The organism is Natrinema gelatinilyticum (assembly GCF_024266705.1).
In the GTDB taxonomy this organism is placed as follows: Archaea; Halobacteriota; Halobacteria; order Halobacteriales; family Natrialbaceae; genus Natrinema; species Natrinema gelatinilyticum.
In genome coordinates, this window is the sequence record NZ_CP100756.1 from 2,607,573 (window position 1) to 2,717,370 (window position 109,798).

The following is a 109,798-nucleotide window of genomic DNA, read 5'->3' on the forward strand; positions in this document are numbered from 1 at the left end:
TGAGGACCCAGTCGTTGCCGTAGTACGCTTCGGGATCACGGCGATCGTCAAGTTCGTCCGCCAGTCGCGGCCGGAAGACTACGTCGCGATAGTGTGCGAGAAATCGTGCGAAGACGAGGGCGGCCCGCGAGTTTCGGCTCATTCGGTACTCCCAGCCCTCGAGTTCCGCGAGCAGGTCTTCGGCCGCCCCGTCGACGGCATCGCGGCCGTCGTCTATCATCGTCGGGACGAACATCGCCGCCCGCTCGTCGTGGGTGTCACGCTGGAGGTCGCGCATGAACTCTGACGTAACGGGTCGATCGCTCTCGACGCGAGTATCCAGCCGATTCCAGAGCCGAATTCCCCGGAAGGGTGCGGAATAGGCCTCGGCGAAGTAGTGCGGGTAGTCGGCGTCGTCGACGATTCGTTGATTCGCCGTCCCGATATAGTCGGGATCGACTGCGTGGGGCATCTCTTCGTATGGAATGAACTCGTCCCAGTCGGATTCACCGTACGGAACGAACCCTGGCCACTCCCCCTCTCGACTGGAGCCATCGAACACACGGGTTCCGGAGACGGGCTCGTCGTCCGTGTACCGGATCGGGACCTTCCCGGTGACGCGATAGAGTGTGTTGCCGTCGCGGTCGGCGTACACGAAATTCTGGGTGGGCAGATCGAACCGTCGAAGCGCGTCCTGCACGTCGTCGATTCCGTCGCTTCGCGCCAGCTCGAGGATCGCTTCGCTCGTCCTAGTGGCCGTCAACCCGACCCAGGAGACCGCGACCTGCGTCCGGAGTTCATCCCCATCGCTCTCGGTTTCAAGAATGGGGCCGTGGATGGTCTTTCTGACGGTGACCTCGCGGTCGCGTCCGTCCGCGACTTCGATGATCCGCCGTTCGTCGTCGAACTCTCGGTACTCCTCGCCGTACCGGTATCGGCCGTCACGCGTCTCGTACTCGTAAAAGTCGATCGTATCGGCGCCGGCGTTCGTGAGCCCCCACGCGCCGGACTCGTTTTCGCCGATGACGACGAAGGGGATTCCGGGAAACGTGACTCCCCTGGTGTGGGTTTCGGGGCCATCGAGGTGCATCTCGTACCAGACCGGCGGGGCCATCAACGGCAGGTGCGGGTCGTTCGCCAGAATCGGTGACCCCGAGCGCGTGTACTCGCCCGAGACGACCCACGAGTTCGATCCGACGCCAGGCGGGGATTCGAACGCCGATACCCACGCCGTCAGCTCGGGGTCGATCCGATGCCGACCGATGGATGCGTTTATCCGTTCGTTCTCGGCTGCGCCGTCGCCGTGGCCGAGAATAGTCGCATCGTGGCCGAGCCGGTCGGGAAACAGCGTTTCGGCGGTGTCCGCTCCCATCTCGGCCGCGACCGTCTCCTTGCGTAGCGTTCGGAAGCTCCCCGTCAGTCCCCAAGAAATCTGTATCGAGGCGAGAAGTATGTCCATGGGCCGCCAGGGTTCGGGCTCGTATTCCAGGAGGTCGAATTCCTGTGGAAGGGTCCGGTCAAGGTGTCGGTTGACGCCCGCGGCGAACGCCTCCGCGAGTCGGCCGGATTCGCTCTCCCGGAGACGGTCCCAGCTGGCAGCCGCCGCGCCGGCGAAATCCATCTTCACGTGGAATCGATCGGAGGGGAGCGCTCGATCGCCGACGATGGCCGAGAGCTGGCCGCGCATTTGCCGGCGCTGGAGGTCCATCTGGAACAGGCGGTCGGCACCCTGGGCGTAGCCGGCAGCGAAGTAGAGCGCCGCCTCGGAGTCGGCACTGACGTGCGGGACGCCGTCGTCGTCGTAGCCGAGCGTCGCCGACCCGTAGGGGGCGGTCACCTGCGATGGAAGGTCGTCGGTGGCCGTATCCCACACAGAGCCGCTAAACGGCGCGAACCGATCGAGATAGCTCCGTATGGGTGTGGTGGCCGCGCCTACCATGCCGCCACCGAGAACGGCCGCGAGAACGCCCCGTCGTGTCCGTTCTCGAGGGCTAAACTGTTCCCTGATTGTTTGTTTAGTATCCCGATCCATGACACGTGGTTACGTCGGTCGGTCAAAACAGTTGTGGTCAGTCAACAGTACACACGGTCGCTGACGATCGAGACGACGGTGGCACTCCCCGAGTCCTCGCTCCGCCGCTCCCTTCCGACGGCTCGCATCGACCGGCAACTGACGAATCACGGCCCGAAACAGGCTGTCTCCGCCCTCGAGGGCGACGGACGACGGGCTGGAACCGACTGCTACCCACACCTCAGATGTCAGTCCCGTGACTAAAACTATCCGCAACTAACTTCCGTTAAAGTCAAACAGTCGGCTCGGGAAGAGGAGCGTATGAGCAGCGAACAGGAAGCGGAGTCGATTCGATGTCTCGTCGCCAAAGTCGGTCTCGACGGCCACGACCGCGGTGCCCACGTCATCGCACGCGCGTTTCGTGACGCCGGCTTCGAGGTCATCTACTCCGGATTGCACAAGTCCCCTGACGAAATCGTCCAGGCAGCGGTGCAAGAAGACGTCGACGTCCTCGGCATCTCTATTCTCTCTGGGGCCCACGACACGCTGGTCCCGAAGATCATGGACGGACTGGAAGAGTACGGCGCCAAAGACGACACGCTCGTTCTCGCGGGCGGGGTCATTCCCGACGAGGACCGCGAAGGACTCATCGAAGAGGGCGTCGCGGCCATTTTCGGCCCCGGGACCTCGGTCGAAGAAACCATCGAATTCGTCCGTGAGAACGCCCCGCAGCGATGAGCATGGACTCGGACGACGAATCGCTGCTCGAGGCGCTGTTAGCGGGGGAACATCGGGCGCTCGCCCGAGTAATCTCGAAGATCGAGAACCGCTCGCCGGGCTACCGGAATCTCGTCTCGGAACTCTACGCGCACACGGGTGACGCAGATGTCATTGGAATTACGGGAAGCCCTGGTGCGGGCAAGTCGACGCTGGTCGATAAACTCGCCGAGGCCTACCGCAACCGCGGCGAGACGGTCGGGATCATCGCGATCGATCCCTCGTCGCCGTTCACGGGCGGGGCCGTTCTCGGCGATCGGATTCGGATGGCGTCCACCGTCGGCGACATGGACGTCTTCGTCCGGTCGATGAGCGCCCGTGGCACCCTCGGGGGGCTCTCGACGGCGACCGCGGACGCCGTCAAGGCGATGGACGCCTTCGGTAAGGACAAGATCATCATCGAAACCGTCGGCGCCGGCCAGAACGAGATCGACATCGTCCGGACCGCCGACAGCGTCGCCGTCCTCGTCCCACCCGGGTCGGGCGACGACATTCAGACGCTGAAAGCGGGCATTCTCGAGATTGCCGATATCTTCGTCGTCAACAAAGCCGACCGAGATGGCGCAGACCGGACCGTCCAGGAACTGCGGGAGATGGTCCACCTCGGCGAGGAAAGCGGGATCACCGGCGGTGGCCATCACGGTGTCGACGCGACGAGCGGCGGTGACGACTGGGGCGAGGCCGACGGGGGGGACGGCTCGGGCGACGGCTGGACCCCACCCATCGTCGAAACGATCGCGACGTCGGGGACCGGCGTCGACGAGTTCATCGATCAACTCGCGACCCACCGTGCGCACCTCGTCGACTCCGGCGCCCTCGCCGAAAAGGTACGCACGCGCTACGCCGAAGAGATCCGAACGCTGCTTCGCGAAGACGTCCACGCGATGCTCGAGGCCGAACTCGCCGAACGCGGCGGGATCGACGACCTCGCCGAAGCCGTCCGCCAGGGCGAGACCGATCCCTATTCCCTCGCGACTGACGTTCTCGAACCCGTCGAGGACTGTCTCGAGGACATAGAAACCGAGACCGGCGCAGTCTCGAAAACCGAGTAGCGTCAGTCCGCCACCGGTCGCGCTGGACCATCGCGTGTGCCCCAGCACATCGATCGTTCGTCGATACGTACGTTGCCCCTCTCTCGTCGGGCGATCGACGCCCCGTTTGTCGCAGGTTCTGACCCTAATCCCGAGGTCTAAGGACGTTGCGGTCCTATACTCACATATGAAAGCCCGAACCGTCCTCGGTGCAGCGCTCGGAACGGTCGGCGGCGCGATCGTCGGCAACCGCCTCCTGAAACGGCGTGCGGGTCAGCTCGAGAATCCGTTACCCGGCATCGAGCGAACGTATCGTTGGCGCGGCATCGAGTCCACGTACACCGTCGCCGGCGATCCGAACGATCCGGAGATGCTCCTGCTGCACGGGATCTACGCCGGTGCGAGCAGCAACGAGTTTGCGCCGCTGTTCGAACAACTGTCCGAGAAGTACCGCGTCTACGCGGTCGATCTCCCCGGGTTCGGCCGCTCCGAACGGCCGCCGCTCGTCTATTCCGCATCTCTCTACGCCGAATTCGTTCGGGACTTCGCAGATCAAATCACGTCGGAGCCGATCGTCGTCGCCAGTTCGTTGACGGGTGCGTTCGCTGCCGAAGCTGCCGACGACATCGACGGACGCCGACTGGTGTTGATCTGTCCGACCGACGAGACGGGCGACGAGCGACCGTGGGTCCGCACCCTCCTGCGAACGCCGATCGTCGGGACGACGCTGTACAACGCGCTCGCGAGCAAACCGGCGATCCGGTACTTCTACGACCGCGACGGCTACTACGACTCGGATCGGATCGATTCGGACGAGGTCCAGTACGCCTGGAACAGCGCCCACCAGCCCGGCGCGCGCTACGCTACCGCCTCGTTCGCCGCCGGCACCCTCGATCCCGACTTCGACCTGGCGACGGAACTGGCCGCCCTCGAGACGCCGACCACCCTGGTCTGGGGTCGGGACGCCGAGCTCGTCCCGCTCCAGGAGGGTCGGGACCTCGCCGAAGCGGCCGATCTCGACCTCGTCGTCATCGACTACGCCACGCAGCTTCCGCACGCTGAACATCCGGACCGGTTCGTCGAGTACCTGAGCGCAGAGTTACCGCGAGTGGATGTCGACGAGTAGCCTGCCGTCCGCCCGACGCATTCGATCGCGCTCACTTCTGAACGGTCTCGAGTACCTTCGGTGAGGCGGTCGCCGATTCCGGCTCGTCGCCCATTCCAGTCGTCACTACGAGGCGCATTCCGCGTCGGACGCTCATGTCGACCTCGTGGACCTGGTCTTCCGGAAGCAACACCAGCCGGCCGGCGGTCGGGTTCGGACTGTTCGGAAGGAATACGTTGTATACATCCTGTCCGGCCACGTTCTCGACCGGTGCCGGGCTCTCGCCCGTGACGAGGCCGATCATGTAGACGCCTTCACGTGGGTACTCGACCAAAACGACGCTCTCGTACCCGGTCTTTCGCTCGACGAGCGAATCCGCGACCTGGCGCACGCTCGAGTAGATCGTGCTCACGAGCGGCACGACGTTGATCAGCCGGCCGATGTTGCCGAACAGTTGCCGGCCGACGCTCAGGCGGGTGAAAAAGCCGAGTATCACGATCGCCGTGAGGATCAGGACGACGGCGAGAAACTCGGCGACGATCTCCACGTTCCCCGTGTACTGTGCGAGTCTCGCGGTGCGGACGACCGGTGTGACGAATTGCAACAACCAGTTGACGAGGAATCGGAGAACGTACAGCGTGACGGCGAGCGGGGCGACCAGTATCAGTCCCGCGACAAAACTTTTCTTGATAGCTGCCGTGAGTTTCATAGCGACTTTGAAATCGCCCGGGTGAAATACCCATCGCCGATGCGACCCGTGATCGTAACCGAATACCTGAGAAAGAAACCGTGAGTGCGAGAGCGTTATGCCGGCCGGAGTCCGAGGACGCGCTCGCCGGTCGTTTCGGAGACCGTGACCTGAATTTCGACGTCGAGGCCCGTTTCGACGGCCGAGAGATCGACGCCCACGACCTGTCCGGTGACGCGAACTGGCCCGAAGTTCGCGATGGCCGTCGCGTACGGCGCGTCTTCCTCGAACGCCGGCGTTGGGACGTGCGTGACGTTGAACGTTTCGATCTCGCCGGTCTCGGGCATCTCGACCTTCGAGAGGTCGAGTGAGCCACAGTCCGGGCAGACCCGACGGGGCGGCAGGGAGCCGTGGCCGTTTTCGCACTCGAGATAGTACGCCCCGTCTTCTTCGGCGGCTTCGAGCCACTCGTCGAAGCCAGCGTCTTCGACGCCGTTAGAGTCGCTCATTAGTCCATCACCTCCAGTACGTGAACCGTCGCACTCGCGACCGTGCCACCCGCGTTGTGGGCGAGGCCGGTCGTCGCGTCGGGGATGTGATCGCTGTTGGGGTGGGTGCCGGCCAGAAGCTTCGTGACTTCGGCGATCTGGGACGCTCCTGTCGCGCCGACGGGGTGTCCCTTCGCTTTCAGCCCGCCCGAGAGATTGATCGGCGTGTCGCCGTCGGCGGTCGTCCGTCCGTCGCGGGCCGCGGAGATACCCTCACCGATCGACTCTATGTCCAGCGCCTCGAGTGCGAGCACTTCGGCGATCGTAAAGCAGTCGTGAACCTCCGCGAGGTCGACGTCGCTCGCGTCGATACCTGCATCAGCGTAAGCTTCCACGCCGGCACGGCGTGCGGCGGGCGAGCGTGCCAGATGCTCGCGGTCGTGCAGCGCCATCCGATCGCCGCCCTGCCCGGTGCCGGTGATCGCGACCGGTGCATCGAGGTCGTGGTCCGCCGCGTACTCCTCGCTGGTGAGGACGAGCGCCGCGGCGCCGTCGGAGATCGGACAGGCGTCGTAGAGACCGAGTGGTTCCGAAACCGGTGGCGCCTCGAGAACGTCCGACACTTCAATCGCGCGCTGATACTGGGCCTTGTCGTTGGTGAGCGCGTTCGCGTGGTTCTTGACGGCCACGTGGGCGAGGTCTTCGTGCTCGCCGCCGAACTCGTCGAAGTAGGCCTGTGCCATCAGCGCGTACGCGCCGGGGAACGTCATCCCGGCCCGCACCTCCCAGAGGTCGTCCGCGGCGATTGCGAGCGCCTCGGTCGCGCCCGCGGTGCCGAGGTTGTTCATCCGCTCTGCACCACCGACGAGGAGAACGTCGTTCTCGCCAGTACGGATCCGTTTGACGGCCTCTCGAACCGCGGTGCCAGCCGAGGCACACGCGGATTCGTAACGCGTCGCGGGAGCTCGGACGCCCGCCGCTTCGGCCATCAGCGGCCCCTGATGTCCCTGGTGCTCGGAGAGTTCACCCATGAAGTTCCCGTAGAGGACGGCCTCGACGTCGTCGCGTGGAACGGCACTGTCCTCGAAGGCAACGACACTGGCTTCGGCGAAGAGGTCCCGACTGGTCCGTTCGGGCTTGTTCCCGAACGGCGTGAGCCCTGTGCCTGCGACTCGTACGTTACTCATGTACATTCGCCTAGTAGACGAGACCGTTAATACTCCGCGGTTACGAACTCCATTCTACACTAATTTATACTCCTTGTTTCGCGGCACGTATCGGTTTCCGTGACGACCGAGCGGGAGCGTCCGCGAGTCGACGTCCGCGGGAAGACGGCCGTTTGTAACCGGGATCATATATACTTCCGCGCCCCACACGAGGATATGACAGCCGTTCCGTTCGATCTGGATCTGTTGACGGAACTGACAGAGGTGGGCGGGGTCCCCGGATACGAGGATCGCGTTCGCGATATCGTCGTCAGGGAACTCGAGGAGACCGTCGACCGCGTTCGGACGGATGAGATGGGTAACGTCGTCGGAACGATCGAGGGAGAAAGCGACTATTCGGTCGCCGTTGCCGCCCACATGGACGAAATCGGGTTCATGGTCAAACACGTTCGCGGCGACGAGGGTGGCTTCGGGTTCGTCGAACTCGACGCCCTCGGCAGTTGGGATGCACGGGTCCTCAAGGCCCAGCGAGTAACGATACACGCGACCGACGAAGATATCCCGGCCATCATCGGCTCACCACCGCCACACACGCTGGACGAGGACGACCGCGACGAGACGCCGGAAGTCGAAGACGTCGTCGTCGACCCAGGCCTCCCCTTCGACGCACTCGAGGAGCGCGTCTCCCTCGGTGACATGGTCACGATGGCCCAGACCACCGAACGCGTCGGTGAGACGATAACCGGGAAAGCCCTGGACGATCGCGTCTGCCTGTTCGCGATGCTCGAGGCCGCCCGCCGCGTGACCGATCCCGCAGCGACGATTCACTTTTGTGCCACCGTCCAGGAGGAAGTCGGGCTTCGCGGGGCGCACGCCCTCGGCGTCGACATCGACCCCGACCTCGCACTCGCAGTGGACGTCACCGTCGCGAACGACATTCCCGGGTTCGAGGACGGCGAATACGTCACCGAACTCGGCGACGGCACGGCGATCAAGCTCAAGGACTCGAGCGTCATCACGAACCCGAAGCTCCACGGTCGCCTTCGGTCGATCGCCGAGGACGAGGAAATCGACTACCAGCTCGAGATCCTCCCGTCGGGCGGCACCGACACCGCGGGCTTCCAGAAAGCCGCCGGCGCGAAACCCGTCGGTGCAATATCCATTCCAACGCGGTATCTCCACACCGTCACGGAGACCGCACACGTCGACGATATCGGGGCGACGATCGACCTGCTCGAGGCCTATCTCGCGGCCGAGGACGGGACTGAAGACTATTCCTTGTAAACTATCGTTCGGTCGCAGATCGAACGCCGAACGGCCACAGCCGCTCAGAATGCTAGCGCGTCGACGAGGATCGCGACCAGTACTGCACCGAGGAAGGCATTCGAGGCGTGGAACGACCGGAACGCGGCCATTTCGGTCTGTTCGAAGTGGAGTCGAACGGCGGTCCAGAGAAAGATTCCCCCGAAGAGAACGACCGTTCCGGCGTACAGGATGCCGAGTTCGGTGATCCACGCCAGTGCAATCGTGCTCACGAGCGTCGCGGCGATGTAGTAGAGGATGTGTTTCCGGGTGACTGTCTCGCCGCGGACGACCGGCATCATGGGGAAGCCGCCGCGGGCGTAATCCTCGCCGTAAGCCAGCGCAAGATTGTAGAAGTGCGCTGGTGTCCACAGGAAGATGACTCCCGCGAGCGCGAGTCCCGGCCACCCAATCTCGTTCGTGACCGCAGCCCAGCCGATGAGCGCCGGGAGCGCGCCCGCCGCCCCGCCGATGACCGTGTTCTGGACGGTGTTCGGCTTGAGGAGGAGCGTGTAAACGACGCTATAGAACAGGATCGCCGCCAGTCCCAGCGCCGCGGCCAGGCGGTTGATCGTCAGGAACGCGGTCAGCGACGCCGCGGTCAGCGCGACTCCGAACGCAAGCGCGTTCCGGACCGGAATCAGGTCCACCGCTAGCGGTCGATCGGCGGTGCGGGACATCTTCTGGTCGACGTCGCGCTCGAGGACGTGGTTGAACGTTCCGCTCGCGCCGATCGCGAGGACGCCGCCACCGAGCGTCGCGACGATGGTGGAAATCTCGAGACTGGGTCCGGCGGCAAGTGCCATTCCCGCGGCGGCGACGAGACAGAGCAGCCACATCAGCCGCGGTTTCATCATCTGGAAGTATGCGAAAACGGTCAGCCTGGCCCGGCGCAGTCGGCTCGACGGGAGCGTCCGTTCGGTCGCGGTCGGGACGTCGGTTTCGAGCGGTTCCGGCGAGTCGATGGCGTCGTCCTCGTTGCCGGTCGCGAGTTCGAGGTCCCAGGCGAGTGCGAGTACGATCGCCGTGAAGATGACGAGTCCAAGCGCGAGGTGCAATCCGGGGAGAATCGCAGCGGAGCCGATCGTGGCAGTGACGGCCCCGACACCGATCTGGACCACGTAGAGAACGGCTGCGATGGCGAGGACCGTCCGAACGCGACTCGACGCGTCACCGAGAATTCCGGCAATTGCCGACCCAGCGACGAGCAGGCCGACCACGACAGCCGTGAGCCGGTGGGCCCACGCAATCGCGAGTTCGGTCTGGTTCAACGGGTCCACGGGTGTGTGACAGGTGGGCCACGTCGAACACGACGCGGCCGCGTTCGTCAGCGAGGTCGTCGCGCCGACGATCAATAGTAGATAGACGCCCAACGCGGTCGCTGCGAGCAGTGCGGAGAACTGTCGGCGCGTGCCGATCGGGCGGGGAAAGGATTCGGTTGCCACGGCTAGTCTCGTCTACACCCTTCGACTCCGCGTATTTATGATTCCCGCTTCTTCCCGCTTTCTCGGACTTTTAGCTGTAATTGAGGACGCTAACCCCCCTTCTGCTCACGGCGACGCCGTTCGCATGGTCAGCGGGACCGACGGTCCCGCGCTATCCTCAGCGAGCGAAGCGAGCAGAGAGGGGAGACAGCGCCTGCACGTCTTGGTTTCGTGTGAATCGGCACCCTTATTATCTCTTCGGTCGAAGGTGAGAATAAGATGCTCACCACGTTTCCGGCGGTGTTCAAACGTGACAACAAGCATGCATCGTCGGTTGTGGCCGAGTGTCGATTCGGGAGGAGCGGGACACTCCGAACCGCCCGTAACGGGAAGCCGCCTGCGGAGTCTGGAACCGTCCGCAGAACGCCGTTGGCGTTCTGCCGGGCCGCACGAGACGCTCCGCGTCTTGTGGACGCTGTGGGATCTGTTCCTGCACGTTCCGACACAGAAACAGGACGCTCCGTCCGCAACAAGCAAGGGCCGGGGAGGCCCGAGCGCGGGAGGGCGGAGTAGTTCACTCGGAAGAAAACGCTACTCGAGGGGCAACAATACCCCCGGCAGTGGTCTCGAATTTCGGCTTCCATCCTCGCCGCTGAATAACCGATCGCGCACGCACGAGGGTGACAGGATGAATGCCGTAGCGAATCGAAACACGACTCGAGAGACACGATCAGGATGCTCCTCGAGTGCACGGCGAACAACCACACGGTGTCTGGCGGTCACTACTCATGTTACTGGGTTTCTTCCACCACCTCTCACATTTTTGCCGATCGGATTCACAGGTACCGCCATCACGATACCCTCGTCTTCGTCGTTGGTGCCGATAATCTGGTGCGCTCCGCCCATAATAAACGCAGCAAACCGAAGAGCAATTGTCCTAGTCCGCGTACCCGTTCACGTGCCCGACGAGACGCATGGCCCAGCGTCTGCAGTCGACGACCCTGCTCCAGCGGCCGCAGTTGCGAACCCCGCGTTCGACGTACACGGCGACGAACCGCCCGCTCGCTGTCCGTACTGCGACCGACCGTTTCGGCGGGACCGATACGAATCGCTCCACCGCGGCCTCGCACACCCCGAGCGACTCTCCGTTCGGGAGCGCGCCGCGTTCGATCGCGCTCGCGACGAGGAAAATCCGGCGGTTCGCCGCGTCCGACTCCACGCGATCGGCGTCCTCGTTCTCCTGTACTTCGGGCTGTTGATCCTCGCAGCGTTCGTCGTCTGAGACGGAGCACTGTCGAGAAACCCTCCGGCAGATAGACGGCCTGGCTTCCCACCACCGGACGGTTCCGCGTCGGCGACGAACCCGAATCGCTCACCGACTCCCGATCCCGATTCGAGATTGGACGTGTGCTCGAAAACGGAAGCGACGGTCCGATCCAGGTGAACGCGGCTTCGACCGCGTCCGCCTCATCTGTCTCTCGAACTCGTATTTAAGTTACTCAATATGAATTGCACCCTGAACACCGTCGGTGAATCTGTCGGAGAGGCCTACCGTATCGACGGTTCAGGCCGCCAGCGCGTGCAGTTCGAGTTCCCGGCCTTCCAGCGGTTCGTCTCGGCCGGCGATACCCTCTCGTTACGACTCAGCCTCGAGAGTCCCCTCTTCAAGGAATCGAATCGATCCGACAGTGTGACGGTCGTGCCATCCAGGTCCGAAATCCGTCTGCCTCAACGCCCACAGTAACCGACCCTCGTTCACTACGGTGACAGAAGACGACCGATAATTTTCAGCCCGCATCGGGAATCTCGCCAGCAGCCTCCGGGCGACCAATCGCCGGCTCCCGGGTCGTGGTACGTGTCACAGTCACATCCCCATGTCCTCGGCCGCGTCCGGGACCGGCAACTCGTGGGGTGAAACGCCGAGCAGTTCCCCCGCGTGATCGAGTGCCATATCGAACCCGTAATAGCGCTCGAGTTCGTCACCTGCGGTCGTTCGTCGAACTTTCAACATCGCGTAGCCCTCGATGTTCTGGGCGATCGCTGCAGTCCCGCCTGGTCCACGCTCGTCTCCGCCGTCGCGTTCGAACGCGAGGATTCGCTCCGTTTCGGTTTCGGTGTAGGTAGCCGTGACGCCGTTGGCTTCGGCCGCCCGCTCGTCTGTCATGGTCGGTACTCGTGGGTCAATCACCGGGAACCTGTCGGTTCCGATCGAATCGGCCGCCGGACGGCGAACATCGACACCGATTTTTTGGTCGCCTTCGAGGTGCACCCGTGAGCCGTTCGGACCTCGCTCCGTCTCGTCCGCCGCTCGCGACGTTTCATCTCACGCGCGCGGTCGCTGCCCAGTGGCTCGTCGTTTCCGCCGTGGGGTTTTTCGGCTTCGCGTACTGTTTCGGGCACGTCCTCGCCGTAGTTCGCGGTGTCGCTCTCGAGCCGATCGTGATCGAAGCGACCCTTCGGCCCACGATCCCCGGGTGGTTGGCCGTATCACTGGGATTGCTCGTCTGCGTCGTCGTTCCACACGAACTGCTCCACGGCGGCGTCCTGGCATATTACGGCGGTTCGGCGGGGTACGGCATCGGCGTCTCGCACTTCCTGTTACCTTACGCCTACGCCGAAACCGACGGCACGAAATATACTCGGAATCAACTCCTCGTGGCGCTGTTGGCGCCCTTCGTCGGACTGACGGCGTTCGGACTCGCCGTAATGGTCGTCATCCCGTCTCCGCTGCTCGTCGTTCCGCTGGCGGCGAACGCGGCCGGTTCGATCGGCGACCTCTGGATGGCCGCCGTCCTCTGTCAGTACCCCGCCGACGTTCGCGTGGGCGGACTCCCCGACGCCGACGGCCGCGGATTCGGTATTTACGGTTCGAGGCGCCGCACGACCGCCCGAATTCCGGGCACGTCACTCCTGTCACGATTCGTCACCGGCAGCGTTGGGACGCTCGCTGCGGTCGCGACGTACGCGCTCATCGCCGTATTACTTTCGCTCGCGTTCGGCACTGGCGATGTCGTCCTCGGCGACCCGGATGCAGGGTGGCTTCTCTTCCGCCACGTCCGGCGGGCAGACGGTAGTGCGATCCTCGAGGTCGGCGACGGCCCGCTGCTCGGCGTGGCCGCCGTCGGCGGGGTGGCGTGGGCGCTGATCGCGTCCGTCCGCAGGCGCTTCGTGCGTGGATAGGGGAGCCTCCGAATACCGCGAGACACGACCGGCGGATTCGCAAACCGTAACGTTCGAGCGTGCGCCCCACCGAGGCCGTGGTATGGCCAAGTGGCTCCAGAGCGGTCGCCGCCGAGACGTCTGTTTTCTGCTCGCAGCCGCTGCGGACGGTGAACTGCGCGGCCAGCAACTGAAATCCCGTCTCGAGTCCCACTACGACGACCGAATCGAACCGAAGGCGTTCTACGGCTCGCTCTCCGCGCTGGTCGACGCCGGTTTCGTCGAGAAACGGACGGCGGGTCTTCACGACGTGTACGCGCTGACTGAATCCGGCGAACGGCGAGTGCGAGACCACTACGCGTGGGTTCGGAACTGCGTGGAAGACTAGCCCACTTCGAAAGCGGTCGATCGTGGCTCGAGTAACCGGTCGAGATTCGGGTCAACGATCGTGGCTCGAGCGATTACTCGAGCAACTGATCACCGATCGTATTCCGTAGCACTTCGCTGGTCCCTTCGTAGATCTCGTTGAGCTTGGCGTCGCGGTAGAATCGTTGTGCGGCGAAATCCTTGGTATAGCCGTAGCCGCCGTGGATCTGGATTCCTTCGTTCGCGACCTCGCGGCTCACTTCCGACGCGTAAAGCTTCGCCTGGGATGCGTCCTTGATGTAGTTCTCGCCGCGGATTTTTTTGTCGGCGGCTTTGTGCATGAGCATCCGAGCGGCCTGAATCTTGGTGTCCATGTCCGCCAGTTTGTGCTTGATCGACTGAAATTCGCCGATCGGCTGGCCGAACTGCTCGCGCTCGGTTGCGTAGTCACGCGCCTCGTCGAAGGCCGCGCGAGCGATTCCGACGCCTCGTGCGGCGATAGTGATCCGGCCGCCGTTTAACGTCTTCAGCGCGTGGACGAACCCCTCGCCCTCGTCGCCGAGCCGGCGGCTCTCGGGAATGCGGAGGTCGTCGAAGCGAAGCTCGGCAGTCGGACAGCCCTTGTCGCCGAGTTTCTCTTCCGTGCCCTCGACGATGAAGCCGTCGTCCTCCTCGGGTCTGACGACGAACGACGAGATGCCCGTATTGCCCGCATCGGGATCGGTCTTCGCGAAGACCGTAACCGTGTCGGCGACCGAGCCGTTCGAAATCCAGAGTTTACCGCCGTTGATGACGTACTCGTCGCCCGCTTTTTCCGCAGTGGTTTCCATCGCGGGTACGTCGCTTCCCGCTCCCGCCTCTGAGAGCGCGAACGCCCCGACGTCCTCACCCGCCGCCAGCGGCGTCAGGTATTCCTCTCTCTGAGAGTCGTCGCCGAACTCGTAGAGCATGTTCCCGGCCAGCGAGGTATGGGCGGCCACGATCGTCCCCAGTCCGCCGGACCCGCGGGAGATTTCCTCGAGTCCGATCGCATACGAGTGGTAATCCAGCCCGGCACCGCCGTATTCCTCGGGGAACGGCATTCCCATCAGTCCGAGCTCGGCCATTTCGTCGACGAGATCCCGGGGAAACTCGTCGTCGTGGTCGATCACGTCGGCGACGGGGACGACCTCCTCGTCGACGAATTCCGACACCATGTCCCGAATCTGTTGCTGCTCGGCCGAGAGTGCAAAGTCCATGGTCGATGATTTGGGACCTCGCTTCTTTATTGTTCTTCTTTCGCTGATCCAGTTCGAAAACCACTCGAGAAAACGATGTGAGACCCGTGAGAGGAACTCGTACGATGCTCGATCGAACGGACGGCGAATCGGGGAGACGCCTCAGGCAGCTACGACTCGTCGACGAGCTGAAACGCACGGACGACGAGGTACAGCAGGACGATTCCGGTGCCGACCGCGAGGACGAACTGAGCGGCGATCGAGAGCATCGCTCCGAATATGGGGACGAACCCGAGGAGCTGACCCAGGAGGAATTGCAAGAGGAGCGGGACGAGCGCGAGCGCGCCGACGACTGCGACGAGTTTCGCGAGTGGAATCGACTCTTCGAGCAGTTGGTCGGTATCGAGTTCTCCGGACTGCGGATCGAAGAACGGTCTCGAAGGCGGCATTTCCTACGTGTCACTCTGCCATAATAATAGGTCTTCGGGATGTACGGCGAACTGCCGGTGAAATAGCTATCTGACGATCGCTCGTCTTCGTCCGATGAGCAGACCGCCGGTGAATCAGTGGGAACGCGAACGAACTGGCCTCGATGTTGGCCCGCCGATACTGGTCGGTGCGCCGATACTAGGCGGTATCCGTACTCCATTCGCCCGGGGTCAAAACGGAGCCCTCAAACCGCTCGTTTTCGAAGGGAGACACAGTGGTTGTCGCTCTCATCGAACCGTTGCCCGCTGACCCATTCGCCGTGATGAACACGGTCGGACTGGTCGCATTCGCCCTGGTCGGTTCGACCAAGGCGATCCGCGAGGAGTTTGACGTCTTCGGAATCGCGGTCGTCGGACTCGTCACGGCGTTCGCAGGTGGGGTGACACGAGACCTTCTCGTCGACCGCGTCCCGCTGGCGCTCACCTCGTTCGGCGAGATCGGTCTCGGGATACTCGGCGTCGCCCTCGCGATCGGCCTGCATAGCGCACTCGAGTCACCGGATGGCCATCCGATCACGCTCCTCTCAGATGCCGTCGGACTCGCCGCGTTCGCGACGGCCGGAGCCATCGTCGCGACGGAGGCCGGCGTCTCCAGTTTCGGCGTCGTCGCGATCGCGACGATCAACGCGGTCGGCGGTGGTGCGGTCGCGGATATCCTTCTGGACCGAGCGCCGTTCATCCTGTTCGACGACTTCTACGCGAGTTGTGCGGTCGCCGGCGGGAGCGTCTACGTGATCGTGGGAGGTATTGGTGGGATGGAAAGCACCGCCGCGGCGGTGTGCGCCGCGGTGACGGTGGGAACGCGACTGACGGCGGTCACCTACGGCTGGAGCCTCCCGGCGGCACAGATGCTCGGATTCGTTCGGGACGAGCCCCGCGATAGCCAGTAGCGCGTCAAATCGGGGCCAGCCGCTAGTTCGTCACACCAACGGCCAAATGGGCGTTCGTTCCCGAGATCACGCGCGGGTCCGTCTGATCGAGATTCTCGAGCAGGTCCGGACGGCCGACCGAGCGTTGCCCGACCCGGTGACGCTCGAACCGTCGATCAGCACCGTCAGCGAGGCGATCGAGGCGTACGACCGAATCGATGGTGGCGGCGCTCCGACCGCCACTGTCGATCGGTAACGGAAACCGGGTCAGCGCCGAGGCGGCCGATGTATCGGCGATATGGGGATCGTCTTCTTCGGTTCGATCCGGTTCCCGTCCGAACAGGTCGTTCCGACAGTTCCCGTGGTGGCACGATTCCCGCCCGGTTCCACTGCTGGGCAAAATCGACGGTTCTCCCGTCACCGCCGCGAGTCGTCACCGCGTCGACGTCTTACTAGTATCGTTACTGTAGGCGGTAGAATTAACTCGAAGAGGCTGTAACGGGCGGTCTGCGCCCACGACCGAGCGGAAGATCACGCCGAGACCGCGGCGTTTTTCCCGGATGGTAACCAAACTAACTCGAGTAGATGACCACGGGCCAGCCCGAACCCTCCACCGACGCCGACCTCGAGTGGTGTTACAACGCGGTTCACGGCGTTTCGCGGACTTTTTCGATCACGATCGATCGGCTCGAAGAGCCGATGGCGAGACACATCTGTCTCGGCTACCTACTTTGTAGAATAGCTGATACGATAGAGGACGCGGGACACATCCCACCGGAAACGCAGACCGAACTGCTCGCGGAATACGATCGATTGCTCGATCCGAACGCGGACGGCTCCGTCTCGGCGTTCATGGACGACGTTGAGCCGTGGATTCCGGACGACTGCACCGATGACTGGGAGGTCGTCGCCGAGACACCGCGCGTGCTCCAGACGTTCGAATCACTCGACGAAGAACCTCGCGAGATAATGCGCGATCCAATCCGCGAACTCGTCGATGGGATGGCGATGTTCACCGATCGGTACGCCACCGAAGGCGGACTGCGCCTCCAGACCGTCGAGGAACTCGAGGAGTACTGCTGGTACGCAGCAGGCACGGTCGGCACCCTGATAACCGGGCTGGTCGCCCGCGGGACCTCCCGCGAGCGAGCCGAGGAGATGCGCCAGAACGCGCGCTCGTTCGCGCTCTTGCTCCAGTTGGTCAACATCGCGAAGGACGTCGAATCCGACTACCACGACGAGAACAACGTTTATCTGCCCGCCGAGTGGCTCGCCGCGGAGGACGTTGATATCGAGTCCGTCACCGACGAGGCCCATCATGGTGGCGTCACCAACGTCGTCAAGCGCGTCACCGGCCGCGCAGAACGCTACCTCGACGATGCCCAGCGCTACCTCGAAGTCGTCCCGGAACACCACGGCAATCGACTGTCGGCGTGGGCAATCCCCTATCTACTCGCGGTTGGCACCCTCCGAGAACTTCGTGAACGACCCGAAGACGTCGTTCGCGAGGGAGACGTCAAGGTGTCCCGGGCGGAAGTGTACGCCCTCCTTCAGCAGTTCGAGGAGGGCGTCCCCCGCTCGCGCCTGGACGAACTCCGCAACAAGATGTCGAAGCAGCCACTTCATCAGTGAGCGGCCGCCGCTGAAACGGCGAGATACTGTCTCGTCGTGTACTGTATCGAAAGTCGAGCGACCGAACGACGCTCCTCAATCGCCGGACCGGGCTGGTTCCAGTTCGATCGCATCCCCATATGAACAAATTTCTACCATCTTCGCGGTCCGTCGGTCGATGTCTCGGAGAATCGCTGTCGTCGTCTCGAAGATTCGCAGTTGCAGTCGCAGTTTCGAAGGACTTCCAGCCCTCATCACGAGAACCCGCAATTACTGTCTCGAGGGCCCGGTCGAACGGCGGACGGCACAACACAGATACGAGAGACCTGATACGGTGTGAGAAATCGCCACTGGTCTCGGACGTCCTCGAACGTACCGCTGGCCCGTCAGTCGTGAACGTACCCGATTCCACGTCCACGAGCATCGATGGCGTTCGCGAGCGCGCTCGAGTCGCACTCGAACGACAATTCGGTATCGACCGGCGCGCTAGCGGCTTTTCGAATCGCACTCGGGGATATCGAACGGTCGTGTTTGAACGACCAGAACGTTGAATTACAGCCGGTTCCAACTATCGGCTAACCGATGAGCGATGCCACCGTGGACGACAATCCGGTCATCCTCTTCGACGGCGTTTGCAACCTCTGTAACGGGTTCGTCCAGTTCATCCTCCCGCGTGATACGGATGGGATCTTTCGCTTCGCGTCACTCCAGTCTGACGTCGGGAGGGAACTACTGGCCGAACACGGATTGCCGACCGACGAACTCGAGTCGCTCGTCCTGATCGAGGGCGACGATAGCTACGTCAAGTCCGATGCGGTCATCAGAATCGCCCGACTCCTCGGCGGGATGTATTCGTTGCTCGGCCCGTTCAGGCTCGTCCCGAAAGCGATCAGGGACAGGGCGTACGATTTCGTCGCCGCCCGCCGCTACCGCTGGTTCGGAAAGAACGACCAGTGTGCGATGCCGCCGCGGGATGTCGACGCCGGCGCCCGCTTCCTCGAGTAAGCGTCGGGGGTCGGTCTCGCACGAGTCGTCGCGATCAGGAGAGCGATAGCCCGCGAATCTCGACCGAGTCCCCGTCGGCGACGTGACCGATAACCCGTCCGTCGGTGGCGGCGACGAGGTCCGCGGCCTGATCCTCGGAGAGCGAGACGACGAACCCGGTCCCCATATTGAACGTTCGGTGCATCTCTTCGTCCGTCACGTTCCCTTCCTCCTGTACGAACTCGAAGATCGGCTGTACCGGCAGCGGATCGTCGATCACGTACTCGCACTCGCCCATCCGCAGCAGGTTCGTCCAGCCGCCACCCGTCACGTGCGCCGCCGCGCGGACGCCGTGATCGTGCATCGGCTCGAGCAGGTCCGTATAGATCCGGGTCGGTCGAAGCAGTTCCTCGGCAATCGTCACCTCCGGGTCGAGCGGGAACGCGTCGGTGTAGTCGTGGGTGCGCGTCACCGCCTCGCGGGCGAGGGTCAATCCGTTCGAGTGGATCCCGTTCGACGGGAATCCCACGAGCACGTCACCGACTCGTGCGTCACCATCGAAGACGTCATCCGGTTCGGCGAGACCAGCGCAGGTGCCCGCGAGGTCGAATCCGGTTACCACCTCGGGCATCACCGCGGTCTCGCCGCCGAGCATCGTGAGATCGGCCTGCTCTAAGCCGACCGCGAGGCCTTCCCCGATCTGGTTCGTCAGTTCCTCGTCGGGTTCGTCGATCGCGAGATAGTCGACGAACGCGACCGGTTCGACGCCCGCAGCGACGAGGTCGTTAACGTTCATCGCGATGCAGTCGATGCCGATCGTCGAGAAATCGGCGATTGCCTCCGCGATGAGGAGTTTCGTCCCGACGCCGTCGGTCGCCAGCGCGAGATACCGGTCGCCGATGTCGATCAGTCCGGCGTACTCGGTCCGCAGACCGCTTCCGAAGGCCTCGAGCAGGGCCGCGGTCGCGTCCTCGCTGGCCTCGATGTCGACGCCGGTTTCGGCGTAGGTGAGCCGTTCCTCGTCTGCGTCGTCCGTCTCGGTCATACTCGAACCACCTCCCGGGCCGAGCAAAAGACCACCGGTCCGGCGGACGTCGACGTCGCAGTGACGGTCCCTGAAACAGATCGTCAGAACGGCGTGACGCGGACGAACGCGGCGTCGGATTCCGAATCGGGACGAAGGTGGTATTAGAATAATCCGACGCGGAAGATCACGAATCCGGCGAGCACCACGCTCGGGGTGAACACCAAGACGAAGACCCCTTTGTGCCACTGGAGGACGGATTTCCCGTCGAGCGGGCCGAACGGAATCATGTTGAACGCGGCGAGAAAGAGGTTGATCCAGATTCCCATCTGACCGACGATTCCGAGAATACCAGGAAATATCATCAGCGGGAGGAAGAGAAGCGCGAGGAGGAGGTTCGTGACTGGCCCCGCGAGGGCGATCAACCCGTTTTCGCGTTGCGTGATCTGGCCGCGGTGGTAGACGGCACCCGGTGCGGCGAAGAGGAAGCCGACGAGAGCGCCCATCACCGCCAGAAAGAGCATTTGATAGTCCGCGCGAAACTCCGCGAGCTGGCCGTGTTCGATCGCGACGACCTTGTGCGCGAGTTCGTGCAGGAGGAATCCCACCCCCACGGTCACGAAACTCAGACCGACCATGATCGCGAACGATCCGAGACTGGCCCTCCCCGTGTGGACCGGGGCCAGTATCAGCGCGAATGCGACGCTGAGTGTGACCCATGCGACCGCGAGGTCGCGCAGTTCCCTGTCGCTGAACGTCAGTTCGGGACTGGTGTTCCGCTCGGTGCGATGGCTCATCAGAGAAGCCCCCGAATCAGCTCGAGGCTGTTTTGTGCCCCCTGCAGGAGCTGCCCCATCAGGGCGTCGACACCACCGATTTCGGGAGCAAGCCACGGAAGGACCACGAACGGAAACAGTGCCGTCGCGATCATGCTTCCGATATTCGTGAGCGCGACGATCATGATGAGCCGGAACAGCGGGACGGCGAACATCGCCTGGATCGCCTCGCCGATCGGCCGTTCGGTGTCGTCGACGATTTCGTTCAACGTCTGGATGTCGCGGACGTTGACCGGCCGGTATTTGAGTTCGATGTAGCCGGCGAACCAGCCGGGTGCGAGCAGCGGGTTGATGCTCGTCAACCAGGCCACTGCCCCACCGATGCCTGCGCTGGCCCAACGTGCGCCGGCCAGCCGCGCCAGCGTGAACGCGAAAATGCCGTTGAACAGGAACCAGGCGACGAACAGCTTCAGCAGAAACGCGTTCCTGACTCCCGCCATGATCAACAGGAAGAAAAAGCCGAGGAAACCGACCATAATCAGGTAGCCGACGATTTTCACCGGCGAGAAGCGACTGCTCGAGGCGGTGCCGGACAGTGACTCGATCGATGGAATGTCTCCTGGGTTCCCCAGGTGGCGTTCGATGCCGGCTCTGTGTCCGGCACCGACGACGGCGAGGACGTCGTAGCCCTGTTCGCGGAGTTCGTTGAGGTTGTGCGCGATGTAGGCGTCGCGCTCGTCGATCAGTGCGTTCGCACCGCGGGGGCTGAACTGGCGAAATTCCTCCATCATGGCGCTGACGACGTCGCCGTCCGTGAGTTCCTCGATATCGATCTCGTCGATCTCCTCGACGTCGCCGCCGAGCGCGTCGAGAACTACCCCGAGGGCAGCGCCGACGCTGACCCCGACGCCGAGCCCGGCGAGTATCCCGGCGGTTCCGCGAATCGCGTGGATGCCCACGTTCTCGACGGTCGCCGCCGAGAACGGCCCCACGAACGTCCCGGTCGCGACCAGTGTGAGGCTGCCGAGGCTGCCGAGGAGGACGCCTGCGAGGATGCGCATCGAGAACCCAGAGAGGTAGCCGTCGGCGTACTGTCTGGTCGACTCGAGAGACGGGAGGAAAATGAGCCCGGCGACTGCGCCGAGGAGGGCACCGATCGCACCGCCTCCGACGTATCGTAACGTCGGGGGGGTGACGGTGCCGACTAACAGGAGATCACCGAATCCGAACAGCGGAGCGAGAAACACGGCCACGAGGAGGCCGAGGACTATCCCACCGATCGCGCCGAAGGTGAGCCCGATCGTCCGGGGATCAGTGATACCGAGTGCCAGCCCCCCGATCATTTTTAGTTTCTCGGTGAACGACAGCCGACTCCAGAACCGCTGGATCGTTACCTGAATGTCTCGGTCGACCAGGGCGACGCCGCATCCCGTTTCTTCGGCGGCCTCGATGCCGGCGCGCATGTCCGCACCAGGCTCGATATCAAACTGCTCGCCCAGTCGCGACTGTACGTACGACAGCATCCAGTAGGCGAGAAACTGAAAGACGGTGTTGCCCGAGAGGAGATCCTCTGCTTCGATGTCGTCTGGTGTGCCGCCTTGCATCTGGCGGTAGCGTCCCTCGTCGAGTTCGACGGCGACGATATCCGGTTCCTCGCGCTCGATCGTGTCCCGAACTTCGTTCACGCTCGCTTGCGAGACGTGTGCCGTCCCCAGCACCTCGACAGAGCCGCGGTCACGGTCGGGCGGCGCTGGCGGCTCCGGCACGTCGGCCTCGCCTGCATCGCTCATTACTGTCCTGAACTCGGTGGCGACTTTTACCAGTGTCGGACCGCGAGTAGTAGGGACTCGTCTGGGGGTCGGCGCGATGGCAATCGAACTCGCCGATCCCCTTTCTGCGGGGACGAGGGCGGGGGGATGTCTGCCATGCGGTTTGCAGGGGAGACCTGCGTCACCGCTCGAGTCGCCGGAAGCAATAATACGAAAACGCGACGGCGGTTGCGGTAGTGACCAGGGCCGGCACGACGAGAACGTATACGGCGTACTCGTCGAACAGGAGTCCGACCACTGCGACGACCGCGGTGAGCTTGAACAGGCGACCCGTGAGGTCGTGCGTCCGGTCCCATACCGTGTCGCTGCTGAGCGTCCACGGCGTCCGGATTCCGACGAACCAGTTTGACTTGGCGCGGGGGAGGAGGGTACCGACGGCGTAGAACAGGCCGGCGACCGCCCCAAGGATGAGACGCACCACGTCGAACTCGTAGCCCAGGTTGAACGCGATGATGCCGGCGTGGACGATGGCCATGAATCCGGCGAAGACGACTACGAACCAGTCGTAGGCCGGCCGAAACGCCGCGACGTTCTCCGAACGAGGATGGATTCGCGGGATCAGGGCAAAGACGGTCATCACGACGGCCGAGAGTGCGGAAACGAGCGTGAGCGCCAGCGACTTCGACATGGTGTCCCGTCCGGGTCGCCGACCGCGTTCCAGTGGGTGACCAGCCGGTCCGGGAGCGCCGGCGCCGCCACGAGGCTCGTCGCACCCGTGTGGACGACGAGCCCGGCCGCTACCGCGAATCGGTGACTAACGCTCATATAGAATGTGATGAGTGCGGCACGGATCAAATCGGTGGTTCGGGGATCGACGGAACCTGAGGGTTCAGAGACCGATGGAATTTGGGGGGTCGAGGACCGATGGACGCGAAAAGTCCGGGAAAGCACGTGATTCGCTTGCAGCACCGATTGCGGGCCCGAGGTGGTGCTTACTCTCTGTCGATATCTGACGATCCGGGGGTGCGGCCTCTGACGTCTTCGATGGCACCTTCGACCGTTCCGCGCGTTTCGGCGACCGTCGCGCCGACCAGTCCGCCGATCGCTCCCCCTGTACTCGCAGCGTTTCGGCTGAACAGTCCACCGATCGCCGCGCCGATTGCTGCGCCTATCGCAGCGTACCGTGCACGGAGCAATATCTGTTTGATTCGTTCTTTCATGTGTTGTTACTCGTGACAGTGACGGATAAATATGACTCTCGGGTACAGACGCTGAGAGACGAATCGAACGGAGGACCGCCGCTCGCTGGACGAACGGTCGCCGAACGTTCAAAGAAGCGTGTCGACCGCCGCCAGGGATTCGAGAACGTGATCGGGCTCGACGTCGCTCGATGCGAGGGCCGTACGATCGGTGACGCCGGTGAGGACGAGGGCCGTTTCCATACCGGCCCGGTTTCCGAGCACGATATCGGTGTCGAGGCGGTCGCCGACGACGAGGGTTTTCCCGGGATCGGTTTCCAGCCTGTCCATCGCTGCCGCCGCCGCGGCTGCGGACGGTTTGCCGAGGATTGCGTCCGGTTCCCGGCCAGCAACGGCCTCCATCGCGGCGAGGATTGCACCGGAGCCCGGAATCTCTCCCTCGTCGATTGGAATCGTCGCGTCGGGATCGGTGCCGTAGAAGGGGACGTCTTCCTCGAGCGCCCGCAAGGCCTCCCAGAGCGTTCCAAACGAGAAGTGTTTGTCGAACGACCCGAGAACGACCTCGGCCGCGTCCGGGTCGGTCGTCAATTCGACGGCAGCGTCCTCGAGAATTGCCTCGAGGCGGTCCCCGCCGACCAGAAAGACCCGCTCTCCGTCGTGGGTCGCTGCGAGATAGTCGGCGGAAACGGTCGCGGATGTGAGGACGGTGGTCGGATCGACGTCGATCCCGTAGGGCGCGAATTTCTCGCGGTAGTGGTTGCTCCCGCGCGTCGGATTGTTCGAGAAGAGCAAGCGGGAACAACCCGCCGCCTCGAGCGTCTGCAGAGCGTCGGTCGCGCCCGGGAGCAACGATTCGCCTCGGACGATCGTTCCGTCGACGTCGAGGATCACCGCCTCGTAGTCAGTCATTGGAAGACCGTACGGTCGGCCGGCGATTGAGTGTTGGGATCGGCGTCGGATCCGCCGGGAAAACTCCATACGGCTGTCAACCGTAGGGTGTGATATGACGCTCGACGTCGAGATTCCCGAACCGCCGACGCTCCGCGGGCCGCAGGACCCCGGCGACTACGATGCCGTCTCAGAACCCGATGCGCGGACAGGTGACGACGCTCGACGGCAAGAGCTGGCGGGCTTTCTGGACAGCGGCGCCTGGGAGGACGCCTTCGACGATTGGGCCGCAGAGACGTACATGACTGAAGCGGAGTTTCGAATCGTCCGCGAGCTTGGCCTGCTGGACGAACTCGATTTTTACTGGAACCCGTCGGCGGACGACGTCGGCTACCTCGTCCCGGCGATTCCGGACGACCGGCTGGAAGGTCGCGACGATATCGACGCTGACGATCTCGAAGAGGAATTGGACGCCCTCGCCAGGACGGTCAGCGAAGTGCTGGAAACCGACTACATCCACCGAGACGGCGAGGAGTTCGGCTATACCTGGGAATAGCGGCCGGGGAACAGTGGCAGAGCGGATGCGGACGCGACGTCTCGCCGGTCGTTAGTGGCTCGCCGAGACCGCGCTACGGACGGCCGGCGCTTGCCGTCGGTGGCCCGCTGCGAGGTGGGAATTCTTATCCGCCGACCCGACTTACGACCTCCCATGACACTCGAGGTCGAGCCGCCCGAACCGCCGGAACTGGAGTTCGTCGATCCGAACGAATACGAGGACGCGACCATCAGCGCAGACGGAGCCGAGGAGATCGACTACCGCCGCGAGGAACTGCAGGCGTTTCTCGAGGAGGGTGCCTGGACGGAAGCGTTCGACGAGTGGCGCAGCGACACCGATCTCGGGAAACGTGAGTACGAGATCACCCATGATCTGGATCTCTTCGCTGGATTCGATTTCTTCTGGGACGATTTCGCCGACCGCGTCGGCTACCATGCGCCGGGTATCCCGGAGGACTGGCAAGCCCGGGAGTATCACCCCGAACTCGACACCTGGGGGACGGTCTCCTCGATCAACGCCGAACTGACCGAGTTCGGCCAGATCGTCTCGGTCACGCTCAAGGAAGAATACGTCGACTGGGAGGCCGAGTACGAACCGCCGGAAGACCTGCCCGATTTCGACTGATCGGCCTGTGGGCGGGTAGGCGCGTCGGTTCGTGTCTCGCGTCGGTGTCAGTTGTCTTTATCCGGTCCACTCGCCCGCGAGATCTCCGGCGACGTTCTCCCGCCAGTGATCGAATCCGTCCTTGCAGTCGGTATTGTCGTTGATGTGATCGATGAACCCGGCGCCCGGCGACGCCAGTTCGTCACCGCAGAACGGACAGGTAATTGGGTCGATCCAGTCTGTCGTCGTGTTCGCAGCCATCGGTGGCCGAGTCTATCAGGATCTATCATATAAGTCTCGCCCGTTAGGATTTATTACAATTGGTATGGCATATTATGTCAACAAAGGTGGTTTCAGAGGGCCGATGGAGTACACCCTGCTCTACGGTGACGGATCAGACCAGCCCGAGGGAGTGGCCTGATCGGCGATACGTGCCAGGGTCGAACGCCCGTCGCGTGGCGAGCGAAACCCCAGATCGGTAGATACTCGGGGTTCCGGTTTCGACTCTGGACGAGAACGCATGTCGGTTCGACGATCGGCTGGACGATTCGCCGAGTACGATGTACTCGTCTTGACGGCTGCGATCTGGTTTCTCGCGAAGTTTCTCCGGTACGTCTTTCCGCCGTTGTTCGATTCGTTTCAGGCGAGCTACGGCGTTTCGGATGCCGTCCTCGGAACCGCCTTCTCGGGACTCATGCTCTGTTATGCGGTCATGCAATTTCCATCGGGCGTCCTCGCGGACCGGCTCGGGACGGTGACGGTCATCGCGGCTGGTGCGGTGGTCGGGGCCGCGGCGGCGGTCGCGCTTTCAATCGACTCACCGTTCATCATCCTCGTCGGCGCGATGCTCGTTATCGGAGCCGGGACCGGCGTGCACAAGACGGTCGCTGTTCGGCTCCTCGCTCGAGCCTATCCCAAGCGGACGGGGCGGGCTCTCGGATTTCTGGACACGTTCGGGGCCTTTAGCGGCGTCGTCGCCCCTGCAGCCGTCGTCGGGGTCGCGTCGCTGGCCGTCGGCCCGGTCGCGAGTTGGCGGTTGCTTTTTCTGGTCTCGGGCCTCGTCGGGCTGGTTCTCGCGGTGACGTTCGTAGTTCGGGTGCCCCGGCGGCTTCCGGACGATTCCGCTGGACCGGAATCGAACTCGAACGATCGTGGGTTCGGGATCGCACAGTACGTCTCGCTCTTTCGTGACTTGCGGTTCTCGGTGTTCGCCCTGTTGACGGTCCTCTTTTCGTTCATGTACAACGGGCTGGTCGCGTTCGCACCGCGGTATCTCACGGTCGAGGCGGGTCTCACCCCGGCGACCGCGAGCGTGCTCTATAGCGGCCTCTTCCTCGCGAGTCTGGTCCAGTTGGTGACCGGCAATTTGAGCGACCGGGCAGGACGACTTCCGATCATCGTCACGATGCTCGGACTCGCTTCGGTCGCACTGGTCGCGTTCGTGTCGGTCACCGAGACGGGGAACCCGATCCTGCTCGGCGGGTTGTTCGTCGCCGTCGGTATCGGCTCGCACGGCTTTCGGCCCGTCAGGAGTGCCTATCTGATGTCCGTCATTCCGGACGATGTGGCCGCCGGCGGGCTCGGCGTCGTCCGAACGCTGTTGATGGGCGCCGGCGCGATTGCACCCGCAATCGTCGGAACTCTCTCCGAAACCGCTGGCTTTAGGGTCGCGTTCTGGCTCCTTGCGTCGACTGTCGTCCGTGCTACGGGGCTCGGTTGCCTGCTTCTGGTTTTCGGGCACCGGTCGTGACTGTTTCATCTGTCGAGATCCATCTTGAGTCTCGGCCAACCGAAACCCCACGCTGATTACCTCTTGTTTCACAAAAGAATCAACGCGGATGCCACGGGGCTTGACCCCGAGGCGGTTGACACGACCCCAGTCCACTACACAGGGCCCGACTGGTCAGGACTCGAAATGCAATCCCGCAAGCGCGTCGACGAGTGCCAGCTACACCACCGTCACGAGTGGTAGCAGCACCGCCAGTCGCCCTCCTCGCCGGTCGGTGAACTCCACCACGAAAAGAGTTAATGCAGATTATGTGTGATGATAACATATGACTATCGAGGCGCGACGTGAGTACGAGTGCGTACAGTGTGGCCGGCGGGAGACGGTCGTAGACGCACTCGTAGGCACCTGCGAACAGTGCGGGGGTGAGATGCGGAACGTCGAGTTGGTTCGCGACTGACCGATTCGGACGGGCGTCCCGACAGCTCTCCGGTCCGTTGTCTCACGGACTGCCGAGTAAATTCGTCGGCTGCGGGACCTGAGCCGAACCAGAAATCGAATCAGCGAGCGAGGAGAACTGAGACGTCGATCGAAACGAGGCCGACGGGTCGGTGAACTCGAATTCGGTTCCTGCTGCTTTATTGAAAACGACAGACGGCGTCGGGACTGTTCCGTAATAATTTGAGAGAACGAGGTCGAGAAGCCGATTATGGCAGTCGCACTCCTCGACCTCGTTGAGAAGGCACTACGTGTAGCAAAACAAGCTTTGGGAAATCACGCGGGGAAGCCCGAGTCAGGCGGGCTTCCCCGCGAAGCACACATCGTTGCTCATTGTATTCGGAAGGCTGTGTTGAATCACTAGACGGCGGCGGAACAAGTCAGTAAATCAAAGGAGTTGAAGCGGGAGGCTGCGAGTGTTCATGACGCAAATCTCCCGCTTCATTGGGGAAGTTGTGCCGATTGCTCAAAACGTTACTGGCGATGGAGACGAATCTGCCGCCCCGGAAGGAGGCGGCGGATTCGCCGACTATGCCCTCGTTTCACTCCACTGTCTGCGGATTTACCTCGATACGTCCTACCGGATGACGATTGACCTGCTCAAGGAGATGCCACAAATAACCGGGGAGATCGGCCTCAGCGCGGCCGATCTCCCCTGTCCATCCACGTTGTGTAAAGCGTTCGATCGGATCAGTATGAGCGTCTGTCGAGTGCTACTGCGCCAGTCGGCGCAGCTGCACGATCCCTCGAAACACGGCGCTATTGACGCCACATTCTACGAGCAATCAGCCGCGAGCCGTCATTACTGTCAGCGAATAGCTACCGCGTCCAGAAGCTCAAAGTGACGAAACTCGTCGATACGGAGTCTCAAGCCGTCCTCGACGTACACTGCTCGACAAACCGGGAAGGAAGTGACGCAGACCTCGCCGAGCAGATCGCCCGCCGAAACGCGGGCGATCTGCGGTCTCTGGCCGCCGATAAGGGCTACGACAAGCAATCGCTCCGCGAAGCACTCCGTGAACTCGGCATCAGACCGCTGATCAAGCATCGTATCTTCGCTCCGCATCGTATCTTCGCTCCGTACGACCACGCGCACAACGCCAGAATCGACGAACAACGCTACAATCAGCGCTCTATGACGGAAACCGTGAACTCGGCTGTCAAGCGCTCGCTCGGCTTCGCCGTGCGAGCGCGTTCTTGGTTCCGTGAGTTCCGCGAAATCGCCCTGATGTGTGTCGTCTACAACATCAAGCGTGCCGTGAAACAGTGAATTCCGATTCCGTATGGCGATTCAACACGGCCATTCGGAAGGAAGAAGGCCACACGTTCACCGAACTCGTCGATCGGCTCGGGCTTATGCCAGATATCTGTGAGCGTCTTGGCATTCACCCAGATGCATTGCCTGACCCAACGACGTTCTACCACTCGCTTGACCGATACGCGATGTACGTCTGGCGGGCGTTGCTGCGCGCTTCCGCGCAGCAACTCCGCCACTCCGGCCACGTCGCTCTCGACAGTACGTTCTTCGAACGGAAGCAAGCCTCACAGTACTACCTACAGCGACAGGATCGAGCGGTGAAGACGATCAAAGCGACGACACTCACCGATACAGAGTCGCTGGCGGTGCTGGACGTGCATTGTTGTATCGAGCGTGAACATGACACGAAGGCTGGCCCGCGGGTCGTCCGCCGAAATGCGGACGACCTGCGGGCCGTCGTCGCCGATAACGGATTTCAGGACTGGCACACCGAATACGAGTTGTCTGGGTACGATCTCGAATACCTCGTTCATCACCGTGGATCGACGCCGATGGCTGCTGCGCATAACGCACTCAATCAGGAGAACGGGTACACGCAACGCTGGATGGCAGAAACGTCTTACTCGACCACGAAGCGAACGCAAGACTCCGCCTTGCGTTCGCGGTTCTGGTACCGACAGGTCCGTGAAATTGTCCTCATGTTCGCTCTTCACAACATCAAGAAGGTGGCTGAGAAGCTATGATCGTGCTGCCGTACCGCATTTTCAATAGAGCAGTTCCTGCGCCTCTGATACCATCTTCTGTCGCGCTCGAGTCCATCCCCGCTGTCTCGGTTTCGCCGACATCGTCCCTGGCAGCCGCGAGCGTGCCTCTTGCGATGCTTTCAGCGGGGTCCCTCCGCGAGTCGGGTGTCTCGAACCGAAAACGGGATATTGACCGCTTCAACGACCACTCGAGCGACCGTCCCCCCACCGCGTACGTCGTTCCGTTCGCCGAACGATGGCGCCATCTTCGGAGATCCCTTCCACCTCTAGAGCATCGTCGTCAGCCGTGTGATCGATCGGGAAGGCCGACTCGATCGCGCCGACCGTCGGCCGTTTCGGTGGCAGCCCAGACCAATCCCGGTTCGATGTCGAGATCGTCGTTCATGATCACCGCAAGTCGAACCACCCTATTGGAAGTTCCTCCGACGTACCAGCTATGAAAATTAGCTGAAAGAGAGGGTGCTAAGCCCCCGTCCTCAAAGCGTCGCCGAAGGCGACGAGTAGGGTGGGGTAGTTCACTTCCGTTCTCTCAGGCCCGATCGACACCGTGGATTAGAATTATCTCATATCTGAATACTTATTATGGTGAACCACACGAGCTATTCGACGAAAAACGAAATCCGACTCTAGTCGTTCATTGGCCGTCATGACCGCCATATGATGGCGAGCAACTGGGTAGACTCTGGCACACGCAGAGAGGAATCCTCACGTTTATTTATCAGGATGATGGTGGATTAGGTGTATGTCTGAAACCGGGACGGAGACCCGTCCGCTGGTCCGACAGCTTCCCGATCCATCGACAGCGCCGAACATCCGCTACAATCCGTCGCTCGAGGAACTTCGCGAACTCGCCGCTCCCGACGAGACGACGACCGAGTTCGGGTCGGCGTCGTACGTCAGCGAGTTCCGCTCTCGGAGCGCAGATCGGACGAAAAACGCAGTCGGCGACGAGTTCACCGGTCGCGATCACGCCCTGGTCGAGGAGGCGGTCGATCGAACTGCCAGCACCGAATTGCTTTGCATCGACCGACTCATGGGCCGACACCCGGATGCAACGTTCTGTTGCCGGCTGTTCGTCCCGGTAGCATACGCACGAATTGCGTACGCGTGGGCAGGCCTTTTCGAGCCGGCTGACGGGCAGGACCCGGATCTCTACACCGTCCAGTTGCCCGACTTCGACGAGACCGCGATTCGCGTTCTCCCCGACGCCGGCTTCACCGCCGTGTTGGGCAGCGACTACACCGGCGAGGCCAAGAAGTCGTTCCTCCGACTGTTCATGTATCGAGTCAAACAACAGGGCGGCCTCGGCCTCCACGCCGGAAGCAAACGCGTCCGCGTCCGAACCGACGAGGGTGACGTCCGGACCGTTGGCCAAGTGTTCATGGGCCTCTCCGCGACCGGTAAATCGACCCTGACCTCCCACGGGTGCTGGCTCGAGGACTCGGAAGACGCCGCCATGCTCCAGGACGACGTCTGTGGGCTCCTTCCGGACGGCTCCGTCGCCGGTAGCGAGGGTGAGGGACTGTACATCAAGACGATCGGCCTCGACGAGGACGAGCAGCCGGAACTCTACGAGGCTGCGACCGACGAGTCCGCGATCCTCGAGAACGTCGCCGTCGACGACGACGGGACCGTCCACTTCGACGAGGACCGGTACACCGCGAACTCCCGGGCGATTGTCCGGCGTGACGAACTCGAGAGCGCGGACGAGGAGATTGACCTCGGCCGAATGGATCAGGTCTTTTTCATCACTCGCAATCCGCTGATGCCGCCCGTCGCCAGACTCGACGAGGAGCAGGCCGCCGCCGCTTTCATGCTCGGCGAGTCAATCGAGACCAGCGCGGGCGATCCGGCGAGAGCCGGCGAGTCGATCCGCGTCGTCGGCACGAACCCATTCATCGTGGGTCCAGAAGGCGAGGAAGGAAACATCTTTCACGAGCTCGTCGACATCCTCGACGTCGACTGTTACGTCATCAATACGGGCTATCTCGGCGAGAAAGCCGTCGACATCGGCGTGACCGAGTCAGTCACAATCCTCACTGAGGCGGCCCGCGGGACTATCGAGTGGAGCCGCGACGACCGGATGGGTCTGACGGTCCCCGAGACCGTCCCTGGAATCGATATCGAGGACTACTACGTTCCAGATCACGTCGACGATTACGACGAGGCGCTCGCGGAGCTACGGGCCGAACGCCGCGAGTATCTAGCCCAGTTTGACGATCTCCGCGAGGAGATCAAAGCTGCCGTCTACTGATCGGACGCTGAACCATCGGCTCGACTCGCGACGTTGCCTTTGCATTCATAGCGGTACATCGTCGCCGGGGGGTCAACGCGGAACGTCGTCACCGCATTTTCCGATCGGTCGCCGACTCGTCAGCGGCAGATCGCCGATCGCTTCACACGAATACCGTTATATGCGTCGAGTTCCCACGATTGGGTAATGAGCGCACAGGTACGAAAACCGACTGCCCGGCAGTGCGAGCAGTGCGGTCGATCCGAAGTCTGGGACGACGACCTCGAAGCGTGGCAACTCGCCCGCGAAGGCGGCGTCAAACAGGTAGGCAATCCACATTGCATCCACGAATGGGACATCAACGGCACGTTCAATCCGGTCGATACCGCCGACAGCTGACACCGTCCTCGCCGGCCCGCCTTCGGTCGACGGGGCTGAAACAGTCGGTCGTTCTCTCCCGGCTGCTCCGCTGGCAGATCTGCGACGGTCGCGTGGGCCGGACGGTGTCCTTTTTTCTCCCTCGAGCATAGCCGTCCCTATGCCGACCGTTTACATCACCGCACCGCCCGACGCCGCCGACGAAATCGCCGACACGTTGGTCGCTGAGCGACTCGCCGCGTGTGTCAACCGCCTCTCGGCGAATTCGACCTACTGCTGGGATGGTGACGTTCACCGCGAGCAGGAAGCGCTGTTGCTCGCCAAAACGACGGACGACGCGTACGATGATCTGGTCGCGCGCGTCACGGAGGTTCATCCACACGAGGTACCGTGCATCGAGCGATTCGACGAGAGTGACGTCCTCGAGTCGTTCGCGGAGTGGCGCACAGAGTGCGTCGAATAGACGAGCGGATGACCGGAGTGCACTACGTCAGACGGTCACAGACGGGGACTGCCCGAAAAAGCAACCCTTAAAACTCGCGCACGGGTTGTGATGGATATGGCTGGAACCATCGAAGTGCTCGTTCCGGGTGGCCAGGCCAATCCTGGCCCACCGCTCGGTCCCGAGCTCGGACCGACGCCCGTCGACGTGCAGGCTGTCGTACAAGAGATCAACGATCAGACCGCGGCATTCGACGGAACGGAAGTCCCCGTCACCGTCGATTACGAGGACGACGGGTCCTTCGAGATCGACGTCGGTGTTCCGCCGACGGCTGCACTCGTCAAGGACGAAGCCGGTTTCGAAACCGGCAGCGGCGAACCACAGAAGGACTTCGTCGCGGACCTCTCGGTCGAACAGGTGAAGAAAATCGCCGAGCAAAAACACCCCGACCTGCTCGCGTACGATACGATAAACGCCGCGAAGGAGGTCGTCGGCACCTGCGCATCGATGGGCGTCACCATCGAGGGCAACGACGCCCGAGAGTTCAAAGAACTGGTCGACAGCGGCGAGTACGACGACGTGCTCGCGGCCGAAGCGGAAGCATAGTCGTCGTCCGCGACCGTTCGATACGCGATTGGTACGGCATTTATGATTTGCTGGCCACGAACTAAGCGGCCAGCTCACACCGTCTGATACGATCAGTGCGTGACCGTTCTCGCGTGAGTTAGTAGGGAACCGAGGTGAGGCTCGAGTGCCTGTATCATCGCTTTAACAGGCCAACGTGGAGAAATATCAGTTGAATTGGAACGGTCATATTTTATTCGTGGACAGAATGGTTCTGTCCCCCGGTCGCGGTGCACCTCCTCGAGGGGAAGTCTCTCGACCGCGGCGCATCGATCGGTGTCACGAGACGGATCTGTGGCGGTTCGACGGGTTTAAGTTCGGCATAGCACTTGGTTCAAGGGAGACAGGCATCGCCTGTTTCACTGACCCGTAGGAGCAAACCTGCGTACTACGGAGGTGAACGATGGCAGATTCGGAAATCGAAACAGCAGTAGCCCGCGCACTCGAGGATGCGCCCGATCGGAACTTCACCGAGACGGTCGACCTCGCGATTAATCTGCGCGACTTAGACCTGAACGAACCGTCGAACCGCGTCGACGAGTCGATCGTCCTGCCGTCCGGAACCGGCCAGGAGACGCGTATCGTCGTCATCGCCGAGGGAGAGACAGCTGTCCGCGCCGAAGAGGTCGCGGACGACGTGCTCTCGGAGGACGACGTGGCCGATCTGGACGACGACGAGGCCAAAGACATGGCCGACGAGACGGACTTCTTCATCGCCGAGGAGGCGATGATGCAAGATATCGCCCGGCACCTGGGTACCATTCTCGGTCCCCGGGGGAAGATGCCGGACCCGCTCTCGCCCGACGACGACGTCGTCGAAACCGTCAACCGACTCAAGAACACCGTGCAGCTTCGCTCCGGCGACCGACGAACTTTCCACACGCTCGTCGGTGCCGAAGATATGGATGCAGAACAGATCGCCGACAACATCGACGTCATCCTGCGTCGTCTGCACGCTGACCTCGAGAAGGGGCCACAGAACATCGACGCCGTCTACGTTAAGACGACGATGGGCCCGTCCGTGGAGGTAGCCTAACATGAGCGCACAGGCTGAACGCAAAACCGAGAACCTTCCCGAGTGGAAGCGAGAGGAAGTCGACGAACTCGAGTCCCTCATCGCGGACTACGAGAGCGTCGGCGTCGTCGGCATCGCCGGCATTCCATCGAAGCAGCTTCAGGACATGCGCCGGGGGCTGCACGGCACCGCCGTGTTGCGCGTAAGCCGAAACACACTACAGACGCGCGCGCTAGAGGCTGCTGGACTCGACGACCTCGTCGAGCACGTCGACGGGCAGGTGGGTCTCGTCGCGACCAACGAGAACCCCTTCTCGCTCTACAAGGAACTCGAGGCCTCGAAAACGCCCGCCCCGATCAACGAAGGCGAAGTAGCGCCCAACGACATCGTCATCCCCGAAGGGGACACCGGCGTCGATCCGGGGCCGTTCGTCGGCGAACTCCAGCAGATCGGTGCAAACGCGCGGATCGAAGGAGGTTCGATCCAGGTCATGGAGGACTCGACGGTCCTTAAGGCCGGCGAGGAAGTCTCGGCTGATCTGTCGAACGTCCTCAGCGAACTGGGCATCGAGCCGAAAGAGGTCGGTCTCGACCTGCGCGCCGTCATCGCAGACGGCGTCCAGTTCGATCCCGAGGACCTCGACATCGACGTCGACGCCTACCGGAGCGACGTTTCGTCGGCTGCTGCTGGCGCACGGAATCTCTCGCTCAACGCGAGTTTCCCAACCGCAGCAACGGCCTCGACGCTCATCGCCAAAGCCACAGGCGAGGCGAAGAGCCTCGGTCTGCAGGCCGCGATCGAGGACGAAGCACTCATGCCCGACCTCGTCGGCAAGGCCGACGCGCAACTCCGCGCGCTCGCGGCCCAGATCGACGACGAGGAGGCGCTGCCTGACGAACTGCAGGACCTCGAAGTACCCGCCGAACCGGCAGGGGCCGAGGAAGAAGAATCGACAGACGAGCAAGAAGAACCCGAGGCTGCGGCCGACGATGACGATGACGAAGACGACGACGGCGGCGATGGCGCGGCCGGTCTCGGTGAGATGTTCGGCTAACACCTACCGGAGGAAATTACAATGGAATACGTATACGCTGCACTCATCCTGAACGAATCGGACGAAGAGATCAACGAAGAAAACCTGACGAACGTGCTCGACGCCGCCGGCGTCGACGTCGAAGAGTCCCGCGTGAAGGCGCTCGTCGCCGCACTCGAGGACGTCGACATCGACGAGGCCGTCTCCGAGGCCGCTGCGGTTCCCGCTGGCGGGGCCGCCGCAGGCGCTGCCGCGGGCGGCGAGGCCGAAGGCGAAGAGGAAGAAGAGGTCGAAGAGACCAGTGACGTGTCGGACACGACGGACGAGGACGAAGACGAAGACGAAGAGGCCAGCGGCGAGGGCCTCGGCGAACTCTTCGGATAACGCCGTTCCGTCGAACCGGTTACGACGAGTATCTGACACCGATTTTTACTGCGCCGTACGACCAGTGTCGACTGCCCGGGCCAGCACCTCAGCTGAAGGAGTTGATCGCTGCGCGACGTGAGTCGTCTCGAGTCGAACCAATCGGTCGTCTCGAACCGAGACACTATAACCCAGTACGCGGCCAGCACGGCCAATGGTCGCTTCAGTCGAGTTCGTCTTTCAGCCGTCGCTGGCGCTGCAGTTGCTAGCCTGGGTCCTCGCCGGTTCGCTGCTTGGGTGTTGTAGCGGCCTGGTGCCGGGGCTCCACGCCAACAACTTCGCACTCCTGCTCGCGGGAGTCGCAGCGTCGATTCCGGGGCCACCGCTATACGTCGGCGGTGCGATGCTCGCCGCCGGCGTCGTCCACACGTTCCTCAACGCCGTTCCGGCGATGGCACTCGGTGTTCCCGATGCGGAGATGGCCGTCACCGCGCTACCGGGCCATCGACTGGTCCTCGCGGGACGTGGATACGAGGCGATTCGACTCTCCGCACTCGGCAGCCTCCTGGCCGTTCTGGCAGCGGTGCCACTCGCCGTTCCGGTGACCTGGGCGGTGACGGCCGTGTATCCGACGGTTCGGACCCATCTTCAAATCGTCCTCGCGATGGTCGCTGTCGCGTTGGTCACGTCGGAGCGGACGCCCCGAGGTCGATTTGGTGGCCTCCTCTCGTTTGTGCTCGCGGCTGGACTCGGTGCGTTCACGCTCGATCTCACGACGGACGCACCACTCGAGGCGGGTGGCGTGCTCGCGCCGCTGTTCGCCGGTCTGTTCGGTGCGCCGGTGCTGATCGATGCGATTCGGGGAAACGGCATCCCCCGTCAAGACAGTGACGAGCTAACGATGTCACGCGGCCTCGTCGGAATCACGGCGATAGCTGGCGCACTCGCGGGTGCCATGGTCGGGTACCTGCCCGGTATTACGGCTGCGATCGCCGCCGTCGCGGTCCTCGCCGTCCTTCCGAGCGAGGCCAGCGATCGCGGCTACATCGTCGCGACTAGCGGTGTCGATACGGCCAATACGATTTTCGCTCTCTTCGCGCTCGTTGCCATCGGCCAGCCCCGGACCGGGGTCATGATCGCCTTCAACAGCCTGAACGCGCCGCTCGAGCTACCGATGCTGCTCGCCGTCGTCGTTCTCTCCGGACTACTCGGCTTCGCTCTCGTGATCTGTCTTGGGGACGCCTATCTCGATCTGGTCGGTCGGGTGGCGTACTGGAAACTCTCAGCTGCGGTTCTCGCGCTGTTACTCGTCCTCTCGGTCCTCCTTTCCGGCCCGATCGGCATCGCGATCTTCGTCGCGGCGACCGCCGTCGGACTCGTGCCCGCTCGCCTGCACGCCCGTCGTGTGCACCTGATGGGCGTTCTCATCGGACCGTTGATCGTCGGCCTCTGACCTGCGATCTGGTTCGGCCGTGTCACTCGCATCCGTCCCCTTGCACCGATGGCTGCCGTCGAGGCGCTACTGCCCTCGAGCCGCTGCAACGAAGTGGGTGACCCGTTCGCTGGAAACGGGATTCGCCGTCTCGTCATCCGACTTGAGCGCGGTCCCGACGATGACGCCGTCCGCACCCGCCTCGAGACAGTCACGGACCGTCTCGCTCGTCACGCCGCTGCCGACGAACACCGGGGCGCGATCATGTCCTCGCGCAGCGAGCGTTTCCGTGACGCGTTCGACGTCAGCGAGCTGGGTCTCGACGCTCGTCCCGGATCCCGAGACGACGACGCCGTCCGCGCGGCCGCGGTCGATCGTTTCGACCGCTGCCCGGCCGATGTCCTCGTAACCGACCGGAGTTGCGTGTTTGACGTGGACGTCCGCGAGGATCCTGACGTCGGTCCCGATCCGGTCGCGAAGGCGGAGCGTCTCGTGAGCTCGCCCCTCGAGGAGGCCCTGATCGGTCGCGGCCGTGCCGACGTGGACGTTGATCCGGACGAACGAGGCATCGACTGCCGCAGCGATCGAAAGCGCCGCCGCAGCGTCGTTGCGCAACACGTTGATCCCGACCGGAACCTCGACGGCGTCGGTCACTGCGGTTGTGATGGCGGTCAGCTCCGCGACGACGTGTTTCGGCACGTTGTCCGGATAGAACGGCGCGTCGCCGAAGTTCTCGAGGATTACCCCGTCTATCCCGCCGGACTCGAGCCGACGTGCATCCTCTAGCGCACGCGTTCGGACGGCTTCGCGATCACCGTCGAACGCCGGTGCGCCGGGCAGCGCCGGGAGGTGAATCATGCCGACGACGGGACTGTCGACGTCGAACCGCTCGAGAAAGGGTGTACCCGTGGCCATACCGGACTTGCGTTCCCGATCAGAATAAGTTGGCGTGGCTCTCCGGAGGCGAAAATTATGTCAGCGGCGAACCCGAGTCGGCAATCGCCGCTCCCTTCAGAGTCGTTTTCTTCCCCCCATCGGTACGTCCGATCGATGGCTGACCTGCTTGCTCCGTTGTCGCTGCGGGACGTGACGTGTCCGAATCGAATCGCTGTGTCGCCGATGTGTCAGTACTCGTGTGCGCCGGACGGTCTCCCGACCGAGTGGCATCGCGTCCACCTCGGCAGCAGGGCCGTCGGCGGTGCCGGCATCGTCATGACCGAGGCCACCGCAGTCGACCCGGTCGGTCGAATCACGCCGCACGATCTGGGGATCTGGAGCGACGACCACGCGGCCGCGCTCGAGCCGATTACCGACTTCGTTCGCGATCAGGGCGCGGTTCCGGCCATCCAGCTGGCCCACGCCGGTCACAAGGCCAGCAAGAAGCGGCCGTGGGAGGGGAACGTTCCGATTCGACCCGACGATGGCGGCTGGGAGGTAATTTCGCCGTCGTCCGAGGCCTACCCTCCGTTCGACGGTGACCGCCCGGCGATGCGGACGGCCAACGGGGACGATATTCAGGACGTGATCGACGCCTATAGCGATGCGGCCGAGCGCTCGCTCGCCGCCGGGTTCGAAATTGCGGAGGTTCACGCGGCCCACGGCTACCTGCTTCACGAGTTCCTCTCGCCGGTCACGAACCGCCGGACGGACGACTACGGCGGCTGCTTCGAGAACCGAACGCGGTTGCTCCGGGACGTCGTCGCGGCGGTCCGTGACGTCTGGCCCGACGAAAAACCGATCTTCGTCCGCATTTCGGGGACCGACTGGCTCGACGACCGCGAATCGTGGGACGTCGACCAGTCGGTGCGCCTCGCCGCCGTCCTCGCCGATCTGGGCGTCGATCTGATCGACGTTAGTTCGGGCGGAATCCACCCTGATCAGACGGTCTCCGGCGGTCCGAACTTTCAGGTGCCGCTAGCCGAACGGGTTCGCGAGGGTGCCGACGTCGCGGTCGGTGCGGTCGGCGGCGTCACAGAGCCCGAACAGGCGGACGCACTGGTTCGCAACGGACGGACCGACCTGGTCCTCGTCGGCCGGGAGTTCCTCCGGGATCCGTACTTTGGCCTCCACGCCAGTGTCGAGTGCGATCCGGAAGCGGCCGTCGAACGGTGGCCGGTTCAGTATCGACGGGCCGTCCGCCGGTGATCCGTCGATTTCAACGACGCAGCTAACCGTGGTCGTAGTCGTCCAGCCAGCCCGTCACTGACGATTGCAAGGCGCCGGTCGTCGTCCCGATATTCAGGAGCTGATACCCGTTTCCGGCCTTCCGATTGACGTCGTTCATACCGAATCCGAGCCCGCCGACGGGGACGTCCGCCTCGACGGCCGCCGATCGAATCGTTTCGACGGCTTCCTCGACCTCTTCGTGGTCGAACTCGCCCGGATGACCGAGCGAGACGGAGAGGTCCAGCGGGCCGATAAAGACGAAACCGAGTTCGGGAACCTCGAGAATTGCCTCGAGGTCGTCGAGTGCGTCTTCGGTCTCGACGGTGACGCCGACGACGACAGATTCGTCCTCGCTCGGCACGTAGTCGTCGGTCAGTCCCCAGCGACCCGCACGAGGTGAAGCCATGCCGCGCCGGCCAGGTTCGCCGTCGTACTCGAACCGACCGGCCCGAACTGCTGCTCTGAGTTCCGCCGCGCTGCCGACCCGCGGGAGGAACACGTTCCGGACGCCGGCGTCGAGCGCCTTCCGAACGAGCGTGGGATCACTATCGGGAACGCGGACCAGCAACTCGGCGTCGGTCCCTTCCACCGCCCGGAGGAGTCCCTCCAGTTGGCCCGCATCCCACGGACTCGGCCCGCCGTGTTCGAGGTCGATCCAGACGAAGTCGAGGCCCATCGTGGCGTAGAGTTCGACAACGGTCGGATTGTACGTGTTATCCAGGACGCCGAGCGACACTTCGCCGGCCTCGAGCGACTCTCGGAGCGCGTTTCCTCGGGGGCTGTGACTCATGCCCTCGTCTACTACGGCTACTACTAAAACGAGGCGTTCACCGATCGACAGCGGAGACAGTCACCGACCGATGAATCCTCATTCGTCAGACCACTTTATCGAGCACCCGCGAGACGGCTGCCACTCGAGGTCGACGGTTTCGTCCGCGAGCACGGATTCGATCGCTTCGCGGATGTGAAACTGAGTCGGCTCGTCGTCGGGATTGAGCGCGTCGTCGAGGCGGCCGTGATAGACCAGTTGGAACTCCGCGTCCTCGCCTCCCGACGCCGTCGCTCGGCCATCTGCGTCGTATTGTGACCCCCGTCGTTCGAAGAGGAACGGATCCGGCGTACAGACCGCACCGTACTCGCGAGCGACGTCTTGGCGTTCGTCGCGCAGGTAGGCGTCGTAGTCTATGTTCCCATCCGCGACGTACTCCCGCATCGTTTCGAACGAGTCCTCGGGATACTCCTCGGCGTCGTTGGGGTTGATCCCGACGACCGCGACGTCGTCGTATTCCACAGCTAATCCGTTTAGCAAGTCGAACTTCGCTTTCGCGTATGGGCAGTGGTTGCACGTGAAGACGAGCAAGAGCGCTTCGGCGTCGGCGAACGACTCGAGCGAATACGTCTCTCCGTCGGTGCCCTCGAGGTCGAAGTCCGGTGCGATATCGCCGGCCGCGAGTTTGGATTCCGATTCAGTCGGGACCATACCGACAATTCGGCTCGTTCGTCCTTAATCATCACGTTCGTCTCTCGTCATCACCTCCGTCTCGTGTCGTCACGTCCGTCGCGACCGGCGAGTTCGAGTCGGGGGCGTGGAGCCGCCGGCACGGTCGGATTCCGACGCGGATATCCTGGGAGCGTACAGTCCGTACTGACTGTTCAGATAGTTGTGACAACGTATTATCTGATTGCGCGTCGTCCGCTAGACCATGCAAGGATTACGCTGGCTCCAGATGACTGAAGAGGAGATTGGTGAGTTCCTCGGACGAGGTGGAACGGGAGTCATTTCGTTCACACCGGAGCCTGGCGATCCGCCGGTCTCGATACCGGTATCGTACGGGTTCAACGAGGAGGAACAACTGTTCTACTATCAGCTGTCATTTCCACGAGGCAGCGGGAAAGGCGAACTGATCGACAAGCCCGTCTCTTTCGTCGTGTTCGACCAAATCGACGGCATGTGGCAAAGCGTCATCGCAACCGGCACGCTGGACGATCTCGAGGACATGCCGTACGAATCCGCGACGATACAGGGAATGTGGGCGATTCAGATCCCGAGAGTCGACATCTTCGAGCGCCCTCGAGAAGAGGTCACGTTCCGGTTCTACTCTCTCGATCCCGACAAGTTGACGGGTCGAAAGGAAGTCCCGTCCCGGCCCTGACCGCAATTCGGAGGTGCGTCCATCGCGTTCTCGAGTCGGTCCTACCCGAAGAGTTCCGCGACCGAAAGGAGGAGACCGGGAACGATCAGCAAGGCAAGCCCGCCGACTATCAACAGCAGCGGGAGGACGAGCAGTCCCATGTCCGTCAGTAGCCAGAGGCCGAGACCAGCAGCGACGGCGAGCAGGCCGACGAGTCGGAGGAGCCACACGAACGCTCCCTCGAGTTCCGAGTCGGCGATCCCGTCCACGAGTTCGAGTGCGTCGTCCATAGCCGGCTGGATTTGGCAGCCGAAGCTCCTTAGTCTCACTGCTGCTCGGCCGACAAAGGTTCACCTGGGTTCACCCGTCTTCAGACAGCGCACGCGCTCACTCGGTTAGCTCGCATACTCCGCCGCCCGGTTCGCACACCCACGAGAACGGGGCGATTCGTTTCTCGTCCGCCAAGTGTGCACATATGACCGAACCGCTATTTCAGGCGGGATTCGATGACGGAATCGACAGTATTCGTCGTTCTATATGTGGCAGGATACCGACAACTCACATATTTGTACCCTCGCCATAATCGACGGGATATGCAAACGCTCGAGGTCACCGACGAACAGTACACGTTCATCCAATACCTTCGGAAGGAGATATCCGAATCGGTCGTCGGCAAGTACGGGTTCGTTCGCGAACGGGACGCCATCCAGTTTCTGATAGACCATCTCGACGAGGACATCGAAATCGACGTCGACGGTGCGTTCGACTTCTCGGCGACGGACGACGTATCCGCGTCCGTCGTGGCCGCTATCGACGGCGAGGTCGATCCGACCGAACCCGAGGAAGTGTCGTACATCGAAAACGAATCTATCGACGCCAACGTGGCATCGGACGACGAATCCGACGACACGGCGTCCGAGTCGGCCGACACCGGTGATTCGGAGTCGTCGGAAACGGACGTAGTGGACGGCGAGGCGACGAACGACGGCGACGACGCGAACGATACCGCCGTTGGCGACGGGTCGGCCGACGACGACGAACTGCTAGACGAGATGATGAGCCTGCTCGAAACCTACGACGACAAGTGGGAGAAGTCGGACTCGCCGGACTACCGATACACCGTCGAACTCCCCGACGGATCGACCGATCGGGTCCAGACGAAAGACGACGTCCGGGCGTTGCTGTTCAAGAACTATCGGTGAACCGCCACAGCACGAGCGCGTCTCGTCGTCGTGGCCGACGATGTGAGAACGGTAGAACTTTACTCGCGCTCGCGCTTCCAAGCGGTATGAGCGAACGCGAGGTGCTCGAGTTGCTTCGTGAGAACGCGCGGTACTCCGCGGCGGACATCGCGCGAATGACCGACTTCGACGAGCGAGAGGTCGAGGCAGCAATCGAGGAACTCGAGGCAGCAGGCCTCGTCCGCGGCTATCAGGCGGTCGTCGACTGGGATCGGCTCGAAGACGAACGCGTCCGCGCCGAGGTCGAACTGAACGTCCGTCTCGACCGCGAGACGGGCTACGACGACATCGCCGAGCGACTCGCCCGATTCCCACAGGTGAAGGCCCTGCGGCTGGTCAGCGGTGACTACGACTTCGATATGGAAATCGAGGGCGACTCGATCCGCGAGGTGTCCCAGTTCGTCAGCGAAAAAGTCGCGCCCGTTCCCGAGATCACCCAGACGGTCACCCACTACGTCATGACCTCCTACAAGGAAAACGGGATCGAACTCGGCGACGGCGAAGACGACGACCGCCTCTCGTTCTCACCCTGACTATGACGTTCGAACTGTCAGAACGCGTGCAGGCGGTCCCGCCGTCGGGGATCCGGCGCTTCTTCGAAATCGCCGAGGAACGCGACGAGGTCATCTCGCTCGGTGTCGGCGAACCGGACTTCGCGGCCCCGTGGGCGGCCCGTGACGCCGCGATAACGTCGCTCGAGCAAGGCAAGACCTCGTACACGGCGAATCGGGGCAAGCGCGAACTCCGGGAATCGATCGCCGGCTACGTCGCCGACCGGTTCGACCTGGGCTACGATCCAGACGAAGAGATCCTGGTCACCGCGGGCGCGAGCGAGGCAGTCGATCTGGCCTTCCGGGCATTCGTCGATCCCGGCGACACGGTCGCGATCGCCCAGCCGTCGTACATCTCCTACGAGCCGGGCGTGATCTTCGCCGGGGGCGAGGTACTGCCGGTCCCGACGAGGGAGGAAGACGAGTTCCGACTCACCGTCGAGGGCTTAGAGCGGGCCGGTGCGGCCGACGCGGACGTGCTGGTGCTTTGCTACCCGAACAACCCGACCGGGGCGATCATGCCCGCCGACGACCTCGAGCCGATCGCCGAGTACGCCTGCGAACACGATCTGATCGTCCTCTCGGACGAGATATACGCCGAGTTGACGTACGACGGCGACCACACTTCGATCGCGAGTTTCGAGGGGATGCGCGAGCGTACCATCGTCTTCAATGGCTTTTCGAAAGCCCACGCGATGACCGGCCTTCGACTCGGATACGCACTTGGACCCGCCGACGCGATCGGTGCGATGAACAAGATCCACCAGTACACGATGCTCTCGGCTCCGACGACGGCCCAGTACGCCGCGATCGAAGCCCTCGACTCCTGTGCGAACGACGTGCAGGAGATGGTCGATCAGTACGACCGCCGGCGGCGGTTCGTTCTCTCACGGTTCCGCGAAATCGGGATGGATGTCTTCGAGGCAAAGGGCGCGTTCTACTGCTTCCCCGAGGTTCCCGAGGGCTTCACCGCGGCGGAATTCGCCGAGGAAGTCCTCCGGGAACAGGGCGTCGCCGTCGTGCCAGGCGACGTCTTCGGCGACGGCGGCGCTGGCCACCTCCGGATCTCGTATGCGACTGGCCTGGAGGAACTGCGTAACGCGCTCAACCGGATCGAGGCGTTCGTCGCGAACCACACCTGATTCCCGCTCGATCCCGTTTCGGAGTCGGGCATCGGCATCAAAACCGTCTCCGGTGATGGAAACGTGAATCGTCCCGATGCGGGACACCAGAACCGTCCCGACCGTGGCGATCTGGCCGTTTTCGAATCGGTAGGATCAGGGCTGGAGTGCACTTTCTTCGAGCCAGGAACCGGCCCAGCATTCGATTTCGTCGAAGACCGGCTCGAGCGATTCGCCCTTGCCGGTGAGGCTGTAGAAGGTGGCGACGGGGGCGTCCTCTTCGATACGTCGCTCGACGAATCCCATCTCGCCGAGATCGTCGAGTACGCGCGAGAGGGTGCGCGCGTTCGCGCCGGTCGAGCGCTTGAGTTCGTTGAAGCGCTGCTCGCCGTCCAGCAACTCGTGCAAGACTGCGAGGCGCCACTGGGATCCGATCTGCTCGAGGGAGGCGATGACGGGACAGGCGTCCGCGTTTCGCTCGCGGGAGCTAGTCTGTGGGGATGACATCGATGGTCTCTGCGTTCACGTACGTTACGAACAGCTTTAGTAGTTCGCTTTCGAACCGGATAACATAATGTTAGTAGACAGTGGGATGCTAGCCGCGACACCGATGACCCCGAAGCGACGTTTCGAGGGGGCAAAATGACCGAGAATGGATCGGTCGGCGGTGAGGCGGCTACCGTACTCGAAATTGACGCGAACGAGCACGATCGAACGCTCTATCGGATCCTCTCGAGCGCAGTCGTCCCACGACCGATCGCGTGGGTGAGTACGCGAAGCGAAGACGGCGTCGACAACCTCGCGCCATACAGCTTCTTTACCGTCGCGTCCGTGGAGCCGCCGGTCCTGTTATTCGCGCCCGTCGACGGAGCGGACGGGCTCAAAGACACGCCGCGCAACGCCCGCGACACCGGCGAGTTCGTCGTTAATCTCGTCACTGAGGAACTGGCGGCGGCGATGAACGACACCAGCGCGACGCTGGCGGCTGGCGACAGCGAATTCGACTACGCGGGCATCGAACGCGCCGACTCGAGCGCGGTCGCGCCGCCGCGCGTCGCGGACGCGAAGGTGGCCTTCGAGTGTACCCTGCACGATCTCATCGACGTCGGCGGTTCGACGCTCGTCCTCGGGGAGGTTCGCCGCGTCCACCTCGAGGAATCCGTGATGACCGACGGAAAAATCGACGTCGACGAAATCGACGCCGTCGGTCGGCTCGCGGGGAGTCGATACGCCCGAACCGCAGACCGGTTCTCACTCGAGCGACCGCCGTAGGACGAGTTCCGAGAGACGAAAGCAGCGACTGCTCCCGTGCTGCGAAATCCGATAAGCTCACAGCCCGCTCTGTGAACTCGTTTTCAGCCGATTTCGAGGGATCTCTTATGCAAACAGTGACGTTGCAGGTGTCGTCTTTAGCGAACGGCCGGTTTCGCGTCTTCGAGTATCGCCTCGAGATTCTCGAGCGATCGCAGACTGATCGGCGCGTACCCCACCTGGTGGAGCGGAAGTTCGAACGCGATCCGACAACGGTCGTCGCCGAGGTCGTCGACGCGATGGCCGGCGGCTGGAATTTCGGTCACTCGCCAGGTCCACCGGCGGTCCGCACACGAGGTGATCCGAAACGGGACCCAGACGCCGGGAAGTCGCACCCGACCGGTCGTCCCATTTCGAATTCGACGGTCCGTCGACTCGACGCCGAAGATGACTGGCGACCACTCGGGCCACAGCGTCGTGTCGACGATGGCGTCCCAGGCGTCGGCCGCGGGGACCGACAGGACGTTCGAAATCTCGAGTCGGCTCCCCTCCGGCGTTCGCGCGGTTCGGATTCGAGTCATCGGGTGGTCCTACGCGGTCCGTGACTATGGTGATTTGGCCGGACGCTCTTATGTAGAGCTGGGGAATGCCCCCATAGCAAGGCAGTCGATGACGCTTACGAGGGATGCGCCAGCGAGATTCAATGAACGGATGATTCCAAATGTGTGAGCGGCCTGCTCCAAGCCGTGCTTGGACAGGCCGCGGAACTTCCGTAGCCACGGTTTGATGAGTGAAAAGAGGCACTCAACCTGGTTAATATGGACACCGTCAGGCGAGACGTACGTCTCGTCGTGCACAACGATCTGGTGAGTGTACTCCATCTGCCGATACGCTTGGAGACCATCAGTCCAGACCTCTCCCAGCGGCTGGGAGAGGTCTTCAGCCTCCTGTATTACTGGATCAAGGTCTGTTTCGTAACTGATGCCAAGCTGGCCGTGAACAACCCGTAGCACGTCGCGGCACGCCGCGACGAGCGTTATCTGGTCGCCGTGTCGTCCACGCCAGCGCGAGCGTCCTGATCGAGACGACCCGCCGCGGTGACGGCTGTCCCGCGGCGGGTCTTGGCCTTTGTATCCTGAACAGACGCTGCTGGATTCATCGATTTGTACCGGACCGTCGATTTCCTGCTGGAACTGGTTCCAGACGACCGGGAAGCCTCGCTGAACCGCGGCTTCGACCTCTCGAATGGCGTAGTAGACGGTCTTGTACGCTCGATCGAGCAGTGTCGCAATTTTCGAGATACTCAACAGCGTGTCGGCATAGAGGATGAATGCGAGAAGCACCTCTCCAGTGGTGAGGTGCTTCTCGTGAAACGGTGTTCCGTAGGTGCAAACCGGCTTGAACCCGCAGCTTCGGCAGATAACACGATTCGATGACGGCCACGTTTGGATGCTTGGATCACCGCATTCTGGACACGGAGCCTGCTCCCAGAATTTCTTGAGTCGCCGCTCGATTTGATCATCGAGCGGCTTCGTCTGCAGTTCAATCACTCCAAGATCAACGAGCTGTTGCAGCATCTTCCCGAATGCTGGCTGAGACATATTCTCTTGAGATCAGCCATCACAGTGTAACCGTGGGGCATTCCCCAGCTCTACATAAGAGCGTGGCCGGAAGGCTACCGGATTGTCTGCCGGTTGTTGTCGTTAGCGTGACTCTCAATGGCCGCTAAATTTCACTGGAGGCTTCTCGTCGTCAGATGGGGCGTCGGCCGGCTCGGCGGCGACTCGCTCCGAGTCTGATTCGAGGGTGAGTACCACCTCGATTCGGGCCGAGGGCTCGAGGATGGGTTTGCTCGGGGTCGAGTCGGTCACCCAGCACGAGCCGACGCGGACGACTCGACAAGCCGGATCGTCAGATTACCGTTGCAGCGACTGTAACAGGTTCTTATCGCAGCTACTTAACGCGTGGGGACGATACGATCCGTATCTGAGGATGAGTAATCGCGACCCACCCGATCAGCGTCGAGCGAATTACGATTCGCCCGACCAGCAGGACGCGGATGGTACGCCACCCCAACGGGAACCGGTTCGAGAGGCGGTCGAACGGTCCAGAAGCGGTGCACCGGCGGCCGGCGCGGTCGTTCGCGATCGGTTCTCGTCCGACGAAATCTTCCAGCGGATCGTCGCCGCGGCCGACGAGGAGATTACCTCGGGGAACCGCGAACTCTTCTTCAGCGGCCTCGCCGGCGGCTTTGCGATCACAATCACGTTTCTCCTGTACGCGTCGCTTACGGCGTCGACGGACGGCGATCCGATCCTGAGTACGCTCCTGTACCCTCTGGGATTCATCTACATCATTATCGGCGGCTACCAGCTCTATACTGAGAACACGCTGCCGCCAGTTGCTCTGACACTCGAGCGACTCGCGAGCGTCCCTGCGCTGTTGCGCCACTGGACGATCGTGCTGGCGGGTAATTTCACGGGCGGTGGACTCGGCGCGATGGCCCTCTCGTGGGGCGACGTCTTCGACGATGACGCGGCGGCTGCCGCGACGGAACTGGCAGAACACGGCCTCGAGACGCCGTGGTGGTCGCTGTTCTCGAAAGCCGCATTCGCGGGGTTGATCGTCGCCGGGGTTGTCTGGATCGTCTACGCCTCCCGCGATACGATCTCCCGTCTCGTCGTCGTCTATCTGGCCTTCCTCGCGATTCCCCTCGGGAACCTGTTCCACGTCGTCGTCTCGTTTACCGAGATGGTCTACATGGTTCTCGGTGGCGAAGTCGCCGTTTTCGTCGGCGTGACCGAATTCGTCCTGCCGGTCCTGCTCGGGAACACCATCGGCGGCATCGTCCTCGTCACCGTGGTCAACTACTTCCAGACGAGTGAGCGCCGCCTCGAGTCGGCGCGCTTCGAGGGTGCCGACCGACAGCTATCGATTCGAGAGTGGGTGCTGGGAAGTTACGGCGGACGGTCGTACGTCCCGTTGATAAACACCACCGAGACACACGCAGCCAGGGACGGTGCCTATCATATTCTCGTCCCGATCGCGAACCCGCGGACCGACACTGGGATCGTCGATTTCGCCTGCACGCTGGCGAGCGGTCACGACAACGCGGTCGTGCATGCCGTTCACATCGTTCAGCTGCCGGATCGGTCATCCATGCGATACGGCGCCGGACAGACCGAGCGGATCATCGCCGAGTCGGACGACCTGATGGAACGGGTCCGGGAACGGGCCGCTGCGTTCGACGTCGACTGCGAAACGTCAACGGTCGTCTCCCATCGCGCGTTCGAGGGCGTTTTCGACATCGCGGTGCGCGAACAGCCCGATCTCGTTCTGCTAGGCTGGGGAACCAATCGTCCGTGGGGTGCGGGTCGCGTCGAACCCCGAATCGACGAGTTGACCAGGAACCTCCCCTGTGACTTCCTGATCCTCAAAGATCGGGATCTAGACACGTCGCGGGTCCTCCTCCCGACCGCCGGCGGCCCTGACGCAGACCTGAGCGCGGAAATCGCGCGGACACTCCTGGCGGAAGCCAACGCCGAAATCACCCTTCTGCACGTCGTCGCCGGTCGGGACGACCGCGCGGCCGGAGAACAGTTCCTCACCGAGTGGGCCGCCGACCGCGGCCTCGAGGACGCGACTCTGCTCGTCGACGATTCGGGTGACGTGGAGGGTGCCATTTGTCGCGAGGCGGCGGATCACCCGCTCGTCCTCATCGGTGCGACCGAGGAAGGGGTGATCTCCCGGCTCATGCGAGATTCGCTACACATGGACGTCGTCAACGAGGTCGAGAGTTCGGTCCTGATCGCGGAGCGACCGACCGAACGCACCGTGCTTCAGCGGCTATTCGGGCACTGGTAGGTCGTCGCCTCGACCCGCGTCGAGTGTGGGACGTCCAACTCGTCCACCCTCGGGCTCGAAAAACCGACGCGGAAACGGCCGATTTCGGCGCGGTCAGTTGCGACGGAACACGCTCTTCGGTCGTGAGACGATGCCGCTATCGTCGTATCCGTTCGCGTTTCGGTCGTCACGTTCGCCTGCCATCTCCAGCCGGTTCGTGATCGTTCCGATCACTAAAAATAACGTCAGTGGCCGTCGCAGTATCGATTGCCGCACTACATACAATTTTCCCGGTCGTTTGCGTGTGGCCCGTATGGAGTACACGACGCTCGGTTCGACCGGGATGAACGTCAGTCGCATCTGCCTGGGGTGTATGAGCTTCGGCTCGAGCGACTGGCGCGAGTGGGTGTTAGACGACGAGGAAAGCAAGGAGATCATCGACCGCGCAATCGACCTCGGGATCAACTTCTTTGACACTGCGAACATGTACTCGAGGGGCGAGTCGGAGCGCGTACTCGGGGAGGCACTCGAGGGCTACGAGGAGGAGTCGGTCGTCGCGACGAAGGGGTTCTTCAGGATGTGCGAGGACGACCCCAACTCCGGTGGGCTCTCGCGGAAGGCGATCGAACAGGAACTGGCGGCGAGTCGCGACCGACTCGGGATAGACACGATCGATCTCTACCAGATCCATCGGCTGGATCACAAGACGCCGATCGAGACGACGCTTCGGGCGCTCGACGACGTGGTCCGCCGAGGTCACGTTCGATACGTCGGCGCATCCTCGATGTGGGCTTACCAGTTCGCAGATGCGTTGCACACGAGTGACTTGCTCGGCCTCGAGCGCTTCGCCACGATGCAGAACCACTACAACCTCGTCTATCGGGAGGAGGAACGCGAGATGCTCCCCCTCTGTCAGAACGAGTCCGTCGGCGTCCTCCCGTGGTCGCCGCTGGCTCGCGGGTACCTGACGCGACCGCACGAGGAAATCGACGCGACGACGCGTGGCGAGAACGAAGAGCGCATGTACGAACACCCCTACCGCCAGGGAGACGGGGCGACGGTCAACGAGCGGGTGGCCGAGATTGCCGACGACAACGGCGTGACGATGGCCCAGATCGCACTCTCGTGGCTGCTCCACAAGGAGTGGGTCGACGCACCAATCGTCGGCACCACCAGCGTCGAACACCTCGAGCAGGCCGTCGAAGCACTCGATATTTCGCTGTCCGACTCGGACCTCGAGTACCTCGAAGAGCCGTACGAACCAGTGCCCGTCTCCGGTCACGTCTGACTTGCCTCCCGTCTGCGTCGGCAGACCTAGGACCCGATCGGCGGCCGAATCGACCGCGTTCGCGTCCCTGTTCACTGGGTAGGCGCTGCGTCCGAGCGTCCGTCGGAGACCGAACCCGCGGAATCGCCCGTTCCCCGTCTCGAACTCACGGCAGCGCCTCGACCGCCTCAACCAGTTCGGCTTCGGTTTTCCACCGGTACAGTCGCCCCTCCTCTTCGAGTAGCTCGAAGACGCCGTCTTGCATCCAGTCGAACGACTGATCCTCGTCCTCGTACTCTCGCTTGAGGACGTGGCTCTTCGAGAAGTAGTCGCTCGTGCCCGCGAGTAGACCCTGTTCGACGAGGAAGCCGCTCGGCTCTTTCTCGGCGATGCCAACGATGTGAGTGACCAGGTCCGCGAGCAGGCAGAACTTCTGGATGCCGTTTTCCCACTCGCCGCGGACATCGACCATTCGGAATGCGTAGGCGTCTGCGCGTCGATTCAACCGATCGACGACCAGGTTCAGCCGACGGATCGGTTCGCGGTCGTAATTCCCGAGGACGAAATACGAGCGATCGGTCTCGTAGATTGGACGGAGTTCGCTCAGCGCGTGGAGAATCGCTTCGTTCTCTGCGAGTGTCAACTCCTCGGCCTCGAGGCGCTCGCTCGCGCTGGCGAGGACCTCGTCGGGGACCGGCGGATCGTCGTTTCTCATACGCATCTGATTATCGCGAATTAGGGATAGTCGTTACCGTGTCGTTTCCGTTTCCGATATCCAATGGAAAACAGGTGGACCCGCAATAGCGGCGGGACGTCGGGGACGGTCATCCTCGGTGAATTACTCCAGAGTAGTTTACTCCAGGGAAAATTACTTGGTAGTTCGACCCATAGCCGACCGTATGAGTACCGATGTGGGGACCCCCGAAGGGGCGAACGCACGCGAACTCGTCCACTTCGTCACCCAGCAGACGCGATTCGCGCTCCTGACCAATATCGTCCAGCATCCTGCGCAACTCCCGTCGATGTACGAACTCGAGCAACTGAACCCGAGCGTGAGCGAGGCGACGGTGTACAAACACGTACAGAAGCTCATCGACGCTGGCGTCGTGGAGTCAGTCGCGCTGCCCGAGGACGAGCGCCGACAGGGGAACCCCTGGAAATTCTATCGGCTGACCGACGAGGGCCGGGCGTTCCTCGCGGAACACAACCTGCTCGAGGCCGAAGCAACCCTCCAGCGCATTTACGAGACGATTTCCGATAAGTCCGACAAAATGATCAGGTACGAGAACGCCCCTCGCCCCGACGTCGATACCTAATTCTCGGAAGCGAAGGGGGAGCGTCGGCGTGGACTGCGGGGCGTCCCCGCGTGGTGGTCAGGACAACCTCGCAGCGATGTCCGCCTCGGTGATGATACCGACGGTTTCGCCGGCTTCAGTGATCATCACCGCCTTGTAGTGCTCGAGCAGATTGCTAATTTCGTCCGAGGTAGCATCTTTCGAGACGGTCGGGAAGCTTTCGCTCATGTGTTGCTCGACGGATTCGTTTCGGTCCTCGGAGTCGAGATGGACCAGGTCGCTCTGGCTAATCGAACCGACGGGAATGCCATCCTGGATGACCGCGAGCTGCGAATAGGCCTCTTCTTCCATCTTTCGGGCGGCCTCGCTGACTGGCTCGTCAGGGCCGACACTAACGACTGCCTCGTTCATCAGGTCCTCGGCCCGAATGACGTCGCTTTCGGCTTTCTCGAGGGCGGTGACGATTCGTCGGAGCGTCGACAGACGGGGGTCGACGTCGCCACCCTCGATGCGGGCGATCAGCGGCTGAGAGACGTCCGCCTTCTCGGCGAGTTCGCTCTGGGTGAGTTCGAGTTCGGTACGGCGCTGTCTGAGGTCCGCGGGCGTCGGGAGTTCCATACTTTACAATAACTATGGGTTATAGAAAATCTTTGGGTGAAATCCGATCGCGACCGAATTCCGGACTCGATCACTCGTCTTCGGGAACCTCTGCGATTTCGACGACCGACAGCGGGACGTCTCGCAGCGCACCGCCGACCTCGCTCTTCGCGATGCGAGAGGCGTGTTCCTCGCTGTCAGCGTTGAAGACCTCCATCTCGAGGCCGAGTCCGACGAGCGCAGTGTCGGCCGCGATAAACGCGGAGTCGAACGGCTCGCCACAGGCCGGACAGCCCGTCGCACCGACCTCGACTTCGACGTAGTCCATGTCTTCGCTGTTGAGTCGCTTTCCGGCTTCGCTGACTGCGACGCCGATTGCGTCGTCGATCGCTTCGACGTCACGAACGAGCCATGCGGCTTCCATCGCGACGAGATAATTGCCCATACGTACTGGTCGTTCCGGGGGGTTTCCTGCTTTGCGGTTCGTCGGCGCGAACGGTCGCGCAGGGTTCGTTCCACCGCCGATGGCGTGCGCATGGGAGTCGGATGATTCCCATAACTTACGGGAAATCTCCTGGTCGATTGCCGCCTGCTTAGCCATACATCGCCTCGAGTCCGCTCTCAGTTGGGTTCGTCGAAACCGAACTTGAACCGCAAGACGGCGTCGACCCGATTAACACGTATCAATCGTTATGAAAATTGGATTTCAAGAAGGCTTATATAGCACCTTCGTCTGAGCATCGGCTGAACGCTGATGATATCCCGCGTGTACCGCGCGACGCTGTTCGCACTGTACCAGCTGTGTATTGTGACCGGTATCGTCGCAATGCCGCTTGCGATCGCCGCTCGACAGGCAGGACTTACCCTGCCGATCCACCGGCTCCTCGCCAACGTCGAGGAAGCCTACGAGACCGCCCAGCCCTGATGACATAGATCACGTCGCCCTGACGGACGGGACCGCGCGGCCGAATTTTCCCACGTTTCGCCCCTCGAGCGATCGCAATGGCTCGCGTTCACTGCGACGCTCGAGCCGAACCGTTCGCCCGGAGTGGAAGCGGAAACGTCGGTCAGTGACCGCCGGTGTTTTATACCGTCCCGGTCGTACGTTCCCAGCAATGCGTACGCCTACACACGACTCCGACTTTTCTCGGACCGTCAACCAGTTGGCCGACGATCCGAATCCATACGAACCGGAGGTCGGCTCTCTGCCCCAGAACGATCTGACGCGGGCCGACCTCGAGAACGTGAACAAAACCGGTACGACCACCATCGGGATTTCCACCGCCGACGGCGTCGTGATCGCCACTGATATGCGTGCCAGCCTCGGCGGGCGCTTCGTCTCGAACAAGAACGTCCAGAAGGTCGAGCAGATCCACCCGACCGGTGCGCTCACGCTGGTCGGAAGCGTCGGCGGTGCCCAGTCGTTCATCTCGACGCTCCGCGCCGAGGTCAACCTCTACGAGGCGCGCCGCGGCGAGCGGATGAACATCGACGCGCTGGCGACGCTCGCGGGCAACTTCGCTCGCGGCGGTCCGTTCTTCGCCATCCACCCGATACTCGGCGGTGTCGACGAGGAGGGGAGCCACGTCTACAGCATCGATCCCGCCGGCGGCGTCATGGAAGACGATTACACCGTCACGGGGTCCGGGATGCAACTCGCCTACGGTCACCTCGAGCAGTCCTACGAACCGGACATGTCTAACGAAGAGGCGAAGACAGTCGCGGCCCGCGGCATCAAATCCGCCGTCGAGCGCGATACCGGCTCCGGCAACGGCGTCTTCCTCTGTGAGATCACTGACGAGGGCGTCGATATCCACGGCCACCACGACTTCGACGAAGTATTGTAATCGGTTTCGCCACTTCGTCTCTGTTCTCCAGCCGCCTCGTCGCTCGTAGCCGCTGCCGGCGCAGCGGTTCCGATGCCGTGTCGTGGCGATCGATCGTAGGCAACGGGTATCCACCGCCATCTCCGAAAAATAGTGGAGTGCGGGCCGGTTTTTCAGGACCGCTCGACCGGGTCCCAACAGTCCGTCTGCGTTGCTCCAGACGCCACGCCAAATTCGATAGAGACGTCCCTCGGTTCGTCCTCGTCCTCGGGAACGATGCGGAAGGACCCGCGACCGAGAACTGCAGGACGGACGACTCCGAACGGTGTCTCCACCGGCATTCGAACGACGTCCGCTGCTACCGTCTAGCCCGTGCGGTCGTTTCCCGCGTACTCTCCGCGAGCGTCACCGACCGGCCGCTCTCGCTCGAGCGGTAAATCGCGTCGATGACGCGCTGGACGGTCAGCGCCTCCTCGACGGTGTTGGTCTCCGGCGCCACACCCGCGGCGACGGCCGCGAGGAACGCTTCGTCCTGCTCGGCGTAGCCAGTCACGGTGGCGTCGCCGGTCATATCGACGTCAGCGTAGTAGTCGCTGCCGGCGGTTCCCGCCTCGAGAATTTCCAAGTTGGTGTCGCCGATGTCGAACTGCGCGCCCGCCTGAGTCCCGCGGACGCGAAAGTCCATGCTCTCTTGGCGGTTGGTAGCCCAAGCGGCCTCGAGTGAGATTGTCTGGCCGTCGGCACAGCGGACGAACGCGCTGACCGAATCGTCGACGTCGTACGTCCCGGCCTCGGCGTCCCAGTTGTCACCGAAGCCCTCTGGATCGGCGTATTCATCCGTGGTGCCGAACGTGGTTCGTGTGACGCCGCTCACCTCGACGACCTCGGGAAAGTCCAGCGCGTAGAGGGCGAGGTCGAGGGCGTGGACGCCGATGTCGAGTAGCGCACCGCCGCCGGCGAGTTCGGAGTCGGTAAACCACGACCCAGGACCCGGGACGCCGCGTCGACGGACGTAGTTGGCTTCGACGTGAGTCAGGTCGCCGAAGCGGCCGCGGGCGTGCTGTTCGTCGAACATGGCCATCGAGGCGGCATGGCGGTTGTGAAACCCGACCATACAGATTCCATCGGCTCTGGCCGCTGCGTCGGCGATCCGTTCAGCGCTTTCTAAGGTGTGCGCGAGCGGTTTTTCGACGAGGACGTGGTGGCCGGCCTCGAGGGCTGCGACGGCGATCGGTTCGTGGAATCGATTGGGCGTCGTCACGATGACGGCGTCGACCGCATCGTCGACGACGAGTTCCTCGTGGGTCTCGTACGTGGCGGCGCCGAATTCGTCGGTGAATCGTCTCCGTTGTTCCGGGACGAGGTCCGCACCGGCGACGACGTCGGCGCCGAGATTCCGAACGCTTTGAGCGTGGAGGGTGCCCATTCCGCCGAGACCGACGATGCCGACGCCGATCATGTTTCGGCCCCTGATCTCGAGTCAGCAGAAACGAACGTGCGGTGAGAAACGAACCATTTCGATGACGTTTGAGTGCGATCCCGGTCCATAGAGAGAGGCAGTCGGCGATCAAAATAAGGGTTGTGACCGATTAATCTGTGCAATCATTTACCACTTGACACCGATCCATACTATTACGACACGAATATTCGAATATATTGAATAAACATGTTATTAATCGTGTCCGTTCCCGCCCGCGTCCTCCCAAGCTAAGTTCACGTCGGTCGAGCGAACTGGCATGGTAGCAGTCACGATCTGGAACGAGTTCCGCCACGAACGCGAGGAGCAGGCGGCGGAGGTCGCCTACCCCGATGGGATCCACGAGGCAATCGCCGACGCACTCACCGACGAATACGACGTCCAGACCGCAACGCTCGACGACCCACACCACGGTCTCACAGCCGATGTCCTCGAGGATACCGACGTCCTCCTGTGGTGGGGCCACGAGGCCCACGACGAGGTCTCGGACGTGGTCGCCGACCGCGTTCATCGCCACGTTCTCGAGGGGATGGGGTTTATTCCGCTGCACTCGAGTCACTACGCGAAGCCCTTTACGCGGCTCATGGGAACGTCTTGCAGCCTACAGTATCGCGAGGATGGCGGTACCGAGCGGCTGTGGGTCGTCGATCCCGGCCATCCGATCGCCGACGGTCTGAACGAAGTCATCGAACTCCCCGAAACGGAGATGTATGGCGAACCGTTCGACGTCCCCGAACCCGATCGTCAGGTGTTCATCAGCTGGTTCGAGGGCGGCGAGGTGTTTCGAAGCGGCTGCTGTTACCGGCGGGGAAACGGCCGAATCTTTTATTTCCGGCCGGGTCACGAAACCTATCCGATCTACAACAACGCGGCGGTTCGCCGTGTGCTTCGCAACGCTGTCGAGTGGGCCAGTCCGACCGAGGGGGCACCACGGACGTTCGGCGAACGGTCGTGACATCCTTCACGCCGTGAACGGCGTGGTTTCCTCCGTATGAGTCTCAGCCGGTCTACGCGTCCCCGGAGGAAATATTCCCGTCATAGTGAACGATACTCGCGTCTGCGCGCCGTTCTTCGGGACGGTGAGAGCGTGGTGACTCAGACCAGTCGTGGTCGTCCCACTCGAACCGTACTCGAAAACGCCGCGCATTTTCGCCATCCCGGAAATCGGTGATTTCCGAGGTTACAGGCCGTGCCATCTGCCTGACTGCCTGTTCTGTCTGCCTCAGGTTTTCGGAAGTCGCGGCGGGCTCTTCGTCGGTTCAGAACGGCTGTCGACCTTCGTCTGTGATGACGCTCTCGAGCAGGTCGACCGGCGTCGCGTCGTAGGCGGGGTTCTTCACGTCGAAGCCGTCGGCTGGTTCAGCCATCACCTCGCTGTCCGGGCGGAATTCGTTCTCGAAGACGAACCCCTCGCTCACGATTTTCGAGGCCGAACCGAGGACCGTGACCGGGACACCGACCTGCGCCGCCGTCGCCGCGATCGGAAACGTCCCGACGCGGTTGTATAGCGTCTCATTGACGATGCAGTCCATCCCGACGACGACCCGGTCACACTCCTCGAGGTAGATCCCGTGGGCGCTGTCGGTCACCAGCGTCGCGTCGATCCCCTCGAAATCGGCGAGCGTTCTGGCGGTCTTGCGTCCGAGATATCGGGGCCGTGCCTCAGTGACGTAGACGTCGAACGTTTTCCCTCCCTCGATCGCCTGTTCGAGGGCTTCGAGGACCGTCGAGGAATAATCGTGAGTCAGCAATGTCGCGCCGTCGGTGAGTTCGTCGACGGCGTTTTCGGCCGCCAGCCGCTTGCCGGATTCGATCCGCGTGACGACCTCGTCGATCTTCTCGCTCGTCAGTCGCCGCGCCTCCTCGACGCTGTCGGGATCTGCGTCGGTCACGTCGTCGACGACCTCCCGAACGGCGTTTTGTAGCGAGGCGTGCGAAGGGTTCGCCCGCCGTAGGACGGAGCCGTTGCGCTCGAGCGCGCGGGTGTACTCTTCGACCGTGGCGAACTCCCGCTCGACGAGCTCCTCGAGAGCTCGTGCGGCATTTACGGCTACTACCGAGGAGCTGTGCGTTTGCATCTCCCTGATTTCCTCGGCCGTCTCGTCGATCATACGTTGACGAATTCCCGACAGCGGGAAAGGTGTTCCGGGTGCACGGACCGTCAGCGGTCGTGTATCTCGGGCCACGAGGCCTGGCACGGTCCCGGCGATAACGGCCTCCGCCAGCGATAGACAGCGAACGGTATACGTCCTCGGACCACCTAGATCCGTCGATGACCATCACCGTCAGGTACACGTGCCCGCACTGCGGTGCCGTCGTGAGCGTCGAGCGCCGGCCCGACCTCGCGGATCGATCCGTCACCACGGTCCCCCAACCGGGGTGGGAGTACGCCGCCCCGGACGAGGCCGTCGAGGAGGCCGACGGAATCGAGTTTCTCTGTGGCGAGGACGGACCCGTCACCGATCTGGAGGGCGACCCCGTCGAGGGCTGTGGCCGCCCGTTCTACCTCAATTTTGTCCGCTACGAGCAGGGCGTAGAACTCGAGCCTGATCCGCCGACATACGGCGGGCCGCGGTTCGATTTCAACGCGTAGGAACGGATGGCGCCCGGAATCACGGGATGGCGCCCGGAATCACGGAAGAATGACTCTCCTCGTTCCGTGTAGCAAGCCGCTGAGCGGACGCCTGATGAGGAAGGGCGGTTTCGAGGCGATGTACCCACGAGCGACCAGCGGGAGCGAGCGGCCTCTTTTGGTTCAGATTGTGCGGGCGATTCGAGCGAGCGGAACGAGCGAGGACCGCTCGTAAAAAGGTGGGAACACAACCCTTTTCGAGGCCCGGAAGTACCTACAGACATGGACGAAGCCGCGATTCGCGACCGCCTCCGGACGGTCGATGATCCGGAACTCGGCGACGACATCGTTTCGCTCGGACTCGTCAACGACATCGACGTCGACGGAGACCACGTCGCGGTCGATCTCGCCCTTGGGGCTCCCTATTCGCCCACCGAGAGTGACATCGCCGCCGATGTTCGACGGGTACTGACCGAAGTGGGCCTCGAGCCGGATCTCACCGCGAGCGTTCCCGATCGAGACGATCTCACGAGCGAGGAACAGGTGCTGCCGAACGTCAAGAACGTTATCGCAGTCGCCTCCGGAAAGGGCGGCGTCGGCAAATCGACTGTCGCAGTCAACCTCGTGGCCGGTCTCTCCCAACTCGGTGCCCGCGTCGGGCTCTTCGACGCGGACGTCTACGGGCCGAACGTTCCACGGATGGTGGCCGCCGACGAGCCGCCGATGGCCACCGAGGACGAAACCCTCGTGCCGCCCGAAAAGTACGGCGTGAAGCTAATGAGCATGGCTTTTCTCACCGGCGAGGACGACCCGGTCATCTGGCGCGGCCCGATGGTCCACAAAGTCATCACGCAACTCACCGAGGACGTCGAATGGGGCTACCTCGACTACCTCGTCGTCGATCTCCCGCCAGGAACCGGTGACACCCAACTGACGATGCTTCAGACTATGCCTGTCACCGGCGCCGTCATCGTCACGACCCCACAGGGTGTCGCGCTTGACGACGCCCGGAAGGGCCTCGAGATGTTCGCCAAGCACGACACCGTCGTCCTGGGAATCGCCGAGAACATGTCGACGTTCGTCTGTCCTGACTGCGGCGGCGAACACGACATTTTCGGCTCCGGCGGCGGCGAGGGGTTCGCCGAGGAACACGACATGCCCTTCCTCGGCTCGATTCCGCTCGATCCCGCCGTGCGCGAGGGCGGCGATGGCGGGAAGCCGACCGTCCTGAAAGAGGGGGACGACACCAGCGACGCGCTCCGAATGCTCACCGAGAACGTCGCCAACAATACCGGGATCGTCCACCGACAGGGGGTCTCTCAGACGCACCGGAGCGAAGCAGCGTCACCCGATCGATGACCGACGGCACCCACGGCTCGGGCGACGGCGACGATACCGGTGTCGGCGCGAGCGGTGACGCCGCAGACACGGATTTCGAATTCGAATCCGACGCCGAGCGCGTCGACTTCCTCCGGGACATCGCCGACGAAATTCGTGGTGACTCGACCGAGCGCGAGCAACTCGCGAACGTCCTGTACCGAACCAGCGACCTCTACGACGAGCGCGAGGATACCTCGCCTGAGGAGATCGTTCGCAATATGAAGGTCATCCTGGAGGTCATCGAACGCGGCGGCCTCGATCGCTGAGTCGGTTCGGTCGATACAATACCGGTACTCACCTTTTCACCGTGTCGCTGTCGCTGTCGCGCCCCCTCGTGCCCACCTAGACCCGCGATTTTGCGTACGCTCCGTCGTCCCGATCACCCGTCGCTCGACGACGCACCGCTCGGCTCTCGGCGGCGACCGGACTAAATTCGGACGCGCCACTTTTGCGTCTGCCCCTCGAGGTGCGATTGTGGACGTGAATCAACAGTCTCGAGCGAACCCCTTCGGCATGGACGAGGAGTGTCGGAACTGTCCGTCGCTCTGTGAGACACGCACGCAAGTTGTCCACGGCTACGGCGACGTCGGTGCGGATTTCCTGTTCGTCGGCGAGCGGCCGACGACGCAGGCGGACGCGGTCGGCGTCCCGTTCGCCGGCGCGGGCGGACGCGACGGTAACGGTGGGCTTCGGCGGATGCTCGAACGCCTCGGCCTCTGTGACGTTACCTCGCCGGCCGACGCGCCCGCACTCGAGAACGCCTACCTGACGAATCTGACGCGCTGTCGCGACCCCGACCGACGGCCGACCGACGACGAAATCGACACGTGTGAACCCTACCTCAACGCTGAAATCCGGATGATCAACCCCGAGATTCTCGTTCCCGTCGGTGAACGCGCACTGACGGAACTGGGAACCGAGTACACGACGACACCTGCCGACGCGCTCGTGCTTCCGGACGACCACGCGACGCGGATTCGCGGCCGCGGATTCGAACTGGTCCCGATGATCGACCCGCACGAACAGACCGACGAGCAAACGCAGACCTGGCTCGAGACCTTCGCACAGCTCATGGCGTCAGATTATCGGCAGACGAAGGGGCGACAAGAACGGTGAACCGCCTCGGGGTCACGTGGTTCGAGACGCTCCGCGTAGTCACGGAAATCTTCGATATCCGTACGACCCCGAGGCACTCGGCCTGCTCCGCCTGTAGAAACGGTAGGAACGGGGGAACGAAAGGAACGAAGCGGGTACCGGAGCAAAATGGAGCAGTCGATCACCAGTACGGGTTCTCGCGCCAGCGTCTCGAGCCTGCGCCGAGGGCAATGAGCGCACCCACGGCGAGGATAGCGACGACGAGGACGCCGATCGTCGAGGTGAGGTATTCGGATGCGTCGATCAAGTAGCCGGTTCCGAAGCCGTACACGCCGAGGATAGCCAGTGCTACGATCACGATTATCGCGAGCAGTCCGGCGATCGAGCGATCGTCCATGCTCGCCCGATCACACTCCGCCATTATAATTCGTCGCTATTTCTGCCGCACCGGGATCGCTCGAATCCGTCCTCGCAGCGTTCGATCTTCGAGAGCATCGTACTGGTTACCGGACGATCTGCGCACAATACCAGGAAACGCCGCGTTCAAGAACCGCGCGCACCGAATGGTCGGTATGATCGTCGTCGTTCCGGTCGATCCGCCGCGAGACGGCCTCGTCCTTCAGTCGCTCGCCGAGCAGTCCCCGCTCTCCGACGCCGAGGCGGCGTCGCTGTACGAGGCCGCCCTCGCGGACGTCCTGTGGGCCGTCGCACGGAGCGGCGGCGACCTTCTGGTCAATTATCGAGACGCCGAGACGCTGCCCGAAACACAGGCATACGGCGACCCGGAAGCGGAGGTACGGGCGCTCGTCCGTGACGCTCTCGGCGAGGACGCCGACGTCCGATTCGAGCGGCAGGTCGGCTCGAGTCGATCGGCTCGCGTCGGCAACACCGTCACCCACCTGCTCGAGCGCGAAGACGCACAGAGCGTCGGCGTCCTCGAACCGACCGTTCCGCTGGTCAACCGAACGGAAATCGACGGTGCGGCGATGTCGCTGCGTCGCCACGACGTCGTCATCGGGCCGTCAACCGGCGGGCGGACCTATTTCGGAGGGTTTTCCGAGCCGATCGATTTCACCGACGCGTACACGACGCCGGAACTGTCGACGCTGGCCCGGCGCGGGGCCGAGGGCGGTCTCGGCGTCGGCTTCGCACCGATGCTCCCGACGGTAACGTCGCCCGTCGGACTGCAAACGACGATCGCAGGGCTCGAAGCGCGCCAGTCCGCCGATCGACCGGATGCCGAGGCGACGGCAGCGCTGGTGGACGAACTCGGGATTTCGGTCGGAGAGGGCGGCGGGCTCGAGCGCCAGTAGACCGACAACCCTTTTTGAACGTACGCCGAACCGGGAGACGAGGTGGGGTGGCAGAGCGGCCTAACGCGCCTGCCTTGAGAGCAGGTGGCTGTCAAGCCTCATGGGTTCAAATCCCATCCCTACCGCTTTTGCGACGAACGGACGTGAGGAGCAACGCGTGGATAGTGAGAACTGAATCGACACCGGCGGCGCTCGAGAGTACCCACTGTAGACACGATTCGCACTCCGGCCACGCCGACGGCGAGTCGCCTGGGTTCGACGACGTCAGCTCGGCGCGGCCGTCGGCTTCGTCAACCGGTCGCAGCAGCTCGAGGTGGCAGAAAACCGAAAACCGTGCGGGGAATTCGCGAGGCGAGCGGCGTTAGCTGAAAGAGAGGGTGCTAAGCCCCCGTCCTCGAGGAGCGACCGACGGGAGCGAGGAGGGCGGGGATACAGTACCCGTACGATCGTCACACACCCCTACTCACAAACACTTAATAAATTACACTCCATAGGCGAAAACAAGTCGCATGGAGTACAGTCCACGATACCGTCTCTTTCCCACCACCACTCAACGGGAGAGTCTCGACTGGACTCGTGACACCGTGCGACAACTCTACAACCACGCCCTCCACGAATTCACCAAGATACCAGAAGACGAGGGGACGCTTCGACAGCGTGTCTGGCACGTCCGCGATGAACTGCCAGAACTCAAACAACAGTGGACTGACCTCAAACAGGTCTACTCCACCGTCTTGCAGAAAGCTGTCGAGCGTATCCGAACCAACATCACCAACCTCGGCACACTCAAAGCCAAGGGCTACGATGTTGGCTCGTTGAACTGGAAGTCACCGCGTGAGTACCGGAGTTTTACGTACCGGCAATCGGGCTTCGAACTCGACACGAAGAGTGGCCCGAGAGACCGAGCGATACTCCGCCTTACAAAAGTACGCGGCGAAACCCTTGAAATCCCACTTCGACTTCACCGCGACCTTCCTGACCACGATACTATCAAAGAAGTCACGGTGAAGAAAGAGCCCACAGGAGCGTGGTATGCTTCGTTCTGCATCAGCACTGAGGAACCAGAGAAACCAGACTCAGCTGACATTGAGCCGGAAGACACAGTTGGGATCGACCTCGGCGTTCTCACCTTCGTCCACGATTCGGATGGACGGTCTATCGGACGTCTCGACCTGTCTGCGGAGCGTGAGCGCCTCGAGCGCGAGCAACGCGCTCTTTCTCGCAAGCAATACGAGTCGAACAACTGGGAGACGCAACGGCGGCGAGTCGCTGAAATCCATGCTCGCATGTCGAACAAGAAGCGAGACTATAAGCACAAACTCGCGCACTTTTATACTTCAGAGTACGAGGCAGTGTTCGTTGAGGATTTGAACGTGAAGTCGATGCTCGAAGCCAGTGGCAACGCTCGGAACAAGGCCGAGGTTGGCTGGCGAAACTTCAGTACGATTCTGAAACATCACGGTCGGAAGAACGAGTGTCACGTCATCGAAGTCGAACCGAGTGGCACGACAAAAGAGTGTGCATCGTGTGGCGTGGAGACTGAGAAGCCGTTGTGGGTCCGCGAACACTCGTGTCCGTCGTGTGGATTCGAATTGGACAGGGATTGGAACGCGGCGTTGAATATCCAGTCGCGTGGTCTGGAGAACCTAGGAGTGGTTCACTCCGAAGCAACGCCTGTGGAGACTGCGACCGCTGTGGATACTTCTGAAGTATCTGCAAGTCGCGTCGTCGAAGCAGGAAGCCACGCCCTCAAGGAGTCGCCGAAGGCGACGAGTAGGGCGGGGTAGTTCACCGGTAGGAGAGTTCGAGGTCGCGCGCTCGAGACAGCAAGCCGGCGTCGTAGAACTCCTCGGTCTGGGACGGTCGGATGTCGTCGATCGCGCAGACCTGCTGGACCGTGTTGCGGAAGTTCTTGAAAGTCGCTTCGTCGACCATCTGGCCGTCGATGGTGACCGCGCCGGTGCCCTCGCGTTTGGCTTCGTTGAAGCGCTCGATCTTGTGGACGTCGCGCTCGAGCTCGTCGGGGGTGGGCATGTGGATCGTGTTGGCCTGGATGGTCTGTTTGGGGTACAACGACCAGGAGCCGTCGAGTCCGAGCTTCGCTTCGTGTTCGACCTGATCGGCGTAGTCGTCGGCGTTGTAGTACGTCAGGCCGGCGCGCTCTTTGAACAGGTCGTCGAAGGGACCGCCGATCGAAAGCAGGCCCGCGGCGCTGGATTCGTTCGAGAGGGCCTCGAGCAGGCCGTCCCAGCGGGGCATGCCGTCGCCGAGGTCGCGGCCGCCGAGTTCGGCGGCGTAATCGACGGGACCGAAGACGAGTGCGGTGAGACGGGAGTCCTCACCGAACGTGGAAATTTCGCGCAGGTCGGAGCGGGCGCGGCCGGTTTCGATGATGATCGAGAGCCCGATCGAGCCGTCCTCGTAGCCGTGTTCGGCCTCGGCTTCGGCGACGACCGCGGCGGCGCGCTCGACGTCCTCGAGGCGACCGACCTTGGGAACCACGACACCTTCGATCTCGTCGCCGAGATCGGCGACGAGTCGGTCGATCTGGTCGCGTCCCTTCTCGCAGTACTCCTCGTCCTCGTAGCTCCACTCGACGCGAGGCCAGATTTCGCCCGGGAAGTCGTACTGCGGGACCTTCTCGATGGTGTTCTCGAGTCCCTCGGCTTTCATGTCCGGGGCGGTCCCGTCTTCCATGTCGGGGACGAGCCAGTCGGGAGCCTGAAAGCCCTCGGCCTCGAGGGCGGAGACGAGATACTTCGCGGAGTCCTCTTTGGGGACGGCGGCCGGTGCGGTCTGGAACGTGCGGCAGAGTCGGATGTCGTCAGTCATGTCTCTGAATTCGTGGTCGTCTGCAATCGTTTTTGATTATCGTTCGTGTTAGTTAGAACGCTTTCGAATCTCGGCGGTTCGCGTCCCAGAGTAGACGGGTTCGTCGTGCTGATTGAACGCGATGTGTTCGAAGGTGACGGTCCCAGCCTCGTCGCTCGAGGCGTCGTTCTCGGACGATGTCCGAGAGCCAGTCGAGGTTTCCTCGACGCTGTCTTCGGCCTCGATAACGCGCGTAAAGGCGTAGACGGTGTCGCCCACGGCGACGAACGTGTGGAAGGATTCGTCGTCGAAGCCGACCTCACGCCAGGTCTGCTCGTCCGAGCGGGCGTGGCCAAGCGCGGTCGAGCGGGTGACGTCGCCGTAAGTGACGATGTTGCCCGAGGGCGAGTTGGCCATTACGTCGACGTTGTGGTGCTGTTTGGCCGTGTTGAGCGTCGAAAGCGGCAGCGAAGCGACGGTAACGTCGTCCTGGGTTCGACCGCGTTCGTGGCGGTAGGCGACCGCGGCGTCGCGGCCCTCGGCTTCCGCGAGTGCGTCGACGAAGTCCTCGAAGTAGCCGCCCTCGGGCGTGACGAACTCGTCGGGGAGGTCAGGGCCGTCGTCGCCGTCGTCTTCGGCGGCCGCGGCACCGCTCCCGTCCGTCGCGACGGGTTCGCGGCGGGGAATCATGTTCGTACGCTCGTAGGAGCAGAGTACGTCGCCGGTCCCGGCGTCCTTGCCGCGGGTGCGCCAGGAGACGATGCCGTACTCCGGTCGGGAACTCGAGGTGGCGCAGTTGACGACTTCGCTCTCGACGTGGAGTTCGGTGCCGGTGTAGACTGGCGCAGTGGGAAATCGCACGTCGGTCCGACCGAGGAAGTAGCCGCCCTTCTCACTGAGGTCCTCGACGGTAATACCGAGCGTCGCGGCAGTCAGGTAGTCGGGGTGGACCGGCGGCTCGTCGAAGCCACGCTCTTTGGCGGCGTCGGTCCGCCAGTAGACGGGGTCGTGATTGAGCGTCTGTCCCATCCACTGCTCGTTGCCGAACTGGGTGAGGGTGAGTCCGGGTTCGTGTTCGATCACGTCCCCTTCCTCGAAGTCTTCGAAGCAGTTTCCCTTCTCCCTGGTTTCGACCTGTTCGAGTACCTGTGCGAACGTATCGGGATCGGTCCACTCAGTCATCTGCTGTCACCTCGTCCGTGTCTACCGTTAACTGTTCCCGTTTCCGTCGGGCGATCGTTCGACGCATCTCGTTTTCGACGATCATGTATCCCTCGTCGAAGCCCATGCCGGGCTTTGCGAGCACCTGTGCGGCGTTCGTCGCGAGTGCGACGTGGGCGCAAGCGCGCGCGGACGTCTCCGTCTCGTTGCAAGTACCACCGAGGTACGCCCGCGTGTCGGTCCCCTCGCAGTAGCGAACTGCCTGTCCGCTGCGGTGGATGCCACCGAGATCGGGCGTCTTGACCTGCACGAGATCGGCCGCTTCCGCGTCGACGAACGCTCGAACGTCCTCGAACGTGTTGCACCACTCGTCGGCAACGATGTCGACGCTGACGTTCGCCTCGGCGAGCCCCTGGCGAAGCTCGATCATCGCCGCGATCTGGTCCTCGCGGTTCCCGACGTCCATCGGCCCCTCTATCTGGATTGGATACGGTGCGGCAGCCTCTTCGAGCGCGGCGAAGTACTCGACCACCTCGTTGCGATCGTACGGCGCGTCGAAAATCTCGCCGATCATCCCGTAGACGTCGATGTGGAAACGCGGCTCGTACCCCTCGGGACCGAGTTCCTGGGAGCGCCGGGTGAGCCATTCGACGTATTCGAGTAGCGTCTCACCGTCTTCGCCGATCTTCTCGACGCTGTTGATGAGCGCGTGGGGCAAGACGGGAACACCCTTGATGAACATCTTCTCCGTGTTGGTGTACCGATCGTCCCCGGATTGTCCGAAAACGGGAACCGGCTCAGTCGCGGGCTCGGTACCGAGCGCGTCGGCCACGACGTCCGTCCGGGTCGTCTTCTCGGCGTCGGCCGCCGCCGCGAGCAGCGCCTGTGAGACGCCGTAGCGGATCGCGGTGTGGAGCCGATCGCCCTCGACTCGCATCTCCTCGAGTAATTCGGCGTTCGAGAGGAAGTCGGCCGCATCGCGGCCCTCGAGTTCCTCGGCGACGGCCCCCTCGATGACGGGGGCGTATTCGTCGGCTTTGAACAGCGGATCGCGCCCGCCGGCGCCGGAGTACTGGACCGCGGCGCAGTCGCCCCGAACGACGGACCCGTCTGCGAGTTCGATATCGACGACGATCGACTCGCCGGCCTGTCGAATTTCGTCGAAGCCCTCGGTGACGGGTTCGCCCTCGTAGGTGAAGCCGTCTTGCGTTGCTCCCTGCTTGATCGCGCGCTGATCGTCGAAAAAGAACCCGGAGTAACCGGGCGTGGCGTACACTCCTGTGATTTCCATGTTAGACGTCACCCTGTGGTCGGCCGATGAGCTTTCCATCACTGATCGCGTCGACGTCGTCTGCGACCATCCGGAACGACTGGTCGCGGCCTTCCGTGTCGGCGCGTCGCGAGAGTCGAGCCTTGTGAATCTCCTTAATATCGTCGTCCATCTCGAGGTCGGCCCATTCGAAGATGCGGACCCGTCCGTCGTCGTCCCGCGCCGGGAGGATGGCCCCCCGTGCGCTGTCGCTGGGTGCGAACGGGACATCGAGCGCCCCGGTGTCGAACGCGTTGAGCGTCCCCTGGACGACGTCGCCGTCACCGTGTTCGAAGATCGTATCCATCAGACAGCGCGTTTCGCGCTCGATCAGGTCCTGTTCCTCCTCGATACCGTCGATGTCGATCTTCTGCTCGATCGCCATGTCGATGACCTGTCGCGTGGTACGCAGCCCGGATGCGTTGGCCTCCTTGGTCGGAACTCCCTGGAACTCCTGGGGCGACTTGGTGATGACCTTGTCGGGCTTTGCGATGGCGGCGGTCATCCCGCCAAGGCTGATGACGCCGTTGGCGCGCGCCTCGTCCGGCGGGAATCCGCCCATCCACTCGTGAAAGACGGTCGTAACGACGACCTCGTCGGGCAGGTATTCGTTGCCGAGTTTCTTCAGGGCGTTCAGAGCGGCGACGTCCTGCACGACGTTCCCGACCTGTCCGTAACCGAGCGTGATCGAGCGCACGCCCTGTGTCGCGGCCAGTTTGCCCTCGACCAGCATGATCGCGATGGCGATCGATGGCGGGACCAGCGTCCCCGTGAGGGGCCCGAACGGCTCGCGGTTGATCCGCACGCCGCGTTCGGTGTATGCCCCCGCCAGTCGGTCGACGAACTGCCACTTCTCGATGGTTTCTTCGAGTCCGTGGCGTTTCGTGTAGGGAATGTTGTACGAGATTGGGCCGCCCTCGAAGCTCTGGAAGCCGCCCGCGAACGTGATCGCCGCGAGCAACCGGGCGTCCGGCGTCCCGTGGCGGACTTCGATCGGCGCGTCGACCGCGTCGATCAGCTGGCGGCAGCCATCGACGCCGTGGTTCACTGCCGGGAAGCCGTTGAGCGTATCGTCTCCCGTCTCTCGGGCCTTCTCCAGCCCTTGCTGGGCCTTTTCGTACTCGTTATCGCGCGTGTACGAGTCGATGGTAGTCGGCAGTAGATCCGCCTGACCTTCTCGGTGAAGGTACTGTGAGAGTTCGATCTGGTCGTCGAGCCGTGGGACCCCGGCTCGAGGCTGGAGAAGCGGTTTGTCGGCCGACTCGAGAACGTCGGCGAACCGTTTGTGCTTCGGAAGCGATTCGTGGTACTCGATCGCGTCCTCGAAGTCGACATCTGCTCCCGTCGGCCAGTCCGACCGAATCTCCTCGTCGATACGCCGTAGCTCGTCGGATGGAATGCGTTCGTCTCGTATCATCTAGTCATCTACGAACTGATAGTTGCCCGTTCCGACTCCGTCGGTCTGATCTGGAGGTCTTCGCGAAGTGCAGCGATCGCTTCCTCAGGATCCGTTTCAGAGTCGAAGACGCGGTCGAATCCGAGCTCTCGGAACGTCCGCCGGGTCTGCTCGAAGTCGTCCTGTCCGACGGCGAGGTTGCCGCCGATGTAACTGACCGCGTCGACGCCAGCGTCCGCGAGGACGCTGTGGAATCCCTGGCAGTCCTGTTCGGCGTGGCCGTAGAGCGACGAGACCAGTACAGCTTCGGCGTCGTGGGCTACCGCGGCCTCGGCGAACTCCTCCTGGGAGGTCTGGACACCGAGATTCACGACTTCGAAGCCGGCTGCACTGAAGGCTTGCTCGAGTATTGTGATGCCAACGACGTGGGCATCGGAGCCGATCACGCCGAGGACGACCGTGTGGGACATCGTATGCAGAACCATGAGGAACTCCCGTATAAACCTAATGATCTTCAATGATAATACCCCTTAAACATCCTAACAGCGTCTCTATGGTGGTTGTTCACACGAGATGTGGTACTGGAGCCCAAACTACATGATCGATGGTAAGGGTTTTGGCTGTGGTTTCGGAAGGAGGGTGTACAGACAATGGGAGCGCTTTCGAACCTACGTGTGCTGGATCTGACGCAGGTGCTCGCCGGGCCGTACTGTACGATGTTGCTCGCGGACCTGGGCGCGGACGTCGTCAAAATCGAGCGGCCGGGCGGCGACATGATTCGGTCGAACCCGCCGTTCGTCGACGACCCCGAGGCGGAAGCCTACGGCGGCTATTTCCAGAGCGTCAACCGCGGCAAGAAGAGTATCGAACTGAACTTCCGTGAGGAAGCCGACCGCGAGGACCTTCTCTCGCTCGTCGAGGAGGCCGACATCGTCGTGGAGAATTATCGCTCGGGCACGATGGAGAAGTACGGCCTGGGCTACGAGACGCTCACTGAGTACAACCCCGACATCATCTACTCATCGATCCGCGGCTTCGGCGACCCGCGAACGGGCGAAACGGACCGCCAGGGCCAGCCCTCGTTCGACCTCATCGCGCAGGCGCTCGGCGGCGTGATGGAAACCACCGGCCAGGAAGACGGGCCGCCGACGAAGGTCGGGCCCGGCATCGGGGACCTCTTTACCGCGACGCTGAACTGCATCGGGATTCTGGCCGCGGTCAACCACCGCGAGCAGACCGGCGAGGGCCAGTACGTCGACACCGGGATGTACGACTCGATGATCAGTTTAACCGAACGGGCCATCTACCAGCAATCGTACACCGGCGAGGCTCCGACCCGACAGGGCAACTCCCATCCAACGCTGTTCCCCTACAACGCCTTCGAAACCGACGACGGCTACGCCGTCATCGCCGCCTTCAACGACAACCACTGGGCGGAACTCTGCGATGCCATGGACCGCGAAGACCTCGCAGAGGACTACCCCACTACCCCAGAACGACTGCGGAACCGAGAGACCCTCCGCGAGGAACTCGTCGACTGGGCCGCCGACCTGACCAACGACGAACTCGTCGGCGCACTCGAGGGACGCGTCCCTGCCGCCCCCGTCCAGACGACCAAAGAAATCTTCGAGGATCCGCACGTCCACACTCGAGACATGCTCGTCCCCATCGAACAGCCTGGTGCCGACACGGACGTCGAAATCGCGGGTAACCCAATCAAGATGAGCGAAACGAACCCCGAACCTCGCGGTCGTGCACCGCTGCTCGACGAACACCGCGAGGAGATTCTGGGCGAACACGCTGACGCCGAGACGGCCGACGACTGACTGACGGAATCGATCTGTTCTATTCGCTGTCCACACACGGCGTCCGGAGTGGTGTCAACACGTCAGCGGCCCGTTCGACGATTCGTGGGGGATTCTAAGCGTCCACGACACCAAGCCAAAGCGTTTCAGCGAGGAGGACGTGACCTTCGTTTCGTTCATCACGTCGCGAACGTCCTCGCGGAGACGGCTGAGCGCCAGCGCCACCAGTACCAGCACGACCTCAAGCGATCGGTTGCGGAATACCTGGCCCGCGGTTAGCGCACGACCGTCAGCCGCCACGGAGCACCGGTATTCCGTTCACCGACGGCCCAGAGTATTACTGTGCGGTACGTTTATTCCCACTATGGCCGTCGAAGTAGCTGCAGAATTGCTCGATCTGCTTTCCGTGTTCATCATCGCGGCAGGGGTGGGGATCTTTGTCGCCAAGGTCGGCCGGTTCCCGTACACCATCGCCTTGCTCCTCGCGGGGGTTACTGCCTCCATCCTCGAGTTGGGAATCGACATCGAGCTCAGCCACGACCTCATCCTGCTCGTGTTGTTACCGCCGCTTCTCTTCGAGGGCGCTGCTACGACCGATCTCGAGTACTTTCGCCGATATCTGGGCCCAATCCTGGCACTGGCGGTCCCCGGGCTGATACTGTCGGTCATCATCCTCGGCCTCCTCGGACAGTACGTCTTCGGAATACCGCTGCTCGTGGCGCTGTTGTTCGCCGCGATGATCCTGCCGACCGACCCTGTGTCGGTACTCGCACTGTTCGAGGAACTCGGTGCGCCCGACCGACTGGCCGTTCTCGTCGAGGGCGAAAGTCTCGTCAACGACGGCGTCGGCGTCGTCCTCTTCTCGACGTTGCTGGCCATCATCGTCGAGTACGGCCCCGACACGTCGGCGTTGTTGGAGCCGTCACAGCTCGTCGATTTCATGGTCGATATCGCCGTTGCGATCCTCGGTGGACTGGTCGTCGGCCTCGCAGCCGGGTACGCGGTGTACCGGGTGATGGTCAGCTTAGACGAGTACACGACCGAAATCGTCCTGACGCTCATCCTCGCGTACGGGAGCTTCCTGCTGGCCGAACACATTCTCAGCAACGCAGTTCCCGGCGTTCAGTTCAGCGGCGTCATCGCGACCGTGGTCGCCGGGCTCTTCATCGGCAATCGCGGCGCGGAATACGCGATGAGCCCGCAAACGAAGATTAGCATCTTCAATACCTGGGAGACGGCCGCGTTTCTGGTGAATACACTCATCTTCTTGCTCATCGGTGCGAAGACGCCGATCGGTCAGCTCCTCACTCACGCCCAGCTTATCGCCCTGGCCATCGGTCTCGTACTGCTCGCGCGTGCACTGGTGGTGTACCCGGTCGTGAGCGTCGCGAATCGGCTCGTCGATGTGAACGTCTCCCGGAAAGACCAGCACGTCCTCGTGTGGGGCGGCCTGCACGCCTCGATCCCGATTGCGCTCGTTCTCGGGTTACCGGCAACGACCGCGTCCGGCGCACCGTTCCCGTTCCGCGAGGAACTCCGGGCGATGGTCTTCGGCGTGGCGGCATTCAGCCTCGTCGTTCAGGGGATGACGATGGGGCGACTCTTGGATCGTCTCGGCGTGATCCGCCGGTCGGAGGCCGAGGAACTGTACGAGACGCTCGTCGGTCGCGCCCGGATGGTCGATAGCGCACTCGAGGCTGCCGACGAACTGTACGGTAACAACCGGCTTCCGGGTGACGTCTACGACGACTTCCGCGCCGAGTACGGTCGCGAAAAGGAAGCCCTGCAGAAGACGATCTCCGAGCTGTTGTCCGACAATCCCGAAATCCGTCGGGAGGAACTCCTCATCGGGGAGCGACAGGTTCTCAAACGGGAAAAGAGCGCGGTCATGGACGCGATGCGAACGGGTATCATCGGCGACGAGGTGGGCCGGCCATTACTTGAGGAGGTCGACCTCAAACTGTCCCAGGTCGGGCAGGGGCATAGTACGGTCAACGAAACCGAAGAGGAGTACGACGAATTCTGGCGCCAGCGGGCCCAGGAGTTCGGCCTTCGGTCCGCATCTCTGTCCGAGCGAAAAGAGTCGCGCGACGTTCGGTCGGCGGGCGATAGCGAGCCAACGGAGTGAGTGTCCCGTCGTCATCGTCATGTTGTCCAACTCTGGACCGCACCTTCTCACCGGAGGATTTGGATTCCAAGACCGCTCCGAGTTGCGCCACTGTTCAGTCCTCGATGGGAGACTCCGTCGGACGGTCCCTGAGATCGATCGTCAGGGCGAAGACGAGTCCGAGCACCAGGCCGTACAGCACGTGGGCGACGAGGGTCTCGACGGCAGCCCCGAGAAAGGCCGTGGTGGCGTCAACTCCGAAGAGCCGGCCGATGACCGGCAGGGCGATCATCGGTAGGATCGCCCAGATCGCGAACCCGTACACGCCGCCCGCGCCGACGAGGCGGAGCGTGATCCCGGTTCGCGAGAGCGCGTCGGTTTCCGTCGGGGTTCGAATGATGCCGAGGATCGGCCCGCGGGTGACGAGCATGCCGAAGCCGAGACCGATGATGGCCCCGTGGACGAGGTGAAGGGCCCAGCCGACCACGGGATCCGCGTTGAGCCCGTAGAACTCCGGAATCGCCTCTTCGATGATGGCCGGTTCGAGCATCCACAGGACGAGTCCAAACGCGACTGCTCCGAACGCGCCGCCTGCGATGCTTCCGATCGGCCAGCCGATGCGACTCTCGATTCCGTGCGCAGACGTGTCGGACTCGGCACTCATGACACCGTGGCTACCACGATAGTCCACAAAAGGATTCGTCCGACATTTATAGTCCACAAAATGGTTCGCCCAGCATTTATTACACCTTGATAGACCGGCTCATCGAGCACGTATCGACGAAGCGTCTCGTCGGGGCACACCTCGATAGTCCCTTCTACTGAGAACGACTTTTATCAGTTGCTAAGCATTTCAACAGAGCCGAGTGAATGGGACGCGAGCGGGAATACGAAACGATCCTCTGGACGATTCCCGACGAGGTGTACACGCTGGACGCGGGCGGCTATTTCACCAGAATCGTTTCCCCGGTCGACGCTGAGGTGTCGACGCTGGGATACAGACCTGACGAAGTCATCGGCGAACACATCTCACTCGTCCTGGACGAAAGCGACATCGCCACGGGCGAACGGATAATCGAGTCGTGCAATGGTTGTTGCACACGGACGACTGTGACCACGTGTCGTTCGGGATGGAGACGATACCCGCAGCAGGCGAACGAGAACCACATCGCGTTGCTATTGCCGGACGAGGATTACCGCTTTCAGGGGACGGTCGGCGTTTTGGCGATATCTCCGATCGAACGGCCGTGAACGGCAGCTGAAACGACAGAACGGATGGCTCGATCGATTCGCCAGCATCTCTCGCACGACCTCCGAAACCCGCTCAACGTCGCCCAGGGACGACTCGAACTGGCCACGAGGACTCCGACAGCGACCATCTCGAGGCCGTCGACTGGGCGCACGATCGGATGGCGGCCTTGATCGAGGACAGTGTGGCGGTCACACGAGAGCAGGACCGGGGTCTTGATGCCGAACCGATTGATCTCGCGACGGCCGCCGAGGACTGCTGGGGGCACGTGGAGACGGCCGATGCAACACGGTCGGCGACTCGCGGGCGAACCGGGCCCAGCGTTTACGTGGCCAGCGACGGCCGGGGAATTCCGCCTGACGAACGGGACCGCGTGTTCGAGAGTGGCTACTCGAGCACCAGCGACGGGACCGGTCTCGGGCTGTCGATCGTCGAGGATGTCGCGGCTCACGACTGGACCGTGACCGTCACCGACGGGGCAGACGGTGGTCCGCGGTTCGAAATCACCGCGGTAGAGCGGGTGATCGACGACGATCCGACGGCGACGGAGAGCAATCCTTTTGCGGGACCCCTGCACACGTCCGGGTATGAGCAACGATTGGCCAGTCGATCCCGATGGCGAAGAGGGCAGCGAGGGGATGCGTAAGTTCGATATGCGGATCATTGCAGACAAAGTCGACGAGGAGGAAGACTTCCCGATGAACTGCGACGAATTCGTCGACGAATACGGCGATTATCCGATCCGGATCAATTATAAAAAAGTCGTTCCACTACGTGAAATCTTCGAGTACGTCGAACCCGAAGCGTTCGAGACGATGGTCGACATGCACAAGGCTGTCGGCGCGGCGATGCGCGCCGGCGACTTCTGGGACTACCACCCGCAGGGAGCGGACCCGGAGAAGAAACACGCCTAAACGGGCGCGTTCTCGAACCGTATCACGAATCTGGATTACGTATCACTTATACGACGGCGTTCGAAAGAATCGGGCACAGTGACCAACACGCAGGTAACGCTCGTTCAGATCGATAACTACGGGCCGTGGACGGTGACGCCCGAACCGCGACGGGAGGCCGACCTCCAGACGATGCAATCGCGGCTGTACGCGGACATCTCTCAATTCGTCGGTAATCGCGGCGGCTACACGTTCTTCACTCGGTTCGACAATATGATCGCCGTTACGAACGGCTGTTCGTTCGATGATCACGCGCTTCTCCAGGAGTCAGTCGGCAACCGGTACCCGGTTACCCTGAGTCTCGGCGTCGCGACCGGGACGAACCCGGTCCAGGCGCTTTCAGACGCGACGGAACTCATCCAGGACGCCGGCAGCGCACAGGACAAGAACCGACGCGAGTGCCTCGAAGGCCGAGTCATCGAACCGCCCCATCGGGCCGACGGAGACGTTCAGATCGCACACTTCGACGTGATCAACGCGACCGGCAACTACACGGACGAACTCAACGCCTTCGATACGTTCATCGAGATCGAGCAGGGCTATGCGGAACTCATGCGACACATGCGCTACGCCCACGACAGCCTCTCGTTTTTCGTCGGCGGCGACAACGTCATCGTCGTCTGTCCCGAGCTCGGGAGCGCGGAGTACGAAGAAGCACTCTGCCACGTCGAGGATGCCGTCGACGTCGAAATGCAAGTCGGCGTCGGTCGCGGAACGAGCGCTCACGAGGCCGGTTACGCGGCGAAACACGCCCTCGAGACCTGCCGAACCGACGGGACACGGGTCGAACTCGAGTGGGAAACGACCTGATCATTGGGGTCAGTGAAGTTCACCGCCGTTTTTCTTAAGTGTAGCGGGGGTAGCTTTTAGCCCGTCCGTGCGAATCTTTCACACATGGAATCGGAACTGTCCGTCAGAGATGTCTTGACGACCGATTACGTCGGTGTCAGCGAGTCTGACACCGTTCTCGACGTCGTTCGACTCATGCGCGCGGAGCGAACGAGTTGCACACTGGTCGTTCGCGGCACGGAACCGGTCGGCATCGTGACCGAGTGGGACGTCCTCGGACTCGTCGCGGACGAGTCCGATCCCGCCGAAACGACGGTTGGGGCGGTGATGACGACACCGGTGATCACGGTAAATCCCGACCGATCGCTCACCGATGTCGCCACGACGATGGCCCGCGAAAACATTCGCAACGTCGTCGTCGAAACCGAGGACGGGATCGTGGGTGTCGTGACCCAGCGGGACGTCATCGCCGCCGCGGGCTCGTTCCAGTCGACGGTGACCCCCACTCGCTCGAACGAGTCACCGATCGACAGGGAACGCGAATTCGCCGATGCCGCGTCTGCTCGCGTGACTGCGGACGAGAAGGATCAACTCCTTCCGAACGGCGGCGACGAGTACACCACTCAGGGCGTCTGTGAAGCGTGTGGCTCGCTCGCGGACTCGCTGTGGGATGTCAACGGCCGACTGGTCTGTGCGGACTGCCGTGCAGTGTGATCGGTCGATCACCCGACTGACAGCGTGCGCTGTGACACCAGCTGCCGTGGCCTATTTCTCCGATAGAAAGACCTTTCGGGTGTCGCGGTGGACAAATCGACAATGATCGAGACCCTCGACGACCTGGACGTCGAAGGGACTACCGTCGGTGTACGCGTCGACGTCAATAGTCCCATCGACGACGATGGCAGGCTCGCAGACGACGCCCGACTGCGCGCCCACGTCGATACCCTCTCGGAACTGCTCGACCACAATGGCCGGGTCGCCGTACTCGCCCATCAGGGTCGCCCCGGCGGTGACGACTTCGTCTCCCTCGAATCCCACGCCGGACGACTCTCGGACCTGCTCGGACAGCCCGTCGAATACGTCGATTCGACCTTCAGCTCCGCCGCCCGCGAGGCCGTCAGGGACCTCGCGAACGGCGATTGCATCGTCCTCGAGAACACCCGCTTCTACAGCGAGGAGTACATGGAATTCGACCCCGAGCGGGCCGCCCAGACACACCTTGTTACCGGGCTCGAATCCGTTCTCGACGCCTACGTCAACGATGCATTCGCCGCGTCACACCGCTCACAACCGTCGCTCGTCGGTCTCCCCGCGGTCCTTCCCGGCTACGCTGGTCGGGTTATGGAATCGGAACTGGACGTCCTGGGATCGATCGAGGAGACTCCCGAACCGCGCGTCTATGTGATCGGCGGCGCGAAAGTGTCCGACTCGATCGACGTCGCCTGGAGCGTCCTCGAAAAGGGGTTGGCGGACCACGTCCTCACCGCAGGCGTCGTCGGGAACGTCTTTCTCATCGCCGACGGCGTGGACCTGGGCGACGCTAGTTCCGATTTCATCTACGACCAAGGGTACTGGGACGAAATCGACCGCGCCGCCGACCTGCTCGACGCCTACGGCGACCAAATCGCACTCCCGCGAGACGTCGCCGTCGGTCGCGACGGCGAGCGTTACGAACTCGGCATCAATGCGCTCCCACCCGGTGACGGCGAGTCCGCGATGGACATCGGTGGGTCGACGTTAGAGTACTATCGGCGCATCCTCGACGGCGCGGAGACAGTCATCCTCAACGGCCCCGCTGGCGTCTTCGAAGACGATCGCTTCCAGACGGGTACTCAGCAACTCTACGACGCCGCGACGGATATTTCTACGAGCATCGTCGGTGGCGGCGATACCGCTTCCGCCCTGCGAAAACTCGGCGTCGATGGCTTCTCGCACGTCAGTACCGGCGGCGGAGCCGCGCTGCGAATGCTCACCGCCGAACCGTTGCCCGCCGTGACGGCGCTCCAGAATGCCCCCGAAAAACCTGCAGCCGACGATTGAACCCGCCTCGCGGGACGACCTCGAGGCGCTCGCGGAGATGTGGGTTCGGTTAGCTCGCGACCAGCGCGCGTACGACTCCGCGGTGCTGCCGGACGCGAACCACGACGCGATGCGCGATACCCTCGCAGCCTACCGGGTAGCCGATGGATTACTCGTCGCACGACTTGGCGGCAAGATCGTCGGCTTCGTCTCCGTTTCTATCGAGCGCGGCTCCCTCGAACTCGACGCCACCCGCGGATTGCTCTCGAACATCTACGTCGAACCGGCCGTTCGCGACCGGGGGATCGGAACCGCACTACTCGAGGCTGCCGAGGACACGCTGGCCGAACAGGGAGCTGACATCGTACTACTCGAGGTGATGGCCGGCAACGACGACGCCCGCCGATTCTATCGTCGTCGCGGGTACGACGAGTTCCGCGTAACGATGAGCCGGCCGCTCGAGAATCGGGACGAAAACGATACACACTCAAAGGAGGACGGCTAATTTTGGCCTGCGCCAGGGGAGCATGGGCGGTTCATGCACTCGACTTGTAATCGAGACTTCGTGGGTTCGAATCCCACCCCTGGCTCGTAGCAATAAATTTACAATTGGGCGAACCAGCGATAGCGCTAGGCACATCCTGTGATCACTCACGATTACGACAGAGCGTAGATTCGTTGGCCTGTGAGAATTCTTCCGCTGCTCTCCCTCTGACTTGGGGGAGCGAGAATCTTCGTCGTAGGTGCGCGCCGATAGCTTCTTCACGCGCACGCGAACGTGCCACGCTACCGAGTCGCCCATGAGTGTGTGCCACCCGTGAGGGAATCGCCCCTCTTCTTGGCCGGGACAGGGCGGTAATCCGCGGGACGTGTGGCACGCGGCCACAGAGGTGGTCCAGTGTGACGGATCGCGGCCGCCGTGACATTGAGCGTTCCTCCTCGCTCACGGTCGACAGACCGTGTGGGCACACTCGGAGGTGGCTATTGTGCCGGCGCTAATCTAACCGGCATCGCACGAGTTCGCGGCGAACTACCTCATCGCTGAGGACGGCCTCGCGCCGTTTTTCGCCGCGGACCGGCGGGTCAAGGAGGGTAATGGCAGTCAGATTGCTTTGTTCGCCTCCGAGGGTGAACGATGGGTAGTGAAACTCTACTACCAGGACAGCGGCATCGTCCATCCTGGGGACCGACTGGCGACTTGATGAGATGCGCGAGTTCCGGTTGACGATTTCCCGTCACTCAGACGAGAACTCGATTGGGGAGCAGGATTTCAATGCGCATCTCGCGTCTCGATGGCAGGGGATGGAGGTAAACGAAGCGATGGCCGAGTCGCTGAGTATTCCGTTCCCCCGTGGGGTAACGAACGGTCCGAGAGAGCGAATCGACGAAGAGCGAACCAGCCCAGAACATCGCCAGTCGGTAGAACACAGAATATGAAGCAACATGTCCAGAACCCCCAGTGTTCCGAACTGCTCTTCTTTGTTGGTTGCTCTACGATGGTGTCACATACAGGTGGTCGTCGACGGCGTAGAGATACCCCTTCGACAGCAGTTCGTCAAGGAGGCCCTCTGCGTCAACTGGGTCGCCCCCATCGTCGACGAGTACCGTTGCGGCCTCCTCTCGAGAGAGGCCGTCGGTCTGCTCGATCGGGTCGTGGAGTGTCTCAAGCGCATCGGCCGCGGAGGAACTCAATCGCGTGCGGTCGGACATTTCCTTGTAGACGACTCAACGACGCCAGCGTATCAACCCACGGTAGACAACCGGCAGCCGCCTCGTCTTTATCGGCGAAGGGCGTGGTGCAGCTCAGAAGGCGTCGATTTCGACGTGTTCACGCAACTCCGTCCACCGTGCGCGCACCGTCGCCGTCGACACGTCGGCCCCCCCTCTGTGATTTCTGCTTGCGTTGCGCCCTCAACGCGCGCCTCGGCGACCAGGTACAGCGGTGCGGCGGCCACACCGGCCGGGTGCTTCCCGTTGGTCAACCCACGCTCTTGAGCCTGCTCGGTGACGTGCGCACCCTGTCGGCGCGTCCCCTCTGAGAGTCCAACCGCGGACGTGAGTTGAGGCATGTACGGTCAAGGAAGCTTCGGGCAAGGACTGACTTTGTATCGTCAATCTCGCCCTTCTCAAGCTCTTCTATCGATACAGGGAGGTCCGAGATAGTGTTTTATACCATATGGTTCGAATTAATAATTTGTTTAGAAATACTAAGTATTAAATATTATTGTACGTATTGAAAGTACAGAACGATGGCAATTGGACGTTCTGTGACTAGCTCTGTAGGCCGTAGTGATTCGTCACCCAGCAACAAGACGATCTGAACTGAATGCCCGAGCTGTGAGCCATATAACCACGAACGCAAATATGGTTTGGTAGATGCCGCCAATCAACAAGACGTCTGCTCCCCCAAACAGAAGGCGCTGTTGTGCAATGACGGGGTAGGTCGACGGGACTAACAGAAGTCCCACGCGTGCCAAGATTCCAAGCGATGAAAACTCAACCATCGCAGCCGCAAACGCTGGAATCATAGTAATCATATGCTTCGTAGGATCGCTAGACGAAGCTTGATTTCGGCGTTTTCACTAATGCCACCGCCGGTCGAAAACCGATACACTGCGGTTGATTCTACGGATATCTAACTGTTCGACGAAGATTGTAGACGGCACATTTGAGCACCATCTCGCGGAATTCGAGGTGCCAGCTTCGCGCACGCACGGCGGAGCCGAGCGTGCGCTTGATCGACGAAAAGACAGTCTCAACCATCCAGCGGCGATTGTACCAGCAGCTGCTCATCCGGGCGTTGTGTGCCCGGTCGAGCGAGGAGTAGATCCGGTGTTTGATCAACGGTCGGATGCGATCAAGATGAAGATCGTCTCGGAATGGCTTTCCATCGTAAGCACGGTCAGCGGCCAATGACCGCAGGTCCTCGGCGTTTCGCCGAGCGACCTGCGGACCAATCTTCGCATCATGTTTTTTCGTGGTCGTACAGTGAACATCGTAGACGTACAGCGTTTTCACGTCCACGAGGGCAGTGACTTTGAGCGAGCGAACGCGGTAGTGTTTTCGCGTCGCGTAGTACCGCGAGGGCTGGTCGCGGTCGAAACCAGTCGAGTCGATCGCGGCATGGCCAGTGCGTTTCTCGGCTGATTCGCCGAGAAACGCACGATAGGTCTCCATCGAGATAGTCTCAAACCAGTCACGCAGGACGGTAAAATGCGGAAGCCGCGTGAGGCCGATTTCGTCGAGAATGCCGGGCATTTCGCTCAACAGATCGATTGTCTGGCGGTAGGATTTCCCGAGTTCGATCCGCAGTGCTTGCAACGTGAGCATCGCCCATTCGGCGAACCCGCCACCCCCTACGGGGTCGGCGGGTTCGTCCGGATTCTCGACAACGTTTTTAGCTTTCGCAACGATTTCTCGGGTGAGGAGACGGAATTCGGATACCAAAGTAATCCGTCTCTTCGCTTTCTACGAAGATAACGAGATTGAGGCGACGCCGTCTAGCGATCCTACAGAGCAAACGACTCGACTGGTTTCGACCGCGACCAGCCCTCGCAGTACTATGCGACGCGAAAACACTACCGCGTCCGCTCGCTTAAAGTCACCACCCTCGTAGACGTGAAAACGCTGTACGTCTACGACCTTCACTGTACGACCACGAAAAAACACGATGTGAAGATTGGTCCGCAGGTCATTGGCCGCTGACCGTGCTTACGATGGAAAGCCGTTCCGAGACGATCTTCGTCTCGATCGCATCCGACCGTTGATCAAACACCGGATCTACTCCTCGCTCGATCGGGCGCACAACGCCCGGGTGAGCAGCCGCTGGTACAACCGCCGCTGGATGGTTGAGACTGTCTTTTCGTCGATCAAGCGCACCCCTGGCTTGGTGGCGCGAACAAACCGTGAGCGCCACAATAGTCGATAGGGGAGCCAGTATCGCGAGTGCGGCAGAAACCTATTTTGCGTTTAAGTAGGTTTATCCTTCCTGACGCCTCCTGTGTAACTGCCCGTGGGGTTGTTCTCGAAACCACACCACCATCTACCGCCCCATGGGCGACGACTTCGGCCTCGTGCCGGAGTCGATCACGGCCGATTTCGACGACTATCGTTCGCACGGAGTTCGAATTCGCTGGCATCGGTTCGCGATCAAGTGGCCCGTTCGTCTCTCTCCGACGCTCGTTCTCGTTCGAGGGTCCGAAGAGCGAAGCGGTGACGGCCTCAGTTACGAACCCGAGGCCGAGCCTCCAGGTCCTGGACTCGAGCCGTGGCCGCAGTGTCGTGTCGGACCCCCCTCTCGTAGAGACGATCGGCGGTCGGACCCTCGTGATACCGACTACAGAGCGACGCTCGTACAGCGCTACTGGCCGCTGGCCTTCGCTCACCACTACTGGCTCCGAGCTTCGGGGGCAGGGATATCCCCATATCTCACTTGCGCGATGCCGGTCGGTGGCTCTCCACGGTGAAATGTTGCGTTTAGTTTACACCAAGCTTATGCCGATCTGCTCGAGACACCGATGCGGTACATCTAGGACAGACGATGAGTGAGCGACGTTCCTCCCGCGAGTCAGAAAGCAGACTGACAAATGCAGTCGATCGGATTTCGCTGGCGATCACGTGTCGATTTGCGGTGGATACGCGAGCCCTGGCCGCGTTTCGGATCGCACTCGGGCTCCTGTTGCTCGCGGATCTCGTCGGCCGATCCCGGAATCTCGGCGCGTTCTATATGGATTCGGGAGTCCTTCCACGGAGAGCACTGTTTTCGGACTACTCGAGCGTCTTTTCGCTTCACGCCGTCTCCGGTGATGCGCGGGTGATTGGTCTCCTCTTCGTCGTCGCAGCCGTGTTCGCCCTGGCCATGGTCGTCGGCTATCGAACGAGGATCGCGACGGTGTGCTCCTGGCTCTTGCTCGTTTCACTACACGTCCGCAATCCGATGGTCCTCAACGGCGGAGACGTGCTGTTGCGGATGCTGGTTTTCTGGGCAATGTTTCTCCCGCTCGACGAGCGGTGGGCGATCGATGCCCGCCGTATGGACCGCGCTCGGGCGACCGTCTCGAACGTCGCGACGATGGCGGTGTTGCTCCAGGTCGTCGTGATGTACGTCGCAAACGCCATCCACAAGACCAAAGGGGAGATGTGGCTGAACGGGGAGGCCGTCGTCTACGTCTTCAGCCTCGACTATCAGTTCACGATCCTCCTGGGTAACGTTCTGGCCGAGCATCACGAATTACTGCGGCTCATGACGTTCCTGTGGCTCGCGCTGGTCATTTCCGCGCCGCTGTTGATCGTCCTCACCGGACTGCCGCGAGCAGCGCTCGCATCGGCGTTCGTCGGCATGCACTTCGGAATGCTCGCATCGATGCGAATCGGGCTCTTTCCCCTGATCGTCGTGGCCGCGTTTATCCCGTTTTATCCGAGCGCCGTCTGGGACGCGGGCACCGCGGTCGCCTCCCGCATCGGTCTCGCAGACTCGCTGCACCGCCGGGCGAGCAGACTCGAGGCCCGTGTTCTGGATCGAGCCGTGACCGATCGCGTCGCCGTCTCCGCTCCCTCCTCGCGACGACTCGTTCCGGACGGTCTCGATCGCGGACGAACGCTGTTTTCGGCGACAGTACCGGCGGTGTTTCTCGTCCTCGTAGTCCTTTCGAACGCCCAGGCAGTCGGCTATACGCAGGTTCCGGACCCGGGACAGTCGGTACTCGATGCGACGGAAACGGACCAGAGCTGGCGCATGTTCGCCCCCGAACCGCTCCAGACGGACGGCTGGTACGTCGTCCCAGGGGAACTCGAGAACGGCTCCGAGGTCGATGCCATGTACGGATCCGAGGTGAGTTGGGAGCCGCCGCCGGACGGGAACGTCGTGTACCCCACCTCCCGTTGGCGGAAGTACCTCTCGAACGTCTGGGGGGCCGATAACACGAACCACCGGTCGTATCTGGGGAATTATCTCTGTGACCGTTGGAATCGCACTCACCGGACGGACCTCGAGCGCATCCAGATATACTACGTGGCTCAGCCGTCGGAGCCGTACAACGAGACCGAGTCGACCAACGAGATCCTGCTCAAACAGTACGACTGCGGCGGCGATTTCCGCCAGTAAACCGCTGACGACTGCAGCGACGATTTCCGGCAGTGAATGCCGATCGGCTGCGCCGGCCACACGCCGACGCCTCGGCGACGAATCTGCTTCTTCACGTGCGCGAGGGCTGCAGACGTGTCGCAGGGTCCCGGATCGCAGCGAAACGCGGTGCTATTCTCTCGCCTCCTTCGCGATCCCGGTCTCCCTCGTCACGGCGTCGACGTGGACGTGGATGGGGCCAGCATCGGTCTCGAGCGGGACAATCCAGGACGCACTGATTCGGTGCGGGTCCTCGAGGACGGTGACCTCGTCATATCCCTCTCGCTCGGCGGTCGTGCGGGCGATCCGTGCGGCTTCGTCGATGTCATCGATCCGAATTTCGTCGGTCAGTCGGACGGTCACGACCGGGACGTCGGCCATTCGAACGACCCGTTCGGTGACGCTGCCGACCAGCACCCGGTCGAGTCCGGTCCGGCCTTGCGTTCCCATGACGATCAGGTCGATTCCGTGTTCGTCGGCGAACGCGAGGATTTCTTCGTGCGGAACCCCCTGCTCGACTGCCGTCACGACGTCGACGCCTTCTCGAGACGCTTCAGTTTCGATCCGTTCGACCGCGCGCTGGGCGGCCGGAATCGCGTCGTCAGTCTGGAGCGTCCCGAGCGGTCCCTCCGGAACGACCGACAGCGCGTGGATCGTCGCGTCGAAGCAGTCCGCGATCGGTATCCCGTGGTTGATCGATCGGCGGGTTCCGTCGCTTCCGTCCGTCGGGATGAGGACGTCCTGATACATGACACACCCTGGTAAGGAGCGGGATCGTAAATACCTTCGATTCGAACTCGCCCGTCACCCGCTGTACCCCGTTCCGATGACGATAAATCGGAAAAAGATTATTGCTGGTAAGTTTTTCCGCCGAAATCGCCGAACGATGTAAATCTTTTTTACGATACACGCGAACCTATCGCACGGAGTATGACAAATCTTGTTACTAACGTCGCAGGTGCTGTCGAGAAGTACGGAGACAACACTGCGATCGGATTCAAGGGGGCCGAAATTAGCTACGGAGAGTTCTGGGGTCAAACGGGCGCGTTCGCGGCAGCGCTCGAGGAACGCGGGCTCGGCGCAGACGACCGGATCGCGCTCTATCTACCGAATCTTCCTCAGTTCGTGATCGCATTCCACGGGTCGCTTCGCGCCGGCGGGGTCGTGGTCCCGATGAACCCGCAGTACAAATCCCGCGAGATCGGCCACCTGCTCGGCGACAGCGAGGCCAAGGTCGTCGTGGCGCTGGCCGATCTCGTTCCCTTCGTCAACCAGGTCCAAGACGACACGAACATCGAACACGTCGTCAGCGTCGGTGGCGAAGCCGAGGGTGCGATCGAGTTCGAGGACTTCCTCGAGCCGGCAGACCCCGATATCGCGCCACGCGATGACGACGACGTGGCGGTCCAGCCCTATACGTCGGGGACGACCGGGCAGCCGAAGGGCGTTCAGTTGACCCACGCGAATCTCGGATCGAACGCGAATTCCGCCTCCAAACTCATTCCGGACGGGATCCGGTCGGACGACAAAACGCTCGGCGTGTTGCCGCTGTTCCACATTTACGGGATGACCGTCGTCATGAACGCGTCGCTGTTCTACGGGGCCGCGTACTACCCATTGCCGTCGTGGGACGCACAGGAGGCCGTCTCGCTCATCGAGGACGAGCAGTTGACGATCATGCACGGCGTGCCGGCGATGTACAACGACGTCATCAACCAGCCAAACGCCGAGGAATTCGACATGTCCTCGCTGCGCCTGTGTGGCGTCGGCGGTTCCGGAATTCCCGTCGAGGTCCTGCGCCGCTTCGAGGAACTCTACGAGCCGAAGATTTACGAGGGGTACGGTCTGACCGAGACCAGTCCGATCACTCACTTCAACAGCCCGATCGAAGGCCGCCGCGTCGGCAGTATCGGCAAGACCGTCCCCGACGTCGACTCGAAGGTCGTCGACGAGGACTTCAACGAAATCCCGCCGGTGGAGACGGGACCGGTCGACGAGGAGGAGTCCGATCTCCACGAAATAACCGGCGAGATCGTCGTCGCTGGTCCGAACGTTATGAAAGGCTACTACGGCCTACCGGAAGCCAACGAGGAAGTCTTCACCGAGGAGGGTGGCCGACGCTGGTTCCACACCGGTGATATTGGCTATCACGACGAGGACGGCTTCTTCTACGTCGTCGACCGCGAGAAACACATGATCGTCACCGGCGGCTACAACGTCTATCCGCGCGAAGTCGAGGAACTCCTCTTCGAGCATCCCGACGTCGCAGACGCCGCCGTCGCGGGGATTCCGGACGAACGCCGCGGCGAGACCGTGAAGGCCTTCGTCGTCCGCACCCCCGACGGTGACGTCACGGAAGACGAGATCAAGGAGTACTGTCTGACCAACCTCGCAGAGTACAAACACCCGCGGGAGGTCGAGTTCGTCGAGGAACTTCCGCGGACGACGACCGGGAAGGTCCAGAAGTTCAAACTCCGCGAGGGCGAGGAGGACGACTGATGGCTCTCGGCGACGCGGTCCTCCTCGAGATAGAGGACGACGGCCTCGCGACCGTCACGCTCAATCGGCCGGACCGACGCAATGCCCTCTCCGAAGAGATCAGCGCCGGTCTCTCCGAAGCGCTCGACGAAATCGAGGGCAGCGACGCCCGCTGTATCCTCCTCGAGGGGTCCGGCGGGTCGTTCTCGGCCGGTGGCGACATCGAACGAATGATCGAGGGCATCGAGAACGAAGTCCCCGCTGACGATCGAGTGCGACGACTCCAGCGCTCGACGAACGTGCTCTTCGGCCGGCTGATCGAATTCCCGATACCGACGATCGCGCTGGTGGACGGTCCGGCAGTCGGCGCCGGTGCGAACCTCGCGCTGGCCTGTGACATGCAACTCGCGACCGAAGACGCCGTCTTTGGGTTCGTCTTCCGGCAGGTCGGCCTGAGCGTCGACGCGGCCACCTCCTACCTGCTCCCTCGGGTTGTTGGCGAGAACGTCGCGAAAGAGCTCGTTCTCACGGGTGACATCATCGGTGCCGACCGCGCGAAGGTGATCGGCCTCGTAAACCACGTCTACGACAGCGACGAGGTCGACGAGCAGGTCGACGCGTTCGTCGAGAAGATTGTCTCCGGGCCCCCGATTGCGCTGCGCCACGCGAACAGACTCGTCGGTGAGGGACTCGAGAAGTCGCTCGATCAGGCGCTGACTGACGAGGCGGTCGCGCAGGGAATCGTCTTCGACACCGCCGATCACGAGGAAGGAGTGAGCGCCTTCTTCGAGGATCGCGACCCCGAGTACGAAGGCCGGTGAACCGTCTCGGCCTGCCCCGCCTGTAACCCGATCGGGGCGGATCCGACACTACCGTCGTGAACCGTCATCATCGTGGTACTCCGCATCCTTCTCGGAATCGGTGAAATAGTTCTCTTCACGCTGGTCTTCCTCTTTCTTACGAGGGCCGCGCTGTCTTTCTACGTTTTCTACCGATCTGTGGGAGCCGTCGAACACACCGCCGACGAGCGGTGAATCGCCTCGAGGTCACGCCCCGGGGCATTCTTCCGATACTGCTTGTAAAACGGGCTGCTCGGATTGAGCGGGCAGTGAGTCGGCGGCCGTTACCGCTCGCTGACGCCGACCGGCACGAGCGTCGAGATCCGTGCGTTCTCCTTGATTCTGAGTCCGTCACCGGCGACGGAAAGCGGCATCAGTGGAAGGTAATTTCGGACCTGGACCGACGGGTGTGAGCCGCCGCGGGCGAGCAGTTCGTTGCGCGCCTGGAGCTGTGCCGGTTCGGCCAGATCCGTCAGGAACTCGTTATGCTGGACGACGTACTGGCCGCCCTCCAGGTGCCACCATCCGAACTCGTCGTCGGGAGACTCCAGGTCCGTCGGGACTGGCTTTAAGTCGGCGTCTTCGAGCTCGTCGCCGCCGAAGTCGAGGCGGCCCGGGGCGGCCACCTCGTAGATCGCGCTGACCGTCAGGTCTATTCCGTGGTCGTGTACCTGTACCGGTTCGTACACCAGATTGTCGACGCTTTCGGCGAGGGAGTGGTCGGGAGACATATCGGGCGGACTGACGGTTTCGAACACAAAAAAGGGTGGTGTCGGCGACGGTGTCAGTGGCGGGTTTGGGTTCGAATTACTGAAGACAGGTGGCGCGTCCACGGGACACGCGACGCGACCATCGTTCGATCGAACGTCGTCCCGCAATCCTATAGGCTGGCGGTCGTACCGACGTATATGACCGACGTCCTCACGGACGATATCGCGCGCTTCGTTCGCGCGGTCGGCCCAGACCCAGACGAGACGCTGATCGAGATGGACGAGTACGCGGCCGCCGAGGGGTTCCCGCACGTCGGCCCCGACGTCGGCGCGTTCCTCCGATTCGTCGCCCGCCTGAACCACGCCAAGCGAATTTTCGAGTTCGGATCGGGTTACGGCTATTCCGCCTACTGGTTCGCCGACGCACTGCCGGACGACGGCGAAATCGTCCTCACCGAGGTCGACGACGCCGAACTCGAGTTGGCTCGCGAGTACATGGCTGCGGGCGGGTACGACGGAATAGCGAGATTCGAACTCGGCGACGCGATGGAAACGATCGAGGACGTCGATGGGCCATTCGACGTCGTCCTCGTCGACCATCAGAAGAGCAGGTACGCCGATGCGTTCGATGCCGTCCGACCGAAAGTGCCGGTCGGGGGCGTCGTCGTCGCCGACAACGCGGTTACGGCTAGCGTCGTCGACTTCGGGGCGTTGCTCGAGTGGTCCGAGGGGGGGTCACCGACCGGGATCAACGAGCACACACGGGGTGTCATCGAGTATCTCTCGACGGTTCGCGCGGATCCGGCATTCGAGACGATGGTGGTGCCGCTCGGTGAAGGACTCGCCGTGAGTTATCGCGTCGAGTAATCCGGCGTCTCGTTGTCGAGCATCTGATCGTCGGCCGGAGCCGGTGAGCCGTATTCCCGAAACCCGAGGAAAATCGTGGAGCCGGTTGCGGACAGGAGCGTCGCCCACGCGACGCCGGTGAGCACGACGACCGTTATCCGGGTGGGGCCCGGCACGACCGACCCGATCGTCTCGAGGCCGACCGCGTGGCTACCGGCGATGGTGAGGAATGCGAGCCACAGCCCCAGTGCCGTTTGTACCAACGTTCGACGGTCGACGGACCCGGCGTAGCGAGCGACACAGTAGACCCCGCCAATAGCGAGGGCCGTCGCTCCGAGCGTTAGTTCAAGCGCGTCGACGGCGACGGTTGCGACACCGGCAACGGCGAAACAGGTGAGCGAGGCGGCGAGCAAGTACCGATCCGAACCGCGTATTGTCGGAATCACGTCGTGCACCGCTTTGGCGGGTTGAGTAGGTGCCGGCTTATATACCTGTTGCCTGGCCCCGCCGATCGAACCGATTCCGCCGTCTCGTAGGATCGCCGGAACGCGCCGAACGCAGCCAGAGAACCGTGCCTATTCCCTCGTCACGGGAACGGAATCGATCCGATTTCCTGTAATACCCGTCGAAGATTCGGATGAAAGCGCCGGATCGATGCTACCGCACTCGATCAGCACACGTCCCTACGGTCGAGCGGATGCGTCGAATAGAACAGATCACGACACGACAACCAAATCAGGCCTCGTCAAGCGGATCGCCCCGAACGGAGACGGCGTCCCTCCGTGGGTCACTCGTCGAGCAGGATACGCTCTTCGGGGGTGGGCCGTCCGGGGTGGATTCCGTACCGGGCGAAGCCGTACAACACTGTCATCGACACCGCACAGAGAACCACCGCGCCGGCCGCTGCCTCGAGTGAAAGGCTGACGATCGGGCCGGTAAAGGCGTCGCCGACAGCGGCTGCGGATTCGCTGTCGGGAGCCGTCGCCAGTGCGTAGGGAACGAACGTTGCGAGCGCGAGGAGCCACCACCGCTTCGCGCTGTCTAGCAGTCGTGCAGTGCTGTGATCCCGTGCGGTACCCGTAACGAGTGCAACTCCGAGTGTGATCAGCAGCAGTGCAGGTATCATTCGAACTGGGGAGACAAATCCAGTATTAACCGCGACGCCGGCGGCGACAATCGCGACGCCGCCACTACGTTTGAGAACCGATGGGGCGAACCCTGTTCGTGGCATTCCGCTCTCCGGTAGTAACGGATTGTACAAAACTCTCGCGGACTGTCGGCGAGGCGGATCGGCGGAGCCGGTTGAAACTGAACTGCGACGAACAACAAAGGATGTATTACCGGCGACTGCAAGACCTCGGTGAGAACGAATGGGCGAACGCTACGAGGCCGAATCCGAGACGTCGACTCGAGAGGGCGCCGCCGTCGCGTCCGACCGAGTGTGGCACCTCGTTTCGCGACTTTCCGACGGAGACGTCGTCCGGTTCGCGCGGGGGCTCTGGAGACGATACGTCCGCGAGGATCCAGCCGACTGCCGAGTATCGATCACGTTTCCGACTGGACCTGATCGGCCGACGGTCGGCCGTATCTACAACTGGATCGCGGATCTCGAGGCCGCCTTCGAAGGCCGAGTCGACGTCTACGCTAGGCGGCGAAGCATCGCGGTCGTCACGGACACTGTTCCAGCCGATCGAGTCGACATCGACGCGATCGAGTCACTCGTCGAGCGAATCGAGGCCGGATACGCGGAGACGCATTTGCTGGCACATCTCGAAAAAGTGCGGCCGCAAAACGGACGACTGGTCAGGACCGACGTCGTCGTTCCGGTCAAACCGCTCTTTCCACGAGATCGGACCACCGAACCGGCACAGGTCCGATCAGCGGCAGACTGACCGATATCGGTACCGGATCAGTCGTCGTCACCGGGGCCGGGTTCGGAGCCCGGTTCCCGGTCCTGGCGCTGGCGCTGACTGCCGCTCGAGCGCCCGCTGGCGGACTGCTCGCCTGACGTGAGTTCGTTCGTTCGCCCCATCCAGCCCCCGATGTTTTCGGCGACGTAGTCCTTGCCGCCCCAACCGAATGCGACACCGACGCCGATCGCAACGGCCGCGCCGAGTCCCCACGCGAGCGCTCGCGCGAACACGTAGAGGATGCCGACGTCGATCCCCATCGTATCGAGGCCGATAACGATCGCCGTGAAGTACAGGAACACTCGGGCACCGGTGGCGAACCAGGAGGTGTATGCGGTCTGGGTCGCCGCACGGGTCCGCTCGATCGCATCGCCGATGAAGTCAGCGACGACGAACCCGAGGACGATGACGAGCAAGCCGGCGACAAAGGCCGGCAGGTACGACACCGCCGTCGAAACCCACTCGGAGAGCGTGGCGATGGCAAGCGCGTTCGCGGCGGCCAGCAATGCTAGACCGTACACGAACCACTTCGCGAGTTTTCCGAACGCTCCTGAAACGGCCTGTTCCGTGCCTCCGAGGATGCGTCCGAGCGGCGTCTCGAGCACCATTCGATCGAGTTCGATACTGTCGGCGATTCGCCGGACGACGCGCCCTGCCAGCCGACCGACGATCCAACCGATGACGAGGATAATCAGCGCACCGAGCAGTCGAGGGAGGAACGTGACGAACTCGGCGATGGGGTCTTGCAGCCAATCGGGTACCTGTGCTTGAGCGGGGTAGTACGGTAACATGTCCGACTCGATGTTGCGGGCGTTCGCTTTTCGTAATTGTGTGGCTATCAATTATCTGTGAAACCAACTGTTTGCGATCCGTGTCGGTGTGTCGGATGAAGTGTCTGTTACGGCGAATTGCGCCTTCACCATACCATGTCGGATCGATATGGATTCCAGCCGATACCACGCGCCGAACACCTCTCGTTGCGGGTCCGACCCTCGAGCAGACGGGCGATAAAACGATAATTGTGAGTGAACGTGACAGTCGGTTCCTCTGTGCCCACGACCGGCGGCGGACCGCGTCCGACAGCGGTTGTGCCAACGTGTCCAGTTTCACTCATAGCGCGCCGTCGGTGCGCGGTCGACCGAAACCGGCGGTATCGAGTCTCGACCAGGCAGGTCGACCTCGAGGAGCAGGCGATTGGCCTCGGTGGCGGCGATCGCCATCGCGGTTGAGAAATCCGGCGAGAGACGACTGCAATCGTCGTATTTGGCCCGATAGCGATTCGACGATATCGTCCGGATACCTCGAATTCGGTAATACAGGATTACCACGTCCAGCCGTTTCGGAGCGTCCGTCCGCTCGTACCTTGCTTCCGGTCGAGTCGCGATAGCGTTTCGCACTCTATTCCGGTCTCTGGCGCCGTTTTCTCCGCGTGGAATAGATCCTCGCTCCGTCTCGATACGGAACGAGTCAAGTCCGCTTCCCCGTCTGCCGTTTGCACTATGCTATTGATGGTTCGCTCACGATGGTCTCGTATGTACCTCGGCAACGAAGCCTGGCCCGACCTCGAGACGTACTTCGAAACGGAATCGCTCGCGCTCGTCCCGCTCGGATCGACGGAACAGCACGGTCCGCATCTGCCCGAGGCGACCGACCACCTGATCGCGGAGGCGTTCGCGAGGGAAGCCGCCGACCGAACCGGATACCTCTGTACCCCGACGATCAACGTCGGCGTCAGCGGCCACCACCGCCAGTTTCACGGGACGATGTGGGTCGAACCGCCGGCATTCAGGCGGTACATGGAATCGCTGACTCGAAACCTCACGTCCCACGGAATCGATCGGGTGATTTTCGTAAACGCCCACGGCGGAAACGTGTCCCACTTGCGGGAGGTCGGAGCGCGACTCCGACAGGACGAGATTGCCTACGCCATCGAGTGGATGTGGGACGAATCGATTCCCGACCTCGTCGACAGCCTCTTCGCTCAGAACGGCCCCCATGGCGGCCCGAAGGAAACCGCCATGATCCAGTACCTCGAGCCGGAACTGGTCCACAACGACCGACTCGAGGAGGCCAGAGACACCGGCGTCCCCGACGTAGAAGCTGCCGAGACGATCAAACACGGCTCGCGGACCTTCTACGACGCGGCGGACAACACGGAAAACGGTGTGCTGGGCGACCAGACAGATGCGACACCGGAGAAAGGGCAGCAATTATTCGAGGCCGCGGCCGATCAACTCGTCCAGCTCTGCGAGTGGCTCGCGGCCCAGCCCTTCGAGGACCTGTGTCCCCAAGACCACGTCTGATGGTAAACCTTACTAACGACGACTCTCGAGTTATTACATGGCAGTTGTTAGCGTCTCGATGCCGGACGAACTCCTCGACCGAATCGATCAATTCGCCGAGGAACACGGGTACACCGGCCGGAGCGAAGTCGTCAGGGAGGCCTCCCGCAATCTCCTCGGAGAGTTCGAGGATACTCGGCTCGAGGACCGCGACCTGATGGGAATCGTCACAGTATTGTTCGACTACGAGACCACGAGCGTCGAAGAACGAATGATGCACCTGCGCCACGAACACGAAGACCTCGTCGCATCGAACTTTCACAGTCACGTCGGCAATCACTACTGCATGGAGCTGTTCGTTCTCGAAGGCGAACTCGAGGACATCTCGGCGTTCGTCGGGAAGATTCGCGCGACCAAGGACGCACTGACCGTCGATTACTCCGTTATTCCGGTCGATAGCTTCGATCCGCTCGCACAGTCATGACATCCTCCGCGCCGTAATCGGCGCTGTTTCTTCCGTGGGTGTCTCAGTCAGTCTACGACTCGGGAACCGCCGTGATTCGGGTCCACCGGTCGCCCCTGAAATCGCACGATCCGAAACGGAACGCGTAGTTTTACTGTCGCCCTCACCAATGGGTACGTATGACATACCGGAAGGTGAATTACGAGGAAGTCGAGCAGGTCTCGAGTGCCATGCACTTCTTGAGTGATCCGCTCGAGACCGAGCGGGTCGGTGTGACCGTCGCTCGTTGTGATCCGGGCTGGAACAGCAAGCCCCACGACCACACGGACAACGACCACGAAGAAGTGTACGTCCTCATCGAGGGGAACGCGACGGTCATCGTCGACGACGAGCCCGTCGCGATGGAGACGGGTGACGCGCTGTGGATCCCGCCAACGTCGACGCGGCAGATCCGAAACGGCAACACGGAGAGCGCGTTCGTCCTCGTGAGCGCACCGAGCATCGCGGACGAAGACAGTAACGGCGACGAGTGGCTACTTACCGGATTCGCTGGATAATGTCGCCTCCTCGAGCGACGATCAACCGGCTCGGTGGCCGGCTGAAACGTCGTCTATCGTCCCCGTTCAATCCACTGGACGACGCGGTAGTGTCGTTCGTCCATCCAGTACGTCGATCCGCATCGAGTCCGTCGCCCGCGTAACGTCCACGGTTGCCTTCATCGCCGTGGAACCGATCTCTGACGATACTGTCGACACCTTCCGTCCTCACAGGAGCCATCGTCGCCTACGGGGTAGTCGTGGGTAGTTCACGCGTATTTCCTGCCGCTTTCGTCGGGAACGTCGGCAGTCGAGTCCGACACGGACACGGCTTCGATGGAGAGCCACGAACGGTGCACCGGACCGAGGGACCGCGAACATCGGTCACGTCGACTGATACGGTCTGCTGTAACGATTTCCCGGCGCAACCGCGACCGTCCTGCGGTTGCACCGGCAATGACTTACAGTAGTCCGTATGACGGCAGTTCCGGGTTTGCAATGTTCGCCCCGGTCTATTTCCACCGTGCGACCGTCCCACGTGGTATGGAGTTACTCGACGATAGCATCGTCCCGGAGCACGCACGCGACGTCAAAGCCGAGGCCCGCGAGTTTGCTCACGAGCACATCGAACCGAACGCACAGAAGTACTTCCAGTCGGGCGAGTATCCGGAGGAAATCCTGGCGGCCGGCCAGGAGTCGAATCTCGTCGCGCAGGACATCCCGGAACGGTGGGGCGGACGGGGACTCGATCTGGCGCAGTTGCTCGCGATGACGGAAGAGTTCTACCGCGCGGATGCGGGGATCGCGCTGACGCTTCAGCTGGCGAGCTTCGGCTGCGAGATCACCTACGAGCACGGTACCGACGATCAGTGTGAGGAGTACCTTCGGCCGGTCGCGGAGGGCGAGCAACGGTCGGGGCTCGCGGTGTCGGAACCTGAGACTGGCAGCGACCTCTCGGGGATGCAGACCCGCGCGGAGAAGGATGGCGACGAATGGGTGATCGACGGCGAGAAGTACTGGATTGGCAACGGCGTCGAGGCCGACTGGATCACGCTCTACGCTCGGACGGGCGACGACGAGGAGAATCCATACGGCAACCACTCGATGTTCATCGTCCCGACCGATACGGACGGCTACGAGGCCGAACACATCCCCGAGAAGATGGCGATGCGCGCCTCCAAGCAGGCTCACATCGAATTCGACGACTGTCGGATTCCCGAGGAGAACCTGATCGGCGAGATCGGGGACGGATTCCTCATGCTCGCGGACTTCTTCAACCACGGTCGTATCGCAGTCGCCGGTCACGGACTCGGTATCGCCGCGGCGGCCATCGAAGAGACTTGGACGTTTACGCACGACCGCGAGGAGTTCGGGCGAACGATCAGCGACTTCCAGGCCGTCCAGCACGGCCTTGCGGATATGATACTCGAGTTCGAGAGCGCCCGGGCGCTTACCTGGCGCGGCTGCCAGAAGGTCGCGAACGGTGAGAACGCGGGGTACTGGGCGGCGATGGCGAAGACGAAAGCGACAGAAATGGCCGTCGACGTCTCAGAACGAGGCATGCAGTTCCACGGCGGTCGTTCGATCCTAGACGAGCGCCGGATCGCACGCGTGTATCGTGACGCGCGTATTCCGGTTATCTACGAGGGGGCAAACGAGATACAGCGAAACCTTATTTACGGTCAGGCACCCTGAGAGTTCCTGGGTACACCATCCGTCGGGGAACTAACGACCGTTTTCGGAGCCATCCAGTTGATACGTTGGTCGAAAGAACAATCCCGGTTGACGTCATGCATACCGGCAGATCCACTGCCATCGTGATGGAGATGTATACAGGACGCAATGCACTGCCATGAGCCGGCCACGCGTACTCTGTGTGAGCAGCGATCGGTCCACACGGGCGGCCGTCACGTTGTCTCTGACCGATGCGCCCGTCGATGTCGTCATCGCCCAGCGCACCGACTATGCAATCGAACGACTCGAGCGGGAGCCGATCGACGCGGTCGTCATCGACGCGCGGACCGTCGTGAACGTCGCGTCACTCGTCGATACCATCGAATCGGAGACCGACCAGACGCCGACGTTCGTCCACTGGGGCACAGGCGGTGCGGACGTTGCGGTCCTGGGGGAAGTGGTCGCGCGAGCGGACGAAACGGTCTCGGTCGATCGGCTCGCAGACGCGGTCACCAGACGCATTCGCACAGACCCGAGCCCCGACTTCGCGTCCGATACCGACTCGAGCGCAATCGATACCGAAGTGAAAGACGACCGGCAACTGTCGATTCGGGATCTTCCGGACGATCTTCGGCGGATGGTCAGCATCGTCCGATGTCGGCTCGTCGACGTCACGTCGCCGCTCGCCGTCGAACGGATCCTCCGGGAGGAGATAACGGCCAGCGATCGGTTCTCCGTCACCTGGGTCGGCGAGTACGACCGCGGTGAACGGACGATCGTTCCGTGGCTCTCCAACCCGGACGCCGAAGAGTGGTCGCTGCAACGCACCTTCGTTATCGGCGGCGGCGAACACCCCCTGCTCGAGCGTGCGGTTCGAACCCGAGAGCTTCAGGTCCAGCGATATGACGCGGACAGTCTCGATGCGGTTCCGTTCGGCGATCAGGCCTCCGACCACGGCGTTCGATCTGTCGCCGTCGCGCCGCTTGCATCAAACGACGAACTGTTCGGCGTCCTGGCCGTCTACTCGCTGGAGTCGATTTCCGAGCGCGAAGTCGATGCGATACGTATGATCGCGGCAACTGCGTCTCACGTCCTCGAAACGATCGTCGTCCGCGGGCAACTCGAACAGCAGAGCCGGACGCTCCACCGCTACGAACGACTCGTCGAGACGGCGGGGGATGGAATGTGCGTCCTCGACGGTTCGGGTCACTTCATGACCGTCAACGATGCGCTCGTCGAAATGACCGGCTACAGTCGCGAAGGGCTGCTCGCCGAACACGCTTCGATCCTGCTCGACGACGCGGACCTCGATGCGGCCACTGATATCATTCATTCGTTGCTCACGGACGGGGGAAACACCGACACCCTCGAACTCACTCTCGAGACGAAAACCGGGGAGACGATCCCCTGTGAGGTTCAGATCGCTGTTCTCGTTCCCGACGGGGAGTTTCACGGCTCGGTCGGCGTCATCCGCGACGTCACCGAGCGAAAACGTCGCGAACGGAAACTCCACGAACGTAACGAACGACTCGATGCGTTCGCACGGATCGTCAGCCACGATCTCCGCAATCCGTTGGGCGTCGCCCAGGGATACCTCCAGTTGTTCGAGGAATCCGGTGACACAGAATACGCGGACAAGATACACGAGGGACTCGATCGGATGGAGACGATTATCGCGGACGTCCTGGCTATCGCTCGCGAGGGCGAGTGGGCGACCGACACCGAACCCGTCGACCTCGAGTCGATCGCTCACGACGCCTGGGATCACGTTTCGACGCCACGGGCGACGCTATCGGTCGCGGACACGACGACGATCGAGGCGGATCAGTCACGACTCTTGCGACTGCTCGAGAACTGTTTCCGTAACAGCGTCGAACACGGCGGTGCATCTGTGACCGTTCGTGTCGGCCTCCTCGAACCCGACGAAGGGGAGGGCTGCGAGCGAGGATTCTTCGTCGAGGACGACGGCACGGGACTCTCCGAAGAACTGCGCGACCGCCTCTTCGATCCGTCGGTCTCATCGTCATCGGAGGGGCTCGGAATCGGACTCTGGATCGTCAGAGAAGTCGCTACCGGACACGGTTGGTCGGTCGTCGCGACCGAAAGCGAAGATGGAGGGGCCCGCTACGAATTCGAGACGTGACGTTACTGTTGCTGGTCTGACTGAAGGTCCCGAAACGCGCCGACGAAGTCGTCGTGGGAGGACATGTCGGAAACCGTCTCGTCGACCCGCTGTGCGAGCTCTTCGACGGTGTCATAGAGGTCCTGATACTCTTCGTTGTCGGCGAGCTCTCGGTCGGTTTTCTCGGATTCCAGCAGCACTTTCTTCGAGACGTGCGCGTAGTACTCCTGGATGTCCGATTCGTAGTCCGAACGACCGGCAACGTCTTCGACGACCTCGACGAGTTCGTCCTTCGAAACCGGTTTGACGAGGTAATCGTCGAACCCCATCTCGATAATGTCGAAGTCCGGATCGACTGCTGTCACCATGACCACCCGCGAATCGAACCCCTGGTCGTGAATCTGCTCGAGTACTTCGTCACCCGATAGCCCCGGCATTCGCCGATCCAACAAGACGACTTCGACTGAGTCGGCTACCTTTTCGAGCGCTTCTTCCCCGTCGTACGCTGTCTCGACACTCCATTCGCCCTGAAGCCACGCTTCAAACAGGTCCGCAAGACGGGCTTCATCGTCGACGACGAGTACCTCTGTCCCCTCAGTCATCGGGTAGCCCCTCTATTCTCTTCATCGATTACAGCCACGCGTCACCAATAGTACCTCTATGTGATAAATCTCGCGACCAATTATCAAATTCGTTAGTACTTGCCCCTCGAACACGACCACCTGTTCGATCAGTTAACAATTTCGGTCGGTGGCGTATCCACACTGCTGTGGCACCCGCTCGAGGTCGTCCTGAAAAATGACTCGCGATCACGGATGGCGAATCCGACCGCGACCATCGATCGCTCCAGCACGCGTCGAGTCGACGGATTTACCGGATCGAAGCCGTCGCGTGGGTCTCGCAGGGGCCGGGAGAAACGGGGCCGAACGCAGCGTCGGGAAGCGCGTTACTTGCCCTCGAATTCGGGCTCTTCGTCGCCGAAGAAGGCACTGACGCCCTCCTCGACGTCCTCGGAGTTAACGACGTGCCCGAAGCCCATCGATTCGACCTCGAGTCCGGCCTCGTGGTTATCCCACCCCTTTTGCATCGCGCGCTTCGTAAAGCGCATCGCGAGTGGCGGGCCGCCAGCGAGATTCGCGGCGTACTCGTGGGCGGCCGTCTCGAACTCGTCCGGTTCGACGACTTCGTTTACGAACCCGAAGTCCGCCATCTCTTCCGCAGAGAAGCGCTCTGCGGAGAAGATGATCTCCTTTGCGCGTCCCATGCCGACGATGCGCTGGAGGCGCTGCGTACCGCCCCAGCCAGGGAGTAACCCGAGGTTGAATTCCGGTTGACCGAACTCCGAGCGCGAACTGGCGACCCGAACGTCCGCACACATCGAGAGTTCCATGCCGCCGCCGAGACAGTATCCGTCGATGGCGGCGACGACGGGCATCTCGATTCGCTCGAGCCGACCGAACGTTTCCTGGCCGAACTTCGAGAGTTCGACCGCGCTGAAGGGGTCGGCGCCACCGCCCGCGATGCTCATGAAATCGGCGCCCACGGAGAACGCCTTCGAGCCAGCGCCCGTCAGAAGGAGTGCACGGACGCTCTCGTCCTCCTCGAGGAGGTCGATCGCGGCGTCGAGTTCTTCGATGAGCTCCAGACTGATGGAATTCATCTGCTGGGGACGACTGAGCTCGATTTGTGCGACCTTGTCGCCGGGATAGGTCAGTTCGATGGTGTCGAACTCGGGTGCACCGTCGGCGTCGCCCGCGTCGTCGTAGAAGCCATCCTCTTCAGCGACGGTGGACAGGTAGTCCACGGGCTCGTATCTCGGATGGCCGGTTTCCTCGTAGGCATCCCGAAGCGCTTCGAACAGTGCGGCGACGCCGTACTCGTCGGCGAACTTCGCCGGTCCCTTCGGCCAGCGTCCACCGAGCTTGACCGCAGTGTCGATCTCCTCGGGAGACGCGACGTCGTCGCCGACGAGGAAGGCGACTTCGTTCGCGATAACCGCGAGCAGTCGCTCCTTGACGGTCTCGTTGAACAGGTCCTCGTCCATCGACACGTCTGCGCCGTCACCGTCTTCGTAGTCGTAAAAGCCGGCGCCGGACTTCTGACCGAACTCTTCGTTCGAAACCTTCGCTTCCATCATCGGGCACGGCTCGTAGCGTTCACCCGCGACCTCGTTCATGTACTCGAGGACGTGGTAGCCGACGTCGATGCCGACGTAATCCGCGAGTTCGAAGCTCCCCATCGGCATTCCGATGTCGAACTTCGTCGTCGCGTCGACCTCCTCGATCGTAGCAACGTCATCTTCAACGAGCCAGGCGGCCTCGTTCATGAGAGGAACGAGGATGCGGTTCACGATGAACCCGGGAACGTCTTTCCGGACGCGCACCGGCGTCTTCCCGAGGTCCGACGCGAGCGCCTCGATCACGTCGAGCGTCTCGTCGTCGGTGTGTTCGCCGGAAATCACCTCGACGAGTTCCATTCGGACCGGTGGATTGAAGAAGTGCATCCCGCAGAAGGCCTCGGATCGATCCGTGAACTCGGACAGATCCGTAATCGAGAGGCTCGAGGTGTTCGTCGCGAAGATTGCCCGGTCGGGGGCGGACGACTCGAGTTCCTCGTATACGTCCTTCTTGATCTCCATCTGTTCGGGAACGGCCTCGATGACAACATCGGCGTCACTGACGGCTTCACCCATGTCGACGAGCGGCGTCACACGCTCGAGGGCCGCGTCCGCCTCCTCGTCGGTGAGCTGGTCGTTTTCGGCCAGCTTCTGCAGCGACCACTCGATCGAGTCGTAGCCGTTCTGGACGAACTCGTCTTTGATGTCGCGCATATTCACGTCGTAGCCCGCTATCGCGGCGACCTCCGCGATACCGTGGCCCATGTTGCCCGCTCCAAGAACTGCGATGGTGTTGATATCCTCGAGTCCCATGATCGAGGTTCCTATTCGAACCCGTTTCAAGGTTTCCCTCTCGATCACATGAAACTATATTTTAGTTCATTACCGGTTACAAAGCTCTTTATCGCTCCAATAGCAATGATCGACCATGGAATTCGGGCTCACCGAAGAACAGCAACAGATTCGTGAAGAAGTTCGTCGATTCGCCGAGAACGAGATCGTCCCCAACGCCGAAAAATACGATACGGAAGAGACGTTCCCCCACGAGATCGTCGACAAAGCCGCAGAGATGGGCCTCGTCGGTTCCTCGATCCCCATCGAATACGGCGGTGCAGGATACTCGACCCTCGAGTCCGTGATCATCGCCGAGGAACTGTTCTCGCACGATCCGGGTATCGCCCTCTCGATTATGGCCTGTTCGTTCGGGACCGAGGCCATCCGCGAGTTCGGGACCGAAGACCAGAAAGAACGATTCCTCGAGCCGGTCGCGGCCGGCGAGAAGATTTCCGGCGCGGCGATTTCCGAACCCGACACCGGCTCCGACGTATCGTCGGTCTCGACGCGCGCCGAAAAGGACGGCGACGAGTGGGTGATCAATGGAAACAAGATGTGGATCACCAACGGGACCGTCGGCGACTTCTTCGTCGCGCTCTGTAAGACCAACCCCGATGCCGAGGGCCGATACGACGGATTCAGTCAGATCGTTGTCGAGTCCGACCGCGACGGGTTCAGCTCGGAGAAGATCACCGGCAAACTCGGCATTCGCGCCTCCGACACCGCGGAACTCATCCTCGACAACGTCCGCGTCCCCGAAGAGAACCTCATCGGCGAACAAGACGCCGCGTTCCTCCAGCAGATGCACTTCTTCGACGCCACCCGCACCGGCGTCGCTGCCCAGGGACTCGGCATCGCAAAGGGCGCGCTCGAGGCCGCCCTCGAGTACGCACAGGACCGCGAACAGTTCGGCAAGTCCATCTCGGAGTTCCAGGCCATCCAGCACAAGCTCGCCGACATGGCCACGGAGACGGAGGCCGCGCGTAACCTGACCTACAAGGCGGCATGGAACGTCGATCAGGGCAACGACATCACGAAGCTCGCCTCGATGGCGAAAGAGTACGCCTCCCGCGTCGCTGTCGACGTCTCCAACGAGGCCGTCCAGATCCACGGCGGTGCCGGATACGTCAACGACTTCCCCGTCGAGCGGTTCTACCGGGACTCGAAGATCACCCAGATCTACGAGGGGACGACCGAGATTCAGAAGAACGTCATCTCGCGCGAACTGCTGAACGAATAGAACCGAAATTTCACTCGTCGATCGCAGCGAAGCTCCACCTTCGCAGTGCCCCAGAAGAGCGCTTCCCGTCTCTTCGAGCCTTGACCATACCAGTCACGAGTCTCTCCCTCCGTCCGTTCTGGCTCGCACCGCGGACCGTCACAATAGTCGACGGCCCGATCGGTCGTCTGAGGGGATAGCACACACGGTCGCCGTCTGCTCTGCTGTGTTGACTCGATGGAAATTCTGCTATCCCATAAGAGCGTGAAACAAGTATGGGACGCAAGAGACCGAGATCTATTCCGTGCCCCAAAGCACGTGGTGTTGACTGGTCCGAGTGCGTAGGAAGCCGAGTCCTGGGCAGTACAGCCCGACTGCCGCCAGGAGCGGCAGTCGGGAAAGCCCGCATAGGTGAATCTCTGTTTCACGCATCAGCGTTCCGAGGTGAATCCAATGTTCATTGGAATCGACGTGCACAAACGGTACTCACAAATCGCAGTATTGGACGAAAACGGTGAGATTGTCGAAGAGGTTCGCGTCGAAAACGCGAACCTCGACGACTTTGCCCAGCAGTACGTTGGGTCAAAAGCCGCGCTTGAAGCGACTAGCAATTACTACCACATCCATGATACTCTTTCAGAGTATCTGGATGTGATCGTTGCTAATCCAGGCGAACTAAAGTTAATCTCCGACTCGGACAAGAAAACTGATCGCGTCGACGCGAAACAACTTGCTCGGATGGTTCGGTTAGGCTCGATTCCTGAAAGCTATGTTCCTACCGACGAGGTTCGGCAAGCCCGCGCACTTGTGCGCGGGCGCCAGAAGCTCGTTGAGAACCGGACTGAGTATGCGAACAAGATCCATGGTTTGTTGAGTGACCACGGGATCGCTCAGGAGGTGAAACCGCTGAGTGTGAAGGGACGAGAGTTCCTCGCGGAACTCTCGCTCCCGGCGCCGTGGGATGCGCTGTTGGAGTCGTATCTAGAGCTTATTCAGACACTCACTGAGCAGATTGAGTCGTTGGAAGCGGAGATCGAGGAACGGGCTGGGTCTCTGAAGGAGACCCAGCTCCTGATGACGATTCCTGGCGTGAGTTATTTTACGGCGTTGACGATTTACGCGGAGTTGGGAGAGATCGCCCGGTTTGATCGGGCCAAGGAGGTCGTAAGCTACGTCGGGCTGAACCCGATAATCCGCGAGTCTGGCGACTCGCGGTTTGAGGGAAGTATCTCGAAACGAGGGTCAGGGCGAGTTCGGTGGCTGCTTGTTCAAGCGTCGTACACAGCGGTTCATACGTGCGAAGACGAGTACCTTAGCCGGTTTTACAACCGATTAGCCCGAAAGAAGAACTCGAAAACAGCGATTGTAGCAACCGCTCGGAAGCTGCTGGTTTCAATGTATCATATGCTGGACCGTGAGGAGGTGTACGATCCACCAGGGGTGAGTGCCTGAGCGCCGCCGGGGCGGCGCTCATTGGCCGGTTGGTGGTAACGTTAGCGACTGCTCTCACTACCAAGAAGTCTCCCGCCTGATGGCTGTTACAGTAGCCATCGGTTCGCCGGTTGTCGATTCTACGCTCGAAAATTACAGCAAGTCCTCGTCGCCCGAAGAATTATCTTAGCAAACGTGGTTTGTTTAACCAGCAGAATTTCCATAGGTGAATAGATGCTGAGTGGTAGTTAGAGCGGCTCACGGGGCTGTTCTATGGTAATGATGGCGAACATGAGGATGATTTCACGGAACTGTCGATACGAGCCCAGTACTCCCACGGCATCGCCGAGCGAGCGCTTTGTCGTTGAGTACGAGGTTTCGGCCATTCAGCGCTGAAAGTAGCCGTTTGCCCGGGTGAGAGCGGTGTATCCTTTCGTGAGTGGTCTCGATCTCCGCTGTAAGATCAGCGGTTCGAGGTAGGAAAACTGTGCGAACCAGCAGTCGTTTATCGTCAGTGGTCTGTCTTAACGTATCGCTCGAGTTCCTAGACGGCTGCTGACTATCGGCGTGTGATTCCCTTCAGCGATAGGTGTCGGCCCTCGAGCGTGAACGACGATGTCGGGTGCGGACGGTCACCACGTTCCAGTGACGGTCGATCCGCTACGATTCAACGGATGGACGGGTCCGTCGGCGGGAGGTCTTTGTCGTGTCGCTTCCTATTCGAACTTGATGAGAGAGTTCGTCTTCGCTCTCGAGTACGATTCCGGGACGAACCCGGTCGCGGACGTCCTCGAGGCAAACCCAGGCACGACGGTTCGGTCGCTATCGTGTCACGTCACGCCCGAGAGCCTCTGACGGGTCGACCACGCGTCCGGGACCGAGACGGGAATCGAGGCCCTCGAGGCGGCCTACCGCGAGCCATCGTACTGTGCGGACTGTCTGGTTCGGGACGACTGCGGCGCAGACTGCGAGACGCAGGTCCTCGATCGCTCGCGGGACGAACTCGTCGTCTACACCTACTGGGATCGGACCGACGTCTGTACGTCGGTTCCCCACCTCGCGCTCGAGTATCTCGGCGAAGGACTCCTGTTCGAGACCTATCGGGGGGGCGACGCTACCGCTGGCGGATCGTCCTCGGGAGCGACGCGCCGGTCGGCGACTTCTTCGCCGCGCTCGGCGACGAGGTCGGCGAATGCGTCGGCATGGAAGTGATTCGCCTCAGCGACCTCGATCCAAGTCGCGAGCGGCCCGAATCGGCGGAGTCGTTGCCGGTCGAGCAGCGGGCTGCATTGCAGGCCGCCGTCGAACGCGGCTATTACGAGACCCCGCGTCGAATCGACCTCTCCGACCTCGCCGAGGAACTGTCGGTACCGAGGTCGACCCTCTCCTACCGGCTCCGGCGGGCCAAAGCGAGCCTCGCCACCGCGTTCGTCGCCGACAACGATTCGCTCGAGGCGATCACGACGGGGGACTGAGCAGCGAGACCGGATTTCGGTTGGCGCACGCCGAATAACCCGTATGCGTCACAAGTGATTACGGTCGGGTAATGAGCGATGCTTCGCCGCCGCCGAATGGGGGCGAAGGTGTGGACTCGAGCCGGACCCTCGAACTCCGGATTCCGGACATGGACTGTTCGTCCTGTGCCGGGAAAGTGACGACCAGTGTCGAGCGACGCTCGGGACCGAGGCGGTCGAGGTGGAGGGGCGGCCCGACTGCGAGTGTGAGAACTGTCTGGACGTGGCCGGGGAAATCGTTCCGCGACTCGAGGCAGCGGGCAAGACCGTCGTGGTCGTCGGCACCGAGGACGGACCGTTGGGCGTCGTCGCCGTTGCGGATCGAGTTCGTTCCGACGCAACGTGGGCCATTTCGCGACTGCGAGAACGGGGCGTTCGCGTCGTAATGCTCACCGGGGACAACGAGGGCACCGCCCGAGCGATCGCCGAGCAGGTCGGTGTCGACGAGTACCGCGCTGAACTCCTACCCGACGAGAAGGTCGACGTAGTCGAGGAGTTACAGGCGGAGTACGGTGAGGTCGCGATGGTCGGCGACGGCATCAACGACGCGCCCGCGCTAACGACGGCCGACGTCGGCATCGCCATGGGCGCAGCCGGGACCGACACGGCCCTCGAGACGGCCGACGTCGCGCTGATGGGTGACGATCTCACCCGGTTACCGTACCTCTTTCGCCTCTCGAGGAAAGCAAACGGCGTCATTCGGTAGAATATCTGGACGAGCCTGGCTGTGAAGGCGATTCTCGCCGTGGGTGCCCCGATCGGACTCGTGACGGTGATTCACGCGGTCGTCATCGGTGACATGAGGATGAGCTTCGGCGTGACCGGAAACGCGATGCGGCTCGCGGACGTCGAACCCGAAACGCCGACCCCCGCCGAGGACGCCCCGACCGAACGGTAATCGGCGTCCAGGGACTACTCCGGGTGAGACGACCGACCCCTTTCTCTCGGTGATCATTAGCTCCGGAACCGGGAAACGCGACTTTCCCGTCTAGGGACGGAGATTCTATCGACGTCCGGAACGAATCATATCGCCCGAACGTGTGGCTCAAACGGCGTGCTGCACTGTTCGGCGGGGGACCTAAACGCGGCCGGCACTAACATAGTATTGATGACAGAAAAACCGTCGGACAGCAACGCATCCGCAGACAGCACGCGAACCGCCGGCGGCGTCGAGGATCGAATCGAGGCTGACGGCTCTCCTGAGTCCTTCGACAGCCTCGAGTACGAGGTCGTGACGCCACCGGTGCTCGTCATCGGGGCTGGCGCGGCGGGCGCACGCGTTGCGATCGAACTCGCCGAATCGGGCGTCGAACCGCTCGTAATCGGCAAGCGTGAGCACGGCGACGCGCACACGACCTGGGCGGCCGGCGGCGTCAACGCCGCGCTCGGATCGCTCGACCCCGAGGACGACTGGACCGTTCACACGGCGGACACGCTCACCGAGGGCCACCATCTGAACGATCCAGCGGCCGTCGAACTGATGGCGCGGGCGATGCCCGATCGAATCCGCGAACTCGCCGACTGGGGGATGCCCTTCGACAGAACGGACGACGGCGACATCGACCAGCGCTACTTCGGCGCGCAGTCCTACCGCCGCACCTGCTTCGTCGGCGATCGAACCGGCGAAGCGATGCTCGACACGCTGATCGGCCGGGTTCGCGAACTCGAGGTTCCCCACCGCGAGAACGTGATGATCACGCGATTGCTCTCGGATGGCGACCGCGTCGACGGCGCGATCGGCTTCGACATGGAGGCTGGAACGGGGCTGTTGTTCCGGACCAATCATGTCGTTCTCGCGGCGGGCGGGTTCTCGGCGCTCTACCACCGGCACTCGTCCCGAGAAGACGAGAACAACGGCGACGCTCAGGCGTTGGCCCTCGAGGCCGGCGCCCGACTGATGGACCTCGAATTCGTCCAGTTCCACCCGACCGGGATGGTCGGTGACCGCTACGGCGAGGAGTGGGATGGTCGACTCGTCACCGAGGCGGTCCGCGGCGAAGGTGGGCGACTCTACAACGCGGACGGCGAGCGGTTCATGGAGCGATACTCGCCCGACCAGATGGAACTCGACGCCCGCGACGTCGTCGCACGAGCCATCGCGCGGGAAGTCCGCGAGGGTCGGGGTACCGAGGAGGGAGGCGTGTACCTCGATATCACCCATCGAGACGCCGAGTACGTCCGTGAGCGACTGCCGTCGATGGTCGAGCGCTTCGAGTCCCTCGGTGTCGACATCACGGCGGAATCGATGACTGTCGCGCCGACGGCTCACTACACGATGGGCGGCGTCGACATCGACTTCCGCACGGGCGAAACGGGCGTCGAGGGTCTCTACGCCGTCGGCGAGACGGTCGCGGGCGTCCACGGAGCGAATCGGCTCGGAGGGAACTCATTGGCCGAAACCGTCGCGATCGGCCAGCGAGTCGGCGATCACGTCGCGAGCGTCGTCACCGAAACCGACGTGGATCCCGACGTGACCGACGGACAGCGGGCGCTTGCCGAACGGGAGTTCCGGGCACTGCGCGCGCTCGCCGCCTCGGACGGGTCCGTCAGTCCGACACGGCTCCTCTCTGACCTCGGTGAACTGCTCTGGGACCACGCCGGTATCCTCCGCGACGAAGCGGGACTCCGGGACGGGCTCACGGAACTCGAGTCGCTTCGGGCTCGCACCACCGACCTTCGCGTTGACGGCGGGCTCACCTCGAAGTCGTTCGAATACGCCGTGGACCTCTCGATGGCGCTCGTCGTCGCCGAAGCGATGCTTCGGGCGGCGATCGAGCGAACAGAGTCCCGCGGGGCCCACTACCGGACGGACGTCCCAGAGACGGAGTCCGACTGGCGGATGAATCTCGTCCTCGCAGCCGACACCGAGGGCGTTTCGATCAGCCGCCGCGGCGTGGCCGATCCCAGTCCGCCCGTCCGTGAGGCACTCAACGAGGGGTACGAACTCGACTATCACCACCTCGAGTAAGCGGCGTCACGTCGACACTCGAGCGCAACCGAGACACATATGCCGGTTCGATACAGTATTCCCATATCCGTATCTGGCATGAGAGACGAGGCACACACCGTCCTCCGGCGGGACCCCGTGATGGCGGATCTCATCGAGCGACACGATCCCTACGACGAACCGGACTGGGACGAGTACGAGCGGCTCTGTATCTCGATCATCAACCAGCAACTCTCGACGGCGAGCGCGGCGGCCGTTCGGGAGCGCGTGTTCGCCCTCTTCGAGGGGGACGTGACGCCGGCCGCGGTGCTGGCAGCGGACGAAACGGCGCTTCGAGAGGCGGGACTCTCTCGGCGCAAGGTCGAGTACATACAAAACGCCGCGCACGCCTTTCGGGAGAACGATTACACGCAAACAGGGCTCGCCTCTCGCTCCGACGACGAAGTCGTCGACCTCCTCACCGAGATCAAAGGAATCGGCGCGTGGACCGCGCGCATGTATCTCCTGTTCGTCCTCGAGCGCCCCGACGTGTTGCCCCTCGGTGATCTCGCCGTTCGTCGCGGTATCGAACAACTGTACGGAAACGGCGCGGAACTGAGCCGCGAAGAGATGCGCGAGATCGCCGACCCGTGGCGACCGTACCGGAGCGTCGCGACCCGATACATCTGGGCCGAGTACGAGTCCGATTGAACGGGGACAGGGCCACCGACACTGTGACCTTCGGCTGAGATCAGTCGAGATCGAATCGATCGAGGCTCATCACTTTGTCCCACGCGTCCACGAAATCGCGCACGAATTTCTCCTCACCGTCGTCGGATCCGTAGACTTCCGCGATGGCCCGGAGCCGGGAGTGCGAACCGAAGATGAGATCCACGCGGGTTCCCTTCCACGTGAGTTCGCCCGTTTCGCGGTCGTGTCCCTCGAACACGTCTTCGGATGCCGAGGCCGGTTCCCACTCCGTGTCCATACTGAGCAGGTTCACGAAGAAATCGTTGGTCAACGTTTCCGGCCGGTCGGTGAAGACGCCGAGGTCGGACTGCTGGTAGTTTGCATTCAGTGCGCGCATGCCGCCGACCAGAGCCGTCATCTCATCGGCCGTCAGATCCAGAAGGTGCGCCTTATCAACCAGCGACTCCTCAGCCGGGCGGTCGTGATCGTCCGCGAGGTAGTTACGGAACCCGTCGGCTTTCGGTTCGAGTACCTCGAAAGAGTCGACGTCGGTCTGTTCCTGCGAGGCGTCCGTCCGTCCCGGTTCGAACGGAACGTCGACGTCGTACCCGGCATCCTGTGCCCCTTTCTCGACGGCCGCGCAGCCGCCCAGAACGATCAGGTCGGCGAGCGAAACCTCCGTCCCGTCGGATCGCGAGCTATTGAAGTCCTCCCGAATCTCTTCGAGGATCCCCAGCACCGTCTTCAGGTGCTCCGGCTCGTTAACTTTCCAGCTCTTCTGCGGTTCGAGGCGAATGCGGGCCCCGTTCGCTCCACCGCGCTTGTCGCTGTCGCGGTACGTCGACGCCGACGCCCAGGCGAACTTGACCAGTTGGGGGACGGATAGGTCTGAATCGAGAATCTCCGCTTTGAGTTCGGCTATCTCGTCGTCCCCGATCAGGCCGTGATCGACTTCTGGGAGGGGATCTTGCCACAACATCTTCTCGTCGGGAACCTCCGGTCCGAGGAACCGGGACGGCGGGCCCATATCACGGTGTACCAGCTTGTACCACGCCTTCGCGAAGGCTTCCTGGAATTCGCCCGGGTTCTCTTGGAAGCGCTCGAGGATCTCCCGG

115 protein-coding genes, 2 tRNA genes and 10 pseudogenes (2 of these 127 only partly in view) are annotated in these 109,798 nt (G+C 62.3%); 77 read left to right on the top strand and 50 right to left on the bottom strand.

Going from position 1 to position 109,798, the window contains the following annotated elements; genetic code table 11:
- On the bottom strand, positions 1-2,011 hold the 5' portion of the coding sequence (locus NJU76_RS12765) for a penicillin acylase family protein (RefSeq protein WP_254529176.1). The gene continues 431 nt to the left of window position 1, outside the view; only the first 2,011 of its 2,442 coding nucleotides appear in the window; it begins with the start codon at positions 2,009-2,011; its stop codon lies beyond the left edge, outside the window.
- A gap of 33 nt (positions 2,012-2,044) precedes the next feature.
- Between NJU76_RS12765 and NJU76_RS12770 the strand changes: the two genes are divergently transcribed.
- The 4 genes from NJU76_RS12770 (at position 2,045) to NJU76_RS12785 (ending at position 4,924) form a co-directional block, all read left to right on the top strand.
- Positions 2,045-2,254 (top strand): hypothetical protein, encoded by a 210-nt coding sequence (locus tag NJU76_RS12770; RefSeq protein ID WP_254529179.1) that lies wholly within the window; start codon positions 2,045-2,047, stop codon positions 2,252-2,254.
- A gap of 57 nt (positions 2,255-2,311) precedes the next feature.
- Positions 2,312-2,728 (top strand): cobalamin B12-binding domain-containing protein, encoded by a 417-nt coding sequence (locus tag NJU76_RS12775; protein WP_254529181.1) that lies wholly within the window; start codon positions 2,312-2,314, stop codon positions 2,726-2,728.
- Between the two features lie 2 nt (positions 2,729-2,730).
- Entirely contained in the window at positions 2,731-3,819 is a 1,089-nt protein-coding gene (meaB, locus tag NJU76_RS12780) for a methylmalonyl Co-A mutase-associated GTPase MeaB (protein ID WP_254532466.1), read from the top strand.
- 166 nt (positions 3,820-3,985) lie between these two features.
- On the top strand, positions 3,986-4,924 hold the full coding sequence (locus NJU76_RS12785; protein WP_254529184.1) for an alpha/beta fold hydrolase: 939 nt from the start codon (positions 3,986-3,988) through the stop codon (positions 4,922-4,924).
- 31 nt (positions 4,925-4,955) lie between these two features.
- Here the strand turns inward: NJU76_RS12785 and NJU76_RS12790 are convergent, their stop codons facing one another.
- The 3 genes from NJU76_RS12790 to NJU76_RS12800 form a co-directional block, all read right to left on the bottom strand.
- Positions 4,956-5,612: a DUF502 domain-containing protein gene (locus NJU76_RS12790; RefSeq protein WP_254529186.1), complete on the bottom strand. Its 657-nt coding sequence runs from the start codon at positions 5,610-5,612 to the stop codon at positions 4,956-4,958.
- Between the two features lie 95 nt (positions 5,613-5,707).
- Entirely contained in the window at positions 5,708-6,100 is a 393-nt protein-coding gene (locus NJU76_RS12795; RefSeq protein ID WP_254529194.1) for a Zn-ribbon domain-containing OB-fold protein, read from the bottom strand.
- Complete coding sequence (locus tag NJU76_RS12800) at positions 6,100-7,266, bottom strand: thiolase C-terminal domain-containing protein (protein ID WP_254529197.1); 1,167 nt, start codon at positions 7,264-7,266, stop codon at positions 6,100-6,102. Before NJU76_RS12800 ends, NJU76_RS12795 begins: the two co-directional genes overlap by 1 nt.
- A 195-nt stretch (positions 7,267-7,461) precedes the next feature.
- Between NJU76_RS12800 and NJU76_RS12805 the strand changes: the two genes are divergently transcribed.
- Positions 7,462-8,529, top strand: coding sequence for a M42 family metallopeptidase (locus NJU76_RS12805; protein ID WP_254529199.1), 1,068 nt, complete (start codon positions 7,462-7,464; stop codon positions 8,527-8,529).
- 44 nt (positions 8,530-8,573) lie between these two features.
- Here NJU76_RS12805 and NJU76_RS12810 read toward each other — a convergent pair whose 3' ends face one another.
- Positions 8,574-9,992: a heme o synthase gene (locus NJU76_RS12810; RefSeq protein WP_254529202.1), complete on the bottom strand. Its 1,419-nt coding sequence runs from the start codon at positions 9,990-9,992 to the stop codon at positions 8,574-8,576.
- Positions 9,993-10,929: 937 nt separating this feature from the next.
- On the opposite strand from NJU76_RS12810, the gene NJU76_RS12815 reads away from it, so the two are divergent.
- The gene (locus NJU76_RS12815) at positions 10,930-11,253 is read left to right on the top strand and encodes a DUF7410 domain-containing protein (protein ID WP_254529204.1); all 324 of its coding nucleotides are present in this window, start codon (positions 10,930-10,932) and stop codon (positions 11,251-11,253) included.
- Positions 11,254-11,835: 582 nt separating this feature from the next.
- On the opposite strand, the gene NJU76_RS12820 is transcribed toward NJU76_RS12815, so the two are convergent.
- Positions 11,836-12,135, bottom strand: a complete 300-nt coding sequence (locus NJU76_RS12820; RefSeq protein WP_254529206.1) for a DUF7111 family protein — start codon at positions 12,133-12,135, stop codon at positions 11,836-11,838.
- Positions 12,136-12,242: 107 nt separating this feature from the next.
- On the opposite strand from NJU76_RS12820, the gene NJU76_RS12825 reads away from it, so the two are divergent.
- Complete coding sequence (locus NJU76_RS12825) at positions 12,243-13,151, top strand: DUF3267 domain-containing protein (protein WP_254529208.1); 909 nt, start codon at positions 12,243-12,245, stop codon at positions 13,149-13,151.
- Between the two features lie 82 nt (positions 13,152-13,233).
- The gene (locus tag NJU76_RS12830; RefSeq protein ID WP_254529212.1) at positions 13,234-13,518 is read left to right on the top strand and encodes a PadR family transcriptional regulator; all 285 of its coding nucleotides are present in this window, start codon (positions 13,234-13,236) and stop codon (positions 13,516-13,518) included.
- Positions 13,519-13,591: 73 nt separating this feature from the next.
- Here the strand turns inward: NJU76_RS12830 and NJU76_RS12835 are convergent, their stop codons facing one another.
- Both NJU76_RS12835 and NJU76_RS12840 read right to left on the bottom strand, forming a co-directional pair.
- Positions 13,592-14,734: an acyl-CoA dehydrogenase gene (locus NJU76_RS12835; RefSeq protein ID WP_254529213.1), complete on the bottom strand. Its 1,143-nt coding sequence runs from the start codon at positions 14,732-14,734 to the stop codon at positions 13,592-13,594.
- A 149-nt stretch (positions 14,735-14,883) separates the two neighbouring features.
- Positions 14,884-15,162 (bottom strand): hypothetical protein, encoded by a 279-nt coding sequence (locus tag NJU76_RS12840; RefSeq protein ID WP_254529216.1) that lies wholly within the window; start codon positions 15,160-15,162, stop codon positions 14,884-14,886.
- Positions 15,163-15,464: 302 nt separating this feature from the next.
- Here NJU76_RS12840 and NJU76_RS12845 point away from each other — a divergent pair, with 302 nt between their 5' ends.
- The 4 genes from NJU76_RS12845 to NJU76_RS12860 all read left to right on the top strand — a co-directional run bounded on the left by NJU76_RS12845 (position 15,465) and on the right by NJU76_RS12860 (position 18,686).
- On the top strand, positions 15,465-16,091 hold the full coding sequence (locus tag NJU76_RS12845; protein ID WP_254532467.1) for a trimeric intracellular cation channel family protein: 627 nt from the start codon (positions 15,465-15,467) through the stop codon (positions 16,089-16,091).
- Positions 16,092-16,137: 46 nt separating this feature from the next.
- Positions 16,138-16,326 (top strand): hypothetical protein, encoded by a 189-nt coding sequence (locus NJU76_RS12850; RefSeq protein WP_254529218.1) that lies wholly within the window; start codon positions 16,138-16,140, stop codon positions 16,324-16,326.
- A 329-nt stretch (positions 16,327-16,655) separates the two neighbouring features.
- Complete coding sequence (locus tag NJU76_RS12855; RefSeq protein WP_254529220.1) at positions 16,656-17,702, top strand: phytoene/squalene synthase family protein; 1,047 nt, start codon at positions 16,656-16,658, stop codon at positions 17,700-17,702.
- 561 nt (positions 17,703-18,263) lie between these two features.
- On the top strand, positions 18,264-18,686 hold the full coding sequence (locus NJU76_RS12860; RefSeq protein ID WP_254529223.1) for a thiol-disulfide oxidoreductase DCC family protein: 423 nt from the start codon (positions 18,264-18,266) through the stop codon (positions 18,684-18,686).
- 34 nt (positions 18,687-18,720) lie between these two features.
- Here the strand turns inward: NJU76_RS12860 and purM are convergent, their stop codons facing one another.
- The 6 genes and pseudogenes from purM to NJU76_RS12895 all read right to left on the bottom strand — a co-directional run bounded on the left by purM (position 18,721) and on the right by NJU76_RS12895 (position 24,342).
- The gene (purM, locus tag NJU76_RS12865) at positions 18,721-19,710 is read right to left on the bottom strand and encodes a phosphoribosylformylglycinamidine cyclo-ligase (RefSeq protein ID WP_254529230.1); all 990 of its coding nucleotides are present in this window, start codon (positions 19,708-19,710) and stop codon (positions 18,721-18,723) included.
- A 143-nt stretch (positions 19,711-19,853) separates the two neighbouring features.
- Positions 19,854-20,486, bottom strand: coding sequence for a metalloprotease (locus NJU76_RS12870; RefSeq protein WP_254529233.1), 633 nt, complete (start codon positions 20,484-20,486; stop codon positions 19,854-19,856).
- The gene (locus NJU76_RS12875) at positions 20,486-22,255 is read right to left on the bottom strand and encodes a TraB/GumN family protein (RefSeq protein WP_254529236.1); all 1,770 of its coding nucleotides are present in this window, start codon (positions 22,253-22,255) and stop codon (positions 20,486-20,488) included. The genes NJU76_RS12870 and NJU76_RS12875 overlap by 1 nt, the downstream gene beginning before the upstream one ends.
- Positions 22,256-22,415: 160 nt before the next feature.
- Positions 22,416-23,059: pseudogene (locus tag NJU76_RS12880) on the bottom strand (SdpI family protein).
- Between the two features lie 167 nt (positions 23,060-23,226).
- The gene (locus NJU76_RS12890) at positions 23,227-23,454 is read right to left on the bottom strand and encodes a hypothetical protein (RefSeq protein ID WP_254529242.1); all 228 of its coding nucleotides are present in this window, start codon (positions 23,452-23,454) and stop codon (positions 23,227-23,229) included.
- A 108-nt stretch (positions 23,455-23,562) separates the two neighbouring features.
- Complete coding sequence (locus NJU76_RS12895) at positions 23,563-24,342, bottom strand: HAD-IIA family hydrolase (protein WP_254529245.1); 780 nt, start codon at positions 24,340-24,342, stop codon at positions 23,563-23,565.
- A 94-nt stretch (positions 24,343-24,436) separates the two neighbouring features.
- Here NJU76_RS12895 and NJU76_RS12900 point away from each other — a divergent pair, with 94 nt between their 5' ends.
- Together NJU76_RS12900 and NJU76_RS12905 are read left to right on the top strand one after the other, a co-directional pair.
- Complete coding sequence (locus NJU76_RS12900) at positions 24,437-24,877, top strand: DUF7992 family protein (protein ID WP_254529249.1); 441 nt, start codon at positions 24,437-24,439, stop codon at positions 24,875-24,877.
- 153 nt (positions 24,878-25,030) lie between these two features.
- Positions 25,031-25,501, top strand: coding sequence for a DUF7992 family protein (locus NJU76_RS12905; RefSeq protein WP_254529253.1), 471 nt, complete (start codon positions 25,031-25,033; stop codon positions 25,499-25,501).
- Between the two features lie 57 nt (positions 25,502-25,558).
- Here NJU76_RS12905 and NJU76_RS12910 read toward each other — a convergent pair whose 3' ends face one another.
- Positions 25,559-25,741: a DUF7501 family protein gene (locus NJU76_RS12910; protein ID WP_254529256.1), complete on the bottom strand. Its 183-nt coding sequence runs from the start codon at positions 25,739-25,741 to the stop codon at positions 25,559-25,561.
- 259 nt (positions 25,742-26,000) lie between these two features.
- On the opposite strand from NJU76_RS12910, the gene NJU76_RS12915 reads away from it, so the two are divergent.
- The 5 genes and pseudogenes from NJU76_RS12915 to NJU76_RS12930 all read left to right on the top strand — a co-directional run.
- Complete coding sequence (locus tag NJU76_RS12915) at positions 26,001-27,230, top strand: MFS transporter (protein ID WP_254529265.1); 1,230 nt, start codon at positions 26,001-26,003, stop codon at positions 27,228-27,230.
- A 304-nt stretch (positions 27,231-27,534) separates the two neighbouring features.
- Entirely contained in the window at positions 27,535-27,666 is a 132-nt protein-coding gene (locus NJU76_RS12920) for a rubrerythrin-like domain-containing protein (RefSeq protein WP_254529268.1), read from the top strand.
- Positions 27,667-27,915: 249 nt separating this feature from the next.
- A pseudogene (locus tag NJU76_RS26915) lies at positions 27,916-28,050 on the top strand (IS5/IS1182 family transposase); the annotation flags it as partial.
- A 76-nt stretch (positions 28,051-28,126) separates the two neighbouring features.
- Positions 28,127-28,974: pseudogene (locus NJU76_RS12925) on the top strand (IS5 family transposase).
- Positions 28,975-29,009: 35 nt separating this feature from the next.
- Positions 29,010-29,705, top strand: a pseudogene (locus tag NJU76_RS12930) (transposase); the annotation flags it as partial.
- A gap of 140 nt (positions 29,706-29,845) precedes the next feature.
- Here NJU76_RS12930 and NJU76_RS26565 read toward each other — a convergent pair.
- Complete coding sequence (locus tag NJU76_RS26565; protein WP_256566016.1) at positions 29,846-29,971, bottom strand: hypothetical protein; 126 nt, start codon at positions 29,969-29,971, stop codon at positions 29,846-29,848.
- Positions 29,972-30,468: 497 nt separating this feature from the next.
- Between NJU76_RS26565 and NJU76_RS12935 the strand changes: the two genes are divergently transcribed.
- From NJU76_RS12935 to NJU76_RS12970, 8 genes are all read left to right on the top strand, one after another.
- Positions 30,469-31,980, top strand: a complete 1,512-nt coding sequence (locus NJU76_RS12935; protein ID WP_254529271.1) for a phosphoenolpyruvate carboxykinase (ATP) — start codon at positions 30,469-30,471, stop codon at positions 31,978-31,980.
- 186 nt (positions 31,981-32,166) lie between these two features.
- A complete protein-coding gene (locus tag NJU76_RS12940) occupies positions 32,167-32,358 on the top strand; it encodes an HEWD family protein (protein WP_254529272.1) in 192 nt (63 codons plus the stop codon).
- A gap of 139 nt (positions 32,359-32,497) precedes the next feature.
- Complete coding sequence (cutA, locus tag NJU76_RS12945) at positions 32,498-32,800, top strand: divalent-cation tolerance protein CutA (RefSeq protein ID WP_254529274.1); 303 nt, start codon at positions 32,498-32,500, stop codon at positions 32,798-32,800.
- A 96-nt stretch (positions 32,801-32,896) separates the two neighbouring features.
- Positions 32,897-33,385, top strand: coding sequence for a 50S ribosomal protein L11 (locus NJU76_RS12950; protein ID WP_254529277.1), 489 nt, complete (start codon positions 32,897-32,899; stop codon positions 33,383-33,385).
- 421 nt (positions 33,386-33,806) lie between these two features.
- A complete protein-coding gene (locus NJU76_RS12955; protein WP_254523053.1) occupies positions 33,807-34,439 on the top strand; it encodes a 50S ribosomal protein L1 in 633 nt (210 codons plus the stop codon).
- 1 nt (position 34,440) lies between these two features.
- Positions 34,441-35,472: a 50S ribosomal protein L10 gene (locus NJU76_RS12960; RefSeq protein WP_254529279.1), complete on the top strand. Its 1,032-nt coding sequence runs from the start codon at positions 34,441-34,443 to the stop codon at positions 35,470-35,472.
- A gap of 21 nt (positions 35,473-35,493) precedes the next feature.
- Positions 35,494-35,835 carry a 50S ribosomal protein P1 gene (rpl12p, locus tag NJU76_RS12965; RefSeq protein WP_254529282.1) on the top strand — a complete coding sequence of 114 codons (342 nt, stop codon included), beginning with the start codon at positions 35,494-35,496 and terminating at the stop codon, positions 35,833-35,835.
- A 193-nt stretch (positions 35,836-36,028) separates the two neighbouring features.
- The gene (locus NJU76_RS12970) at positions 36,029-37,267 is read left to right on the top strand and encodes a tripartite tricarboxylate transporter permease (RefSeq protein ID WP_254529285.1); all 1,239 of its coding nucleotides are present in this window, start codon (positions 36,029-36,031) and stop codon (positions 37,265-37,267) included.
- 66 nt (positions 37,268-37,333) lie between these two features.
- Here the strand turns inward: NJU76_RS12970 and NJU76_RS12975 are convergent, their stop codons facing one another.
- The gene (locus NJU76_RS12975) at positions 37,334-38,161 is read right to left on the bottom strand and encodes a BtpA/SgcQ family protein (RefSeq protein ID WP_254529287.1); all 828 of its coding nucleotides are present in this window, start codon (positions 38,159-38,161) and stop codon (positions 37,334-37,336) included.
- A 135-nt stretch (positions 38,162-38,296) separates the two neighbouring features.
- On the opposite strand from NJU76_RS12975, the gene NJU76_RS12980 reads away from it, so the two are divergent.
- Positions 38,297-39,391, top strand: a complete 1,095-nt coding sequence (locus NJU76_RS12980; RefSeq protein ID WP_254529290.1) for an NADH:flavin oxidoreductase/NADH oxidase — start codon at positions 38,297-38,299, stop codon at positions 39,389-39,391.
- Between the two features lie 22 nt (positions 39,392-39,413).
- Here NJU76_RS12980 and NJU76_RS12985 read toward each other — a convergent pair whose 3' ends face one another.
- Positions 39,414-40,202 carry an HpcH/HpaI aldolase family protein gene (locus NJU76_RS12985; protein WP_254529293.1) on the bottom strand — a complete coding sequence of 263 codons (789 nt, stop codon included), beginning with the start codon at positions 40,200-40,202 and terminating at the stop codon, positions 39,414-39,416.
- A 78-nt stretch (positions 40,203-40,280) separates the two neighbouring features.
- Positions 40,281-40,892 carry a thioredoxin family protein gene (locus NJU76_RS12990; protein ID WP_254529295.1) on the bottom strand — a complete coding sequence of 204 codons (612 nt, stop codon included), beginning with the start codon at positions 40,890-40,892 and terminating at the stop codon, positions 40,281-40,283.
- A gap of 223 nt (positions 40,893-41,115) precedes the next feature.
- Here NJU76_RS12990 and NJU76_RS12995 point away from each other — a divergent pair, with 223 nt between their 5' ends.
- Positions 41,116-41,565 (top strand): pyridoxamine 5'-phosphate oxidase family protein, encoded by a 450-nt coding sequence (locus NJU76_RS12995; RefSeq protein ID WP_254529298.1) that lies wholly within the window; start codon positions 41,116-41,118, stop codon positions 41,563-41,565.
- A gap of 41 nt (positions 41,566-41,606) precedes the next feature.
- Here NJU76_RS12995 and NJU76_RS13000 read toward each other — a convergent pair whose 3' ends face one another.
- Positions 41,607-41,834, bottom strand: a complete 228-nt coding sequence (locus tag NJU76_RS13000) for a hypothetical protein (RefSeq protein ID WP_254529300.1) — start codon at positions 41,832-41,834, stop codon at positions 41,607-41,609.
- 303 nt (positions 41,835-42,137) lie between these two features.
- Between NJU76_RS13000 and NJU76_RS13005 the strand changes: the two genes are divergently transcribed.
- From NJU76_RS13005 to NJU76_RS13015, 3 genes are all read left to right on the top strand, one after another.
- A complete protein-coding gene (locus tag NJU76_RS13005; RefSeq protein WP_254529302.1) occupies positions 42,138-42,746 on the top strand; it encodes a hypothetical protein in 609 nt (202 codons plus the stop codon).
- A gap of 86 nt (positions 42,747-42,832) precedes the next feature.
- Positions 42,833-43,318 (top strand): Lrp/AsnC family transcriptional regulator, encoded by a 486-nt coding sequence (locus NJU76_RS13010; RefSeq protein ID WP_254529305.1) that lies wholly within the window; start codon positions 42,833-42,835, stop codon positions 43,316-43,318.
- Between the two features lie 2 nt (positions 43,319-43,320).
- The gene (locus tag NJU76_RS13015; protein ID WP_254529317.1) at positions 43,321-44,478 is read left to right on the top strand and encodes a pyridoxal phosphate-dependent aminotransferase; all 1,158 of its coding nucleotides are present in this window, start codon (positions 43,321-43,323) and stop codon (positions 44,476-44,478) included.
- A 135-nt stretch (positions 44,479-44,613) separates the two neighbouring features.
- Here NJU76_RS13015 and NJU76_RS13020 read toward each other — a convergent pair whose 3' ends face one another.
- Positions 44,614-44,964: a winged helix-turn-helix transcriptional regulator gene (locus tag NJU76_RS13020; RefSeq protein WP_254529319.1), complete on the bottom strand. Its 351-nt coding sequence runs from the start codon at positions 44,962-44,964 to the stop codon at positions 44,614-44,616.
- A 135-nt stretch (positions 44,965-45,099) separates the two neighbouring features.
- Here NJU76_RS13020 and NJU76_RS13025 point away from each other — a divergent pair, with 135 nt between their 5' ends.
- The gene (locus NJU76_RS13025; protein ID WP_254529322.1) at positions 45,100-45,729 is read left to right on the top strand and encodes a flavin reductase family protein; all 630 of its coding nucleotides are present in this window, start codon (positions 45,100-45,102) and stop codon (positions 45,727-45,729) included.
- A 137-nt stretch (positions 45,730-45,866) separates the two neighbouring features.
- Here the strand turns inward: NJU76_RS13025 and NJU76_RS13030 are convergent, their stop codons facing one another.
- Both NJU76_RS13030 and NJU76_RS13035 read right to left on the bottom strand, forming a co-directional pair.
- The gene (locus NJU76_RS13030) at positions 45,867-46,289 is read right to left on the bottom strand and encodes an SRPBCC family protein (RefSeq protein ID WP_254529324.1); all 423 of its coding nucleotides are present in this window, start codon (positions 46,287-46,289) and stop codon (positions 45,867-45,869) included.
- Between the two features lie 48 nt (positions 46,290-46,337).
- Positions 46,338-47,309, bottom strand: a complete 972-nt coding sequence (locus tag NJU76_RS13035) for an IS1595 family transposase (RefSeq protein ID WP_254529326.1) — start codon at positions 47,307-47,309, stop codon at positions 46,338-46,340.
- Positions 47,310-47,700: 391 nt separating this feature from the next.
- Here NJU76_RS13035 and NJU76_RS13040 point away from each other — a divergent pair, with 391 nt between their 5' ends.
- Both NJU76_RS13040 and NJU76_RS13045 read left to right on the top strand, forming a co-directional pair.
- A complete protein-coding gene (locus NJU76_RS13040; RefSeq protein ID WP_254529329.1) occupies positions 47,701-49,572 on the top strand; it encodes a formate/nitrite transporter family protein in 1,872 nt (623 codons plus the stop codon).
- Positions 49,573-49,864: 292 nt separating this feature from the next.
- Positions 49,865-50,839 (top strand): aldo/keto reductase, encoded by a 975-nt coding sequence (locus tag NJU76_RS13045; protein WP_254529332.1) that lies wholly within the window; start codon positions 49,865-49,867, stop codon positions 50,837-50,839.
- Between the two features lie 145 nt (positions 50,840-50,984).
- Here the strand turns inward: NJU76_RS13045 and NJU76_RS13050 are convergent, their stop codons facing one another.
- Positions 50,985-51,533, bottom strand: coding sequence for a DUF8170 family protein (locus NJU76_RS13050; RefSeq protein ID WP_254529335.1), 549 nt, complete (start codon positions 51,531-51,533; stop codon positions 50,985-50,987).
- Positions 51,534-51,717: 184 nt separating this feature from the next.
- On the opposite strand from NJU76_RS13050, the gene NJU76_RS13055 reads away from it, so the two are divergent.
- Entirely contained in the window at positions 51,718-52,134 is a 417-nt protein-coding gene (locus NJU76_RS13055; protein ID WP_254529337.1) for a helix-turn-helix transcriptional regulator, read from the top strand.
- Positions 52,135-52,191: 57 nt separating this feature from the next.
- Here the strand turns inward: NJU76_RS13055 and NJU76_RS13060 are convergent, their stop codons facing one another.
- Complete coding sequence (locus NJU76_RS13060) at positions 52,192-52,731, bottom strand: CBS domain-containing protein (protein WP_254529348.1); 540 nt, start codon at positions 52,729-52,731, stop codon at positions 52,192-52,194.
- 70 nt (positions 52,732-52,801) lie between these two features.
- Entirely contained in the window at positions 52,802-53,155 is a 354-nt protein-coding gene (locus tag NJU76_RS13065; protein ID WP_254523099.1) for a DUF555 domain-containing protein, read from the bottom strand.
- A gap of 309 nt (positions 53,156-53,464) precedes the next feature.
- Between NJU76_RS13065 and NJU76_RS13070 the strand changes: the two genes are divergently transcribed.
- Both NJU76_RS13070 and psmB read left to right on the top strand, forming a co-directional pair.
- A complete protein-coding gene (locus NJU76_RS13070; protein WP_254529350.1) occupies positions 53,465-53,635 on the top strand; it encodes a hypothetical protein in 171 nt (56 codons plus the stop codon).
- Positions 53,636-53,825: 190 nt separating this feature from the next.
- The gene (gene psmB, locus NJU76_RS13075) at positions 53,826-54,557 is read left to right on the top strand and encodes an archaeal proteasome endopeptidase complex subunit beta (RefSeq protein ID WP_254523102.1); all 732 of its coding nucleotides are present in this window, start codon (positions 53,826-53,828) and stop codon (positions 54,555-54,557) included.
- A 152-nt stretch (positions 54,558-54,709) separates the two neighbouring features.
- On the opposite strand, the gene NJU76_RS13080 is transcribed toward psmB, so the two are convergent.
- Positions 54,710-54,877 (bottom strand): hypothetical protein, encoded by a 168-nt coding sequence (locus tag NJU76_RS13080; RefSeq protein ID WP_254529352.1) that lies wholly within the window; start codon positions 54,875-54,877, stop codon positions 54,710-54,712.
- A gap of 17 nt (positions 54,878-54,894) precedes the next feature.
- On the bottom strand, positions 54,895-55,995 hold the full coding sequence (locus tag NJU76_RS13085) for a Gfo/Idh/MocA family protein (protein ID WP_254529354.1): 1,101 nt from the start codon (positions 55,993-55,995) through the stop codon (positions 54,895-54,897).
- Positions 55,996-56,272: 277 nt separating this feature from the next.
- Between NJU76_RS13085 and NJU76_RS13090 the strand changes: the two genes are divergently transcribed.
- Positions 56,273-56,968: a ThuA domain-containing protein gene (locus tag NJU76_RS13090; protein WP_254529357.1), complete on the top strand. Its 696-nt coding sequence runs from the start codon at positions 56,273-56,275 to the stop codon at positions 56,966-56,968.
- A 52-nt stretch (positions 56,969-57,020) separates the two neighbouring features.
- Here NJU76_RS13090 and NJU76_RS27045 read toward each other — a convergent pair.
- Both NJU76_RS27045 and NJU76_RS13095 read right to left on the bottom strand, forming a co-directional pair.
- A pseudogene (locus NJU76_RS27045) lies at positions 57,021-57,236 on the bottom strand (hypothetical protein); the annotation flags it as partial.
- 36 nt (positions 57,237-57,272) lie between these two features.
- Positions 57,273-58,124 carry an eIF2B alpha/beta/delta subunit family protein gene (locus NJU76_RS13095; protein WP_254529359.1) on the bottom strand — a complete coding sequence of 284 codons (852 nt, stop codon included), beginning with the start codon at positions 58,122-58,124 and terminating at the stop codon, positions 57,273-57,275.
- A gap of 161 nt (positions 58,125-58,285) precedes the next feature.
- Here NJU76_RS13095 and NJU76_RS13100 point away from each other — a divergent pair, with 161 nt between their 5' ends.
- From NJU76_RS13100 to NJU76_RS13115, 4 genes are all read left to right on the top strand, one after another.
- Positions 58,286-58,606, top strand: a complete 321-nt coding sequence (locus NJU76_RS13100) for a DUF7969 family protein (protein ID WP_254529361.1) — start codon at positions 58,286-58,288, stop codon at positions 58,604-58,606.
- Between the two features lie 261 nt (positions 58,607-58,867).
- Positions 58,868-59,944, top strand: a complete 1,077-nt coding sequence (locus NJU76_RS13105) for an Mrp/NBP35 family ATP-binding protein (RefSeq protein ID WP_254529363.1) — start codon at positions 58,868-58,870, stop codon at positions 59,942-59,944.
- On the top strand, positions 59,941-60,231 hold the full coding sequence (locus NJU76_RS13110) for a DUF7976 family protein (RefSeq protein ID WP_254529366.1): 291 nt from the start codon (positions 59,941-59,943) through the stop codon (positions 60,229-60,231). Before NJU76_RS13105 ends, NJU76_RS13110 begins: the two co-directional genes overlap by 4 nt.
- 247 nt (positions 60,232-60,478) lie before the next feature.
- Entirely contained in the window at positions 60,479-61,081 is a 603-nt protein-coding gene (locus NJU76_RS13115) for a uracil-DNA glycosylase (RefSeq protein ID WP_254532468.1), read from the top strand.
- Positions 61,082-61,241: 160 nt separating this feature from the next.
- Here the strand turns inward: NJU76_RS13115 and NJU76_RS13120 are convergent, their stop codons facing one another.
- A complete protein-coding gene (locus tag NJU76_RS13120; RefSeq protein WP_254529368.1) occupies positions 61,242-61,457 on the bottom strand; it encodes a hypothetical protein in 216 nt (71 codons plus the stop codon).
- A 175-nt stretch (positions 61,458-61,632) separates the two neighbouring features.
- On the opposite strand from NJU76_RS13120, the gene NJU76_RS13125 reads away from it, so the two are divergent.
- The 3 genes from NJU76_RS13125 (at position 61,633) to NJU76_RS13135 (ending at position 64,160) form a co-directional block, all read left to right on the top strand.
- On the top strand, positions 61,633-62,373 hold the full coding sequence (locus tag NJU76_RS13125) for a glycosyltransferase family protein (protein WP_254529370.1): 741 nt from the start codon (positions 61,633-61,635) through the stop codon (positions 62,371-62,373).
- A gap of 41 nt (positions 62,374-62,414) precedes the next feature.
- Positions 62,415-62,498, top strand: a tRNA-Ser gene (locus NJU76_RS13130).
- Positions 62,499-62,882: 384 nt separating this feature from the next.
- Positions 62,883-64,160, top strand: coding sequence for an RNA-guided endonuclease InsQ/TnpB family protein (locus tag NJU76_RS13135; RefSeq protein WP_254529372.1), 1,278 nt, complete (start codon positions 62,883-62,885; stop codon positions 64,158-64,160).
- A 1-nt stretch (position 64,161) separates the two neighbouring features.
- Here the strand turns inward: NJU76_RS13135 and citE are convergent, their stop codons facing one another.
- From citE to glmS, 5 genes are read right to left on the bottom strand one after another with little or no spacing between them, the layout of a single operon-like run.
- On the bottom strand, positions 64,162-65,205 hold the full coding sequence (gene citE / locus NJU76_RS13140) for an L-malyl-CoA/beta-methylmalyl-CoA lyase (protein WP_254529375.1): 1,044 nt from the start codon (positions 65,203-65,205) through the stop codon (positions 64,162-64,164).
- Positions 65,206-65,253: 48 nt separating this feature from the next.
- Complete coding sequence (gene mch, locus NJU76_RS13145; RefSeq protein WP_254529378.1) at positions 65,254-66,366, bottom strand: 2-methylfumaryl-CoA hydratase; 1,113 nt, start codon at positions 66,364-66,366, stop codon at positions 65,254-65,256.
- On the bottom strand, positions 66,359-67,636 hold the full coding sequence (locus tag NJU76_RS13150) for a methylaspartate ammonia-lyase (protein WP_254529380.1): 1,278 nt from the start codon (positions 67,634-67,636) through the stop codon (positions 66,359-66,361). The genes mch and NJU76_RS13150 overlap by 8 nt, the downstream gene beginning before the upstream one ends.
- A 1-nt stretch (position 67,637) precedes the next feature.
- Positions 67,638-69,071: a methylaspartate mutase subunit E gene (locus NJU76_RS13155; protein ID WP_254529382.1), complete on the bottom strand. Its 1,434-nt coding sequence runs from the start codon at positions 69,069-69,071 to the stop codon at positions 67,638-67,640.
- A gap of 8 nt (positions 69,072-69,079) precedes the next feature.
- Positions 69,080-69,535, bottom strand: a complete 456-nt coding sequence (gene glmS, locus NJU76_RS13160) for a methylaspartate mutase subunit S (RefSeq protein ID WP_254529385.1) — start codon at positions 69,533-69,535, stop codon at positions 69,080-69,082.
- A 165-nt stretch (positions 69,536-69,700) separates the two neighbouring features.
- Here glmS and mct point away from each other — a divergent pair, with 165 nt between their 5' ends.
- Positions 69,701-70,876 (top strand): succinyl-CoA:mesaconate CoA-transferase, encoded by a 1,176-nt coding sequence (gene mct / locus NJU76_RS13165; protein ID WP_254529388.1) that lies wholly within the window; start codon positions 69,701-69,703, stop codon positions 70,874-70,876.
- A 54-nt stretch (positions 70,877-70,930) separates the two neighbouring features.
- Here the strand turns inward: mct and NJU76_RS13170 are convergent, their stop codons facing one another.
- The gene (locus tag NJU76_RS13170; protein ID WP_254529391.1) at positions 70,931-71,155 is read right to left on the bottom strand and encodes a hypothetical protein; all 225 of its coding nucleotides are present in this window, start codon (positions 71,153-71,155) and stop codon (positions 70,931-70,933) included.
- A 64-nt stretch (positions 71,156-71,219) separates the two neighbouring features.
- Here NJU76_RS13170 and NJU76_RS13175 point away from each other — a divergent pair, with 64 nt between their 5' ends.
- A complete protein-coding gene (locus tag NJU76_RS13175; RefSeq protein WP_254529394.1) occupies positions 71,220-72,983 on the top strand; it encodes a Na+/H+ antiporter in 1,764 nt (587 codons plus the stop codon).
- Positions 72,984-73,077: 94 nt separating this feature from the next.
- Here the strand turns inward: NJU76_RS13175 and NJU76_RS13180 are convergent, their stop codons facing one another.
- Positions 73,078-73,626 (bottom strand): hypothetical protein, encoded by a 549-nt coding sequence (locus tag NJU76_RS13180; protein WP_254529397.1) that lies wholly within the window; start codon positions 73,624-73,626, stop codon positions 73,078-73,080.
- 206 nt (positions 73,627-73,832) lie between these two features.
- Between NJU76_RS13180 and NJU76_RS13185 the strand changes: the two genes are divergently transcribed.
- The 10 genes and pseudogenes from NJU76_RS13185 to NJU76_RS27335 form a co-directional block, all read left to right on the top strand.
- A complete protein-coding gene (locus NJU76_RS13185) occupies positions 73,833-74,213 on the top strand; it encodes a PAS domain-containing protein (protein WP_254529399.1) in 381 nt (126 codons plus the stop codon).
- Between the two features lie 24 nt (positions 74,214-74,237).
- Positions 74,238-74,384, top strand: a complete 147-nt coding sequence (locus tag NJU76_RS26730; RefSeq protein ID WP_340681217.1) for a histidine kinase dimerization/phospho-acceptor domain-containing protein — start codon at positions 74,238-74,240, stop codon at positions 74,382-74,384.
- 11 nt (positions 74,385-74,395) lie between these two features.
- Entirely contained in the window at positions 74,396-74,857 is a 462-nt protein-coding gene (locus NJU76_RS13190) for a sensor histidine kinase (protein ID WP_254529402.1), read from the top strand.
- Entirely contained in the window at positions 74,799-75,125 is a 327-nt protein-coding gene (locus tag NJU76_RS13195; protein ID WP_254529404.1) for a DUF5785 family protein, read from the top strand. The genes NJU76_RS13190 and NJU76_RS13195 overlap by 59 nt, the downstream gene beginning before the upstream one ends.
- A 78-nt stretch (positions 75,126-75,203) precedes the next feature.
- Positions 75,204-75,974 (top strand): GTP cyclohydrolase III, encoded by a 771-nt coding sequence (locus NJU76_RS13200; protein ID WP_254529407.1) that lies wholly within the window; start codon positions 75,204-75,206, stop codon positions 75,972-75,974.
- Between the two features lie 84 nt (positions 75,975-76,058).
- On the top strand, positions 76,059-76,667 hold the full coding sequence (locus NJU76_RS13205; protein ID WP_254529408.1) for a CBS domain-containing protein: 609 nt from the start codon (positions 76,059-76,061) through the stop codon (positions 76,665-76,667).
- Between the two features lie 102 nt (positions 76,668-76,769).
- Entirely contained in the window at positions 76,770-77,993 is a 1,224-nt protein-coding gene (locus NJU76_RS13210; RefSeq protein WP_254529411.1) for a phosphoglycerate kinase, read from the top strand.
- Positions 77,962-78,477, top strand: a complete 516-nt coding sequence (locus tag NJU76_RS13215; protein WP_254529413.1) for a GNAT family N-acetyltransferase — start codon at positions 77,962-77,964, stop codon at positions 78,475-78,477. Before NJU76_RS13210 ends, NJU76_RS13215 begins: the two co-directional genes overlap by 32 nt.
- Before the next feature lie 11 nt (positions 78,478-78,488).
- A tRNA-Thr gene (locus NJU76_RS13220) sits at positions 78,489-78,562 on the top strand.
- A gap of 426 nt (positions 78,563-78,988) precedes the next feature.
- Positions 78,989-79,409: pseudogene (locus NJU76_RS27335) on the top strand (DUF7845 domain-containing protein); the annotation flags it as partial.
- Between the two features lie 54 nt (positions 79,410-79,463).
- Here NJU76_RS27335 and NJU76_RS13225 read toward each other — a convergent pair.
- From NJU76_RS13225 to NJU76_RS13230, 3 genes are all read right to left on the bottom strand, one after another.
- Positions 79,464-79,682 carry a hypothetical protein gene (locus NJU76_RS13225; RefSeq protein WP_254529416.1) on the bottom strand — a complete coding sequence of 73 codons (219 nt, stop codon included), beginning with the start codon at positions 79,680-79,682 and terminating at the stop codon, positions 79,464-79,466.
- A gap of 68 nt (positions 79,683-79,750) precedes the next feature.
- Positions 79,751-80,041, bottom strand: coding sequence for a hypothetical protein (locus NJU76_RS27050; protein ID WP_425604275.1), 291 nt, complete (start codon positions 80,039-80,041; stop codon positions 79,751-79,753).
- 556 nt (positions 80,042-80,597) lie between these two features.
- On the bottom strand, positions 80,598-81,419 hold the full coding sequence (locus NJU76_RS13230; RefSeq protein ID WP_254528552.1) for an IS5 family transposase: 822 nt from the start codon (positions 81,417-81,419) through the stop codon (positions 80,598-80,600).
- Between the two features lie 75 nt (positions 81,420-81,494).
- Between NJU76_RS13230 and NJU76_RS13235 the strand changes: the two are divergent.
- The 3 genes and pseudogenes from NJU76_RS13235 to NJU76_RS13245 form a co-directional block, all read left to right on the top strand.
- Positions 81,495-81,870, top strand: a pseudogene (locus NJU76_RS13235) (transposase); the annotation flags it as partial.
- Between the two features lie 154 nt (positions 81,871-82,024).
- Complete coding sequence (locus NJU76_RS13240) at positions 82,025-82,438, top strand: hypothetical protein (RefSeq protein ID WP_254529418.1); 414 nt, start codon at positions 82,025-82,027, stop codon at positions 82,436-82,438.
- 74 nt (positions 82,439-82,512) lie between these two features.
- The gene (locus tag NJU76_RS13245) at positions 82,513-84,075 is read left to right on the top strand and encodes an HTTM domain-containing protein (RefSeq protein WP_254529421.1); all 1,563 of its coding nucleotides are present in this window, start codon (positions 82,513-82,515) and stop codon (positions 84,073-84,075) included.
- Positions 84,076-84,225: 150 nt separating this feature from the next.
- On the opposite strand, the gene NJU76_RS13250 is transcribed toward NJU76_RS13245, so the two are convergent.
- The gene (locus NJU76_RS13250; RefSeq protein ID WP_254529424.1) at positions 84,226-84,843 is read right to left on the bottom strand and encodes a universal stress protein; all 618 of its coding nucleotides are present in this window, start codon (positions 84,841-84,843) and stop codon (positions 84,226-84,228) included.
- A gap of 180 nt (positions 84,844-85,023) precedes the next feature.
- On the opposite strand from NJU76_RS13250, the gene NJU76_RS13255 reads away from it, so the two are divergent.
- The 3 genes from NJU76_RS13255 to NJU76_RS13265 all read left to right on the top strand — a co-directional run bounded on the left by NJU76_RS13255 (position 85,024) and on the right by NJU76_RS13265 (position 87,605).
- On the top strand, positions 85,024-86,592 hold the full coding sequence (locus tag NJU76_RS13255) for a long-chain-fatty-acid--CoA ligase (protein ID WP_254529427.1): 1,569 nt from the start codon (positions 85,024-85,026) through the stop codon (positions 86,590-86,592).
- Positions 86,592-87,392: an enoyl-CoA hydratase/isomerase family protein gene (locus tag NJU76_RS13260; RefSeq protein ID WP_254529429.1), complete on the top strand. Its 801-nt coding sequence runs from the start codon at positions 86,592-86,594 to the stop codon at positions 87,390-87,392. Before NJU76_RS13255 ends, NJU76_RS13260 begins: the two co-directional genes overlap by 1 nt.
- A 72-nt stretch (positions 87,393-87,464) precedes the next feature.
- Positions 87,465-87,605, top strand: a complete 141-nt coding sequence (locus tag NJU76_RS13265; RefSeq protein ID WP_254529432.1) for a hypothetical protein — start codon at positions 87,465-87,467, stop codon at positions 87,603-87,605.
- A gap of 89 nt (positions 87,606-87,694) precedes the next feature.
- Here NJU76_RS13265 and NJU76_RS13270 read toward each other — a convergent pair whose 3' ends face one another.
- The gene (locus NJU76_RS13270; protein WP_254529434.1) at positions 87,695-88,141 is read right to left on the bottom strand and encodes a dCTP deaminase/dUTPase family protein; all 447 of its coding nucleotides are present in this window, start codon (positions 88,139-88,141) and stop codon (positions 87,695-87,697) included.
- A gap of 177 nt (positions 88,142-88,318) precedes the next feature.
- On the opposite strand from NJU76_RS13270, the gene NJU76_RS13275 reads away from it, so the two are divergent.
- Complete coding sequence (locus NJU76_RS13275; protein WP_254529437.1) at positions 88,319-88,987, top strand: O-methyltransferase; 669 nt, start codon at positions 88,319-88,321, stop codon at positions 88,985-88,987.
- Here NJU76_RS13275 and NJU76_RS13280 read toward each other — a convergent pair.
- Both NJU76_RS13280 and NJU76_RS13285 read right to left on the bottom strand, forming a co-directional pair.
- Positions 88,972-89,421, bottom strand: a complete 450-nt coding sequence (locus NJU76_RS13280; RefSeq protein ID WP_254529440.1) for a hypothetical protein — start codon at positions 89,419-89,421, stop codon at positions 88,972-88,974. The genes NJU76_RS13275 and NJU76_RS13280 overlap by 16 nt on opposite strands.
- Positions 89,422-89,753: 332 nt before the next feature.
- Complete coding sequence (locus NJU76_RS13285) at positions 89,754-90,197, bottom strand: hypothetical protein (protein ID WP_254529443.1); 444 nt, start codon at positions 90,195-90,197, stop codon at positions 89,754-89,756.
- A gap of 139 nt (positions 90,198-90,336) precedes the next feature.
- Between NJU76_RS13285 and NJU76_RS13290 the strand changes: the two genes are divergently transcribed.
- Complete coding sequence (locus tag NJU76_RS13290) at positions 90,337-90,858, top strand: hypothetical protein (RefSeq protein ID WP_254529446.1); 522 nt, start codon at positions 90,337-90,339, stop codon at positions 90,856-90,858.
- Positions 90,859-90,875: 17 nt separating this feature from the next.
- On the opposite strand, the gene NJU76_RS13295 is transcribed toward NJU76_RS13290, so the two are convergent.
- Positions 90,876-91,667, bottom strand: a complete 792-nt coding sequence (locus NJU76_RS13295) for a mechanosensitive ion channel family protein (RefSeq protein WP_254532469.1) — start codon at positions 91,665-91,667, stop codon at positions 90,876-90,878.
- A 741-nt stretch (positions 91,668-92,408) separates the two neighbouring features.
- On the opposite strand from NJU76_RS13295, the gene NJU76_RS13300 reads away from it, so the two are divergent.
- The 5 genes from NJU76_RS13300 to NJU76_RS13320 all read left to right on the top strand — a co-directional run bounded on the left by NJU76_RS13300 (position 92,409) and on the right by NJU76_RS13320 (position 97,974).
- Positions 92,409-93,179 carry a creatininase family protein gene (locus tag NJU76_RS13300; RefSeq protein WP_254529448.1) on the top strand — a complete coding sequence of 257 codons (771 nt, stop codon included), beginning with the start codon at positions 92,409-92,411 and terminating at the stop codon, positions 93,177-93,179.
- Between the two features lie 37 nt (positions 93,180-93,216).
- A complete protein-coding gene (gene nikR, locus NJU76_RS13305) occupies positions 93,217-93,642 on the top strand; it encodes a nickel-responsive transcriptional regulator NikR (protein ID WP_254523193.1) in 426 nt (141 codons plus the stop codon).
- Positions 93,643-93,800: 158 nt separating this feature from the next.
- A complete protein-coding gene (locus NJU76_RS13310) occupies positions 93,801-94,178 on the top strand; it encodes a cupin domain-containing protein (protein ID WP_254529451.1) in 378 nt (125 codons plus the stop codon).
- Positions 94,179-94,700: 522 nt separating this feature from the next.
- Positions 94,701-95,852 carry an acyl-CoA dehydrogenase family protein gene (locus NJU76_RS13315; protein ID WP_254529453.1) on the top strand — a complete coding sequence of 384 codons (1,152 nt, stop codon included), beginning with the start codon at positions 94,701-94,703 and terminating at the stop codon, positions 95,850-95,852.
- Positions 95,853-96,009: 157 nt separating this feature from the next.
- The gene (locus NJU76_RS13320; RefSeq protein ID WP_254529455.1) at positions 96,010-97,974 is read left to right on the top strand and encodes a hybrid sensor histidine kinase/response regulator; all 1,965 of its coding nucleotides are present in this window, start codon (positions 96,010-96,012) and stop codon (positions 97,972-97,974) included.
- Positions 97,975-97,976: 2 nt separating this feature from the next.
- On the opposite strand, the gene NJU76_RS13325 is transcribed toward NJU76_RS13320, so the two are convergent.
- A complete protein-coding gene (locus tag NJU76_RS13325; protein WP_254529457.1) occupies positions 97,977-98,555 on the bottom strand; it encodes a HalX domain-containing protein in 579 nt (192 codons plus the stop codon).
- Positions 98,556-98,899: 344 nt separating this feature from the next.
- The gene (locus NJU76_RS13330) at positions 98,900-100,882 is read right to left on the bottom strand and encodes a 3-hydroxyacyl-CoA dehydrogenase/enoyl-CoA hydratase family protein (protein WP_254529459.1); all 1,983 of its coding nucleotides are present in this window, start codon (positions 100,880-100,882) and stop codon (positions 98,900-98,902) included.
- A gap of 115 nt (positions 100,883-100,997) precedes the next feature.
- Between NJU76_RS13330 and NJU76_RS13335 the strand changes: the two genes are divergently transcribed.
- Positions 100,998-102,143, top strand: coding sequence for an acyl-CoA dehydrogenase family protein (locus NJU76_RS13335; protein WP_254529461.1), 1,146 nt, complete (start codon positions 100,998-101,000; stop codon positions 102,141-102,143).
- Positions 102,144-102,575: 432 nt separating this feature from the next.
- The gene (locus NJU76_RS13340; RefSeq protein ID WP_254529463.1) at positions 102,576-103,574 is read left to right on the top strand and encodes an IS110 family RNA-guided transposase; all 999 of its coding nucleotides are present in this window, start codon (positions 102,576-102,578) and stop codon (positions 103,572-103,574) included.
- 227 nt (positions 103,575-103,801) lie between these two features.
- On the opposite strand, the pseudogene NJU76_RS13345 reads toward NJU76_RS13340, so the two are convergent.
- A pseudogene (locus tag NJU76_RS13345) lies at positions 103,802-104,050 on the bottom strand (IS5/IS1182 family transposase); the annotation flags it as partial.
- Between the two features lie 232 nt (positions 104,051-104,282).
- On the opposite strand from NJU76_RS13345, the pseudogene NJU76_RS13350 reads away from it, so the two are divergent.
- The 4 genes and pseudogenes from NJU76_RS13350 (at position 104,283) to NJU76_RS13365 (ending at position 108,704) form a co-directional block, all read left to right on the top strand.
- Positions 104,283-105,028, top strand: a pseudogene (locus NJU76_RS13350) (helix-turn-helix domain-containing protein).
- A gap of 238 nt (positions 105,029-105,266) precedes the next feature.
- A pseudogene (locus NJU76_RS13355) lies at positions 105,267-105,965 on the top strand (HAD-IC family P-type ATPase); the annotation flags it as partial.
- 210 nt (positions 105,966-106,175) lie between these two features.
- Complete coding sequence (locus NJU76_RS13360) at positions 106,176-108,035, top strand: L-aspartate oxidase (RefSeq protein ID WP_254529465.1); 1,860 nt, start codon at positions 106,176-106,178, stop codon at positions 108,033-108,035.
- 78 nt (positions 108,036-108,113) lie between these two features.
- Entirely contained in the window at positions 108,114-108,704 is a 591-nt protein-coding gene (locus NJU76_RS13365) for a DNA-3-methyladenine glycosylase family protein (protein ID WP_254529467.1), read from the top strand.
- A gap of 40 nt (positions 108,705-108,744) precedes the next feature.
- On the opposite strand, the gene katG is transcribed toward NJU76_RS13365, so the two are convergent.
- A protein-coding gene (gene katG / locus NJU76_RS13370) for a catalase/peroxidase HPI (protein ID WP_254529475.1) crosses the window boundary here: on the bottom strand, positions 108,745-109,798 show its 3' end. Its footprint extends 1,085 nt past the window's final position; the window shows 1,054 of its 2,139 coding nt (coding positions 1,086-2,139); the start codon falls outside the window, past its right edge — the gene reads right to left on this strand; its stop codon occupies positions 108,745-108,747.

Excerpts from the sequence above, each read along its gene's own strand:
- NJU76_RS12775 (WP_254529181.1), top strand. The coding sequence starts at position 2,312 with ATGAGCAGCGAACAGGAAGCGGAGTCGATTCGATGTCTCGTCGCCAAA.
- meaB (WP_254532466.1), top strand. The coding sequence starts at position 2,731 with ATGGACTCGGACGACGAATCGCTGCTCGAGGCGCTGTTAGCGGGGGAA.
- NJU76_RS12785 (WP_254529184.1), top strand. The coding sequence starts at position 3,986 with ATGAAAGCCCGAACCGTCCTCGGTGCAGCGCTCGGAACGGTCGGCGGC.
- NJU76_RS12790 (WP_254529186.1), bottom strand. The coding sequence starts at position 5,612 with ATGAAACTCACGGCAGCTATCAAGAAAAGTTTTGTCGCGGGACTGATA.
- NJU76_RS12795 (WP_254529194.1), bottom strand. The coding sequence starts at position 6,100 with ATGAGCGACTCTAACGGCGTCGAAGACGCTGGCTTCGACGAGTGGCTC.
- NJU76_RS12800 (WP_254529197.1), bottom strand. The coding sequence starts at position 7,266 with ATGAGTAACGTACGAGTCGCAGGCACAGGGCTCACGCCGTTCGGGAAC.
- NJU76_RS12805 (WP_254529199.1), top strand. The coding sequence starts at position 7,462 with ATGACAGCCGTTCCGTTCGATCTGGATCTGTTGACGGAACTGACAGAG.
- NJU76_RS12820 (WP_254529206.1), bottom strand. The coding sequence starts at position 12,135 with ATGACAGACGAGCGGGCGGCCGAAGCCAACGGCGTCACGGCTACCTAC.
- NJU76_RS12830 (WP_254529212.1), top strand. The coding sequence starts at position 13,234 with ATGGCCAAGTGGCTCCAGAGCGGTCGCCGCCGAGACGTCTGTTTTCTG.
- NJU76_RS12835 (WP_254529213.1), bottom strand. The coding sequence starts at position 14,734 with ATGGACTTTGCACTCTCGGCCGAGCAGCAACAGATTCGGGACATGGTG.
- NJU76_RS12840 (WP_254529216.1), bottom strand. The coding sequence starts at position 15,162 with ATGCCGCCTTCGAGACCGTTCTTCGATCCGCAGTCCGGAGAACTCGAT.
- NJU76_RS12845 (WP_254532467.1), top strand. The coding sequence starts at position 15,465 with ATGAACACGGTCGGACTGGTCGCATTCGCCCTGGTCGGTTCGACCAAG.
- NJU76_RS12850 (WP_254529218.1), top strand. The coding sequence starts at position 16,138 with ATGGGCGTTCGTTCCCGAGATCACGCGCGGGTCCGTCTGATCGAGATT.
- NJU76_RS12855 (WP_254529220.1), top strand. The coding sequence starts at position 16,656 with ATGACCACGGGCCAGCCCGAACCCTCCACCGACGCCGACCTCGAGTGG.
- NJU76_RS12860 (WP_254529223.1), top strand. The coding sequence starts at position 18,264 with ATGAGCGATGCCACCGTGGACGACAATCCGGTCATCCTCTTCGACGGC.
- purM (WP_254529230.1), bottom strand. The coding sequence starts at position 19,710 with ATGACCGAGACGGACGACGCAGACGAGGAACGGCTCACCTACGCCGAA.
- NJU76_RS12870 (WP_254529233.1), bottom strand. The coding sequence starts at position 20,486 with ATGAGCCATCGCACCGAGCGGAACACCAGTCCCGAACTGACGTTCAGC.
- NJU76_RS12875 (WP_254529236.1), bottom strand. The coding sequence starts at position 22,255 with ATGAGCGATGCAGGCGAGGCCGACGTGCCGGAGCCGCCAGCGCCGCCC.
- NJU76_RS12890 (WP_254529242.1), bottom strand. The coding sequence starts at position 23,454 with ATGAAAGAACGAATCAAACAGATATTGCTCCGTGCACGGTACGCTGCG.
- NJU76_RS12895 (WP_254529245.1), bottom strand. The coding sequence starts at position 24,342 with ATGACTGACTACGAGGCGGTGATCCTCGACGTCGACGGAACGATCGTC.
- NJU76_RS12900 (WP_254529249.1), top strand. The coding sequence starts at position 24,437 with ATGACGCTCGACGTCGAGATTCCCGAACCGCCGACGCTCCGCGGGCCG.
- NJU76_RS12905 (WP_254529253.1), top strand. The coding sequence starts at position 25,031 with ATGACACTCGAGGTCGAGCCGCCCGAACCGCCGGAACTGGAGTTCGTC.
- NJU76_RS12910 (WP_254529256.1), bottom strand. The coding sequence starts at position 25,741 with ATGGCTGCGAACACGACGACAGACTGGATCGACCCAATTACCTGTCCG.
- NJU76_RS12915 (WP_254529265.1), top strand. The coding sequence starts at position 26,001 with ATGTCGGTTCGACGATCGGCTGGACGATTCGCCGAGTACGATGTACTC.
- NJU76_RS12920 (WP_254529268.1), top strand. The coding sequence starts at position 27,535 with ATGACTATCGAGGCGCGACGTGAGTACGAGTGCGTACAGTGTGGCCGG.
- NJU76_RS26565 (WP_256566016.1), bottom strand. The coding sequence starts at position 29,971 with ATGGCGCCATCGTTCGGCGAACGGAACGACGTACGCGGTGGGGGGACG.
- NJU76_RS12935 (WP_254529271.1), top strand. The coding sequence starts at position 30,469 with ATGTCTGAAACCGGGACGGAGACCCGTCCGCTGGTCCGACAGCTTCCC.
- NJU76_RS12940 (WP_254529272.1), top strand. The coding sequence starts at position 32,167 with ATGAGCGCACAGGTACGAAAACCGACTGCCCGGCAGTGCGAGCAGTGC.
- cutA (WP_254529274.1), top strand. The coding sequence starts at position 32,498 with ATGCCGACCGTTTACATCACCGCACCGCCCGACGCCGCCGACGAAATC.
- NJU76_RS12950 (WP_254529277.1), top strand. The coding sequence starts at position 32,897 with ATGGCTGGAACCATCGAAGTGCTCGTTCCGGGTGGCCAGGCCAATCCT.
- NJU76_RS12955 (WP_254523053.1), top strand. The coding sequence starts at position 33,807 with ATGGCAGATTCGGAAATCGAAACAGCAGTAGCCCGCGCACTCGAGGAT.
- NJU76_RS12960 (WP_254529279.1), top strand. The coding sequence starts at position 34,441 with ATGAGCGCACAGGCTGAACGCAAAACCGAGAACCTTCCCGAGTGGAAG.
- rpl12p (WP_254529282.1), top strand. The coding sequence starts at position 35,494 with ATGGAATACGTATACGCTGCACTCATCCTGAACGAATCGGACGAAGAG.
- NJU76_RS12970 (WP_254529285.1), top strand. The coding sequence starts at position 36,029 with ATGGTCGCTTCAGTCGAGTTCGTCTTTCAGCCGTCGCTGGCGCTGCAG.
- NJU76_RS12975 (WP_254529287.1), bottom strand. The coding sequence starts at position 38,161 with ATGGCCACGGGTACACCCTTTCTCGAGCGGTTCGACGTCGACAGTCCC.
- NJU76_RS12980 (WP_254529290.1), top strand. The coding sequence starts at position 38,297 with ATGGCTGACCTGCTTGCTCCGTTGTCGCTGCGGGACGTGACGTGTCCG.
- NJU76_RS12985 (WP_254529293.1), bottom strand. The coding sequence starts at position 40,202 with ATGAGTCACAGCCCCCGAGGAAACGCGCTCCGAGAGTCGCTCGAGGCC.
- NJU76_RS12990 (WP_254529295.1), bottom strand. The coding sequence starts at position 40,892 with ATGGTCCCGACTGAATCGGAATCCAAACTCGCGGCCGGCGATATCGCA.
- NJU76_RS12995 (WP_254529298.1), top strand. The coding sequence starts at position 41,116 with ATGCAAGGATTACGCTGGCTCCAGATGACTGAAGAGGAGATTGGTGAG.
- NJU76_RS13000 (WP_254529300.1), bottom strand. The coding sequence starts at position 41,834 with ATGGACGACGCACTCGAACTCGTGGACGGGATCGCCGACTCGGAACTC.
- NJU76_RS13005 (WP_254529302.1), top strand. The coding sequence starts at position 42,138 with ATGCAAACGCTCGAGGTCACCGACGAACAGTACACGTTCATCCAATAC.
- NJU76_RS13010 (WP_254529305.1), top strand. The coding sequence starts at position 42,833 with ATGAGCGAACGCGAGGTGCTCGAGTTGCTTCGTGAGAACGCGCGGTAC.
- NJU76_RS13015 (WP_254529317.1), top strand. The coding sequence starts at position 43,321 with ATGACGTTCGAACTGTCAGAACGCGTGCAGGCGGTCCCGCCGTCGGGG.
- NJU76_RS13020 (WP_254529319.1), bottom strand. The coding sequence starts at position 44,964 with ATGTCATCCCCACAGACTAGCTCCCGCGAGCGAAACGCGGACGCCTGT.
- NJU76_RS13025 (WP_254529322.1), top strand. The coding sequence starts at position 45,100 with ATGACCGAGAATGGATCGGTCGGCGGTGAGGCGGCTACCGTACTCGAA.
- NJU76_RS13030 (WP_254529324.1), bottom strand. The coding sequence starts at position 46,289 with ATGACTCGAATCCGAACCGCGCGAACGCCGGAGGGGAGCCGACTCGAG.
- NJU76_RS13035 (WP_254529326.1), bottom strand. The coding sequence starts at position 47,309 with ATGTCTCAGCCAGCATTCGGGAAGATGCTGCAACAGCTCGTTGATCTT.
- NJU76_RS13040 (WP_254529329.1), top strand. The coding sequence starts at position 47,701 with ATGAGTAATCGCGACCCACCCGATCAGCGTCGAGCGAATTACGATTCG.
- NJU76_RS13045 (WP_254529332.1), top strand. The coding sequence starts at position 49,865 with ATGGAGTACACGACGCTCGGTTCGACCGGGATGAACGTCAGTCGCATC.
- NJU76_RS13050 (WP_254529335.1), bottom strand. The coding sequence starts at position 51,533 with ATGAGAAACGACGATCCGCCGGTCCCCGACGAGGTCCTCGCCAGCGCG.
- NJU76_RS13055 (WP_254529337.1), top strand. The coding sequence starts at position 51,718 with ATGAGTACCGATGTGGGGACCCCCGAAGGGGCGAACGCACGCGAACTC.
- NJU76_RS13060 (WP_254529348.1), bottom strand. The coding sequence starts at position 52,731 with ATGGAACTCCCGACGCCCGCGGACCTCAGACAGCGCCGTACCGAACTC.
- NJU76_RS13065 (WP_254523099.1), bottom strand. The coding sequence starts at position 53,155 with ATGGGCAATTATCTCGTCGCGATGGAAGCCGCATGGCTCGTTCGTGAC.
- NJU76_RS13070 (WP_254529350.1), top strand. The coding sequence starts at position 53,465 with ATGATATCCCGCGTGTACCGCGCGACGCTGTTCGCACTGTACCAGCTG.
- psmB (WP_254523102.1), top strand. The coding sequence starts at position 53,826 with ATGCGTACGCCTACACACGACTCCGACTTTTCTCGGACCGTCAACCAG.
- NJU76_RS13080 (WP_254529352.1), bottom strand. The coding sequence starts at position 54,877 with ATGCCGGTGGAGACACCGTTCGGAGTCGTCCGTCCTGCAGTTCTCGGT.
- NJU76_RS13085 (WP_254529354.1), bottom strand. The coding sequence starts at position 55,995 with ATGATCGGCGTCGGCATCGTCGGTCTCGGCGGAATGGGCACCCTCCAC.
- NJU76_RS13090 (WP_254529357.1), top strand. The coding sequence starts at position 56,273 with ATGGTAGCAGTCACGATCTGGAACGAGTTCCGCCACGAACGCGAGGAG.
- NJU76_RS13095 (WP_254529359.1), bottom strand. The coding sequence starts at position 58,124 with ATGATCGACGAGACGGCCGAGGAAATCAGGGAGATGCAAACGCACAGC.
- NJU76_RS13100 (WP_254529361.1), top strand. The coding sequence starts at position 58,286 with ATGACCATCACCGTCAGGTACACGTGCCCGCACTGCGGTGCCGTCGTG.
- NJU76_RS13105 (WP_254529363.1), top strand. The coding sequence starts at position 58,868 with ATGGACGAAGCCGCGATTCGCGACCGCCTCCGGACGGTCGATGATCCG.
- NJU76_RS13110 (WP_254529366.1), top strand. The coding sequence starts at position 59,941 with ATGACCGACGGCACCCACGGCTCGGGCGACGGCGACGATACCGGTGTC.
- NJU76_RS13115 (WP_254532468.1), top strand. The coding sequence starts at position 60,479 with ATGGACGAGGAGTGTCGGAACTGTCCGTCGCTCTGTGAGACACGCACG.
- NJU76_RS13120 (WP_254529368.1), bottom strand. The coding sequence starts at position 61,457 with ATGGACGATCGCTCGATCGCCGGACTGCTCGCGATAATCGTGATCGTA.
- NJU76_RS13125 (WP_254529370.1), top strand. The coding sequence starts at position 61,633 with ATGATCGTCGTCGTTCCGGTCGATCCGCCGCGAGACGGCCTCGTCCTT.
- NJU76_RS13135 (WP_254529372.1), top strand. The coding sequence starts at position 62,883 with ATGGAGTACAGTCCACGATACCGTCTCTTTCCCACCACCACTCAACGG.
- citE (WP_254529375.1), bottom strand. The coding sequence starts at position 65,205 with ATGACTGACGACATCCGACTCTGCCGCACGTTCCAGACCGCACCGGCC.
- mch (WP_254529378.1), bottom strand. The coding sequence starts at position 66,366 with ATGACTGAGTGGACCGATCCCGATACGTTCGCACAGGTACTCGAACAG.
- NJU76_RS13150 (WP_254529380.1), bottom strand. The coding sequence starts at position 67,636 with ATGGAAATCACAGGAGTGTACGCCACGCCCGGTTACTCCGGGTTCTTT.
- NJU76_RS13155 (WP_254529382.1), bottom strand. The coding sequence starts at position 69,071 with ATGATACGAGACGAACGCATTCCATCCGACGAGCTACGGCGTATCGAC.
- glmS (WP_254529385.1), bottom strand. The coding sequence starts at position 69,535 with ATGGTTCTGCATACGATGTCCCACACGGTCGTCCTCGGCGTGATCGGC.
- mct (WP_254529388.1), top strand. The coding sequence starts at position 69,701 with ATGGGAGCGCTTTCGAACCTACGTGTGCTGGATCTGACGCAGGTGCTC.
- NJU76_RS13175 (WP_254529394.1), top strand. The coding sequence starts at position 71,220 with ATGGCCGTCGAAGTAGCTGCAGAATTGCTCGATCTGCTTTCCGTGTTC.
- NJU76_RS13180 (WP_254529397.1), bottom strand. The coding sequence starts at position 73,626 with ATGAGTGCCGAGTCCGACACGTCTGCGCACGGAATCGAGAGTCGCATC.
- NJU76_RS13185 (WP_254529399.1), top strand. The coding sequence starts at position 73,833 with ATGGGACGCGAGCGGGAATACGAAACGATCCTCTGGACGATTCCCGAC.
- NJU76_RS26730 (WP_340681217.1), top strand. The coding sequence starts at position 74,238 with ATGGCTCGATCGATTCGCCAGCATCTCTCGCACGACCTCCGAAACCCG.
- NJU76_RS13195 (WP_254529404.1), top strand. The coding sequence starts at position 74,799 with ATGAGCAACGATTGGCCAGTCGATCCCGATGGCGAAGAGGGCAGCGAG.
- NJU76_RS13205 (WP_254529408.1), top strand. The coding sequence starts at position 76,059 with ATGGAATCGGAACTGTCCGTCAGAGATGTCTTGACGACCGATTACGTC.
- NJU76_RS13210 (WP_254529411.1), top strand. The coding sequence starts at position 76,770 with ATGATCGAGACCCTCGACGACCTGGACGTCGAAGGGACTACCGTCGGT.
- NJU76_RS13215 (WP_254529413.1), top strand. The coding sequence starts at position 77,962 with ATGCCCCCGAAAAACCTGCAGCCGACGATTGAACCCGCCTCGCGGGAC.
- NJU76_RS13225 (WP_254529416.1), bottom strand. The coding sequence starts at position 79,682 with ATGTCCGACCGCACGCGATTGAGTTCCTCCGCGGCCGATGCGCTTGAG.
- NJU76_RS27050 (WP_425604275.1), bottom strand. The coding sequence starts at position 80,041 with ATGCCTCAACTCACGTCCGCGGTTGGACTCTCAGAGGGGACGCGCCGA.
- NJU76_RS13240 (WP_254529418.1), top strand. The coding sequence starts at position 82,025 with ATGGGCGACGACTTCGGCCTCGTGCCGGAGTCGATCACGGCCGATTTC.
- NJU76_RS13245 (WP_254529421.1), top strand. The coding sequence starts at position 82,513 with ATGAGTGAGCGACGTTCCTCCCGCGAGTCAGAAAGCAGACTGACAAAT.
- NJU76_RS13250 (WP_254529424.1), bottom strand. The coding sequence starts at position 84,843 with ATGTATCAGGACGTCCTCATCCCGACGGACGGAAGCGACGGAACCCGC.
- NJU76_RS13255 (WP_254529427.1), top strand. The coding sequence starts at position 85,024 with ATGACAAATCTTGTTACTAACGTCGCAGGTGCTGTCGAGAAGTACGGA.
- NJU76_RS13260 (WP_254529429.1), top strand. The coding sequence starts at position 86,592 with ATGGCTCTCGGCGACGCGGTCCTCCTCGAGATAGAGGACGACGGCCTC.
- NJU76_RS13270 (WP_254529434.1), bottom strand. The coding sequence starts at position 88,141 with ATGTCTCCCGACCACTCCCTCGCCGAAAGCGTCGACAATCTGGTGTAC.
- NJU76_RS13275 (WP_254529437.1), top strand. The coding sequence starts at position 88,319 with ATGACCGACGTCCTCACGGACGATATCGCGCGCTTCGTTCGCGCGGTC.
- NJU76_RS13285 (WP_254529443.1), bottom strand. The coding sequence starts at position 90,197 with ATGCCACGAACAGGGTTCGCCCCATCGGTTCTCAAACGTAGTGGCGGC.
- NJU76_RS13290 (WP_254529446.1), top strand. The coding sequence starts at position 90,337 with ATGGGCGAACGCTACGAGGCCGAATCCGAGACGTCGACTCGAGAGGGC.
- NJU76_RS13295 (WP_254532469.1), bottom strand. The coding sequence starts at position 91,667 with ATGTTACCGTACTACCCCGCTCAAGCACAGGTACCCGATTGGCTGCAA.
- NJU76_RS13300 (WP_254529448.1), top strand. The coding sequence starts at position 92,409 with ATGTACCTCGGCAACGAAGCCTGGCCCGACCTCGAGACGTACTTCGAA.
- nikR (WP_254523193.1), top strand. The coding sequence starts at position 93,217 with ATGGCAGTTGTTAGCGTCTCGATGCCGGACGAACTCCTCGACCGAATC.
- NJU76_RS13310 (WP_254529451.1), top strand. The coding sequence starts at position 93,801 with ATGACATACCGGAAGGTGAATTACGAGGAAGTCGAGCAGGTCTCGAGT.
- NJU76_RS13315 (WP_254529453.1), top strand. The coding sequence starts at position 94,701 with ATGGAGTTACTCGACGATAGCATCGTCCCGGAGCACGCACGCGACGTC.
- NJU76_RS13320 (WP_254529455.1), top strand. The coding sequence starts at position 96,010 with ATGAGCCGGCCACGCGTACTCTGTGTGAGCAGCGATCGGTCCACACGG.
- NJU76_RS13325 (WP_254529457.1), bottom strand. The coding sequence starts at position 98,555 with ATGACTGAGGGGACAGAGGTACTCGTCGTCGACGATGAAGCCCGTCTT.
- NJU76_RS13330 (WP_254529459.1), bottom strand. The coding sequence starts at position 100,882 with ATGGGACTCGAGGATATCAACACCATCGCAGTTCTTGGAGCGGGCAAC.
- NJU76_RS13335 (WP_254529461.1), top strand. The coding sequence starts at position 100,998 with ATGGAATTCGGGCTCACCGAAGAACAGCAACAGATTCGTGAAGAAGTT.
- NJU76_RS13340 (WP_254529463.1), top strand. The coding sequence starts at position 102,576 with ATGTTCATTGGAATCGACGTGCACAAACGGTACTCACAAATCGCAGTA.
- NJU76_RS13360 (WP_254529465.1), top strand. The coding sequence starts at position 106,176 with ATGACAGAAAAACCGTCGGACAGCAACGCATCCGCAGACAGCACGCGA.
- NJU76_RS13365 (WP_254529467.1), top strand. The coding sequence starts at position 108,114 with ATGAGAGACGAGGCACACACCGTCCTCCGGCGGGACCCCGTGATGGCG.